Source organism: Bacillus sp. UNC69MF (assembly GCF_000746035.1).
Taxonomy (GTDB): Bacteria; Bacillota; Bacilli; order Bacillales; family Bacillaceae; genus Bacillus; species Bacillus velezensis.
This window is the reverse complement of sequence record NZ_KN050798.1, coordinates 600,148-715,490: the sequence shown is the minus strand read 5'-3', so window position 1 is coordinate 715,490 and position 115,343 is coordinate 600,148. Positions and strand designations below refer to the sequence as shown.

The following is a 115,343-nucleotide window of genomic DNA, read 5'->3' as shown; positions in this document are numbered from 1 at the left end:
ATAATAAGGCGGGTATGACTGGGCCCGTCTGTGCGCCATTTCCTGCTGAAAAAAAGTTTCATAGTCATGCGTTTTCGTCAGCTGAATGCTGTAATGAGACGGTGTATACGTTTGAATGACCACCGTTCCCGGCTTTTCATGCCGCCCGGCCCGGCCGCTTACCTGCGTCAGCAGCTGGAATGTCTTCTCCGCGGCCCTGAAATCAGGGATGTGAAGCGTCGTATCTGCGCTTAATACTCCGACGAGCGTCACGTTCGGAAAATCAAGCCCTTTTGCGATCATCTGCGTACCGAGCAGGATATCCGCTTTTCCTTCACCGAACGCTGACAACAGTTTTTCATGGGCGCCTTTTCTTGAAGTGGTGTCCACATCCATCCTGATTACGCGCGCCTGAGGCAGCACTTTCGTAAGCTCCTCCTCCACACGCTGCGTTCCCGTGCCGAAAAAGCGGATATGTTCGCTGCCGCATTCCGGGCATGTTCCCGGGACAGGTTCCTCATGGCCGCAGTAATGGCATTTCAGCCTTTGTCCGTAGCGGTGATAAGTCATCGAAATGTCGCAATGCGGACATTGCGGCACATAACCGCAGTCCCGGCACATCACAAACGAGGAATACCCCCGTTTATTCAGAAAAAGGACGGCCTGCTCTTTTTTTGCAAGCTTCTCTTCCAGCTGTTCCATCAGTTCTCTTGAAAACATTGATCTGTTGCCGTTTCTCAGTTCTTCTCTCATATCAACGAGAGAAACGTCAGGCATGAGCTGGCGATTCACGCGATGTTTTAACGGAAGCAGCTCATAAACGCCTTTTTTCGCCCGCGCAAATGATTCCAATGTCGGCGTGGCGCTCCCGAGGACGACCGGACAGCTGTGATGCTCGGCCCGGCGGATGGCTACGTCCTTTGCATGATACCGCGGCATTTCCTCCTGCTTATATGAAGATTCGTGCTCTTCATCAATAATGATCATGCCGAGATTTTCAAACGGGGCAAAGATGGCCGATCTGGCTCCGACGACAAGCCGGACTTCCTTGCGCTGAATCTTCCGCCATTCATCGTATTTTTCACCTGTGGATAATCCGCTGTGCATGACCGCAACCTGTGAGCCGAAGCGGCCTTTAAAACGGTTGACCATTTGCGGTGTCAACGAGATTTCCGGAACGAGCACGATGGCTTCTTGTCCTTTTGCCAGCACTTTCTCAATGGATTGCAGGTAAATTTCCGTTTTGCCGCTTCCCGTGACGCCGTGAAGCAGAAAGACGTGATGGACATGATCGGCTACAGCTTGTTTAATCGGCTCAAAAGCGGCCTGCTGCTCTTCTGTAAGAGAGAGCGGCTCTGTTTTTTTGAACATTCTGTCCTGATAAGGATCGCGGTAAACCTCCTCAAAGCTTTCCGTAAGAAGCCCCTTTTTAAGAAGTGTTTTCAGCGTCGCGGAACTGGAATCGGTCTTTTTGCAAAGTTCGGCCGCGGAAATCTTTGCTCCCCCGCCGATAAAATAAGTAAGCACGGCGAGCTGTTTAGAAGCCTGCTTTGTCAATGAATCTGCGTGCCGGGCGAGTTCTTCTTTGTCCGCCCCCGCTTCGATCATGCGGATCATTTTTTTATTCGTTTTTTGGGCGACTTTATATGTGACATCAATGCTTCCTTTGCGCACGAATTTTTGAAGTGACGAAAGAATGCTTTCATCGGTAATATCCGAGTACAGAAGACTTTTTTGATTCCTGAAAAGCTGTTTGATGTCCGGTGTCAGCGTTTCTTCGTCAACGACTTTCAGCTCTTTCTCGTACTTCGCCTTCATTGCGGCGGGCAGCATTGCCTGAAGCGCCGTGATTTTAAACGACAGCGTTTTGTCAGAAAGCCATGAAGACAGCTGCACCAGTTCCTCAGTCAGAACGGGCGTCAAATCAAGAAGCTTCTCGACTTCCTTCATTGAGCCGCCGTTTAATTCAGACGAATCTTTCAAACCGGTCACAAATCCTTGAAGCTTGCGCGGGCCAAACGGGACAATCACCCGCATGCCGACTTCGATCATCCCTTTTAAATGATCGGGAATTTTGTAATCAAAGGGTCTGTCAATGTTTTTAGAGCTGACATCGACAATGACTTCTGCTACATTCATACGGGTTTTCGGTCCTCGGCTTTCAAAGCGGTCATTTCCTTCAGCATTTCAAAGGAAACGTCAAGTTTAGACATAAGCGCAAGCTCCCGTTTTCTTCCGTCCCGGAAATAGAAGGTGACGACATTCGTATCCGTGCCAAATCCGGCCCCTTCTGCTTTCACATCATTCGCAACGATCATATCAAGGTTTTTCTGTTCGAGTTTTCTGCGCGCATAGCGTTCGACGTCTTGCGTTTCAGCCGCAAATCCGACCAGCAGCTGGTGTGTTTTCCGTTCGCCGAGTTCTTTCAGTATGTCTGCCGTACGGTTGAATTCGATCACGAGCGAACCGTCTTTCTTCTTCATTTTGTGATCAGAAACAGCCGCCGGCGTAAAATCGGCCACGGCCGCCGTCTTAATCACCATGTCGCATGAATCAAACACAGAAAGCACGGCTTCTCTCATATCAGCTGCCGATTGCACAGGAAGAAACTGATACAGCCCGACTGGCGGCTCTATTGACACCGGGCCTGAAATCAGCGTCACCCGCGCCCCGAGACGGACGGCGGCTTCAGCAGCGGCGTAGCCCATTTTGCCGGTGGATTTATTTGTGAAGAAGCGGACAGGGTCCACGGCTTCGCGCGTCGGACCGGCCGTAATGACAATATGTTTTCCTTTCAGCGGCGCATCGTCTTCAGGCTCCTTAAAATGCTCTCTGACACGCTCAACAATAAGCTCCGGCTCCTCCAGCCTTCCTTTGCCGACATATCCGCATGCCAAATAGCCTTCACTCGGTTCGATAAAGCGGACCCCGTCCTGATAAAGCACAGAGATGTTCCGTTTCACCGCCGGATGATCATACATATGGACATTCATCGCAGGCGCCACCCAGACCGGGGCCTCAGCCGCCAGCACCGTCGTTGTGAGCATATCGTCAGCAATTCCGTTGGCAAGCTTGCCGATGATATTTGCCGTAGCGGGCGCGACAATAATTAAATCCGCCCAGTCAGCGGCATCAATATGAGAAATCACCTTCGGATTTTGTTCATTAAATGTATCTGTATATACTTCATTCCGGCTCAGCGCCTGAAATGTCAGCGGAGAAACAAACTCACGCGCGGACTCAGTCATAATCACTTTGACGTTTGCGCCGGCCTGAACCAGCTTGCTCGTGAGTGCGGAAGCTTTATAAACGGCAATTCCTCCGCTTACGCATAGCAAAATGTTTCGGTTTTTCATGAAGTCTTCTCCCCTTTATGAAAGCATTGGACAAATCCCAAACGGAAAAAAATAACAACCTATGTAGAGATAGGTTGCTACGTGTGCTTGTTATTCGCTGTCTTCTCTTTCAAACGAAAGCAGGCCCGCGTCAATTTCTTCTAAAGCTTTGCCTACATATTTGTGAGAAATGGTATGTTCAATCTGCTGGTCTTTTTTGATCTGCATTTCACGCGCGCGTCTTGCAGACACGGTCACCAGCGTATATTTAGAATCTAATTTATTCATTAAAGAGTCAATTGACGGATCTAACATAAGTTATTCTACCTCCAGCATTTTCTTATATCTCGGAGCGACGCGTTCACGTTTTAAGTGCTCGGCGAGAACGATTGCGTTAATCTTATCACAAGCCGTTTGGATATCGTCGTTTTCAACGACATAATCATACGCGTCCATCATTTCGATTTCAGCTTTTGCGGCATTCATTCTGTTTTCGATTAAATCGTCGGTTTCAGTTCCTCTTGTCACGATTCTGTTTTTCAGCTCAGAAAGACTCGGCGGCGCTAAGAAGATAAACAGGCCTTCCGGAAATGCATTCCGCACTTGGAGCGCGCCCTGCACTTCAATCTCTAAGAAGACGTCTTTTCCTTCTTGAAGCGTCTGTTCGACATAATCAACGGGCGTCCCGTAATAGTTGCCGACATATTCTGCCCACTCAAGCAGTTTGTTGTTTTCAATCATGCGTTCGAATTCATCTCTAGATTTAAAGAAATAATCGACGCCATCGACTTCGCCCTCTCTCGGGTTTCTCGTCGTGACTGAAATTGAGTATTCAAATTTCGTGTCCTGTTGTGAAAATATTGCTTGCCGAACCGTTCCTTTTCCAACTCCGGAGGGACCTGAGAGAACGATTAATAACCCTCTTTCTTTCATGCGGCAATTACCCCTGCCCTTCATCCATAATTTCTTCTTTCACAGAAAGTCTGTGTGCAACTGTCTCAGGCTGGACGGCAGATAAGATAATGTGATCACTATCCATGACGACAACTGCACGGGTTCTTCGTCCGTATGTAGCGTCTATTAGCATTCCGCGGTCTCTTGCATCCTGGATCATTCGCTTTATTGGCGCAGACTCCGGGCTGACAATCGAAATCATCCGATTGGCGGAGATGATATTGCCAAATCCGATATTAATCAGTTTAATCGTCATCTTCTACGTTCCCCCTGTAAAATAGACGTCTCTAGTGTAACCTGAAGAGGCCGTCTGTAAACAATACGCACAGTCGCTATTCTATATTTTGCACTTGTTCCTTCAATTTTTCAATAGAACTTTTCATTTCAACGACAAGCTTTGTGATTTGATGATCATTGGCTTTTGAGCCGATCGTGTTCGCTTCCCGGTTAAGCTCCTGAACAAGGAAATCAAGTTTGCGGCCGACTGCCCCGCCTTCTTTTAATATATCACGGAATTGAACAAAATGGCTCTTCAACCTGGTAATTTCTTCCGTTATATCAGAACGATCGGCGAAAATGGCGCATTCCGTGATCAGCCTGCTTTCGTCGAGCGCATCCTCCGTCCATTCCTTCATTCGGGCGTAAAGACGCTCGCGGTATTGAATAACAACGGCCGAAGCGCGCTCTTTCACCTGTTCGGACAGCGTCTCAAGCCGCTCAATGTGCAGAAAGCAGTCTTCCGCCAAAAGCCGTCCTTCTTTTTCCCTCATGTCACAAAGTTCCTTTACAGCCAGCTCAGCGGCTTCCCTGATGACTTCTTCAAGCTTGTCATCACGCATCTGTTCTTCGTGTATCTGCGCAATATGTTCAAATTTAAAGAACTCCATTGCATCGGGTTCTGCGGCCAGGCTGTAGCGCTCTTTCATGACGCGTGCGGCGCTCACATATTCATCAAGGAGCTCCCAATCGATGTTCAGGCTTCTTTTTATGAGCGCGTCACTGTTTACAGTGAGAAACAGTTCTACTCTTCCGCGCTGTATATGCTGCAATATCGTTTGTTTCAGCTTATCCTCTACATATAGCAAAGGCCGTGGCAGGCGGGCGTTCACTTCTTTGAACCGGTAATTGACGGATTTCAATTCAACGGTTGCCGAGAGATCGCCTTTTGTGCTGCTTGCGCTGCCGAAGCCTGTCATACTCCGTATCATATGAAACACCCAATTCTTTCCCGTTATCAAAATAAAAGGGCAATAGACATGCTATTACCCCTAAGATTATATCATATGGAATTATTTTTTTCTTGTCAAAAGTGAACCCGCCAGCAAAAAAGTAGGTATGCCCGACATACCGATAATCAGCATCCAATCGCCCGGCGTAATCGGCACTGTTTTGAATATCGGCTGCAGCGGCGGATAATAGATGACGATGACCATCAGGAAGATAGAAGAAATGATGGCCCCGAGCAGATAGATATTTTCAAACGGATTCCGGGAGAAAACAGACGTTTCGCTCCGGCAGTCAAACACGTGTATAAGCTGAGCCAGGACAAGAGTCGCGAATGCAACGGTCTGTGCGTAGGGCAGATTTTCAGGATTGCGGTGATAGACGATGATAAACGCTAAAATGGTTGCAGCTCCGATTAAAAACCCTCTTGATACGACTTTCCAGCCCAGTTTTCTCGCAAACACTCCTTCTTTCGGGTGCCGCGGCTTCCGCCTCATCAGGTCTCCTTCCGGCTGATCCATACCGAGGGCCATCGCCGGCAGCCCGTCAGTGACTAAGTTCACCCACAGTATCTGAATCGGAACGAGCGGCAGCGGCAGAGCGAGAAGCATCGCAAACAGCATCACTAAAATTTCACCGACGTTGGAGGCGAGCAAATAACGGACGAATTTTCTTATATTTTCATAGATATTCCGTCCCTCTTTTATGGCTGATTTAATCGTAGCAAAGTTATCATCTACCAGAATGAGAGAAGAGGCTTCCTTTGCCACATCCGTTCCCGTCACGCCCATGGCAACACCGATATCTGCCTGCTTTATGGCCGGCGCGTCATTAACCCCGTCTCCCGTCATGGCGACGACGTGTCCGTTTTCCTGGAACGCTTTGACAATTTTCAATTTATGTTCAGGCGACACGCGTGCGAAGACGTAGACATCATCGACCGTTTCGATAAGTTCTTTCTCCGTAAGCTCATTCAGCGTCTTGCCGTCCATCACACGCCCCTTTTTCGGAAGAAGACGCAAATCTTTTGCAATGGCCTTTGCCGTTTCGACGTGATCCCCTGTGATCATAACCGTTTTAATGCCGGCTTCACGGCATTCTTTAATCGCCTGTCTGACCTCCGGACGGGGCGGATCAATCATGCCTGACAAGCCGAGTATCGTCAGATTTTTTTCCGCCTGCTCCATTGTCGGCTTTTCTCCGGGCTTAAGCGGTTTATAAGCAATCGCGATCGTACGCAAAGCTTGCGACGCCAGCTCTTTCAGAACCGCTTCCGTTTCTGCTTTCTTTTCTCCTGAAAATGGCGCGCTTCTTGCGTCGTACATCAGATGTGACGAGCGGTCAATCAGCACATCGGGCGCTCCTTTAGTGATGACGAACTGCTTTTTTTCCTGATTCTCTACAATGACGGTCATCATTTTGCGGACGGAGTCAAACGGAAACTCGGCAACCACGCGGTAGTGCCCGCTGAGCCAATCGTTTGAATAGCCGCCCTTTCTTGCAGCCGTCAGCAGCGCTCCTTCTGTCGGATCGCCGTCGAGTACATAATGGCCGTCTTTCAGTGCGATTTCGGATGTGTTGCACAACGCGCCGAAAACCAGCATCTGTTCAAGAATCTTCTCATCTTTCGGCTTGATTTCCCGCTCATCTCGGGTGAAAACGCCCTCCGGCTCATAGCCGATGCCTGACACTTTAAATGTTTTTCCCCCTGACCACATATGGGTGACGGTCATTTTGTTTTGTGTCAGCGTGCCGGTTTTATCAGAACAAATGACAGAGGCGCAGCCCAATGTTTCAACCGCCGGGAGCTTTCTGACAATTGATTTTTGTTTGATCATGCGCTGGACGCCGATTGATAATGCCACCGTAACAATGGCGGGAAGCCCTTCCGGAATCGCAGCGACGGCCAATGACACCCCGGCCAAAAACATGCTGTAAAGCTCATGTCCCTGTAAGACGCCGACTGCAACGACCAATACCGTTAAAAGGAGCGCGACGATAATTAAAATTTTGCCGAGCTCTTCAAGTCTTCGCTGCAGCGGTGTCGAAAGGCTGCCGGCGGATTCCAGCATATCGGCGATTTTCCCCATTGCCGTATTCATTCCTGTACCGACGACGACGCCGACACCGCTGCCGCGCGTTACGATCGTACCCATAAACGCCATATTGCTGATGTCGCCTAACGAAACATCCGGCTTTCTCAGTTTATCAGCTTGTTTAACCACCGGAATTGATTCCCCGGTCAGCGCTGATTCCTCAATTTCAAGGCTTTTCGCTTCAACGATCCGCACATCCGCGCCAATCCGGTCGCCGCTTGAAAATTTCATGATATCGCCGGGAACGAGCTCCTTGGACTGAATTTTCTTCCAGCTCCCGTCCCGCAACGCTGACACATACGGCGTTGACAGCTCTTTTAATGCATGTAAAGACTTTTCCGCCCGCCGCTCTTGAAAAAAACCGAGAACCCCATTGACAAATACAATCGCCATAATCGCTACGGCATCTACATATTCGCCTAAAAAACCGGATATTAAGGTTGCCGCCAGCAGCACGAGCACCATAAAATCTTTAAATTGGGCGAAAAACACGGCGATCGCCGGTGTCCTCTTGCCCTCCTGAAGCTCGTTCGGTCCGTGCTTTTCAAGGCGTTTTTTCACCTCTTTTTCGGTCAACCCCTGTTTAATGGACGTATTTGTTGCTTTCAGCAAATCGGTTTGTCCCATTTCATGAAACTTCATTCTTCTCGTCCACTCCCCTGCCTCGCTTTAGAGATGTCACTCTGTAAACAAGCTTATTCTGACTCGTCCCTTTTCATGCTATAATTATCGAATGCAGGAAGAAGGAAAGGGTGTTTTATATGTCTTTTGATGGCATGTTTACATACGGAATGACACATGAATTAAACAGCCGGATCGCCGGAGGACGGATTACGAGAGTCCATCAGCCTTTTAAGCACGATGTGATATTCCATATCCGCGCTAACGGAAAAAACCATAAATTATTATTATCGGCGCATCCGAGCTATTCACGGGTGCACATGACAAACCAGGCCTATGAAAATCCGAGCGAGCCGCCGATGTTTTGTATGCTGCTCAGAAAGCATATAGAAGGCGGATTTATTGAGAAAATAGAACAGGCCGGATTAGACCGGATTATGATATTCCGGATAAAAAGCAGAAATGAAATCGGCGACGAAACCGTCAGAACGCTGTATGTTGAAATTATGGGGCGGCACAGCAATATTATTCTGACTGACGGAGAAGGAGCCATCATCGACGGGCTGAAGCATTTATCTCCGTCGATGAACAGCTACCGGACCGTTCTGCCGGGCTATGATTACAAGCTTCCTCCCGCTCAGGAAAAAATTTCGCCGCTTGCCGCGGATGAAGAGGACGTTTTGCGTTATCTCAGTTTTCAGGAAGGACGGCTTGACCAGCAGATCGTCAGACACTTCTCCGGTGTTTCTCCGCTGTTTGCAAAAGAAGCCGTTCACAGAGCGGGTCTCGCTAACAAAATAACGCTGCCGAAAACGCTGATTGAAATGTTCCATGCCGTGAAAGATTGCAGGTTTACACCGAACATTACGACAGCCGGCGGAAAGGAATACTTTTATCTCCTGTCTCTCACACATGTAAACGGAGAGGAGCGCACCTTTCACTCACTGAGTGAGCTGTTGGACCGGTTTTATTTCGGCAAGGCGGAACGCGACCGCGTCAAACAGCAGGCTCAGGATCTTGAGCGGTTTGTCGCAAATGAACGGAAAAAGAACGCCAATAAGATAAAAAAGCTGGAAAAGACGCTCGACTACTCAGAAAATGCGAAGGAATTCCAGCTATACGGCGAACTGCTGACGGCAAATTTGTATATGCTGAAAAAAGGTGACAAGGAAGCGGAAGTCATCAATTATTATGATGAACAAAGTAAGACTGTGACCATCCCTTTAAATCCGAACAAAACACCGTCAGAAAACGCGCAGATGTATTTTACAAAGTATCAAAAGGCGAAGAATTCCGTCGAGGTAGTAAAAGAACAGATCCGTCTGGCCGAGGAGGAAATCGCTTATTTCGATCAGCTGATCCAGCAGCTCTCCTCCGCCTCCACAAAGGATATTCACGAAATAAGGGAGGAGCTTGTGGAAGGCAAATATCTGCGACCGAAACAGCAGCGAGGACAGAAAAAACAGAAGCAGCACGTTCCTGTTTTGGAACAATATGAATCTTCACGGGGATTGACGATTCTTGTCGGCAAAAACAATAAACAAAATGAGTACTTAACGACAAAAGCTGCCGCAAGGGATGATTTATGGTTCCACACGAAAGACATTCCCGGTTCCCACGTTGTGATTAAAAGCAGCGATCCGGATGAACAATCCATACTGGAGGCGGCTGCGATCGCCGCTTATTTTTCCAAGGCGAAAGATTCCGGCTCCGTTCCCGTTGATTATACAAAAATCAGACACGTGAAAAAGCCAAACGGCGCAAAGCCCGGATTTGTCACCTATGACAGCCAGCATACCGTATTTGTCACACCTGATGCCGACCTTGTCATACGGCTGAAAAAATAAACACACCTCCAAGCTGAAACCCGCACTCAGCTTGGAGGTGTTTTTATTACGTATAAACGGAGACGAAACTCTCCCAGCCGTCAGAACCGATCTATACAGTATCTGATCAGTTTCCCGTCATGTCTGCCTGATCCGCCGGGGCCGTCTCTGATTAAAGCGGTCACACCTTGATTTGGCGGCGGATACTGTCACCTTCCCTCGCCGCACCTGAGCACATCCGGGCGGGTCTCTGACCTTTCCTTTGTATGCGGGCGGAATCCAGGCGGCGTTGGGATCAGAGAGATATTCCGCATCACTTCGCAATCCTGACCGCTTGCCGGCATATACCGTTCAAACTGCCCGCTTTCGTTTTGAATTTCTCACATTCGGGGACTGTGAGGACAGTATAAAAAACACCCTGCCTGATGACAGACAAGGTGTTTTTTATAGTCTTCTTCTTTTCTCAAATAATCGATCCACTTCTTCAGCCAAATCAGCAGTAATGAGAGGCTCTATGTCCTCAGCCAGTCTTTTCGTATGTGCCGGGCTTGCGCCGCTTGTTGATACGGATACTTGAATGCGCCCTTTGCGGATGATCTTCGGCATATACACGCTGCCCTGTTCAGCCTCGCTTACACAATTGACCAGCTGCGTTTCAGAAGCGCTCGCGGCTATCTCCTGATTTACGCTGCGGTCATTTGTCGCGGCAATGATGAAAAAAGCGGGCGCGAGATCCTTCATTTCAATTTTACGGGAAACCCAGCGGATGCGCCCTTCATCCGCCAGCTGTTTAATTTCGGGCAGGGCATCGGGACTGATTACAGTAATATCCGCGCCTTCCGGAAGCACCGTTTTGAGCCTTCTAAAGGCAACATTGCCTCCGCCCGCGATGATAATTCTTTTTCCGCTTAAATTAATGTGCAGAGGCAGCATACTGTCCCCCCTTAAAATCAAACTGACCGCCGGGGTTTCGAACAGCTTCTGACACACGGTTCAAAAACGCCTGCTTAATATGCGGGTGAAAACCTAAGTATGAAGCGAGATGAACATTTTGATTGACCGTTTGAAGCTTTTGAACTTCCCGTTCAATCTCAGTCATTAAAAGCCCGGTAAACAGAAGATATGGAACGATAAAAACGGGTGCTCCGTCATCCTCTTCAAGGCCGGCAAACACTTCTTTATAGTGTGGATCACATGCTGTTAAAAAACAAGGGATGACTTCTTTAACAGGTGTAATCGCCTCAAGTTTTCCGGCAATCTCACTGACTGCGTTTTTAACTGCCGGATCTGTGCTTCCTCTTCCGATCAGCACCACTTTCGCCTGCTCAATGGGCACTCCGGTATCTTCAATGCGATGATGCACCGCTTTTACGACTTCATCGTCCACTCCGATCGGAACACCATATGTCACTTTTATATCGGGATGCAGGGCCGCCGCACGGGCGATTTCAGCCGGAATGTCATGTTTTGCGTGGGCAGCGGTCAACAGCAGCAAAGGCACGGCCGCAATATGAGTGGCGCCTTGTCTGACACATGCTTCAAATCCCGCTTCAATAGACGGTTCCTGCAGTTCTAAAAAACAAATTTCCTGAATGGGAACGTCAGCGTGCGGCATGCACCCTTTTAAAAACGCCGCCGACTCTGTCTGCGCTTTTTTCAGCCTGCTTCCGTGCCCGATGTATAAAATCGCCTGCTTCATTTACAACGCCTCGCTCAAATCCAGATTTTTCTGTTCAGATGCATACCAGTCCAGTTTGCAGTGATAATTGACGACATCGCCGATAACAATTAAGCTCGGGTTTTTGATTTCTTCTTTTATCACTGTGTCTGAAAGCGTGCCGACGGTGCAGACGACTGTTTTTTGCCTGTCCGTCGTTCCCCAATGAATAAAGGCTGCCGGGGTGCCGGCGTCTCTGCCGTTTTCCAGCAGCATTCTTTCAATCTGCCGGATATTTTTAATTCCCATATAAATCACCAGCGTATCAATGCCCGTCGCCAGCGCTTTCCATTTTTCTTCAAAGTCGTCTTCTTGTTTATAATGTCCCGTAACGAATGCGACATTGGAGCTCGCCTCTCTGTGCGTCACGGGAATGCCGGCATAAGCAGCAGCCGCGATTCCTGATGTAATGCCGGGAACGATCTCAAACGGAATGGCGTTTTGTGCGAGAGCCTCCGCTTCTTCGCCTCCGCGGCCGAAAACAAACGGGTCGCCTCCCTTGAGCCTTACAACGGTTTTCCCCTTTTTCGCATACTTCACAAGGAAACGGTTGATCGTATCCTGTTTCATAATGTGAAAATCCGGGAGCTTTCCGCAGTAAATCAGATCCGCTTCTTCTCCGGCATATTGTAAAATCTCTTTGCTTACCAATCTGTCATATAATATAACGTCCGCTTTCTGTATGGCTTTCATTGCCTTCACCGTTAATAAGTCCGGATCTCCCGGACCGGCTCCAACGATAAATACTTTCCCCATAGCATGTCTCCCCGATCCGTTTTGAAATCTTCCCAGAACAGCCGCGAGGCCGCACTTCAGCTATTTTACCATATCCCGCCATTGCGGGGGATATCCGGCTGATTGCGCGGCCTTTTTGGACCTATTATGCTAAGCTGTTTTTCACAAAGTCAACCAGTCTTCCGGTGCATTCTTCGCGTTCACATTTGCCTGAATCAAGTACGAGCTCAGGCGCTTTCGGCTCTTCATACGGTGAGTCGATCCCCGTAAAGAACGGAATTTCACCATTTCTTGCTTTTTTATATAAACCTTTCGGATCGCGCTTTTCACATATATCGAGGTCGCATTTCACATAGATTTCATTAAATTCGCCCTCCGCCACAAGCTCTCTCACCTGATCTCTGTCCTCACGGAACGGAGAAATAAAAGCCGTGATGACGATGGTTCCCTGCTGAACGAAAAGCTTCGCCACTTCCCCGATGCGGCGTATATTTTCCTTGCGGTCATCATCGGAAAAACCTAAGTCCTTGTTTAAGCCGTGGCGGATGTTATCACCATCAAGCACGATGACTTGATAGCCTTGTTCAAACAGCTCGCGCGCTGCGGCGTTTGCAATCGTGGATTTTCCTGAACCGCTTAAGCCCGTCAGCCAGAGGATAGAGCTTTTATGCTTGTTTTTCTGCTGGTATTCTTCTTTCGTTATTGAGGCTTCATGCCACACGATATCACGATTTGTCACTCTATTTTCCTCCTTAAGAAACGCCTGCTTCTTCTTTCGTTTTCAGCCCTTTAATCAACACCTCGACAACTTCAGGACGGCTGAATTCCGCCGGCGGCATGACGCCGCTTCGCAGCATTTCTCTGACCTTTGTTCCTGACAGAATGACGTGGTCTTCTCTGTCATGCGGGCATGTTTTGGCCGTTCCCATGTTGCCGCATTTCTGGCAGAAGAAGCTGTGCTCGAATTTCATCGGTGTAATCCCGAGTTCATCCGCTGTAAATTGATCAAACAGCTCTTGCGCTTCATATGTGCCGTAGTAATCACCGACGCCGGCATGATCGCGGCCGACGATAAAATGCGTGCAGCCGTAGTTTTTGCGGACAAGCGCGTGGAAAATGGCTTCTCTCGGCCCCGCATACCGCATAGCCGCCAAAAATACGCCGAGGAACACGCGGTCTTTCGGATAATAATGATCGAGCAGCACCTGGTAGCTTTCCATTCTGACATCCGCCGGAATGTCATCTGATTTTGTTTCACCGACGAGCGGGTTCAAAAACAGGCCGTCAACCGTCTCAAGCGCGGTTTTTTGGATATATTCGTGGGCGCGGTGGACCGGATTTCTCGTTTGGAAACCGACAATGGTTTTCCAGCCCTTTTCTTCGAAGCTTCGTCTTGTATCGGCAGGTTCAAATGTAAACTCGGGAAACTGCTTTGACGCTTTTTTAACTAATGTGATCGGCCCGCCGACATACGTATCGCCGCGTGAAAATAATTTTTTCACGCCCGGATGCGCGGCATCATCGGTTTTATATACGTGAACGGCTTCTTTTTGTTTATCCGGCGTATAAATATCTTCGATGTCGACTACGCCGTATGTTTCTCCGCCGTAAGTCAGTTTCACCGTGTCGCCGACGGCAAGCTCAGCCGCTTTTTCTGAATCGACCGGAAGCGTGATCGGCAGGGACCAGACAACCCCGGATGCCAGACGCATATTTTCAACGACTGACACGTAATCTTTTTCTGTGAAAAATCCTTCAATCGGGCTGTACCCCCCGATCCCGATCAGCTCTAAATCAGCGAACGAAATCAAATCAAGCTCAATTTCTTTTTGGACGGATGTAAGATCATACTGCTCATTTACCCGATTAATTAATGTTCCTCCGTGCGGTGCTAAACTCATAATACATGATTCCTCCCAGTTAACAGATAAATAAACTCAGATTAATAGTTAAATGCCTCCGCCTTGTTCATGGACAGAGCGTTTCTCTTTTCGGATGGCTTTCATCAGACTGGCGGCTCCGCCAGCTGCCAAAAGCACGCTGGCCATCATAAAGATGGAATAGTAATCTCCTTTTAACAGCAGGGAGACAAGCAAATACGAAATCGACAGTGACAAAAACGGTGAAACGACCCATACTTTGAGCATCGTTTTCACGACTTCTTTATGAAAAACGTTCGGCCCGTTTTTGGCCATTCCGATACCGATAATTGATGATGATGTGACTTGCGCCAATGGGACCGGCAGACCGAAGACGGAACTGATAATGACAAGCCCCGCGCCGGTTCCTGAAAGCAGTATGCCTTCTCCGGCTGAAAATCTCGTAATCTTTTTCCCGTTGGTTTCAAGCACTTTGCGTCCTAAAAGCAGAGCGCCGAGAGCGACAAAGATGCCTCCGTACAGCGTTCCTTTGGACACGCTGAGCACGCCCGCAGCAACCAAAGGGCCCACCGCATTTGCGACATTGTTCATTCCGGCTGAAAAAGCTTCCCAAAACCCCGCAATCAGCAGCACAATCCCCAAAATCTTCTGTTTCCGACTCGAAATGACTCGAATATTCAGAGAACTGAATACCTTCGAGACGAGAAACGTGAAACAGAACGCGACAAACGGTACAAGCACCCAAAAAATCACGATGACCAAAAGATGCTGTAAAAACAATACTTTGTACGCGACGCCGACACCGACAATCGCCCCGACAGTGACCTCACTCGTCGACAGCGGAATGCCGAGCACATTCGCCGTAAATAATGATAGCGCCGCCGATCCGATAATAATGCAGACAATGGTGAGCGAAATGGTTTGTTCGGGAATGATTCCGCCGCTGATCGTCTTAACGACTTCACCGCCGCCGATAACCGCCCCTGACAGGACTCCGGCCGCGCAGATGATCAGCGCATACGTTTTCTTTTTAACTGCGCCGGACCCGTAAGCGACTCCCATTGAAGCCGCGGCTCCGCTGGCTCCGATATTCATGGCAAAAAACAGGCAGAATAAAATAGCGGCTAATTCCATCGTGCAGCTCCTTTATTCATGCAGTCCGCATTCTGTTTTCGCCATGCCGTTCCATCTGCCGCTCCGCAAATCTTCCGCGGTAAACGCAGGTGAAGTGCACGGTTCACAGCCGATGCTAGGATACCCCTGATCGTGGAGGATATTGTAATCCAGCTCATGCTTGGAAGTATATCTCCAGATGTCTTTCCATGTCCAATGGATCAGCGGGCATACTTTAATCGATTGAAACTTGTCGTCTTTATTCAGGAAATTCGTATTCGCCCGGCTCGGCCCTTGATCCCGGCGAAGGCCGGACAGCCATGCCGGATGCCCTGCGAGCGCTTCTCTTAACGGCAGAATTTTTCTGATGTAGCAGCACTGGTTCGGTTCTCTTTCCCACAGTTTATCTCCGTGAGCCTCGGCCTGTTCTTCAAGAGTAAGGCTTGGCTTTTTCAGGATAATGTTCAGTCCCGGGTAACGCTCTTTCACTTTTTCGATCGTTTCATATGTTTCTTTAAAGTGAAGACCCGTATCAAGAAACACGATTTCCGCGTCTTTCTTTACTTTAGAAATTAAATCGATCAGGACGATGCCCTCAATCCCGAAGCTGCACGCGTAAACAAGCTGGTCTCCGTAGTGGCCGTATGCCCATTTTAAAACGGACAGCGCGCCTTTATAGGAATCGTCTTCCGGAAATGTAATCGCCGGCTCTTCCCATGTGTCATACGTTAGCATTTTTCCTTTCCTCCTCCCGGAGACAATCAATCAGCTGTTGTTTTCTGCCGGTTGTCTTATCCCTCAATCTTTTTTTCATATAAAAAACTTTCAATCCAGCGGAATGAAAGACAGTGACCCGGTATAGCCCTTATCTTCAAAATGCTGTGCATTTTTCTGGATGCGGCACCTTGCATGACACGCAGGTTGCCGGGCGTCATCGGTCCAGTCCCTCAGCCGCTCTTGATAAGCTTTTTAGATTTGTACTAAATTTTAGCACAATTCTAACAGAAGTCAACCCGAGTTTTTTGATAGGAATAATAAAACAGGCCCTGAGGCCTGTTTTTATTGTCATTATTTTTTAAACCAATCTTTTGACTCGGGATTCTGTTTCCATGATTTCAGTTTCTCAATGTCATCTGAATGAATCGTACCGTTTTCAAGCGCGACTTCAATCAGCGTGTCATAATCCGTTAACGAGTAATAAGGAAGACCCGCTTTTTTAAAGGCTTCTTTTGCTTTCGGCAGTCCGTATGTAAAAATGGAAATGACGCCGAGGACTTCCGCGCCCTCTCTTTGAAGGGCCGCTGCAGCTTCAAGCACGCTGCCTCCGGTAGAAATCAAGTCTTCAATCACGACTGTTTTTTGCCCTTTTTTAATGGCGCCTTCTATTTGATTTCCTTTGCCGTGCGCTTTCGGTTTGCTTCTGACGTAGCACATCGGTGCGCCTGCACGGTCTGCGAGAAGCGCAGCATGCGGAATGCCCGCCGTTGCAGTGCCCGCGATCATCTCCGCCTCGGGAAAATGCTCTTTCAGCAGTTTGCCGAGCCCGTCCGCCACATCATTTCTCACTTTTGGATACGACAATGTCAGACGGTTGTCACAATAGATCGGTGATAAAATGCCGCTCGCCCACGTAAACGGCTCATTCGGGCGTAAAAAGACAGCTTCAATGTGTAATAGATGTTTTGCGATAGCCTGTTTCATCGGCGAACGCCCTCCCATTCCAGTTTAATTGCTTCATATGCTTCAACGGGGTTTTCCGCTTTTGTAATTGAGCGGCCCACGACGATGGCTGACGAACCGTTTTCTTTCGCAAATGACGGAGTCGCCGTCCGGACTTGATCGTCAGCTGCGTCACTGGCCGTGCGGATGCCCGGTGTGACTGTCAGAAATGAAGGCCGGACCGCTTCATAAATGGCTTTTGTTTCATGTACCGAACATACCACTCCGTCCAGCCCGCACTCTTCCGCCATTTTGCCGTAATGCACGACCGTTTCTAACAGCGGCTTATGCAGCAGAAGCTCTTCCTTCGCGACCTGCTCTGAAGTGCTGGTCAGCTGAGTCACCGCGATTAAAGACGGGCGTTTTCTGCCTGCCGGCGTGCCTTCTTCAAGTCCCTCAAGTGCCGCGCGCATCATGCGTGCGCCCCCTGCCGCATGCACATTGACGAGATCAACGCCGAGGCCGGCCAGCCGCTTCATCGCTTTATTGACCGTAGTCGGGATATCATGAAGCTTTAAATCTAAAAATATATCACAGTTCCGTTCTTTTAATTGGTGAATGATGGCGGGGCCTTCCTGATAAAAAAGTTCCATCCCCGTTTTGACAAAAAGCCTTTCCTTTTCAAACAAGTCTAAAAACGTTAAAGTCTCTTCCCCTGATGCAAAATCAAGCGCGATGATGGGCAGGTTGTTTTTCATGTTTCCAGCTCCTTCCGATGCATTCACTTACAGATTGAAAGCCGTGTTGGCGCAGCACACGAGGGAGCTGTTCTATGATTTCCGGGCAGACGAACGGATTGACGAAGTTTGCCGTGCCGACGGCAACCGCACTCGCTCCCGCAAGAAGAAATTCTAATGCATCCTCTGCGGTCTGAACGCCGCCCATCCCGATAATCGGGATTTGAACGGCCTGGCTGACTTCGTATACCATCCGGATGGCGACCGGTTTGATCGCCGGGCCTGACAGTCCGCCCGTTTTATTTGCTAAGATCGGCCGTCCCGTCTTGAGATCGAGCCTCATCCCGATGAGTGTATTAATCATCGTCAGACCGTCAGCACCGGCCGCTTCAATCGCTTTGGCAATTTCGGTTATGTTTGCGACATTAGGCGAAAGCTTCACATACACAGGCACTGCGGAAACTTCTTTCACCGCTTTTGTCAGTTCGGCCGCCATGACGGGATCAGTACCAAAAGCAATCCCCCCCGTTTTGACATTCGGACATGAAATGTTAAGCTCAAGCGCATGCACATTCGGCGCTTGGCTGATGTGCTCGGCCACTTCTTTATAGTCGTCCACCTGAGAACCGGCGACATTTGCGATAATCGGCGTGTCAAATTGTTCGAGCCAAGGCAGCTCATGATTGAGCACATGCTCAAGGCCGGGATTTTGCAGACCGATGGCATTCAGCATTCCCGCGCTTGTCTCCGCCACTCTCGGCGTCGGATTTCCGAAGCGGGCTTCGTTCGTCGTTGCTTTAATCATAATGCCTCCGAGGCATGATAAATCGTAAAATCCGGCATATTCTTTCCCGAAACCGAAACATCCGGAAGCGGGGATGATCGGGTTTTTCAATTGGAGACCCGGCAGATTCACCTCTAACATTACAGCGCCACCTCCTCAGCTTTAAATACCGGCCCGTCAAGGCAGACCTTTACATAGGATGTATCGCTTTCACCCGTGCGGCACACGCAGGCGAAGCAGGCTCCGATGCCGCAGCCCATCCGCTCTTCCATCGAAAGATAAACCTCTTTATGGCCGTACTGCTGCTTCAGAGCTTTCAGCATCGGTGTCGGTCCGCAGCTTAGCAGGACATCGAATTCGAGCTGCTTTTCACGGATGACATCGGTGACAAACCCTTTCTCTCCATATGTGCCGTCAGCCGTCGCCACATAGGTGTCTCCGTACGCACGACATTCCTGTTCGTAAAAAACATCCTTTGCTGATTGAAATCCAAGCACATGAATGACGTTTACGCCTTTTTCCGTCAGGCGCTTTGACAGTTCCTGCAAAGGCGGAACCCCCACTCCGCCTCCGACTAACAGCGCGGTTTTGCCGGGTTCAATCCGTCGGACGGGGAATCCGTTGCCGAGAGGGCCGAGAACGTCTATCCTGCCGCCCTCTTTTTTCCCGGACAAAAGACGCGTTCCCTCACCGTCAGCTCTGTAGATAACGGATACTTCATTCGCGGCGAAATCGACGTCCGCAATGCTGAGCGGTCTTCTTAATAGCGGCGTGACCGCGTCACTCACCTTCAGATGTAGAAATTGACCCGGCTCGGTAAGGTGCCGGACAAGCTCTCCTTTCAGCACCATCTTATAAATCCGGTCGGCAATTTCTAAGTTGGATTGAACAGTCAAATGCGCTTTTTTCATATCGTGGCTGCCGCCTTTTGATTGGTTTCGGATGCAGGCATATGATCCGCCCGGAATGTCATGCTTTCCAATACCCGCAAAATGGCTTCAGCCGTATCTAAAGATGTCAGGCAGGCGACTCCATTCTCAACGGATTCGCGGCGGATTCTGAAGCCGTCTCTGGCCGGCTGTTTGCCCTTTGTCAGCGTATTGATGACAAATTGCGCTTCGCCGTTTCTGATCACATCGAGCAGATTTTTCCCTTCTTCGCCGATTTTTCCAACGACTTGAGCCGGAATCTGAGCGTCTTTCAAATAAGCCGCCGTTCCTTCCGTCGCCAAGATTTTATAGCCGATGGCGTGGAACCGCTTCGCGATCAGCAGTCCTTCTTCTTTATCTTTATCGGCAACAGTCAACAGCACTGAGCCGTAGTTCGGGATTTGAATGCCAGAAGCAATCAGCGCTTTATAGAGCGCTTTTTCCAGGGTTGAATCTTTGCCCATGACCTCTCCCGTCGACTTCATTTCAGGGCCTAACGTAATATCTACTCTTCTCAGCTTCGCGAATGAGAAGACAGGCGCTTTCACGAATACCCCCTGCTGTTCAGGCTGCAGCCCCTCTTGATAGCCGAAATCAGCAAGCTTTTGGCCGAGAATGACCTTTGTCGCCAGATTCGCCATCGGAATCTTTGTGATTTTGCTTAAGAACGGCACGGTTCTGCTTGACCGCGGATTTACCTCAAGCACATACACTTCACCTTGCGACAGTACGAACTGGATGTTCAGCAACCCGATGATGTTAAGGCCTTTTGCCAAGGCTACAGTGTATTGTTCGATTTTTTTCTTAATGTCTTCGCTTAAAGACTGAGGCGGATAGACGGCGATTGAATCCCCTGAATGGACGCCGGCCCGCTCGATATGCTCCATAATTCCCGGAATAACGACTGTTTCGCCGTCAGATACGGCATCGACTTCGATTTCTTTCCCCGTCAGATAACGGTCGATTAACACCGGATGCTGCGGGTTGATTTTGACCGCATTTTTCATATAGTGAAGCAGCTCTTCTTCGTGATAGACGATTTCCATCGCCCGGCCGCCAAGCACATACGAAGGGCGGACAAGTACCGGATAGCCGATGGATGCGGCAATTTTGACCGCTTCGTTCACCGACACGGCGGTTTTTCCGAGCGGCTGCGGCACATTCAGCGCCTCAAGCGCCTGCTCAAACTTATCCCGGTCTTCCGCACGGTCTAAATCTTCAAGTGATGTGCCGAGGATTTTGACGCCGCGGGCGCTCAATTCTTCCGCAAGATTGATCGCCGTCTGGCCGCCGAATTGGACGACAACGCCTTCCGGCTGTTCCAAATCGATGATGTGCATGACATCTTCTACCGTCAGCGGTTCAAAATACAGTTTGTCTGATATGCTGAAATCAGTGGACACCGTCTCAGGGTTGTTGTTGATAATAATCGCTTCATAGCCTGCCTGCTTGATCGCCCAGACAGAATGAACGGTCGCATAGTCAAATTCGACGCCCTGTCCGATACGGATCGGGCCGGAACCGAGGACGACGACGCTTTTTCTTGATGTAACCTCAGACTCGTTCTCTTCCTCATATGTGCTGTAAAAGTACGGGGTTTCTGATTCGAATTCCGCCGCACATGTATCCACCATTTTATATACAGGCTTGATGTCTGCTTCTTTTCGCATTTGATACAGCTCTTGTTCCGGCATATTCCATTCCCGGCTGATATATTTGTCGGAGAAACCGAGTTCCTTCGCTGTCTGAAGGACGGCGAGGCTGCCTTTTTCCGCTTTCAGCTCTGTTTCAAAAGCGACCAGCTTACAGAGCTTGTGCAAAAAGAATACGTCAATTGCGGAAAATTCATGAAGCTTCTCCACTGTATAGCCTCTTCTGAACGCTTCAGCAAGATAAAACAAGCGTTCATCCCCGGCCTTTCTGATCCGTTTTTCCAAAAGCCCGTCAGAAATCTCTTCCGCATCCTTCAGTTCCAGGTGATAGACATCGGCTTCCAATGAGCGGACCGCCTTTAACAGCGATTCTTCAAGGGTGCGTCCGATGGCCATGACCTCTCCGGTGGCTTTCATTTGCGTCCCGAGCCTGCGGTTTGCCGACTCAAATTTGTCGAACGGCCAGCGCGGGATTTTAGAAACGACATAGTCAAGCGCGGGCTCAAAAGCCGCATATGTTTTTCCCGTTACGGGATTCATCATTTCATCAAGAGAAAGCCCGACTGCGATTTTCGCCGCAAGCTTTGCGATCGGGTAACCCGTCGCTTTTGAGGCGAGGGCAGATGAGCGGCTCACCCGCGGATTCACTTCGATAATGTAATATTGGAAGCTGTCTGGATCGAGCGCGAGCTGAACATTACAGCCGCCTTCAATGCCGAGCGCACGGATCAGCTTTAATGAAACATTGCGCAAAAGCTGGTATTCCCGGTCGCTCAAAGTCTGGCTCGGGGCAACGACGATGCTGTCGCCCGTATGGATGCCGACCGGATCGATATTTTCCATGTTGCAGACGACGATCGCGTGATCTCTGCTGTCTCTCATGACTTCATATTCGATCTCTTTGTAACCGGCAATGCTTTTTTCCAGAAGGCACTGATGGACGGGGCTGAGTTTTAATCCGTTTTCGACGATCTCTTTCAGTTCTGCTTCATTCGAGCAGATGCCGCCGCCCGTTCCGCCTAATGTGTAAGCGGGGCGCACAATAACCGGAAACCCGATCCGGCCGACAAATTCCTCGGCTTCCTGTAAAGTGCGAATGATCTCACTTTCCGGCACCGGTTCATTCAGCTCATTCATCAGCGTACGGAATAAGTCGCGGTCTTCCGCCTGCTGGATGGCGGACAGCTTTGTGCCGAGCACTTCCACCCCGCATTCCTCAAGAACCCCGAGTTCAGACAGCTCAACGGCAAGATTCAGTCCGGTCTGTCCTCCCAGAGTCGGCAGGATGGCGTCCGGCCGTTCTTTTCTGATAATACGCGTGAGAAACTCCGGCGTCAGCGGTTCTATGTATACCCGATCAGCCATTTCCGTATCCGTCATAATCGTTGCCGGATTCGAGTTGACGAGAATAACTTCATAGCCTTCTTCCTTTAAAGCGAGACACGCCTGTGTGCCCGCATAATCAAATTCCGCCGCCTGTCCGATAATAATCGGGCCTGATCCGATCACTAAAATCTTTTTAATATCTACGCGTTTTGGCATACCGCTTCCCCTTCTTTCTCAGTTGTTTCGATCAAGTCAATGAATCTGTCAAATAAATGATTGGCGTCTTCCGGCCCCGGTGAAGCTTCAGGGTGGTACTGAACCGTAAATGCCGGCAATGTTTTATGCTTGAGTCCTTCGATCGTTTGATCATTGATCGCAATGTGCGTCACTTCAAGCTCTGTCTCATCTATTGAAGAAACTGTATATCCGTGGTTTTGGGCGGTTAAAGCGACTTTCCCTGTCGCAAGCTCTTTAACCGGATGATTGGAACCCCTGTGTCCGAATTTCATTTTTTCCGTTTCCGCTCCGGATGCCAGTGCAAATAATTGGTGGCCGAGGCAGATTCCGAATAACGGCGCCTTCCCGAGTATGCCTTTTATCATTTCAATGGCTTCCGGCACATCTTTCGGATCTCCGGGTCCGTTAGAAAGCATGATGCCGTCCGGCTTGAGCTGAAGCACTTCTTCCGCCGTTACATTGTACGGCACAACGATAACATCGCATTTTCTTTTGTTTAACTCTCTTAAAATGCCGTGCTTCATACCGAAATCGACGAGTACGATGCGTTTGCCGCGGCCCGGACTCGGATATGCCGTTTTCACAGATACTTGAGCGACTTGATTTCTCGGCAGTTCCGTTTCTTTCAGCCTTGCAAGAACCTCTCCGACATTCTCCTCACTTGAAGCAAACGTTCCTTTTAATGCGCCGGCCGTGCGGATCATTCTTGTGAGCTTTCTCGTGTCAATCCCTTGTAAGCCGGGGATATTTTTCATTTTCAAATACTCGTCAAGCGTGTAAGCCGAACGCCAGTTGGAAGGCAGCTCGCACAGTTCTTTTACGATCAGCCCTTTTACAAAAGGAGTGATGGATTCAAAGTCATCTCTGTTAATTCCGTAGTTGCCGATCAGAGGATACGTCAGCGTCACGATCTGCCCGCAGTAAGAAGGGTCTGATAAAATTTCCTGATAACCGGTCATTCCGGTGTTGAATACGACTTCACCCGCGGTATGCTCCAGGCTCCCGAATGCTTCACCCTCAAATACCGCTCCATTTTCCAGCACTAGTCTTCTTTTCATTTGACGAGTCTCCCTTCTTCGTATGCAAGCTTACCGGCAGCCATCGTTGCAACAGGCCAGCCGAAGCACTTCATCTTGTTGAATGGCGTATTTTTTCCTTTAGATAAAAATGTATCTTTGTCAATGGCTGCTTCTTTTTCCAGATCAATCAGGGTGATGTCAGCCGGCGCCCCCGGTGCAAGCGTTCCGTACGGAAGATCAAATGCCTCGCAAGGTTTTACCGTCATGAAATCAACCAGCTGCTTCAGCGTCCACGCCCCGTTTTTCACAAAATGTGTGTACAGAAGCGGAAAGGCTGTTTCTAAACCGACGATCCCGAAAGGCGCAAGCTTCATATCCGTGTTTTTCTCTTCTTCTGTATGCGGCGCATGGTCAGTGGCGATGAAATCAATCGTACCGTCTAAAAGCCCTTCAATCAGCGCCTCTCTGTCCTCTTTGCTGCGAAGCGGCGGATTCATTTTAAAATTGGTATCAAGTCCCGGGATATCTTCGTCACAAAGAAGCAGGTGGTGCGGCGACACTTCCGCCGTCACGCGGATTCCCGCTTTTTTTGCGTCTCTTACGGCTCTGACGGATTCTTTCGTGCTGATATGACACACGTGGTAATGGCAGCCCGCCGCTTCCGCCAGCAGGACGTCACGGGCGATATGTACCGCTTCACAAATGGAAGGTATGCCGTTCAGGCCGTTCGCTTTTGAAAAAGAACCTTCATGCACGCTCCCTCCGTAAATAAGCGAGTTATCCTCACAATGAGCGACAATCGCTTTATTCATTGAAGCCGCCCGTTTCATGGCTTCATACATCATTCCGGCCGTCTGAACGCCGACGCCGTCATCGGTGAAGGCGAATGCTCCGGCTTCATGAAGCGCCTTAAAATCTGTCATTTCTTCGCCGGTTTGCCTGATCGTAATGGATGCGTAAGGAAGAACCCTGACAGATGAGGTTTCTTTGATCCGGTTTTGCAGCCATTCCATCTGCTCTTTCGTATCCGGCACCGGTCTTGTATTCGGCATGGCTGCGACTGTGGTAAAGCCGCCTCGCGCCGCGGCTTTAGAGCCCGTCTCAATGGTTTCTTTTTTCTCGCCGCCCGGTTCTCTGAAGTGAACATGAAGGTCTACGAGTCCCGGTGAAACGAACAGTCCGTCAGCGTCGATCACCGTTTCTCCGTCTTTCGCTGTCAGAAGCCCGGTTTCCGAAATGAATTCACCCGTTACCCGGATATCCTGTGCCACTTTTTCTCCCTGCTCATTTAACATCCAGCCGTTTCTAATGAGATAAGACATAAGCCGCTTCTCCCCTTTTCACATTGGTTTGCAGTGCTCTTTTTAAGACTGCCATTCTGATATACACGCCATTTTCCATTTGTTTAAAGATTCTTGATTTTCCGTATTCCACTAATGTTGTGTCAATTTCGACTCCTCTGTTCACCGGTGCGGGATGCATGATGATGGCATGCCGCTTCATGCTCTCCGCCCGCTTTGCGGTCAGCCCGTATGCTTCCAGGTAGCCTTTTTGGTCGGCTTCTGTCTGATGCCTTTCATTTTGGATGCGGAGCAGCATGACGACATCTGAAGCTTGTATGGCTTCATCCGTCTGTACACAGGTGCCGAAGGCATTTTTCTCATCCTGCCATTGCGGCGGCCCTGAAAACAGCACGCGTGCGCCGAGTCTTGTCAGCACCTCGGCATTTGACCTTGCCACCCTGCTGTGTTTGATATCGCCATGAATGGAAACTGTCAGGCCCTGAAAGGTCTCAAATTCCTCTTGAATCGTCATTAAATCGAGTAATGACTGAGTCGGGTGCTGGCCGCAGCCGTCGCCGGCGTTTAAGATCGGAATATTGACTCTGCCGGTCAGATTTTTGTAATATTCATCCGTGCTGTGCCTGATGACGCAGGCGTCCGCTCCGATTGATTCCAGAGTTTTGACCGTGTCGTATAAGGACTCGCCTTTTTGAACGCTTGTGCTCGTATCGTCTAAGCTGAGCACGTTCATCCCGAGTTTCTTTTCCGCCACTTCAAAGCTGAACCGCGTTCTCGTGCTCGGTTCAAAAAACAGATTCGCAACGAATTTTCCCGCGAGATCGGGGCGGACTGTACCCTCTTTTATCCCTTTTGCCTCACGCAGCAGTTCTGTAATTTCAGCAGTGCTCAGTTCAGACATCGACGTTAAATGATTCATGTTTTTCTCCTCCGTTTCCGCTTGAAGGCCGTAAAAAAACACCCCGGTCTATAGACTCGGGGTGCGGTTAAAGAGAGAAGCAGCGTACAGCTTCTTCCCGTTATAACCCTTCCAAGCCTCTCTGGACTTTCTTTAAAAGGTTTTACATATGATTTTGTTTTTCTGATGCAATCGCGTCTTCTTCATTTGCATGCGGCAGGATGAGGTTCAGGATGACTCCGACGATTGCCGCAAGCGCCATGCCGGATATTTGGAACCCGCCTTTTGATACTTGAATAAAAGCCCCTCCGACGCCGATCACGAGGATGACGGATGTGATAATCAAATTTCTCTTGTTTTCATAATCAATGTTGTTGTCAATCAGCATTCTTAAACCGCTGGAGGCGATAATTCCGAAGAGCAGGAAGGAAACGCCTCCCATAACCGCGGACGGAACAGAGCTGATCAGCGCTGATACTTTTCCGATAAACCCGAAGCACAGCGCAATCACACCCGCGCCGCCGATGACAAAGACGCTGAAAACTCTCGTAATTGCCAGGACTCCGATGTTCTCGCCGTATGTCGTCGTCGGCGGGCCGCCGATTAACGAAGCGATGATCGTCGCAACACTGTCCCCCATTATGGAGCGGTGCAGTCCCGGCTTTTTAATGAAATCCTGTCCGACGACTTTACTCAGCACCATTTGGTGGCCGATATGTTCTGACATCGTCACGAAAGCGACCGGCACCATCGCAGCCGCAATGCCCAATGTCACTGACGGCGTATAGTCTTTGAAAGGGATGATAAATTCAGGAACGGCGAACCACTTTGCATCAATGACCGGCTGAAAATTGACGATGCCCTGTGTCAGCGCAAACAGATAGCCGCCTATAATGCCGATCAATACCGGAATCAGGCTTAAAAATCCCCGTAAAAAGATGGCGCAGATAATGGTGATGGCCAAAGTGACGCCGGCTACACTGAAATGTTTCAGGCTGTAGACGAGTTCCTTCGCATTCGGATCGGCATACATTGCCATATTGACGGCTGTGCTTGCCAGTCCGAGGCCGATGACGATGATGACCGGCCCGACGACCACCGGGGGCAGCAGCTTCATCAGCCACCCCGTTCCAAGCTGCCTGATGAGCAGTGCGATCAGGCCGTACACAATTCCCGCCAGGAAAGCGCCGACCATGGCAGCCCCCGGCCCTCCCGTCGCCTTCACCAAGATAATCGGTGATATAAAGGCGAATGATGAGCCGAGATAAGCGGGAATCTGGCCTTTTGTCACCAAGAGATAGGCGAGTGTCCCGATTCCGCTCGTGACAAGTGCCACTGCCGGGCTCATTCCGACCAGTTTCGGCACGAGTATGGTTGAACCGAACATGGCGAATAAATGCTGCAGGCTGAATGACAGCCAAGACAATGGATTGGGGACGTCCCTGACTCCCAGGTTTACTTTTTTCTTACTCATGGCGTTTTCCTCCCGGTTGACTTTCAAATGGTATAAAAAAACCTCTTTGCTTTTTGCGCAAAGAGGCATACAAAACCCGGCCGCGTCGATCCGCCCGGCTTTGTGTTTTAAAATCCTCTTTGCAAACTCTCTGGAATGCATTTAAAAAGGGTGATTATTCATTTTCGTAAATGGCGACCATATCAGTCTGATCAACTTCGCTCAGCTGAACCATCACTTTTTCAGCTTTTGAGGTCGGAATGTTTTTCCCGATATAGTCCGCTCTGATCGGCAGCTCCCGGTGCCCTCTGTCGACAAGCACGGCAAGCTGTATCGATGACGGCCGTCCGACATCAACGAGGGCATCCATCGCCGCTCTCACCGTCCGGCCGGTATAAAGCACATCATCAACCACAATGACCTTTTGGTCTGTAATATCGGCCGGAATGTCCGCGCCTTTTACAAGCGGCTCTTCATTGCTCGTTTTTTTCGTGAGGTCGTCACGGTAAAGGGTGATATCGATTTCCCCGACGGTGACCGGATTCCCTTCAATCTGTTCGATCCGCTCGGCCAGCCGCTTCGCTAAATAAATGCCTCTTGTTTTAATCCCTACAAGAATGCAGTCATTCATTCCTTTATTCCGTTCGATCATTTCATGAGCTATCCTTGTCAGCGCCCGCCTGATCGCCTGTTCGTCGAGAATAACAGCTTTTTGATTCACTCGTGACACCTCTCCATTCGTATATAAGAAGAAAAAACCCCTCCTGCCAGAGCATAGAGGGGTTCCTTTCCAGGACGAAGACACACGTGTATCTCTTCTGTCCTATCCGTTATCCTTCTCAGCCTCTCTGGACTGTGTTAAAGAATCTATTCAGCTTGTTTTTATTATTTCAGAAAAGAAAGTCGCTGTCAATGGCTATTTCTTAAATCTTCAATGAGTTTTTTCATATCTTCAGGAAGGGGCGCTTCAAACTCCATGTATTCTCCCGTCCGCGGATGATCAAAACCTAATATTCCGGCATGAAGCGCCTGACCATTGAAATCAATGGTTTTTCTCGGTCCGTACTTCGGATCGCCTGCCAAAGGAAACCCGATATATTTCATATGAACACGGATCTGATGCGTTCTTCCGGTCTCAAGACGGCACTCTACGAGCGTGAAATCTTGAAAACGCTCAAGCACGTGGAAATGCGTGACGGCGTTTTTGCTGCTTTCTCTTGTTACGGTCATGCTTTGACGGTCTTTTTTATCTCTCCCGATCGGAGCGTCAATCGTTCCGTCATCATGTGAAATCACCCCGTGGACAACCGCTTTGTACTTTCTGGTCACGGTTTTATTGACGAGCTGATTAACAAGTGATTCATGCGCCATATCGTTTTTAGCGACCATTAACAGACCGGAAGTATCTTTATCAATCCGGTGGACGATTCCCGGGCGCATGACGCCGTTAATGCCGGAAAGGTCGTTGCAGTGAGCCATCAGTCCGTTTACAAGCGTCCCTGTCACATGGCCGGGCGCCGGGTGTACAACCATGCCCCGCGGTTTGTTCACAACCAAGACGTCCTGATCCTCATAGTAAATGTCCAAATCCATCGGCTCTGCAAGCACGTCCAATTCTTCCGGTTCAGGAATGGTGACGTTTACCTGATCGCCGGGCTGCATTTTGTAGTTCGCTTTTACGGATTTGCCGTTAACGGATACCAATCCCTCTTTTACCCATTGCTGCACTTGAGTGCGTGACCAGTTTTCTCCCGTTGAAGCCAAAAATTTATCAATCCGTTCGCTCTTTTGTTCAGGCTGAACGGTTATCTCAAATTGATTCATGTTATTGCTCCTTCTTTTTCCCGCTGTCAAACAGCATATGAATAAATAAAAGTATTACACCGACGCACAGTGAGGAGTCCGCGATATTAAAAATCGGATAGTGATAATCCACGATAATGACATGAATAAAATCCACCACTTCCTGGCGCGCCGCCCGGTCAATAAAGTTTCCGGCCGCACCGCCCAGCATTAAGCCGAGAGAAATTCCGAGTAACATCTGCCCTTTTGCATAACGCTGTATGTAATAAACGATTCCGATAATCACGGCGATGGTAATGACGTAGAAAAACCACATTTGGCCGGCTAAAATCCCCCACGCCGCTCCCGTGTTGCGATGAGATGTGATATAAAGCACCTGATCGATGACAGGTATGCTTTGTCCCAATTCCATATGGCTGACGACAAGCCATTTGGTCAATTGGTCGGCAATAATAATAAAAAGAGCGATAAGATAATAAAGCACACACGTTCCTCCAGTATACAGTTACTTTTATCCTTTATGAATTTTATCAGTAAAAGATGCCAGAGTAAAGGCAGATCATAAGCGCATGCAAACAGACGCTGTCATTCATACAGCGCCTGATCATATGCATAATCTCCGGGTTCCCAATATGGAAGGGTTTTCTTTTCAAATTGAGCGGGATAATAAAAATCATCAGCGGTTCTGGCCGTCGGCAACACCGCAAGTTTTTCAATCGGAATGGGGTCGCCTGTTTTTTCACAATAACCGTACGTATTGTTTTCAAACTTAGACAGGGCAAGAAGAACGTCCTGAAGTTCTTCTTTTACATGATAGATCAGAGTTGCTTCTTGGTCGTTCATTGAAGGTTCAACAGATGCTGACATTTGAAAGCAAGAATATTCGAATAATCTTGATTGAAGTTCTTCTTTCATCATGAGAAGCTCCGTGTGGATTGCGGTCAGTTGATCATTCATTCATCACAACTCCTGCTCTTGATGTTATAGCTTTATTGTTGCCCCCAGGGCGCCATTTGAAGCCCATAAGATTTTTCCTGTCGTTCTAATCGATGACATTAGTGGCATGTAAAAAAAGCGCCCGGCTGTCACCGGGCGCTTTCTCATTCATTATTTTTGATAATATTTTTCAACGATTTCCGCATTGCGCAGTGATAATGTCGGATATTTCGGATTGGCTCCGACATCTTTAGAAATTACGCGGGAACGCTCACACATCTGGCCTTCCGCTTTTTCTACGGTCATTTTTCCTGTTGTGAAGCTTTGCGCGTTTTCCGGTGCTTCACTTTCGTCTCTTACTGTCAGTTCTGAGACGATAAACAGCTGCGCGATATTTTCTTTAATGGATGACAAGAGGTCGCGGTTTTCTTTGTTCGGATACAAAGTCAGGCTCGCTTCCAATGATCTTCCGATAATTTTTTCGTTACGGGCTGTTTCCAAAGCTTTCAGCACGTCGTTTCGAAGCTCCATGAAGCGGTCGAACTTTTCTTCTGTCGCTTGACTGTCCGGAACAGCGATGGTTTCCGGCATATCTGTCAGCTGCACGCTCGCTTCTTCAACAAATGATAAGTGAGACCACATTTCATCCGCCGTATGCGGGAGAATCGGCGCCGTCAGCTTCACTAACGCCAGCAGCGTTTCATAGAAGACGGTCTGCATGCTGCGGCGGTCCGGATGATCCGCATGCTCGATGTACACAACATCTTTTGCAAAATCAAGATAGAAGGAGCTGAGCTCGATCGTACAGAAATTGTGAATGCTGTGATAAACAACCGCAAATTCATATTCATCGTACGCTTTTTTCACCTTATCGATCAGCTTATTCAGCTTGATCAGCATATATTGATCCACTTCGCGGAGATCTTTTACATCAACGGCATTGACGCTTGGATTGAAATCGAACAGGTTGCCGTGAAGGAAGCGGAACGTGTTGCGGACTTTCCGGTATACTTCCGCGACCTGCTTCAGAATGGCGTCAGACACGCGAACGTCCGCCTGATAATCCACTGACGATACCCATAATCTTAAGATGTCGGCACCAAGCTGTTTCATGACTTTAGCCGGAACAACAACGTTACCGATTGATTTACTCATCTTGCGTCCTTCTCCATCCAGTGCGAACCCATGGCTGAGCACACCTTTATACGGCGCTTTTCCTGTTACGGCTACTGCTGTAGAAAGAGAAGAGTTAAACCAGCCGCGATATTGGTCAGATCCCTCTAGGTATAAATCAGCCGGGCGAACGAGGTCATCACGTTCTTCAAGCACTGCTTGATGTGAAGAGCCTGAATCAAACCAAACATCCATGATATCCTGTTCTTTTGTAAATGTGCCGTTCGGGCTGCCAGGATGCGTAAAGCCTTCCGGAAGAAGATCCTTTGCTTCTTTTTCAAACCAAATGTTTGATCCGTGCTGTCTGAACAATTCAGAAACATGTTCAATGGTTTCATCTGTAATAATCGGTTCTCCGTTTTCAGCGTAAAATACCGGAATCGGCACACCCCACGCACGCTGTCTGGAAATACACCAGTCTCCGCGGTCCCGAACCATGTTGTGCAAACGCTGCTCACCCCATTCAGGAACCCATTTGGTTTCTTTAATGGCATCCAGCAGGTCTGATCTGAAATCTTTAATAGACGCAAACCATTGCGCTGTCGCTCTGAAAATGGTTGGTTTTTTTGTTCTCCAATCATGCGGATAAGAGTGAGTAATGAATTCAAGCTTCACAAGTGCGCCTTTTTCATCGAGCTGCTGTGTGATCGCTTTGTTTGCATCATCATAGAACATGCCTTCAAACCCAGGAGCTTCGCTTGTCATTACACCTTTTTCATCGACCGGGCAAAGCACATCTAAACCGTATTTTTGGCCAATGATAAAGTCATCTTCCCCATGTCCTGGCGCTGTATGAACACAGCCTGTTCCGGCATCAGTTGTTACGTGTTCACCAAGCATAACGAGAGAGTCTCTGCCATATAGCGGGTGTTCAGCGATAATGTTCTCAAGGTTTTTTCCTTTGACCGTTCTTGTCACTTCATACTGATCAAATCCGCATGCTGATGCAACACTTTCGACTAAGGCACTTGCTACGACAAAGCGGTCTTCACCTACTGCAATCACGCTGTACTCAAGATCAGGGTGCACTGAGATTCCGAGGTTCGCCGGAATTGTCCAAGGCGTTGTTGTCCAAATGATGATGCGCTCGCCGTTTTCAAGAACGCCTTTTCCGTCTTTTACACCAAAAGCGACGTAAATAGATGCTGAACGTTTGTCTTGATATTCGATCTCGGCTTCAGCCAGAGCAGACTCACTTGAAGGTGACCAGTTAACCGGTTTAAGGCCTTTGTAAATGTAGCCTCGTTTTGCCATTTCACCAAATACGCGGATTTGCTGCGCTTCGTATTCCGGTTTTAATGTCACGTATGGGTTTTCCCAGTCACCGCGGACACCAAGACGTTTGAATTGCTCACGCTGTCCCTCGATTTGCTTCCAAGCGTACTCTTCACATAGTTTGCGGAATTCTGCTACTGACATTTCTTTCCGGTTTACTTTTTTGTTTTTCGTCAGCGCCGTTTCAATCGGCAGTCCGTGCGTATCCCAGCCCGGCACGTACGGTGCGTTGTAGCCGCTCATTGATTTATAGCGGACGATGAAGTCTTTCAGGATTTTGTTCAGGGCATGGCCCATGTGGATGTCTCCGTTTGCATAAGGAGGTCCGTCATGCAGCACGAATTTCGGGCGGTCTTTCGTCCGTTCTTGAACAAGACGGTAAATGTCCTGCTCCTCCCAGTCTTTTTGCATGTCCGGCTCACGATTCGGCAGATTTCCGCGCATCGGAAAATCTGTTTTCGGCATTAACAGCGTATCTTTGTAATCCATTTTCATTCCTCCACAACATTTTTCAGAAAATAAAAAAAGCCCTCTCATCCCATAAGGGACGAGAAAGCTTATCTCGCGGTACCACCCTTTTAGAAAAAACGGATCATCCGTCTTTTCCTCTCGAACATCGTAACGTGATGGAACGTCCTATCCTACTCTCGGTTCAGAAAGGAAACTAAAGGGCTGATCTGCATGATTCCGGCCATCCCGGGCTTTCACCTTCCCCGGGTCGCTTTATAGCCTGTTTTGAGTCATGCCGGTCCCTTTCAATCGTCTTTTCATCTGAATTTATGAACGTATTATATTCGAACGGGCCGGAGAATGTCAAGAAAATCAGAAAATTATTCTTTTTCCTCAAATACCGCGTCGACTTCGTATTCCAGCAGATGATCCCAATCATCGTTCTTCAGCAGGTCGAGCTGCGCTTCAATCAGCATTTGGAAACGTGTTCTGAAGACTTTAGACTGTTTTTTCAGCTCTTCAATTTCCATTGCGATTTTTCTTGATTTGGAAAGCGACTCATTGATGATGCGATCAGCATTTTTTTCTGCTTCACGGACGATCAGCTTCGCTTCTTTCTGCGAGTTGCGCTTTACGTCTTCTGCGGCTTCCTGAGCTACGAGAATTGATTTATTCAGCGTTTCTTCGATATTGGCAAAGTGGCCGATTTTTTCGTCCAGCTCGTTCACTTTCGCCTCAAGCTCCGTTTTTTTACGGAGTGCGATTTCATAATCTTTTCTGACCTGCATTAAAAATTCATTTACTTCATCTTCATCATATCCGCGAAAACCTTTTGTAAACGTTTTGTTATGGATATCATTCGGCGTTAATGGCATATTGCCACCTCCATTTTTACATTTCAGTACGGTTATCTAGTTCACATTATAAAACAAATACGGCACAGATGGAGAAAAAAACTGAAAAAACGACTCATTTTTGCCGTTCAAATGTAACTTTCCATTTGTCTTTTTTCGTTTTTCCGTCAACTTTTGCCAAACTGCATCGTCCGAAGCCGCGAATCGAGAGCATGTCCCCTTCAGCAACCTGATAAGACGGATCTTCAATGGCTTTCCAATTCACCTTAACGAGCCCGTTTTTCACAAGCGCCTGCGCTTTCTGCCGGGATTGCCTGCTCATTGAAGCGCAGACGGCGTCGAGACGCAATGAAGAAACCGTGTCATCCCTTATTTCGACATCTGAAGCGGGAATGTGAAGAGCGGAAAGCTCGATTTTCTCAAGCTTTACCGGCGCTTTGCCCGCCTTGGTCAGCTGAGTGCTGACAAAATCGGCGATTTCACCGGAGACGATCAGCTGCACGGCTTCCTCTGAAAAAATCAGATCGCCGTATTTCTGCCGCTTTAAGCCGATCCCCATTAATGATCCGAGAAGAGAGCGGTGGTCAATGCTGACGAATTTTTCAGCGTATTGAACGTCAAAAGCCCGAAGCTCAAAATCATCCTGTTCAGGTTCCATATATTCAGGGTATAAAATCGCGCGCTTGCGCTCAGCTCTGTCATATCCTCCGAAAAACGCAAGACCGCAGGCGTCGCCGATAACGGCTTTTACAATCACCTGTTCTCTGGGATCTAAGAAATCAGTCAGCTTCATCCGATACTGGTCCAGGACAATCTGTTTCCATTCAAGCGCCTGATCAATAAAAGGCCGCTCGTCTTGTCTGAAGTGCTGGTAAATATCGCTCATGTTCTTTCCTTTCTATGTAAAGAGGCTTGGCTGGTGCCAAGCCCGTATCAAACTGTCGCATTCAAGTATACATTGCGATCATGCGGTATAGGCCCCAAAGTCCCGTCGTGGCAAACCGAAGCACGATAATCGCTACAATCGGGGATATATCCAGCATGGCAATGGGCGGAATGATCCTTCTGAACGGCTCTAAATACGGTTCGCAAATCGCTGCGAGAAACCGTCCGACCGCCGTTTCTCTCGTACTCGGCACCCATGACATAAAGATATAGATGATCAGGGCAAACGAGTAGATGTAAATTAAATAACTCAGAACGGAAAAAATTTGATAAAGAATCATCCTGCTTTACCACCTCTGATGTTCGTCTTCATTTATAAGCTCCGAAATCGTACCGGAAACGTCGACATTATCAGGCGTGCACAGAAAAATATCTGAACCGATTCTCTGAATGTCGCCGCCGATGGCGTAGACGGTACCGCTTAAAAAGTCGACGATTCTTTTCGCCTGATCATGCTGGATGCGCTGCAGATTGACGACAACCGCCCGCCTGTTCTTTAAATGATCGGCGATTTCCTGCGCTTCCGCATATACACGCGGTTCACTCAACACCACTTTAGAGGATTTCTGAACACTTTGCAAGCTTACTACGTTCTGCTTGCCCTGCGGCTTCTGAGCGTAAGCAGGCTGTTTATCTTTCTGCTGTTCATGCTCTTCCGGATGATCCTGCTCCGTTTCAATGTATTCGTACTCGTACTCCTCCTCATCCATTGAGAAAAAGTTTTTCAGTTTATTTTTCATGCTCATTTGTTTACACCCCCCGGTTCATTTCCGACTAATGAAGAGCCGATTCTGATAAAAGTTGCGCCCTCTTCAACAGCGATTTCATAATCATTTGACATGCCCATTGACAGTTCCCGGCACGGTGCGTTTGTCTGATGCAGTTTTTGCACCTGATCCCTCAGATCACGCAATTGCCGGAAGCAGGCTCTGATCGTTTCTGTATCGTCTGTCAGGGGAGCCATCGTCATCAGGCCCTCTACAGAAATGTTTCTAAACTCAGAAAGCTCTCTGATAAAGGGGATGACCTCCTCTGTTTTCAAACCGTGCTTAGACGGCTCAAGCGAAGTATTCACCTGCACAAAACAGCGAACCGCATGCTGCGCCCGTTTTTCAATCTCTTTTGCCAATGACAGTCTGTCTAAGGAATGAATATAAGATACACGGTCAACGACGGCCTTCACCTTTCTGGACTGAAGACTGCCGATAAAGTGCCACTCCGGGCTGCCTTTGATGACTTCCTGCTTATGGATAAGCTCGGCATCCCGGTTTTCTCCCAGACTTGTAATACCGGCATCAACGGCCTCTTGAGCCCTTTCGGCTGATACGTATTTTGTAACCGCGATGACGGTAACATCTTCGGGGCTTCGGCCCGATCTGTTACATGCTTCGTTTATTCTTTCGTTTATATGTCGTAATTGATCAGCAACACGCAAGATCTTACGCCTCCTTCATTCCGATAAAGGACATCATGCGTCCCGTTTTCCCTTTGTCGCGGCGGTGTGAAAAGAATAGTTCATGCTCTCGTTCGGTGCATAAACCGCTGACTGAAATGTTTTCTTCCGGAATGCCGCAATGTATCAGAAGAAGACGGTTGACCTCTTTTAAATCAAGCTGATACTGGCCTTTTTCCGTTTCGCATATGGCGGATTCAGCCGTAAAAGGCAGCGCCCGCACTTCATTGATGACGCGGTCGTCGACTGTATAGCTTCCCGCGCTGATGGACGGACCGATGACAGCCTGAATATCTGTTAAACGGGAGCCTTCTTCGTTTACCCAGCGTTCCGTCATGATGCGTCCGATTTGTTTGACCGTCCCCTTCCATCCGGCATGGGCAGCGCCGATAATGGATTTCACCGGGTCATAAAAATACAAGGGCACACAGTCCGCAAAACAAAGGGCCAAAAAAAGATTCGCATCTTTCGTGTAGAGCCCGTCCGTCCCGCGGAATGCGGAAGAATAGTCTCTCGCTCCTTTTCCTTTATCCCCGGCTGTCACGCGCCGGACGCGGTTTTCATGTGTCTGGTCGGCGAACACCCAGGAATCCAGATCAGTACCGCATAAGGACGCTATGACTTCACGGTTTGTCACAACATCATGAGCTTCGTCCCGGACGTGCAATCCGGTATTTAATGACTCATACGGAGGATTGCTGACCCCGCCGTTTTTCGTTGTGAATCCGGCGATGACCTTTGTGTTAAGCTGATTCACACAGTTCCAGTCTTCTATCATGAGTGCCGAGGGGGTGGTAAGACTAAACGGGTGATATGTATTCATGGAGATCCAACCTTTCGACAAACATTAAAAAAGCGTAATTTCCCACTCATTTTAACACAATTTTAAGCATACGTTTAGCGGCTGATTGAAAAATGAGATAAATAAATGTGCCGGAAACATTGAGATTTCCGGCTTTTTACAAGTAAAGGGAGGATTACGCTCCCCCCTTTGGTTCGTTTACACGCACTAAGATGACATCTTCCCCAATTTTAACTATATTTCGCCAAGGAATGATCATTTCCTCTTCTTTTCCGAAAAAACCGAGAACTTTTCCGCTGCCACCTAAAATAATCGCCTGAATTTTTCCCGTTGTCACGTTAATATCAATATCACCGATGCTTCCGAGTTTTTTTCCGTTCGACACGTTTACCACATCTTTTATTTGAAATTCAGATATGCTGATCATCCGTATCACGCCCTTTGCCCGTTCTTTTTCCTATTATATGAACGGCCGGGCTGAACCTTGTCACATCGGGCAATCTTTTTTGCGGCTGCACCAGCCGAGGATAAATCTCAGCATAATTTTCGTATAGTCCATAAGCTCATCAACGGACACTTCCTCGTTTACGGAGTGGGCGTTTTTTAAATCGCCGGGACCGTATATGACGCTCGGAATCCCGGCATGATAAAGCCACCCTCCGTCAGTTACGGTTTGGGAAACATCAATGACGGGCTCCTGTTTTCTGACGGCTGAGTGTGATGCAGCCAAGACAGAAACTGCCGGATGATCCGGGTCGATTTCCAGCGCCGGGAACACCTCTCCTCTGTCTTCAATCATCGAAGATCCGCCCCATTTGAACACCGGCCTGTTTTCTTTGAGCCACAGATCACTGTCAGCGACACGATTAATATAGTCTTCGATTTCTGCGGCTGCTTGTTCGTGCGTTTCGTTCGGATAAAAGTGGACGGTGATCCATAACCGGCATTCATCGGCAACAAACGCTGCGTGTCTTCCGCCTTCAATGACGGCAGGGTTGATCGTATTGGTGCCGGGCGCAAAACCGGGATAGCTTTTCGTTACCGCCCAGTGGCGCTCCAGCTCTCCCAAGGCAGTGATGATTTTCGCCATTTTTTCGATGGCGCTCGCTCCGAATGTGCCTCCGCCCGCATGAATCATATTGCGCCTCATGCCGTCATGAAATGTTTGTTTGCTTTTCAATTCTATCCAGCCGGTGATGACTCCGCCCTGCCCTTGAATATGCAGGCTGCTCGTATCCGCGACAACGGCAAAATCCGCGTGATAGCCGCGTTTACAGCATTCCAGCGTCCCCGCCTCACCGACTTCTTCTCCGATTACAGACTGTACAATGAGGTCGCCCGGAAGCTTAATGCCGGCATCATGGATCAGCTTCAGAGAGAAAAGAACACACGCCAAACCCCCTTTCATATCAGCGGCGCCCCTTCCGATCAGCATGCCATCTTTTACGTGCGGCTGAAACGGGTCAGAGTGCCAGTCTTCGCCCCCGGCTTCTGCCACATCAATGTGTCCGTTTAAAATCAGGCTTTGATGCCTGCTTGAATCTGTCCCTTTTAAAACACCGACTACATTCGGATCTTCCGGATACACATCCCACATATCGACCGAGCAGCCCGTTTCTTTTAAAAATCCGGCCACCCACTTTTGGGCTTCTGCCGTATTTCTTGCTGGCGGGGCCGGAGTCGGAAAGGCTATCAGTCTTTCAGCAATATGTATGAAGTCGTGCCGCCGTTTCTCCGCCTGGTGTAACAGCATATCAATCTGATGCATTGGAAATCTCCCCTTTGGCTGTATCAAAAAACCCGTTTCATTCATGAAATGAAACGGGTAAAAAACGGATCTTCCTCCGCTTTTTTCACCGCTTCCCTCCGCCGGCATGATCCGGATCAGGTCCTTTAAGGGTTGAGACAACGTCTCTCTCAGCCGCATGGCAGCACCCCCAGGGTGAATTTATGTTATTTTACGGATGATGCCTCTTTTGCACGGGTTAAAAACGGGCGGCCATTGTTCCATAAGACATTAACAGGCATATCGAAAAACGCTGTAAGCCGCTCGTCAGAAAGCATGTCCCTGATTTTCCCGGAGGCGAACACCTCGCCCTGTTTTAAAAGCAGCGCCTGATCAAATACCGGCAGAATTTCTTCAGCGTGATGGGTGACATAAAGGATGGACGGCGCATTTTCTTTTTCGGCGATCGACGTAATCGTGTCCAGCAGCTGCTCCCTTGCCATAAAATCAAGACCCGTCACGGGTTCGTCCAGAATCAGCAGTTCCGGATCAGCCATAAGCGCCCGCGCAATCAGCGCTCTTTGTCTTTCCCCTTGTGATAATGTTTCATACCGTCTGTCGGCGTAACCGATGGCGCCCAAATCCTTCAGAAGACCGATCGCTTTTTCCCTTACCTGCTCACTCGGAGTTTCGTACAGCCCGATTGAGGCGTACGCGCCGCTGAGGGCGATTTCAAAAGCGGAGTCCGCGGCATATAATTTGTGCTGAAGACCTGCCGAAACAAGGCCGATTTTCCTTCTGAGCCTGTCACCGAGCTCTGTTTTGCCGAATTGATGGCCGAGCACCTGCATCTCTCCTGAAGTGGGGAAGTAATAAGAGCATAACATATTCAGCAAAGCCGTTTTTCCGGCTCCGTTTAATCCGTACAGCACCCAATTTTCGTTTTTCTCGACGCGCCAGTTAATATCTTTCAAAATCCATTTCCCGTTTCTATTTAATGACACACTGTCCAGCTGTAAAATCATTGAAGTTTCCTCCGTTTGCTTTGTTTAAATTTTCTAAAAACTTTTACACATTAGAATACATCACTTTTTTGCAAACGTAAACCATCGCATGAAAAAAGCCTTTAAACAAGGTTTAAAGGCTTTTTCCGTTATTGATGGATATTCTTATTCATTTGTTTAATGGCTGCTTTTTCAAGCCTTGAGACCTGAGCTTGGGATATGCCGATTTCTTCAGCGACTTCCATTTGGGTTTTCCCTTGGAAAAAGCGCTTTCGCAAAATCATTTTTTCCCGTTCGTTCAGTCTTCTCATGCCTTCTTTCAGAGCCAGCTCCTCAATCCATTGTGTATCCTTATTGCGCTCATCGCTGATCTGGTCCATCACGTAAATCGGATCGCCGCCGTCATTATAAATCGGCTCAAACAGTGAAACCGGATCCTGGATGGCGTCAAGGGCAAACACAATTTCTTCATGGGGCACTTCAAGAACTTTGGCGATTTCCTCTGCTGTCGGCTCCCTGCTTGTCTCACTGATTAACCGCTCTCTTACTTGAAGCGCTTTATATGCGATATCGCGAAGCGACCTCGAGACGCGGATCGGATTATTATCCCGCAAATATCTGCGGATTTCTCCGATGATCATCGGTACAGCGTATGTTGAAAACTTAACATTATGGCTTAGGTCAAAATTATCAATGGATTTCATTAGTCCGATGCAGCCGACCTGAAATAAGTCATCAACATACTCTCCTCTGTTGTTAAACCTCTGAATGACGCTTAAGACAAGGCGCAGATTGCCGTTTACAAGCTTTTCCCTCGCTGAATCATCGCCCTCATCCTGTAATTGCCTAAACAGCTTTCTCATCTCTTCATTCTTGAGCACCGGTAATTTGGAGGTATCCACCCCGCAAATTTCGACTTTATTTCTTGACACGTTTTTCCCTCCCACTAGGAGCTGCTGTACAACGTTAAGTATCTCCTCGGGTGGGAAAAATATGCACCGCCATTTTACAGAAATAAACATCCGGCTGCGGCAATCCTTGCAGCAGTAAGGGCTGTCAGTTGGAAAAAATTTTACACCATTTTGTTAAACTCTTTTCTCAGTCTTTTGATAATCCGCTTTTCGAGCCGGGAGATATAAGATTGTGAAATCCCCATCATGTCGGCTACATCTTTTTGAGTTTTTTCTTCTTCTCCGACAAGCCCGAAACGCAGTTCCATAATCTGCTTTTCTCTTTCGTTTAATTGCTCAAGCGCTTTTTTCAAAAGTTTTTTATCCACATTGGCTTCAATGTCTTTTGTAATAATATCATCATCTGTGCCGAGCACATCCGAAAGCAGCAGCTCGTTTCCGTCCCAATCAATATTCAGCGGTTCATCAAAGGACACCTCTGAACGGATTTTGTTGTTTCGGCGCAAGTACATTAAAATTTCGTTTTCGATACATCGCGACGCGTAGGTGGCGAGTTTGATTTTCTTTTCCGGATTAAAAGTGTTTACCGCTTTGATCAAACCGATGGTGCCGATGCTGATTAAGTCCTCGATATTGATGCCGGTATTTTCGAATTTGCGGGCAATGTAAACGACAAGACGTAAGTTTCTCTCAATCAGAATGGCCCGCGCCGCCTGATCCCCGCTCGGCAGCTTTAATAAGAGCACCTGCTCCTCTTCTTTAGACAAAGGCGGCGGCAGCGCCTCGCTTCCTCCTATGTAATACACTTCATCGCTTTTCAGTCCGAGTTTCATCAGCCATTTATACCACAAATATGTCAGACGCAGCTTAAGTTTTTTCATCTTCCTCCCCCTTCTAAATACAACGCGTTTTGAGTATGATGAATAACAGACTTTTCGTCAGGAAACATGTTTTACAGCCTTCCCTGTCAGCATCTTCGGATGAACGATTCCGTCAAATTCACCGTCTGCGGATAATGGTTTCGTGCTGATGCCGATCAGGCATTTTTCACAAGCGATCATTTCGTCTTTTGTTAAAATCGTGACGTAATCCGGCTTTAAACAGAGTAAAAATTGATTGTCCTGGCCGACTCCCCTGTACGGAATCAGCCTCAGCTTATCCGCATGGCGGAACGAATCATCAAGCTGCTCTATCACTTCAAGCGGACTGGCGGATTTGATGAGGGCCGTTTCCTTTTCGCTGAGAATCGGAGCGAATTTGTCAATGCAAAGGATCATGACCGGCGTTTTCGTCAGCGGATCATACAGCTGATTCCCGGAATCCACCAATCCATTCGCGCGGATTGTCTGTCCGCTGAATTCCGCCTGCACCATGACAAGTTCATCGTACTGAATGGACTTCGTCTCGATGTCTTCAATTCTCTTTTTCGAAAAAAACCATATGGCCGGAAATCCGATAACTACAAACATCCAGCTGATCGGGTCGCCGAATCCGGTCTGGCTTGTGACCATTACGCCTTGCTGCACAATTGATTCTGTCTGCAGCAGGGAATGTACGCCGATCATTCCCCCGCCGACGAGAAAAGTCGCGAAATAAAAGGCGAACAAATTTTGAAAAAAGTATCGGAACCGTTTAAAGCCAAAAGCCGCAAGCACGATGACTACTGAAAACGCCATTTTTCCCGCCGGATGCTCCACAAAGGGAGAAACAGGCGTAAACATCAGAAGCACAATGGCTGACCCGATGAAACCGCCGGCGGCCACTCTTCTTTTTTTTACCTGGCGTTTTAAAATAAAGGCGGTCAATAAAAGCAAAAGAGAATCAAAACAAAAGTTCAACAGCCAAATGACATCCAGATAGATTTTCACATCTGACCCCTTTCCTCTTTTGTCTTACTTATCTGTTTCTCTCTCTTGTTTCATAAGTATAAAGCAAGCTCTGTGGGAAAGTCTGTCAATTAATGTTGAGGGTAAAGTACAATTTTTAAGGGATAACCGTTTTATTTGTCGAGGACCGAAAGGGTTGCTTTCCTATTGTCCGCTTCAACTAAAAAAGCGCTGCCGTGATCTGGCAGCGCTCTGTTTTACTCATTGATATAAAGTTTTCCTTTAGCCGTCTGTCTCGTTTCATTTCCGTAGTCATCTCTAGCGATAACGTCAATTTTTGCTCCGCTTGCTTTGATGGAAGAAGTCGCCGTCCAGTAACCCTCATATCGTCCCGGAGAAATTTCTCTCAGCGGAAGCTCTGTTGCGTTTTGGCTCCCTGCCCGGGCGTTTGTCAGAGGCAGACGGATAACGAAGGAAGCGTCTAATTTCTTTCCGCTTGAAAAAGCGATTTTCACTGATTCTCCGGCTTTTAATTCCTTATCCGCTCCGGGAACCAATCCGGAAATGACGGGAGCATTGTAATTGACATCGATTACCGTCTTTTTCGTTGTTTTGTTACCCGCTTCATCTGAGGCCGTGACCTTGATCTCATTGCTGCCGTTTTCCAGAAGAGTTCTCGCTTGATAAGAACCGTTATTTACTTCAGCTTTTTTTCCGTTCACCTTTACCCATTTTAAATGGGTGTCGTGCACTTTTCCTTTTACGGTCACTGCTTCTTTATTTGTTTTATCACCGTTTGCCGGACTGTCAATCGTCACATCCGGCTTATCCTCATCCAGTATGACCGTGACAGGGCGTGACTCATCGGTTGACCCGCTGTCTGTCACAGATGCCGCCGTCAGCCGATTGGCATCTTCAGTGAGTGTGACGCCGGCCTGGAAATTGCCGTCTGCATCTGCTTTCGTTTCTGCGGCGGTTTTACCGTTATTGGTAAGACGGACAGCGGTTTTTGGTGAAGCTGTTCCTTTCACCGTGATTGACTTCTTGTTTGTAAATGACCGGTCTTCAGGCGACGTTATTTCTGGCACAGAAGCTTCGTAGTCGACCAAAGCCCTGATCATAAAGTTTCCGTCTGATTTATCGGCTTTTGACCAGCGGCCGTCAAGGTATTGCCAGTTTCTGTTCGAGTACGGACTGCCGTCATCAGATGACAGGGCAGGTGTATAAGGATCGGGTTTCGTCTGGCGGAACACAAGATAAAAATCCTTTCCGACCGCGATTCCTTTTGAGCTGAGATCCACTTTGGTCCATTCGCCGTTTCGAAGCGCTTCAGCTTGGAACGGGCCGGCAATTTTGCTGCCCGGAGCTCCATCAGGGCCGGATGCATCATATACTTCTGCTTGAAATTCGGTACCGCCCGGATCAGGCCAGTCGGCGCCCCAAAATTTAAAAAGGCCTCCCGTCAGCATACCGTGTTCTTTTCCGTCTTTGAGCGTCATCTTAACGGCAGATTTGCTGCCGGCTTTAAAATATGACAGCGCGGCTTCTTCCGTTCCGTTATCATATGCAATTTCCCCTTCATAACCGATATACGGCTTAAGCTTGACGTTTTTTTCAGCATCTCCTTTGATGTCAACGGAAAATTCGCTATTGTAAAAGCCTTTTGCCGCTACTTTGATTGTGTAGGAGCCTTCGTACGCCTTAAGCGAATATTCCCCTTTATCGTTTGTCACCGCCGGTTCAATTGCGGCATCCTCAGCCACATAAAGCGCAGCCCCTTTTACCGGTTCGCCTGTTGACTGATTGGTGATGGTTCCTTTTAGCGTGCCGGACGGCATTTGCTCCAGTGTAAAGTCTGCCTGTGCGGTTTTGTCTGATTGAATAGAAACTTGTTTCGAAGCGGACTTAAATCCGTAAGCCTCGGCTTTCAGCGTATAGCTTCCCGCCTTATGCGACAGGCTGTAGCTTCCGCTTGCAGGGTCGGAATATACGGATTTCCCCGTCTCGGCGACACTGATTTGCGCTCTGAGAGGCAGGAGGTTTGTTTCACGTTTTACTCTTTTTCCGGGTGATTTCACTGCCGGTTTGGCCTGTTTCGGACTGACTGCTTTTTTCTTCAGGTGGCCGGGAGGTGTTTGTCTATTGTGTTTACTTTTTTTAGCCGCCTTGCCGAGAGGGCTGCTTGAAAGCCGGACATCATCGATATACCATCCGTCTTCATTGAGTACTTCGTCTGACTGCATATTAAACATGAGCTTTATGTTTTGGCCTTTATACGCAGATAAATCTGCCTCTTCATCGTTCCATCCTGCGGAGTCACCATTGTAAACGGCCGCCTGCTCCCAATGTGATTTTCCTTCCGGAAGAACGAACACATACCCGTAATCAAAAAATTCTTCGAGCTTGTGCCAGCTTTTAAATTGCAAAAACAGCCGTCCTGTTTCCGGAACTTGAATCGGAGGCATCACCAAATTCATGTTGGCTGAATCGGCATAAGGGCCGGACAGATTCGTCGCATACACTTTATCTCCGGAAAATGCGGTGCCGGGCCCTGAACCCGGGATACCCCATTCCCATTGGTCATGTGTCCCGTAACTGGACCAGCCCGCCGGCTGTGATTCAAAATCCTCTTTGTATCCCGCCGTAATGCTCGGTTTCACGTCAGCCCGGTACGTATCAGATTCTACAGAATGACCTCCGAAATCTTTTATGGTCCATTTATAACTTACCTTGCTTCCCGTTACATCCGGAATCTCCGCCTGGTATGTTCCCTTTTTTTCATCACCGCTTTTTTGAACGGCAGCTGTCGTTTTCCACTTTCCTTCATCAAACTGATAGGAAAGGATGACTTCAGTTACGCTTACATCGTCTTCTGCTGTAACCGTTAACGGAAGGTTTGCCCCTTTGTAAGCCGCTGAGACCGGTTCATGGTGAAAGCTGGGCGGATTGTGATCTTCGCCCGCAGAAGAGACCTTGCCTTCTACGCCTCCGATTCCGTCCGTTACGGCAGAAACGGCATCAAAAGCGTTAACGAGACCGTGGCCGTAACCGTTATTCGGTGATTCCGGAAAAACGGAATCTGTCAGCTTTTCCGCGGTGCGCGTCAAAACGTCTTCCATTTCATCGACCGTAATAGAGGCGTTCGCCTGCCTTAACAAAGCCGCCGTCGCCGCCACATGCGGCCCGGCCATTGAAGTTCCGTCCCAGCCGCCTTCGTATGTTCCTCCAGGAATCGAAGAACGGATATTCACTCCCGGAGCCGAAATGTCCGGTTTTGTTTCATGATACGGTGAGGGGCCTTGAAGTGAGAAATCAGCGAGTTTCTTGTCGATGTCAGTCGCACCTGTCGCAAATGCTTCAGGATAATTGGCCGGGTTTGCGATTGAACCCGGTCCTCCCGGTGTAAATAAGTCTTCATTTCCCGCAGAGAATTCCGGAAAAATCCCTGCCGCTCTCCACGCATTCACCATATCGCGGTACCACTCGTCCATTCCCGAACCGCCTGCCCAGGAATTATTGACAACATCCGGCGCCATCTCGGGATGGGGCGTGCCGTTTTTATCTTTAGGCGCGAGCACCCATTCACCGGCATCCAAAATATCGGCATCAGTTCCTCCGTCATCTGAAAATGCTTTTACTGCGATCCATTTCGCCCCCGGAGCCACACCGATTTGATTTGAGCCGTCAGGTTCTGAACCCGTCATGGTCCCTGTTACATGAGTGCCGTGTTCAAGGTCATCGTAGGGAGCGTCTTTATGGGACACGGCATCATACCAGTTCATTTCATGATTCGGCGCTGCGGGATTTTCAGGATCGTAACCCCGGTATTTTTCTTTAAGCGCCGGATGATCCCACTGAACTCCCGTATCAATGGAGGCGACAACCGTGCCGGTTCCGTCGTATCCTGAGGCCCAGGCCTGCGGCGCATCAATTTGGCTGATATTCCATTCGATGCCTTCCTTTGCTTTGATCTCTTTTTGTTTTTTCTTCATTTGAAAAGGAGCTTTTGATTGTCGTTGAGTAAGCTGACGTTTTTCATTCGGAAGAACTTTTTCTACTTCAGGAAATGAGGCGGCCTTTTCCATTACCTCTTTCGAAGCAGTGACTGCCATTCCGTTGACAATATAATAGGAATGGATGTGATCAGCCTTGCCTTTCTTTTTTTGTTTTTCCAAATATGTTTTCAGATTCTGCTGCGCATCATGAGCCGCCAGTTTTAAAGAAGAAACGACGGCTGACCGCTTTTGATATTCGGTTTTTGCTGCGGAAAGCGATTGAGACTTGGCATTTTTTTCTGCTTCTTTGACCGCTTTTTTCGTATTGGCTTTCTCTTTAAATTTGATAAGAAACGTGACTTTATCATTTTTTTCAAAACGCTTCTTGACTGAATCGGAAATCTTATGCTGAATGCTCTTAGAGGAAGAAAGATCTTTGGTGAAAGAAACTGCCCCCGGTGTGCTGTTCGCTCCGGCTGCACCCGGAAACAACAGGGAACTGACGACAATCGCGCTTAAAACGGAGCCTTTCCATCTGTTTCTTGTTTTTTTCTTCAATCGTATCCCCCCTTATTTGGTAACGCCCTATAAAATGTGTATCCCTCCTTCATAATTGGAATCGTTTGTCATTTCGATGCTGTACGTTAAATGTAGACAATCTTCCATCCAGATATTGTCGCATTCTGTAGAAAGCCGTATGAAACTAAAAAACAATCAATTCGTCATAGGTATAAAGTTTCTTTTTTCACTGTATAGATCATGGGGATAGGAAGGAAGACTGTGCACAAAAGAAAAAGGACAAAACCATGTGGTCTTGTCCTTTTTTACATCAGCCGCGTTTGTTGCGGTTTCTTAAAAATGTAGGAATGTCGAGGGCATCATCCGCCGGTTGTGATGTATGGCGGTTCACCGTGTTTTGATGCTGTGTTTCTTCTCGTTTCGGCTCACGTTTCGCAGCGTTTTGGCTTTGAGACTTCAATCCTTGGTTTAAAGTCGGACGCTGCGGTTTTGAGTCATCTTTTTCCTGTTCGATAAAACCGGTCGCAATAACGGTGACGACGATTTCATCTTTCAGATTTTCATTGATAACTGAACCGAAAATCATGTTGACATCAGGGTCAGATGCAGAAGCGACGATGTCGGCTGCTTCCTGCACTTCGTAGAGGCTCAGGTTTGTACCTCCCGTAATGTTCATCAAAACACCTTGCGCTCCGTCGATTGCCGCTTCCAGTAACGGACTGGAGATCGCCTTTTTGGCGGCTTCAGCAGCACGGCTTTCGCCCGTAGCGATCCCGATACCCATCAATGCTGAACCTTTGTTGGACATGATGGTTTTGACATCGGCAAAGTCCAAGTTGATTAAACCAGGCGTCGCGATGAGGTCAGAGATACCTTGCACCCCTTGGCGAAGCACGTTATCAGCTTCACGGAATGCTTCAAGCATCGGTGTGTTTTTATCGACAATTTCAAGAATGCGGTCATTCGGAATAACGATCAGTGTGTCAACGGCTTCTTTCATTGCCGTGATACCGCCTGCAGCCTGCAGCTGACGTTTTCTTCCTTCAAATGTAAACGGTCTTGTTACGACACCGACAGTCAAAGCGCCTAAGTCCTTTGCGATTTGCGCGATAACCGGTGCGGCTCCCGTTCCGGTACCGCCTCCCATTCCGGCTGTAACGAACACCATGTCAGCGCCTTTTAGCGCTTCTTCGATTTGTTCCTTACTTTCTTCAGCGGCTTTTTTGCCGACTTCCGGATTCGCTCCCGCTCCGAGACCGCGGGTCAGCTTTTCCCCGATCTGCATTTTCACTTCCGCTTTTGACAGGTTAAGAGCTTGCGCGTCCGTGTTTACCGCAATGTACTCTACACCCTGCACTTCATTTTCAATCATTCGGTTGACCGCGTTATTACCGCCGCCTCCTACTCCGATTACTTTAATTGATGCTAAGCCGTCTATGTTTGTTTCGAAATCCAACATGCTAAATCCTCCTAATCTGCCGAATGACTATCAATCTATTCCCAAAACATGCTTAATAGTTTTTTCATTTTGCTCGGTTTGTTGTGTTCGGCTTGTGTTTTTTGTTTTGCTTTTGGACGCTGCTGCGCCTCTGGCCGCTGATGATGTTCTTCTTCGTGAGAGACCGCGATTTCCTGCACGGCTTCTTCCGGCATATGAAAGCCTATTTTTCTTCCCTGAATTCTGGCATTTCGGCAGGCAAATTGTATCAAGCCGACACCCGTCATATACTGAGGGTCTCTTACACCGATATAATTCGGGCTTGCGACCCTTACATTGTGCCTCAGCACTTCCTGTGCCAATGAAAGCACTCCGGGCATTGCGGCCTGTCCGCCGGTCAGCACAAAGCCGCCGGGCAGATCTGTAATTCCCATATGCTCAATTTCGGCTGCGGCAATCTCAAGAATCTCTTCCACTCTTGCTTCAATAATATTGGCAATTTCCTGCTGTGTAAAAGATTGCTTTTGATTCGTTCCTATGACGGTGACTTCAAATACTTCATCTTCTGAAGCCTCATCGTAGAATGCATGTCCGAATTGTTTTTTTACTCTTTCAGCCTCTTCGGTGGAAGTGCGCAATCCGATCGATACATCTTTCGTGATGTTTTCGCCTCCGAGCGGAATGACGGCTGTCTCCTTCAGGTGCCCCTGTTCAAATACCGCCACCGTCGTCGAGCCGCCGCCGATATCAATCATGGCGACTCCGAGGTTTTTTTCGTCTTTTGACAAAGCCGCCGAACCGGCCGCAAGCGGCTGCAGGCAAATATCAGTAATTTCAACGCCCGCTCTCTCCACACAGCGAAGTAAGTTATGTAAGATCGTTTTGGAGCCGGTAATCAGCGTGCCTTCTACTTCCAGGCGCACGCCGAGCATTTTTTTCGGATCGGTAATTTCGTCTCTTCCGTCAACGATAAACTGTTTCGGAACGACGTCTACGATCAGCTGCTCATGCGGAACTGACACGACCTGTGCCGCTTCCATTACCCTGCGGACGTCTTCAACGTGAATTTCTTTGTTTTCACTGGAAACAGCGACAACGCCGTTCGTATCTTGAATATGAATATAATTTCCATTAACGCCGACAATGGCTTTTTTCAGCGGAAAACCTACCATTCTTTCAGCTTGGTCAAACGCTTTTCTTATAGAATGAACGGTTTCATCTATATCAACGATTGAGCCTTTTTTCAACCCTTCAGACGGTACATTTCCCACTCCGATAATGTTAAGGGAATCATCTGTCATTTCTCCGACGATCACTTTTGTATTGGACGTACCGATGTCAAGACTGACGTAAAGTTCATTGTTGTTCATTCTATGGCACCTCCTCACATTTCGATCAAATTCTATTCTATTATTTGCGGAACAACAATACAATGAATGTGGCTTTACAAGTGTGTAACAAAAACAACAGCATCAACAAATTCTTATCTGATTTCTCACAATTTATGTTTAATGAAACTATTCGTTATATTCTATGTATATCCTCTTTTATATCGCATTTTTTTTATTTTTTTTAGAGACGGCCCACCTTACCGTAAGATTTCCTGTCACGGTGTCATACTGTGCAATCTAGATGCAAATATATCCGCTTTCCCTTAGTCTACACTAAGATGAACCTCCAGAAAAGCTATAGATATTGCCAGAAACATCCGGAAAAAGAAGAAACAGGAGGAAAATTCCAAATGCAATGCTCATTGCAGAAGACACGCCCATTACATTGAGAATTTTCCGCTTGTCCGGCAGCCATATCCCGGGCAAAAACAAACATAGTCACAATGATTCCGCTATCGGTTATATCGGCTGCCCCGCTGATTGTAATAGATTCTTTTGAATCACCTTTAAATTAGTTCTTTAGAACTATTAATCATTTTCTTTTTTCTTGCCGGATTTACCTTTGTTAAATTCTTCAAAATACGTAGCGACTTCTAAGTGGATAATCCCCTTTTTCCCGCCGTCCAGCTGGGAAACGATAGAAGGATAGGTCTTCATCCGGCCGGCAAACGTTTTAATAGAAGCGGTAACTACATACCCGTCGTTCATATACAGCTTGATCCGGTCCTGATCCATTTTTACCGGTGTATAATAGATTTCAGAAATCGACTGCTTAAGCGAACCGGAAAGCTTATCAAGCTGCTCCGCCATTTTGACCCGCTTTTTCGCGTTTGTCCAGTCAACCAAAATCGGGCCCGCGTCATCCGGCGTGACTTCGTTCGGCAGCACAGTGCCGTTTTCGAGCACTTCATAATACACATCATGTCGCTGCAGATACGCGATCGTCTTGTATTCTTCAATGTGAATGCTGACTTTGTTAGGAAATACTTTTGAAAGTTCCGCCTTTTTCACCAGCTTATTCTGCTCAATCTTTTCTTCTGTTTGTTTCTTGTTCAGACTCCAGAACTCGGTTTGTCCGTTATGTATATCAGAAAGCGCGTTGATCTCTTTTACAGACACGTTTTCGTTTCCGGAAACGGTGACAGAAGACACTTTGCTGATCGGCATCTGCAAGTACACGATGATCAGCACCATCATAAAAAAGAGCACAATGAATGAAATCAGCCGGCGGTTTGCTTTTTGTTTCCGCTGCTCTTTGATTTTCGGAATCCGCTCTTCAATATTTACGATTTTTTCTCTTTCATGATTTGGGTTCACTGCCTGTCCACCTCACTAAGAATGAAACAGCTTGACATTCGTCTGATTGAAAAACAAACGGCATGCTGTGATGCCGTTTGACATTTGTTAAAAGTATATCACATGAGCTCATGTAATCAGAGAACCTTTTAACGATTCCCTCCGATGATTTCAACTTCTGTATGCATGTCAACATCATACTGCTCACGGATTGTCTTTTTCACATATTCAATCAGGTCAAGAACGTCCTTGGCAGTCGCTCCGCCGGCATTGACGATAAAATTCCCGTGCATTTCGGACACTTTTGCTCCGCCGATCTGATGTCCTTTTAATCCCGCTTTTTCAACGAGGTTTCCGGCATGATCCGGCAGCGGATTTCTGAATATGCTTCCGGCGCATGGGCTTGAATACGGCTGCGTATTTTTTCTGTAATCTTTGTTCTGCTGCATTTGCGCCGTAATGGCTTCCCGTTCCTTTTGCTCAAGCTGAAGAACTGCCTCGAGACAGACGCCGGGACGTTTTTTCTGCAAAACAGACGTTCTGTAGCTGAAATCCATCTCTTCGTTCGTCAGCCATTCGATTGTGCCGTCTTCAAATAAGATACGGGCTTTCACAAGAATCTCACTCATATCAGATCCGTGCGCCCCGGCATTCATATAGACGGCTCCGCCGATTGATCCGGGAATGCCCGCTGCAAATTCGAGACCGGACATTCCTTTTTTACTCATGGAAGTCGCAAGCCGGACGACCGAATAGCCGCCTCCGACCGTCACCTGATCACCGTCAATCTCCAAATGATCCAGACCCGCGCCCAGTTTGATGACAACTCCTCTTATGCCTTCATCAAGCACGAGCAGATTTGAACCGCGGCCGATAACCGTCCATGGCAGATCATGTTTTTTCACAATATCCATAATATCTTTGACCGCTTCCACACGGTTGGGGATGATCAAAATGTCCGCCGGACCGCCGATTTTCATCGTTGTATGGTTCGCGAGCGGTTCTTGTTCCAGCACTTTGCCGACTTCGCGGTCTCTTAATTCCTGAATTACGTTCTCCATCATAAACCTCCGCATTCCATTTGCTCTATTTTTTTATGTCTTCCATGATACTGTACAGTCTGGCTGCCGCATCCGGAACACCGAGTGATTTTGTCCGCTCACTCATGTCTTTTAAGGTTTCTTCATTCATGACGATTTTGTCCAGCGCAGCGATCAGTTTTTCTCCGCTGAGCTCGGTTTCCTTCAGTACGATTGCAGCGTCATGCTGGCTGAGCGCCTTCGCATTGACTTCCTGGTGATTGGCTGTCACATACGGGCTCGGAATAAGCACGCTCGGAATGCCGAGAGCGGTGATTTCCGCAATCGTCGTCGCTCCGGCTCTGGCCACAATGACATCAATTGATTGTAAGTACTCCGGCATTTGGTGCAAAAACGGTTTTGTCACCATATTATCAGCGGCTTTTCCGCCTTTCAGCTCAGCCGTTACCTTCTCGTAATGTACTTCCCCGGTAATATAAAGCACTTGGTAAGGTCTCGTTTTCAATTCTTCCTGCATATCTATAACGGCACGGTTAATGGGAGCCGCGCCTCTGCTTCCGCCGAAAATGAGCACCGTTTTTTGATTGTCTTTCAGCCCGAACTCAGTTAATGAGCGGCCTGTCTTAATTGAGACGACTTCAGAGGCTCTCGGGTTTCCCGTAAACACAACTTTTTCAGCAGGAAAATGCGATTTTGCCTCTTCAAAGCAAATTGCTACCTTATTAACATATTTCGAGAGAAACTTATTTGTGATGCCGGGCAGGCTGTTTTGCTCATGAATGATCGTCGGAATTCCCATTTTTGCCGCCGCGTATACGACCGGACCGCATACATAGCCGCCTGTACCGATAACGGCATCTGGTTTAAACTCTTTTAAATATGATTTGCTTTTCTTCACGCCTTTTAAGAAGCGCATGACGGTTTTTACATTTTCAAAAGAAAGTTTTCGTTTGAAACCTGTAATTTCAATGGCGCGGAACGGAATATTTTCCCGTTCAACAATTTTTTTCTCAAGACCGTTCTCTGTTCCGATATACAAAAATTCCACATCCGGATGCCGGCGCTGAACTTCTTTAATAAAGGCCAGGGCCGGATAAATATGTCCTCCGGTTCCGCCTCCGCTTACTGCAATACGCATTCGTATGTCCCCCTTAATCACATAGCGATAACCCTGTTTTTTAGGACAGGGTTATTGATGTTGTCTGTTTTTTTATAGATAACGAATAAATCATGAGTGATGAGGTAAGATACAGATCAATACCTCGAGTACCGGCTGACATTTAAAAGCACGCCGACCGCTGCGAGCATCAGCGTCAGTGATGAGCCTCCGTAGCTTAAAAACGGCAGCGTAATTCCTGTTACCGGGATCAGCCCCGTCACAACGCCGATATTAATCATGACTTGAATAGCTATCATAGAAATAATACCGATGGCGACAAAGCTTCCGTATAAATCCGGCGCGCCGAGGGCAATCCTGACGCCCCGCCATAATAAAATAGTGAACAGCAGCAATATGAGCGAACCGCCGATAAAGCCGAGTTCCTCAGATAAAATAGCAAAAATGAAATCGGTTTGCGGCTCCGGCAGGTAAAAAAACTTTTGCCGGCTTTGGCCGAGCCCCATCCCGAACAGTCCGCCCGGACCTACGGCATAGAGCGACTGAATGATCTGAAATCCGCTTCCAAGCGGATCCTCCCACGGGTTTAAGTAAGAGGTAATCCGTTTAATCCGATAAGGAGCGGACAGAACTAGCGCCGCAAATCCGCTTAAACCGATGAGTCCGAGGAACGCAAAATGAGCGATTCGCGCACCGGAAACAAAAATCATCACGATGCACGTGCCCACCATTACCGTCCCCGTTCCCAGGTCTGGCTGGCACATAATAATAATAAATGCAGAAAACACGATTCCGAGCGCGGGAACGAATCCGCGTCTGAATGACGTAATATTCTTCTGTTTTTCAGAAAGAAATTTAGCCAGAAACGCAATCATCGCCAGTTTCATAAACTCCGAAGGCTGAATGCTGAACGCTCCCACTCCGATCCAGCTTCTTGAACCGTTCCGCACCATTCCGACTCCCGGAATCAGCACAAGCACAAGCAGAAAAAAACAAATGATCAGAAGCAGCTTCGACCATGTGCGCCATGTCCAATAATCCACATTCATAATGAAAAACATGGCAATGACGCCGATCCCCGCAAACAGCAGCTGCCGTTTCGCGAAGAAAAACGAGTCGTCAAATTTATAATCCGCCCATACCGCACTTGCACTGTAGACCATAATTAATCCTATTGTTAAAAGCAATAACGTAATGATAACTAATAACAAATCAGGCGCTGTTTTTTTAGTAGTCAAAGCAATCGACACCCCAAGCATAAGTCATTTAGGGCTGCCGATGAACAGAGACAAGCCCTTACTTAAGCATATGCACGGCATCTATAAACATGTCACCGCGTTCTTCAAATGTTTTGAACTGATCCCAGCTTGCACACGCGGGTGACAAGAGGATGACATCTCCTTCATTTGAGAGCGCAAACGCCGCAGATACTGCTTGTTCAACATTATCGACACGTTTGACATGTTGTATTCCCAGCTCATTGCCCAGTTTTTCTATCTTCGGCGCTGTCTGTCCGAACGTCAGGACCGCTTTGACATTGTCCATATACGGTTTCAGGTCGTCAAAACCGTTGCCGCGGTCCAGTCCGCCTGCAAGCAGAATAACCGGTGCTTTGAACGCGGAGAGCGCTTTGCTTGTGGCCAAAATATTCGTCGCTTTGCTGTCATTATAAAATCTACGATTCTGGATCGCAGTTACATACTGCAGACGGTGTTTGACACCGGTAAAGCTTGTCAGCACCTTCTGAATCGCTTTATTAGACGCGCCCGCCGTTTTTGCCGCGGCTACAGCGGCTAAAATATTTTCTAAATTGTGCGCGCCCGGCAGAACGATGTCATCAACAGGCAGAATCGCTTCATCGCCGAACATCAGCATTCCGTCTTTAATGAATGCGCCGCTTGACAGTTCCTGGTGAACTGAAAACGGAACGGTGCCGGCTTTTCCGCTTTCGGCAAGCCGCACGACTGTTTCATCGCTCTGATTCACGATGGCCGTATCACTCTCAAGCTGATGAAGATACACGTTCTGCTTGGCTTTTTCATAGTTTTCACGGCTGTGATGGTAATCCAAATGAGCGTCGAACACATTTAAAATCAGGCCGATTTCAGGTCTGAACGCATGAGTCCCCATCAGCTGGAACGAAGAAAGCTCTGTGACGATCCATTCATCACCGTCAGCATGATAAGCCACTTCACTGGCGACAGTGCCGATATTCCCTGCGATCAGCGTCTTTATCGAATCAGCTTTCAGCATTTCATAAATCAGGGTCGTCGTTGTTGTTTTCCCGTTTGAACCTGTAATGCCGATGAATTTTGCATTGGTGATATAATACGCAAGCTCGATTTCCGTCCAGACCGGGATGCCTCTTCTTTGCGCTTCCTCCACCATGATATTTTCATACGGGATTCCGGGATTTTTGATCAGAATGGTAATGTGATGCTGATCAAAAAGTGACGTCGGATGCTCACCGCAGATGACTTCAATTCCTCTTTCTGCAAGCCTTTGGGCAGGTTCGTTCTCTTCAAAGGCTTTTTGATCATTCACGACGACGTTAATGCCTTTTTCATGAAGAATCGACGCAGCCGCATATCCGCTTTTCGCCAGTCCGAGGACCAGAAAGTTTTGTTTTTGCAAAAAAAGTTCGTTTTCCACTTATAACCACACCTCGATGTAAATTCCTAAAACGGCAAGCAGCAGTCCCGCAGTCCAGAATGTGACGACAACTCTCCATTCAGACCATCCGACCAATTCGTAATGGTGGTGAAGCGGACTCATCTTAAAGATTCGTTTTCCTGTCGTTTTAAAGCTGATGACTTGTAAGATAACAGATAAGGTCTCAATAACAAATACTCCGCCGATAATGACGAGCAGAATTTCAAGCTTCGTCAGAATGGCAACGGTCACGATCGCTCCTCCGAGCGCAAGCGAACCGGTATCCCCCATAAATACCTTGGCGGGATGGGCGTTGAATACAAGAAAACCGAGAACGGCGCCGACAACGGCAACCGAGAAAATCGCAACGTCATATTGTGACTGGTTCCACGCAAGGATGGCGAAAGCGCCGAATGCGATAGCCGCGGTACCGGACAAGAGACCGTCCAGACCGTCTGTCAGGTTGACGGCATTTGAACCTCCGACAAGCATAAAGAGAACGAGGATAAAGTATCCCCAGCCGAGATCGATTGACAGATGTGTGCCCGGCACCCTGATGCCGGTTGAAAAATGGCAATAATGATATACTCCGTAAAATACAATGGCAATAATGATCTGGCCGATCAATTTCTGCTTCGACGTCAATCCGAGATTCCGTTTCATTACTACTTTAATATAGTCATCCAGAAAGCCGAGCAGGCCGTATCCGATCGTGACAAACAGCAGAAGAAACATTTCCGCGCTCAGATGCGAAAATTTCTGCGTCATGACAATCGCCGTAATGGCGATGGATACAATAATCATGACCCCGCCCATCGTCGGCGTCCCTGATTTTTTCATATGTGATTTCGGCCCCTCTTCCCTGATACTTTGGCCGAATTTTAAACGTCTTAAAAACGGGATAAGAATCGGAGATATCAGAACACTGATTAAAAATCCCATTATTATTGTAAATAAAATCACTTGCTCAAGCATTGCTCTTTTCTCCTCCCGTTTCGTTCAAACGACATACGTATTTATCATATTCACATTGTGTCCCCGTAATTCTTTTCATTTCCCTCATTCTAACACTCTTTCCTGTTTTACTTTTTATTCAGCTCAACAATAGCTCTTCCCGCTACTTCGGCGTCATCAAAGTCGAATGTTTCATTGCCGATTTGCTGATAGGTTTCATGCCCTTTCCCGGCAATCAGAACCACATCTCCCTTTTTCGCGTTGGCAATGGCAAAAAAGATAGCCTGCTCGCGATTTGCGATACTGTGATAGTAAGTGCCTTCTACCCCTCTTTCCATATCTCTTAATATGGCCAGCGGGTCCTCGCTTCTCGGGTTATCTGAAGTGAAAATCGGTTCGTCGGCAATCCGCACCGCAATTTCCGCCATTTTCGGGCGTTTCGTTTTGTCCCGGTCACCGCCGCAGCCGACGACGACGAAAAGCTTGCCCTCTGTCATGTCTTTGCATGTATTCAGGACGTTTTCCAGACTGTCAGGCGTGTGCGCGTAATCGACGACCACAGGAAACGGCTGATTATGATTCACCAGTTCAAACCGGCCTCTGACACCTTGCAGCTCTTCAAGAGCGCTTGTGATCGTATCAAACGGCAGACCCGCTGCGATCGCTGTCGCCGCTGCAGCCAGTACGTTATACACGTTGAAGCGGCCGACGAGTGAAACTGTGATCTGCTTTGTTCCTTTTGGCGTAACAAGTTCAAAGCTTGTGCCTTGCGCAGAGATCTCGATTTGTTTCGCCATGACATCGGCATCATTCTCGATTCCGTATGTAAGGATGTGCGCCGCCGTCACTTTTTCAAAATAAGCACTGGCTTTGTCATCTGCGTTTAAAACGGCCCGCTTCGGCTTTTCGTGATTAAAGGAGCCGCCCAGCTGGGAAAACAGGAGGCTTTTAGCCTGTCTGTAGTCTTCCATCGTCTTGTGATAATCTAAATGGTCCTGCGTCAGGTTCGTGAATACGGCGATATCATAATCGCAGCCGTGAACCCTGCCGAGTGACAGAGCGTGAGAAGACACTTCCATAATAGCTGTGTCAACATGCTCATCATTCATTTTCTTGAACGTTTTTTGCAGTGTGACGCTTTCGGGCGTTGTATTTTTGACAGGGAATGTCTCATCCCCGATTTTAATGTACATCGTTCCGATTAAACCGGTCTGTCTTCCCGCTTTTTTGAAAATCTCATCAACCATGTGCGTCGTTGATGTTTTGCCGTTTGTGCCGGTGATGCCGATAAGCTGAAGCTGCTTTGTCGGCTGCCCGTAAAACGCGTCAGAAAGAACGCTGAGCGCCCGCTGTGACCGGCGGACAATAATGACAGGAACATCGACGTCAAGCTCTTTCTCGGCAACGATGGCCGCTGCGCCGTTTTCTGCGGCTTTTTGGGCAAAATCATGTCCGTCTACCGTATACCCTTTTATACACACAAAAAGACTCCCTTTTCTCACTTCCCTGGAGTCCATCTCAATTGAAGTTATGTCAGGGTCATGAAAGTCATTTTGAACAGGTTCGGCCATTAAATATGTAAGCAGCTTTGTAAGTTTCATTGTATCAAACCTCTCAGAAATTCTATTCATTCTTTTATCATGATAACCGTTTATAAAAGTCAGAATGGCTTTTAAACATACAGTTCATATTTTAGCGTAAATAAAAGGATACATCCAGTTAATCTTAAAAGTTATCTTCTTTTTTTCTCTTTATGATAAGAGGCAGCCGAAAACAATCGGCTGCCTCAAAAAGACTCATTCTTCACTCAAGTAAACACGGATCTTTGAGCCTTCTTTTACTTTCGTTCCGGCTGCAGGTGATTGTTTCACAATTTTGCTTCCTTTTCCTGAGGAGTCAATATTCAAATTGACAAGCAGCGACTCAAGATCAGAGACAGACATCCCTACAACATTCGGAACCTCTATTGTTTTTGTGTCGTTCCATTGATATTTTTTCTCGATTTGATTTTTTCGCGGTTTCACGCCGAGCTCAGGCAGACTGTCTCTCATCATATTTCCGACAATCGGCGCGGCGACGGTTCCCCCGAATTGAATCGTGCCTTTCGGATTATCAACCGCGACATACACGACAAGGCTCGGGTCATCAGCCGGCGCAAAACCGATAAAGGAGACGATATGGTTGTTTTCGAGATATTTGCCGTCTTTGACCTTTTGTGCGGTACCTGTTTTTCCGCCGACGCGATATCCTTCCACAAAGGCATTCCGCCCCGTTCCCTGAGCGACGACGCTTTCTAAAGCATATCTGATCTGCTTTGACGTTTCCTGGGAAATAACTTGCCTTTTCGCAATCGGCGATTGTTTCTTAACGGTTTTTTTCGTAACGGGATCAACCCACTCTTTGGCGATAAATGGAGTATAAAGCGTTCCGCCGTTTATTGCTGCGGAAACGGCTGCCACCTGCTGAATCGGCGTGACGGAAACCCCTTGTCCGAAAGCGGTTGTCGCCTGTTCGACCGGGCCGACTCTGTCAAGCGGGAATAAGATCCCCGTTCCTTCCCCTTGCAGATCAATGCCTGTTTTCTTTCCAAAGCCGAAGTCCTTAATATATTGAAACAGCTTTTGTTTTCCGAGCCGTTCCCCCAGCTGTACAAACCCGGGGTTGCAGGAATTTTGAACGACTTCAAGATAAGATTGCGAACCGTGCCCGCCCTTTTTCCAGCATCGGAGGCGGGCGCCGTCGACCTCGGCAAATCCTTTGTCATAAAAGTGGTCTCTTTGCAAGTTTACTTTTTGCTCTTGAAGAGCCGCCGCAAGCGTAATAATCTTAAAGGTCGAACCCGGTTCATATGTGCTCCATACCGGCAGGTTCCGGTTGTAAACGGACGGATCCACCGATTGATAGTCAGCCGGATCAAAATCAGGACGGCTTGACATGCCGAGCACTTCCCCGTTTTTCGGGTTCATTGCGACCGCAATCATTCCGTCCGGGTTATATTTCGCCGCTGCATTGTCGAGCTCTCTTTCTATAATCGTCTGAACCTTGGCGTCAATCGTCAGTTTCATATCAAGTCCGTCTTTCGGAGGGGTGTAATCATCCGCTTCATCAGGCATTTTCTTCCCCTTGGCATCCGTATAAAATTTTACGGATCCCTTTACACCTTTTAAGTCATCATCATAATAAGCCTCCAATCCGAGAAGGCCCTGGTTATCAATACCGGCAAAACCGAGAACATGGGACAAAAAGCTTCCGTACGGATAATGGCGGATGCTGTCTTCAGCCACATAAACCCCTTTTAAGTCGAGCGCTTTGATTTCTTTCGCTTTTTTATTGGAAATTTTCCGCCCCTCGGGTGAGATTTTTTCTATGGAGGTTTTCTTAGTAATATGTTTGTAGACCTTCTCTTCCGACATATTTAAAACTGACGCGAGAAGCTTGCCCGTCTTTATGGGATTTTGGATCTGGCGCGGTACGACAAAGACGGTCGGCGCGCTTTTATTAGTAGCCAGCTTCACGCCGTTTCGGTCAAGAATCTCTCCCCGCTCAGGCTCAAACGGCAAATTCCGGCTCCAGGAATCCTTAGCCAGTGAAGTCAGCTTTTCTCCCATCACAAATTGGACATAGCCTAATCTGCTGTCAATGATCAAAAAAATGATTACGCCAAAAAGCAAAACCAGTAATAAACGTTTTCGAACCGTTACATTTGAAACGCGCAAGGGACCGTCCACTCCTTATTTAGGCTTGTTTCAATTTATGCCTCAGCTTGGACACATAGAACGACGGCGCATAAAAAAGAAGCCCGCGGGCATCCGCGGACTTCTCTGTCCCGTTAATCAGGATTTTTAAATTTCACCTTGATCACGGTATTTTCTTTCAGTTCTTTGCCTTTTTTCACACTTTGGCTTGAAGCGTAACCTTCACCGCTCACATCGATGTGAATGCCTGATACTTTGCTGAATTGAAGCACTTCCCGTCTCGACCATCCGGACATATCCGGCATCGTCATCTTTCCGTCTGTTTTTAAGAAGATTTTCTGATTGGTGATCACATCTTCTCCGGCTGTCGGATACTGCTCTTTTACGGCAACATCGCTGCCGATGACAATCGGTGTGAGATGTTCATTTTTCGCTTCCTTCTCAGCGCTCTTGACCGTCTTATCTGTCAGGTCAGGCATCTTTTGGCTTTTCGTTTCTTCCTGACCGGAATCTGTTTTTTCCGTCGGTTCGATATTCATGTAGTGGAGGCTGTTTTTCATCGTCGGGTTAAAGATTTCCGCGACAGGATCAGAGCTGCTTTGCCCCGCTTTTAATTGCGGCTGCTGCACGGCTACATAGATGACAAGCTTAGGATCATTTTTCGGTGCCATGCCCATGAATGAAAACACATAGTTGCTCGTTCCTCTTAAATATCCGCCCGTCCCGGCAATTTGTGCGGTTCCCGTTTTACCCGCGACGTCAAATCCTTCAATTTTATAAGGTTTTCCCGTTCCGATGTCTGACGTCACGACTTCTCCGAGCAGATTCCGGACTTTTTTCGCTGTATCGGCTGAAATCGGCGTGCCTGCTTGCTCTGGTTTTGTCTGCTTGACGACTTTTTTCGTATCGGGGTCGACAATATGATCAATGACGTAAGGTTTCATCATTTTGCCGTTATTGGCAATCGCCGTGACGGCCTGAAGCTGCTGGATCGGCGTTATCGCCGATGCTTGGCCGTAAGCCGTAGACGCTTTGTCAAAATCATATTTGTAGTTAATTTTACTTGATACTTCACCAGGCAGATCAATCCCTGTTTTTTGATAGAGCCCGAATTTGTGCAGGTACTCATTAAACCGGTCAAACCCCAGTTTTTCGTTGGCCAGTTTGGCGAAAGCAACATTCGATGACCTCATGAGGCCGTCATGGAAGCTTGTCATACCCCAACCGGCGCCATCGTTCCAATCTTTAACAGGTTTGCCTCCCACTTTATATGTTCCTGATTTATATTTCTCGTTTGCAGAAAACACATTTTCCTGAATCGCCGCGGCAAGCGTAAAGATCTTCATCGTTGAACCCGGTTCATACGCGTACGACACTAAGTCGTTGTAATAATTGGTGACGTTTCTGATATTCGGGTCAAAACTCGGACGCTGCCCCATCGCAAGCACTTTGCCTGTTTTCGGTTCTACGACAGCCGCCATAATTTTTTTCGGTTTATATTTTTCCGCTACTTTCGTCATGCTGTCTTCTAAAAAGGTTTGAATTTTCTGATCAATGGTTAAATATACATTGTCACCGTTTTTAGGTGCGGTGATTTTTTCTTTGCTGTTCGGAAGTTTCCAGCCGGATTTATCACTTTCGTAAGTGACGGATCCGTCGCGTTCCGTCAGATAGTTGTTCAGTATTTTTTCAAGCCCTAAAGAGCCTTGTATCTCGTTTGTTTTTTCATTCACATCGGCATACCCGAGAACATTTGACAAAAATACGCCGTTCGGATAGTAGCGCTTCGTATCTCTTAAGAAAGAAATACCCGGAAGATTCATTTTTTCGATCTTTTGTTTTTTCGCATAAGAGATATCGCGGCCGGCTGAACCGAATTCCACCTGCTTCGCGCCATCCCTGTTTAAGATGTCCAGAATCTCGCTTTTATCAAGATTGATAACGGTCGCCAGTTTTTCCGCCGTTTTCTCTTTGTCTTTGACATGCTGAGGATGCTTCGGATCACTTGTCATTTTTTTATCAAGCACGGCAATGAGCTTATATGTCGCCGTGTCCTCTGCAAGCACTTTGCCGTTCCGGTCAAGAATAGAGCCGCGGCTCGCTTCTATCGTCCGCTTTTTTTCGTGCTGCTCGGTCGCTTTTGTTGCAAGTTCTACACCGTTTGCTTTACCAGTTAATTGAATGTACGCCATTCTCCCGAGAATGACAAAGAAAAAGAGAGCGAAACAAATACTGAGTATCGCTGCTCCTCTGTTCATAAACTTATTTTTTTTCGGCATGGGTTATCATTCCTGTATGTTTTTCACTTTTTTATCTTTCAGATTCAAACCGTGCTTTTTAGCGATATCCATCAGGCGCTGCGGCTGGCTTAAGTCAGCAGCCGTCTTTTCGAGATCACCGATCTGCTTATTCTTCTCAGATACTTTCTCCTCCAGTTGTTGCACCTCAATATTGGATTGGTACGCCGCGTATGCCTTTGATACGATAAACATTGATGTGGAGAGAACGGCAATGGCAAACAGGACGAGCAGCACCTTTTCCCCGAGTGTAATGGAAGCCCTCTTTTTGACAATCACCTTTTTTTCGGGACTTATCACTGGCCGTTGTTGTTTTTCCTGCTGGTAAGCTAAGTTGCTCATAGGCTGATGACCTCCTTTAATGTTGTCATTTGCTGCCCGTTATTTTCGTTTCTCCGCAATGCGGAGCTTCGCTGACCGGGCGCGGTTATTTTCTTCAAGCTCCTCTTTTGATGCCGTAATGGGCTTTCTTGTAATCAGTTTTAATTCCGGTTCAAATTCTTCCGGTATCACAGGAAGACCCGGAGGCAGTTCGGGAAGTGATGATTTTTCCTTGAATGTCGTCTTGCACATTCTGTCTTCCAGCGAGTGAAAAGTGATCACAGACACCCTTCCGCCCGGCTTCAGCACCTCTATCGCTTGCAAGAGGGCCTCTTCAAATACTTGAAGCTCGTCGTTTACGGCGATTCGAATGGCTTGGAATACACGTTTGGCCGGATGACCTCCGCTTCTTCTTGCCGGAGCCGGTATCGCGTCCTTTATTAGATCGACCAGTTGGCCGGTTGTTTGAATAGGCGATTTTTCTCTTGCCTCTTCAATTTTTCGGGCGATCTGCTTGCTGAATTTTTCTTCTCCGTATTTAAAGAAAATCCTCACAAGGTCCTCATACCGCCATTCATTTACGACTTCTTTCGCCGTAAGGGCGGCCGACTGGTCCATCCTCATGTCCAGCGGTGCGTCATGATGATAGCTGAATCCCCGTTCCGGTGTATCAAGCTGCGGAGAGGATACTCCTAAATCAAATAGAATTCCGTCGACACTCGTAATGCCGTGTTCATGTAAACACTCTTTTAAATAACGAAAGTTGCTTTTCACCAGAATAAGCTGTCCTTTGTATTCGGACAATGTTTTCTTTGCGTTTTCAAGTGCCGTGTCATCTTGATCAAAGGCGATCAAGCGTCCTTTTTCCGATAATTGCTGCAATAAATATGTACTGTGCCCGGCGCCGCCAAGGGTGCAGTCCACATAGGTTCCGTCCGGTTTGATATTTAAACCGTCGACGGTTTCACGAAGAAGTACTGTCTTATGCTGAAACATTTGTGTCGGTCCCACCTTTATCAGGAATGAATTGAATTGTCAGTTGTTGTTGTGATGCACGAAGATCCATTATATATCAAATCCAATCATGTTTTCAGCAATTTCAGCGAATGAATCTTCTTGCTCTTCTGTGTATTGTTCCCATATTACCTTACTCCACAATTCAATTCGATTGGAAACCCCGATGACAACACATTCTTTTTCCAGTTTTGCGTAATTCAGAAGAGATGACGCAATATTAACCCTTCCCTGCTTGTCCAGTTCGCATTCGGTCGCACCGGAAAAAAAGAATCGGGTAAATGCGCGGGCGTCTTTTTTGGTGAGCGGCAGAGCCTTCAGCTTTTCTTCAATCAGCTTCCATTCATTCATCGGATAGCCGAAAAGGCATTGGTCAAGTCCTCTTGTCAGCACAAACTGCTCACCGAGGCCTTCTCTGAATTTTGCGGGTACGATCATGCGGCCCTTTGCATCAACAGTATGCCGGTATTCACCCATAAACATGATAAGGACCCCCACTTTCTCCCCTAAACTCACCACTATCCGCCACTTCTCTCCACAACCTCATTTTACACTGTTTACACATAAAAAAAAACCCTGAACTATTCAGGGTTCTTTAAAACTTTATTTCAAAGTTTGACAATCTGATGTTGGTTTTGAAAAGAAAATGGCAGATGTTTGAAGGTTGTGAAGAATTTTGGACCGTAGCGGTTCAGATAATACATCACATTCCAGATCCGTTCCTGCGGAGCGCCGAGCGGTCTGATGCTGTTTTGGATTCTTTCATAGTCACGCAGCACAAAGCCTTCTTTTTCTTCAATTCTTTTCGTTACCGTCCGTTCTAAAAACAAGAGCTGATCTTGAATGAAGGCTGCATTCTTCTGTAAGAGCGGCTCAAGGCTTGAATCGACCTTCAGCGCTTCGTCCCTTACGCGTTTATGGACAGCTTCAATCTGCGACTTCGCCTGTTCCATTACAGAAGAAAACTCTTCCGGAATCTGCTCTTCAAAATAAGTGTCTTTCAGGTGTCCGGTGCCGTGTTCGATCGCTTCCTGAAGCGGGATATTCCGTTCTGAAAGCTTCTTTTCAATATGGCGCTCAAGAATCGTAATGTTCAGTCTCGGCACTACCGGCGTCATGCGAAAGCCCATTAATGAGAAAGCCCGCTTCAGCTCACCCCAATAATTGATCTCCCCCGGTCCCGCGATAAACGCCAGAGTCGGGATGAGAAACTCCTGCATAAGCGGCCTTGTCACAACGTTATTGCTGAAACATTCCGGTTTTTCTTCCATATGGGTATGAAGCTCGTCGTTCGTCCACTTCAGGTCAAGCTCCTTAATGACAAAAACGCCGTTTTCTTTTTCAATTAAGAAACGCTCTCCCTCATGTTCGTAAAACAGATTGGCCTGATCTTTGTCCGATTCAATAATCGGGTGATAACCGGCTTCCCGCATAAAACGCTGCTGGTCTGACACGGCTTTGGCAAGCTCATGATTGTGTTTTAAAATCTGCTGAAACATACCCGTTTCCAGCTTTTTAATCCCCGGATCTCCCGAATTCATCAGAATAAGGCCTTCTTCTTGAAACAAGTCGGCGATCAACAGCTCAAAAAAGTCCGTGAATGTCTCTGATGAGCGTAAACATCGCTTCACGTTTTGAAGGAGTGCGTTTGTGTGATCCGTCTCCTCAAAAGCAGCGAACACTTCATCAATCCAAGCCGCGCATTTTTCCTGATCAAGCTCGGTTTTAGCCGCCGATGTTTTTTTCCAGTACGACTGCGGCAGTTTCTGTTTCACCGGACCTTTATTCTCTGTTGACGTGTGCACAAAATTGATTTCTTCCAGATCGTGATCTTCACCCGCCACCCAGAAAATCGGAACGACAGGAATCTGCAACGCCTCTTCCTGCTGTCTGGCAAGTACGATAATGGAGATAATTTTATGTATGGTGTAAAGAGGCCCCGTTAAAAGACCGGCCTGCTGGCCGCCTACTACCGCTGCGCTTTTTGGATCTCTCAGTTTTTCGATGGAGGCCTGCATGGCGGCGGAGTGAAATTTTTCGTGATAGGAGGATAAATAATCCGCTAATTCTTCTCTGGCAAACGGCCGCGAAGACAGGTCATGAAGCCGCTTTTGCCATACGTCCTCTGAATGAATATCATAATCAAAAAATGAAGACATGTTTTCTCCATCTATATAGTGCTGAACAAACTTATTTTGACTTTTGATGGAAAGTTCAGTTAGCTGCATCTGTCTGGAACTTCCTTTCTCCAATAAATAGTTAGGTTTCCGAAATGAGTATAGCATGTTACCGGAAAACCTCAAAAGACTTTGTTTCAGTTTCTTTCTAACGCTTTTATGCTGCGGTGTAAAAACGGGAGATGAACGGCCGGCAATCCGCGGCTTTCCGCTTCTTTTACAAGGTAGCCGATAATCGCATCGGCCTCTGTCCGCCTGCCTGCCATGATATCGACGAGCATGGAAGAATGATTTTTTTCCGTCAGTCTGCAAACTTCGCAAACCTTGTTCCACGCTTTTTCTCTATCGGCGAGGCCAAGTATTGTCTCCGCTTCTTCAAACACGTTTCTCATATATTTTTTGTAAGCGTCATTTCTTAACAGCTCTCCGTTTTTCACGCGCAGCAATGCAGTTAACGGGTTGATGCATACATTTATGATCAGTTTTCCCGTTAACAGCCGATACCAGTCGTTTTCATCATATACAGGAAAATCCCGGTGCATGCCGGAAAAGATGCTTTGGAGCGTTTCCGGCCGGGATGCGCTGAATACACTCCATCTTACGGCTCCCGCTCCCGTATGTTCAACGGCATGATCTGATATCTTTTTTGCTCCGTGCTCAACAGTGCCGACATAAAGCGAATGATCCGTATGCCAATCTTTAATGTCGTGTATGTGTCCCATGCCGTTTTGCAAAAACAGCACATTCGTCCCTTTTATCGTCTCAAGATCCCGCAACACAGCACTTAGCTGGTGCTGTTTAACGGCTGCGATTAAGAGGTCGAATCCGGAAGTGAGGCCGGTTTGCGCTCTGCATGCCGCCGTACATTCTATTCCGTCTTTCAAAAGCCGTATACCGCCTGAGTTAATCGCATCAGCCTGCTCCGTCCGCCGCGTAATGACCGTTACCTGATGGCGGGACGATAAGTAGTAAGCACATAAAAGGCCTACCGCTCCGCCGCCGATAATTCCGATTTTCACACTGTCACACCCTATATCTGCATTTTTCCATATTATCATAGCAGAAGCCGCCGCAAATTACTTCAATTTCGTTTTGAGCAAAAAGACTGGCAAGCATATTATAGTTGGAATTTTCAATTAAAGCGTTTACAATAATGGTAGAACACAACAAAGGGGGAGTTTGTGTTGAAAATAGAGCGACTGCTCATCAACTTTAAGACACTCGAAGAATTTAAAAGGTTTAAGGAATACGGGATGCAGGAGCTGTCGATGCTTGAAGATCTTCAGGATAATATCATTGAAAATGACAGCACCTCGCCTTTTTACGGGATTTACTTCGGGGATAAACTAGTGGCGAGAATGAGTTTATATCAGGTAAACGGAGGCACGAATCCGTATTTTGATCAGCGTCAGGACTTTTTGGAACTTTGGAAGCTTGAGGTTCTTCCGGGCTATCAAAACAACGGATACGGAAAAGCGCTTGTTGATTTTGCAAAATCCTTCAGAATGCCGATCAGGACGAATTCACGCATGAAATCAGCAGATTTCTGGGATAAGATGAATTTTGAGCCCGTTAAATATGATATGGCGCGTGATAAAGGAGAAAATCCTTATATCTGGCATCCCGATATGGACGGTGAAATGACATCCGGAGAAACGGCATAATAAAAAACCGGCCGGGCCGCCGCCCCCAGGCCGGTTCATTTTACAGGCTCTGCGCCGATTTTCTGTCGTCTTCTTTTGAATTGACCATCCTTCTCGCTCTGTCCATAATGTCAATTAACGCTTTATAATCTTCTTCCGTCATCTCCAGCTTGTTTCTCAAGCTTTCATTTTCCTCACGCAGATCCTCGACTTCTTTTTGCAGCGCGGTCAGCTGTTCTGTGAGTTTTTCTTTTTCATGACGCATATCCGCTGCGGCTGGCGACTCTTTAAATTGCTGCAGAAACAAAATGACATCATCAATGGACAGCTCTTTTTCTCCTTCCGCCCTGCGGATCGGAGGCTGTTTGACGGTTCCCGGCAGATTGGCGGAATGCACCCCGATCTGCTTTCTTAATTCCTTCCGCTGTTTTTTCGCCAGTTCTATCCCTGACTGATATTGTTTTCTGACATAAGAATTCCATCTGAACCCGCAGGCGGCAGCCGTTCTCGTCAGCGCTCTGCCGACTTCTTCAAAAGCGGAAAGCTGGGTCCCGCCTTCCCGAATATGCCTGAGCACCACTTCTGCCAGCAGCAAATCTTCATCTTGCGTCCACGCGTCTTGTCTCGTTATCGTCAATCGTATCTCCCTCCATATTTGCTCATTTACCTCATACATATGCCGCTGATAGATTAGATAGACTACTGGGGCTCACAATTTTTTCGGCGGGAGCAGGCTGGAGGGGCAAAAAAAAGAAAAGCGCAGGAACCGAGATTCCCGCGCTTTTCTTCATACATTAATTGCTTTTAACATTTATGTCTTTGCCGTTGTATGATCCGCATGCTTTACATACACGGTGAGACAATTTCATCTCTCCGCATGACGGGCATTCTGTCATACCAGGTACATTTAGTTTGAAATGTGTACGGCGCAATCTTTTTTTCATTTTAGAAGTTCTTCTAAAAGGTACAGCCATTATTCCCACCTCCTTAAAGAGTTAAGATTCATCATCTTGTGTTAAGAGCTTTTTCAGATCCGCAAGTCTGGGGTCGATTTGATTTTTCTTGTCTTCCTCAGAAATCACTTGCCAATCCTTCCCCACTTGGGGAGCGGCTCCTTCTTTTTGTTCAGTTTCACAAAAGACTTGCATAGGAATTTCTAAAAGAATCTCTTCTTTTATGATCGGAGTTAAGTCGACGGTATCGTCTTCAGCAAAATGAACGTCCTCATCTTCTATATCATCCGACTTATGAAATCTAAACAGTTCTTTTGTCGCGATTGTAAATGGATACGGCACATCAACTAAAGTTCTTGAGCACGGCAAAACCATTTCGCCTGAAATCGTAAAGTCAAACGAAACTTGCTTGGATTCAATCTCCGCGCGGCCCTTCACCCGGACGGGAGAAATGCGGCGGATGTCAGAATTCAATTTTGTCAGCTCATTTAACTCAACTGTTTCATCAAATTCAAAGCTCTTTTTCGCCATTTGATGAAGCTGATAAATCGTCCATTTCATTTGTATCACCTCAGGAAAGCAACAAACATGATTATAGCTTTTCAGAATGTTTTTGTCAATATTTTTTCTTTACAGCATAATGCCGCCGTCATGCAATCGTTGACAGCCGGATAGGCTATGCATACACTAAACGAAACGGACTAAAATATGCACTTCATTTGCAAATGTACCACACGAAGCAAAACATAGCAAGAAAGGCGGGACAAATATGAAAGCAGTCGGCCTGGTTGTTGAATATAATCCCTTTCATAACGGACACCGCTATCATGCGGAACAAGCAAAAATCAAAACGGACAGCAGCGTCGCGGCGGCGGTGATGAGCGGCCCTTTTTTGCAGCGCGGGGAACCGGCCGCCGTCTCAAAGTGGGGCCGGACAAAAATGGCGCTGGAAAACGGCGTGGATATCGTCATTGAGCTCCCTTATATATATGCCGTACAAAAAGCGGAATTATTCGCGCGCGGCAGCGTTTCGCTTCTTCATCATTTAGGATGCAGCAGCTTGTTTTTCGGCAGCGAAAACGGGCGGATCGAACCCTTTATTGAAGCGTCTGAAGCGTTCAGCCGAAAGGAAGATGACTGCAGCCTGATTCTGAAAGAGGAGCTGAAAAAGGGTCTCAGCTATCCGGCCGCCGCCTCAAAAGCTTTTTCACACATATTCAAAGGGCGGGACATGCTCGATTTGTCCAAGCCGAACAATATTCTCGGTTTTCACTACGTTAGAGCGATACACACCTCCGGTTCCGCTATGAAGCCTTATACGACAGCCAGAATCGCTTCCCAATATCATGACGCCGAGCTTCCCGGAGATAACAGCCGGATAGCCAGCGCAACAAGCATCCGGAAAGCGCTGATAGAAAAAGGAACGGCGGCCGTAAGGAGCTTTCTCCCGGAAGCGTCTGCGCGTGAGCTGGAGGCATACAGAAATTCATACGGCATATGGCACAGCACGGAAGACTATTTTTCATATGTAAAATACAGCCTCAGCACTCTTTCCGCTGAAGAATTGAGCCGAATCTATGAAGTGGAAGAAGGCCTTGAGCACAGAATTCTGCGCACCATCAGACAAGCCCGATCCTATCGCGAAATGATGGAACGATTGAAAACAAAACGATACACGTGGACGAGGCTGCAGCGGATGAACACGCACATTCTGACACGGACGAAAAAAGAAGACATGCATCGGCTCTTGCAGCCTTCAAGCGCTCCTTATATCCGTCTTCTCGGAATGACGAAAAAAGGACAGGCGTACCTGTCGGCAAAGAAAAAAGAGCTTACCGCACCTCTCGTCAGCAAGCTCTCTTCTTTCTCTCATCCCGCTCTGGATCTGGACATACTGGCGGGACGGGTTTACAGCCTGCCGATAAACGAACCTGAACGCACATTGTTTGAGAAACAGGAATTTTCACAAGCGCCGATCCGCTATGATGAAGACGAAAAGTGTTTTTTGAATGCGTAAAAAAAGCACCTGTCTGTATCAGGTGCTTTTTACTTTCAGCTGATCCAAATAGTCAAGTGCGTCCTGCATGGTGTCGACAGGGACGATCTTCATATCGGACTTGATCGCTTTCGCCGTTTTTACAGCATTTTTGTAATCAGAATTTTCAGCTCCGTTTTGATTCGGCGCAAAGAAAATATCTTTTCCCGCTTTGTCTGCGGCGACGACTTTCTGATCGATTCCGCCGATCGGTCCGACTTTGCCGTCCACGTCGATTGTCCCCGTTCCGGCTATATTATAGCCTTTTGTTTCGTCAGGTTTTGTCAGCTGGTTGTAAATTTCTAAAGACATCATGAGACCCGCAGAAGGCCCGCCGATGTTTTCAATGCTGAAATGAAGATCCGGCTTCACTTTCACGTTCCGGTCCGTATATAATGCGACACCGATTCCCGCTCTTTTCGGGTCGTCCGGGAATGATTTCAGCACAATGTCAACGGTCTTTTCTTTCGTGTCCCGTTCAATGTGAAACGTTACTTTTTCCCCCGCTTTTTTGCTGCTGATATAATCAATCAGCTTTTCAGCGGATTCGTATGTTTTCCCGTCCGCGCTGATGATTTTATCACCGACCTCTATTTTTCCTTTTGCCGGCATGTCAGAGACGACTGAGCTGGCATAAATGCCGTTAAATGAGTATTTCACCTGTTTCCCGGCTTTTTGATAAGCGGCAATGACCGCGTTTTCTTGGGAGCTTTTCATCATTTGCAGCTGGCGCTTCATATAATCCGAGTCCGATTCGCCCTCTTCTTTTATGCTTTCATCAGGGACGATTTCTTCGTAAGGATGCACTTTCGCCCAAAGATATGTATACGGATTGGCGGGGCCTACTTTGACAGTCATCAAGGAAAGGCTTCCTTTTTCAGGATAGCCTCCGTCCACCTTAATCAGCGGTCTCAGCTCTGATGCTTCTCCCGGCTGTGTGATGTAATACGGAAGCTTAATAAATGTAACAGCGATTAATAAGATCAGGATGATAAACACCCAGCGAAAATGTTTTGCTTTCATATGAGTTAGCCCTCCCAGTTCTCTATTTCTTGTTTAATCCGGCCGATCATCCGGTCTGCGGCTTCTTCGCCCGCTGTGATTATATGATCAATGTTGGCAAAAGAACTTGAGCTGAATGATTCAAGAGAAGGGCGGATCATGACGTCTGCGGCAATGGTCTGGTGACGGACCAATTCATTTTGCAGTATATCCATACTTTGCATGATTACATCAAAAATATGTGCCGCCTTTTCCGTTTTTTTCACCCGGGATACGTCAGAGGCGATGACGATATCAGCACCCATATCTTTTACGGCGGAAACCGGGATTCTGTCGACCACCGCGCCGTCGACTAACATACGTCCGTTCATTTTTTGCGGGACGAAAACGCCCGGTATGCTGATGCTCGCGCGGACGGCTTCGGACACTGAACCTTTCGTAAAAACGAGTTTTTCGCCGGTCTGAAGGTCGCAGGCCACGATGCCGAGCGGGATCCGCAGTTCTTCTATCGGCTTGCCGTACGTATAGGCATGAACGAGCTGCCTGATGCGGTCTCCTTTTAAAAATCCGAGCTTCGGCATCGTATAATCCGCGTACAGCCGCCGCTTAAATGCTTTAGCGACTTTTTTCATCGTGGCCACGTCATGCCCGGCCGCATAAAAGCTTCCGACTAATGCTCCCATGCTGCTGCCGGCAATCATATCAATTGGAATCTGATGCTTATGTAAACTGGATAACACTCCGAGATGAGCGATGCCTCTTGCCCCTCCCGAACCTAACGCTAACCCGATTGTAGGTTTGGCCAACGCGACGAACCCCCTAATAGACATCCTATACATGAATTCTATGGTCTAAATTGAACCCCTATGCTCGTATATTAGTACAGGATGACAAATAGGTACTTGCCCGGCCGCCTTTAAGGTCTGTTCTATATTTTATCATGATATAAATGTCAGTGTGCAATTTTAGCATCGGGGAGGTAAGAATGAATTTGTCTAAGTTTCATACATTTTTGATTTCATTGTTTTTCATTTTTTTGACGGCTACGGTTATTTCACACCCTCAGGCCTCATTCGAAGCCTCCAAAACCGGTCTTTCCATGTGGTGGGAGGTAGTTTTTCCTTCATTGCTTCCGTTTTTTATTCTATCTGAGCTTTTAATCGGATTCGGCATTGTCAAGTTTGTCGGCCTTTTACTCGAACCCTTTATGCGTCCCATTTTCAGAGTGCCGGGGGTCGGCGGATTTGTACTGGCTATGGGCATGGCTTCAGGCAATCCGGCCGGCGCGAAGCTGACTGCACGGCTGCGCCAGGATAAACAAATCTCCAGAGTAGAGGCTGAACGCCTCGTCTCTTTTACCAATTCATCCAATCCGTTATTTATATTCGCTGCTGTGGCAGTCGGCTTTTTTCATAACGCGTCTCTCGGCATTCTGCTGGCATCGGCTCACTATCTCGGAAACATCGCCGTCGGCCTGACGATGCGTTCATACGGACGGAAAGAAGAAGCGGCGTATACCGGTAAAAAGACGATCGCTCTCCCTTCTCTGAAGGAAGCATTTCTGGCCCTCCACAAGGCGCGGCTTTCGGAAAAACGGCCGCTCGGAAAAATTTTGGGCGACGCCGTCACCTCTTCTGTACAAACCTTGCTGATGGTGGGCGGTTTTATTATATTGTTTTCGGTTTTCAGCCGGTTATTATCAATCGTACAAGTCATGGATGTGCTTTCTGTATTTACAAACGCGCTGCTTTCGCTTTTTCATCTTCCGGCAAATCTGGACATCCCTCTTATCAGCGGAATGTTTGAAATTACACTTGGGAGCAAGCTGGTCAGTGAAGCTGATGCCGCCTTGCTGCCGAAAGCCATGATTGTGAGTTTTATTCTCGGGTTCAGCGGCCTTTCCGTACAGGCCCAGGTAGCCGGCATTTTATCGGAAACAGATATCCGCTTTAAACCGTTTTTCGCGGCGCGTATCCTTCAGGGCATTTATGCCGCACTCTTTATTCTCTTACTGTGGAAGCCGCTTTACCTTGCATTGGACGAACCTTACCAGTCCGTATTCCTCCCTTTCCGCGATCAGGAAGCGGGATCTGCTGCCGTCAGCGGCTGGAATACACTTGTTGAAACCGGGCCCGCCATCACGCTGACAGCTCTCGCCATATACGCATTGATTTATTGTTACAGGCTGTCAGCACGGACAAAAAAAGGATGAGACGCCAATCAGCGCTTCTCATCCTTTAAATTTCTGCATCAGCGCCTGTTCAACTTCCGGAGGAACAAACTCTGAAACAGGCCCGTTATATTTTGCGACTTCTTTTACGATGCTTGAACTTAAAAAAGAGTACTGATTGTTCGTCATCATAAAAAAAGTTTCTATTGATTCGTCGAGCACGCGGTTGACGGAAGTCCCCTGCATCTCATATTCGAAGTCAGAAACGGCTCTGAGCCCCCTGATAATCGCCTTCGCCCGCTTTTTTTTCGCATAGTCGATTAACAGTCCCTGTGACGTCTCGACCGTAACATTCGGTATGTCTTTTGTCACTTCTCTTAACAGCTCACATCGTTCCTCTACTGTAAACAGCGGCTGCTTAGAAGAATTATTGAGCACGCATACGTACACCTGCTCAAACACGTTTGCCCCCCGTCTGATAATGTCCAGATGTCCGTAGGTGACGGGATCAAAACTTCCGGGACATACAGCTATACTTGCCACATCATTACCCCCTATTTCGGTATATCGTCACTCCTGTAAGCCCGTAAATTTCCCTTCTTGTTACAGAAAGCGCGCCGACGGCTTCAGGAAGCGCAACGGCTTTATCATGCTCGGCTACGACAAAACCGTCTTCATTCAGCATGTTCTGCTCATCAATCATTTCGATAAGCGCTTTCAGCTTTTGTTCCTTATACGGAGGATCTAAGAAAATTCCGTCAAAACCTTTTTCCCGTTTCGCCGCGGCATAGAGGGCCCGCTCTGCATCATTGCGGTATACTTCCGCTGAAGACAGCAGATCAAGCGCTTTGATATTCGCTTTTACCGTTTGGATGGCTTTGAAATCACGATCCACAAAGATACAGCGGTCAAATCCGCGCGACAGCGCTTCAATCCCGAGACCGCCGCTCCCCGCAAACAAATCCAGCCCCGTTCCTCCGTCAAAATACGGGCCGATCATATTAAAAATAGACTCTTTTACTTTATCCGTCGTCGGCCTTGTTGATGTGCCCGGCACAGCCTTTAAGGCTCGTCCTTTTCTTGAACCGGAAATTACTCTCATTATTCACACCACTTTTTCTGAAAACTTTGATGTTTCTCATCGGCTGAGCCGTTATGTATCAAAACAATCCCTATCTTATCATAAAGCATTCTTTCAAACAATGAACGTGAAAAACGTGTATACATATTCACATTCCTGTCAAGACTACGTGTAACAGCATCAATGAATGATGTTGTTGCCAACCGCGGAGAAGACTTACGTTTCCCCATAAGTTCTTCCTCCGGTTTCTCCTCTCCCTTTTCCTTCTCCTTAACTTGTTAAGGAATAGAAGGACCCCGCAGGTATCTGCGGGGATTTTTTTATATGCCGATTTTATAATCGTACTCTTTCGCTTTATCAAGCTTTGATTCAAATTCCAGCTTTAAAAAAGGTTTATAAGAAGGCTCTACCTTCTTCACATATGAATAAGAAGAAATCTTTTCCATTGTTTTTTCGATTAGGTCCATATCGCAATACAGCACAACGTATTTCAGCCGCTTGGAAACATAATGAACGTTGCCGAATTTTCTCAGCATTTTGCTGTGTTTTAAGGAATGCAGATATACGATTATGCCTTGGCGCTTATTTTCCATCATGATCACCCGCCTGACTTTCTGTTCATTTTATGTAAAAGACGAGACGGCCGTCTCGTCAGGAAACTTTGCATCCGCAGCCGCCGCCGGAACCGCACCCGCCGCCGCAGGATGACAGGCCGTCAAAATAAGGATTCCCCGTCGGAACTTTTACATGCTCCGAGACGGCCGTTCCGAGTTCAATGCTGATCTCATCAAGCAGCGACTGAAGCTCAGTCTCCGCTTTTTTAAATTCGGCCACCTTATCGTTTAAATCCAGTTCCCGTTTCATTTCTCTCATTTTGCGGGAAATCTCTCTATAATCAGGATGGTATTTGCCAAAGCGCTGCACATCCTCATACTGCTCTTTAACGCTCATAAAAGAACGAATGATCCGCCCTGCCTCTTCATCTTCACGGAGACGCTTGTAACAATCGCGGTAATTTTCAGCCGTCTCAGACTGCAGAATCATGCCGGCAAGCTGCTCCGCTTCACTTTGAAGCTTGACGGACTCAATTGTTGCATACATAAATACGCACCTCCAGTTGCTAGTTTACCATGAAACCACCCAATTGGAAAATGCGGCGTTTAAACGCTTTTTAATCCTGTGAACGCATGGCGTGAACCATCTGCATCATCATCTGCGCCATTTGAATCCCGTTTGAGAATTGGCTTACCCGATGCGGTATCGTCTTTTCATAAAAATTCATCATGTCAAGCTGAAAGGAATTGAGATCGTCCGGTTTTCTCGCAAGTCTGCGGTACCAGACGGGACGCTGCCGTATAAACCGTTTCCGTTCCTCATCTGCGGATATGAATTCCTGAACCTCTTTTCGCATACACGATCCCCTTCTTTAATCCTTTCTGAACGAAAAAGGATGTTGTCCGGAGCCTTGCCGGGGCTGCTTCGTGCTGCTCCCCGAAAATTGGCTTAAAAGGCTTTGCAATGATGAAATGGATTGGCTCATTTTATTGATCTGCTCATTCATTTGGTTGATATCCATCTTTTTGACGGCAGTGACCATTTTTGAAACGAAATCGTTTTTTTCAGCTGGTTCCTGTTTGGTTTCCGCGTCGGAAGAAGGCTGAACGGCCTCGTCTTTAAAAGGGTCCCATATCGGATCATCCTCGCCCAGAAGAACCCAATTTTCATAGACTTCCTGCCAGCTTCTTTGTTCCTTGCGAACATTTTGGACCAGTTTGGGATGCTTTTTTACGAATTGTTTAAAATCATCGATTGATTGCCGTGATTGCTGATTCGCCACAATTCTCACCCCCTCCGAAAAGTTTTGCCTGCTATAATGTATCGGTTCATGCGCCTTAATGTTCGCCTAAATTGCGAAAAAAAGCAGGTATATTTTTTTCAACAGGAGCGCCGCTCGCGAAAAAACATAAAAAAACCGCGGGGGACGCGCCCCTCTGCGGTTTTTTACTGCCAAGGCTTAATGAAGTTTTGCGTATAATACTTCTGATCAACGCCGACACCGAGGTGCGTATAATCCGGGCTTAACAGCGCCTTTCTGTGGCCTTCGCTGTTCAGCCAGCCCTCAACGGCTGCAGGACCGTCCACATAGTTGTAGGCAATATTTTCACCGGCCTCCCGGTATTTCACATCGCCTTTTTCCAAGCGGTCCTTCAGAGTCCCGTATTTCTTTGAGACGTGAGAGAAATACTTGTTATCCTTCATGTCCTTGCTGTGACCGAATGCCACTTTTGCGGCGCCTTCGTCCCATTTCAGCCTTGCAAGTCCGTGTTTTACGCGGATGACATTTGTAATATCGAGAATCTGCTGCTCACTCGCTCGTTCAATGTCGTTCCATTTTTTATCAGAAACAGGCTCGGGTTCTGTCAGCTTTCCTCTGTACATGACCTCATACGGCCTTTGTTTCACAAGTGTTTCCGCATCAAATGCCCTGATGCTTGACAGATTCCCGTCAAATTTGTCCATGTACAGCTGAACATACATTCCGCCTATCTTAACGGTGGGACGGGTATTGATATCTTCTTCAGAAAACTCGAACCGATACGTGTTTCCCTTGTCAGTCACATTGACAAAAGGAGAAACCTGCGTCGTTTTAAAAACTTCGCCAGTCGATTCGCCGATCTTAAACGGTTTTGCGTTGATGCCGCTTCCCGAAGCGTATAAAGTCACGGCTTTATCATTCAAAATACCGACTTGTACGTATTGGTCTTTCCCCTGGTTGTACACCCACCACTCGTAATCGTAGGCAGAAGGATCTTTCCGGGACGGTTCCCCAAGTTTCTTTTTCACATCGGCGGCAGATTTCCCCATGAGAGAAAGCAGTCCGGATGACGGCATTTTCAGCCGTTTTCCGCTCTCTTCTTCATTGGAAACCTGAGGCTCCTCCTGATCCGTCTTTTTCTGAGGAGCCGATCCATATTGTATAAACAGAACATACGCTCCGTAAATAAGCAAAAGGATAACGAGAGCCCTTGCGATATTTTTCAACCTCTCACCCCCATATGTTCAAACCGTTCTGTTTTTGTTTACTCTTATACAGTACAGCCTATTTGCATCGTCCGTGATTTATGTTTAATGGATAAACCCCTCCGGACCGCCGTCTTCAGAAATGTCAGACAGCACTCGGCCTGCTTGCTCATTTGATTGCTCGGCCAACGAAAGATCGCCGAGCGTAACAATGCCGACCAGTTTTTTATCCCTTGTGACGGGAATTCTTCTGAGCTGATGTTCAGCCATCAAATGGAGCACCTCCTCCACAGAGGCGTCTTCCTCTGCACTGATAACCCGCTCTGTCATTGCGTCGGTTATTTTTTGAGAGTTCGGCTTTTTTGAAGCAATTCCCCGTAATACGAGATCTCTGTCTGTCACGATCCCGACAAGTGTGGCGCCGTCTTCATCCACTATCGGAATGGCGCCGACATCTGCGTCTTTCATCTTCACCGCAGCTTCATATACATTATCTAATACTGTACAATATTGCAAGTCTGACGTCATGAGCTTATTGATCTTTGTCATTGCGGAATTCCTCCTTTTTTCTGCTACTATTGTCGTCAAATTTTTCATTTTGCATACTTTCACCGTATGAATCATTGAAAGTGTAACGCTTTCATACTATGATTGTCAGGAAAGGGCATTTTTAAAAGGAGGGGGAAGGTTTGAAGTTTGAAAACAGCGGTCTTGAAGGGGTAACAGCGGAGCTCAGCCGCTTGAATGATCTGATGGAAGGTAAAGGGCTCATTCTGGCTGGACAATGGGATTATGAAAGAGTGACTTACGACAAAAAGTTTTCAGTACCTGAGGGGACATTTTATCTGCGGATTCAAGGAACGGCAAAAGAGGGCGATGTCGGCGGCAGCCGGGCCGTGATTCAGCTGAAGGCCCCTCTTTTAGGAAAGCATTATTATCCGCACGGCGTAGAATACGGCAGCGCTGAAGAATTTCCGGAACATGTCGTCGCTGAAAGCAAAGCTTTACTGCTTGAATTGGAAGAGTCATTAAAAACAGTGCAAATGTAATAAAAAAGTACAGCATATTCTGCTGTACTTTTTTTCATGAGACGGTATGCTCGATATACGGCGGCTCTGACAGCGTATCTTTTTCCCGTTCCGTTCTGACCCACTGAAAAAAGATGACAGCCAAATATGTTCCGTAGACCGCCTCTTGAATGATTTTCATCAGTACTGCCCCAAGCTGCTGATCTTCCAGAGGAGGGAGCGTGTTAAACATCTCCGGTCCGGATAAAGGGATCTCCTCCAGCAAATCTAAAGGAACGCAAAGCTTCATTGCTTCGGCCCAAGCCGCCGGATCTGTATACGTGGCATACATGGGCGCCCCGCTGAACATAATGAGCGCGCAGGCCGGCGTTAACAGAATCCCGTCTGCCATAATATACCCCAGCTTCATTAAACCGCTGAGACGGGGCAGACCGTCCACCTTATGCACAAGCGGCCACCACATAAAAAACGCCGTTACAAAGATGAGTCCGTTCATCAGCGTGTGATACAGCGAATCCGTTTTGACGAAATCAAATATAAACGGGATGTGATACAGTGAAAAAATACCGTTAAACAGCACTAATGCGATAAGCGGCATTGAAAAGAACGAAAACAGCGGCTTTACAACAGGACGGAAGATCAGTTTTTTCCATGCCCAGCCGGGAATTCCGGAAATCAACAGCGGCGGTACGACTAAAAACAGAACCGCCATCTGCGTCATATGGGCGCTGAACATCACATGGCCCAATAAATCAACCGGACTTCCCGCAGCCGCGTAAAAAAATAGCGCGGAAAGCACAAACAGCACCTTCTCCTTAGCGGACACACGTCCTTTATGCCGGCTGCACCAGTAAAAGTAAACACCTGTTATCACGGCAGTTATACAAAACAGATACGGGCTCCACATTGCGCGAAACCCGAACATTTCCAAATTAATCAAATCTCTCACTCCCCGCCGCCCCGATTACCACCAAATAATCGTGACAAATGCAAGCACGGTGATAAACGCGACAAATATTCCCGAATACAGAAATAATGACGGCGCTTCATGCCCCTTCTGGCTCATATGCATAAAGTAAAACAGCTGAAAGATGACCTGGATGACCGCAAGCAGGATCAGAAACGGCATCGTAAACCATCCGGCAATGCCGTCAGCAGCCACCGTCAAAAACGCGACAAGCGTAAGGCCGATCATCAAACCGAAGGATATGACCTGATATTTCATCTCCTCGGCATTTTTCTTTTTTCGATATTCGAGATCCGTACTGACAGTCCCTCTGTTTTTGTTATCGTCCATCGTTATCCCACCATCCCCATCAAATATACAACGGTAAAGATAAAGACCCACACGACATCGATAAAATGCCAATATAAGCTGGCCACATAATATTTCGGCGCATTATAAAGGCTGAGCCCTCTTTTTGCATTCCGGATCATCAGCGCGCTGATCCACAACAGCCCGAACGCCACGTGTGCTCCGTGTGTGCCGACGAGCGTGTAAAACGCTGAGCCGAGCGCAGAGCTTGTAATGGTAAAGCCGAATTCGTGAGTGTAATGCATAAATTCATAGATTTCTACCCCTAAAAATCCTGCTCCCAATAAAACGGTAACCAAAAGCCACACCTGCATTTTTTTAAAGGAGAAATTTTTCATATGATACATCGCATACACACTCGTTAAGCTGCTCGTTAAAAGAAGCATCGTCGCGATAAATACGATCGGCAGCTCAAACATCTCAGCCGTTGACGGCCCTCCGGCTTTAGATTCCCGTAAAGCAAGGAATGTTGCAAATAGCGAGGCGAACAGAACCGTTTCCCCGCCGAGAAACAGCCAAAATCCCAAAAACTTATTTTTCCCCTCCAGCGTTGCTTTTTCAGGAGAAGCCGGAAAGGTTTCAGCCGTCATTTTTTCCTGCAGCTGCATTACGCCTTCACCCCTTTATCATCATTCGGCAGATCTTCTTTGTGAATATGATAGCCGTAATCATCGACCACAGAGCGAAGCAGCATGGTAAAGAATGTGATGCCGAGCCCTATGAAGATAACCGGAAGCCCCCATGAATAATCGGAGTGGTATAAAAACCCGAACGCTGCGACAAACAGCCCGAAAGATATGATAAACGGCATGATGGAGCCGTTCGGCATATGAATGTCCTCTACAGGCTCTGCAGGCGCCATCCCTTCATTTCCGGCCTGCTTTTCAATCCACAGCGGGTCAAGTCCCCGGACAAACGGAAGCTGTTTAAAATTATATTCCGGCGGCGGCGAAGAGACCGCCCATTCAAGCGTACGACCGTCCAGCCACGGGTCGTTCCCGACGTATTTCCCCTTTATTGAGGTATAAATAATATTGACGACGAGTAAAGCAGCCGCGCCCGCCATGAAAAACGCGCCGATTGAACTGATCAGGTTGCCGGTATCAAGCCCCTGGCCGGGCAGATATGTGTAAACGCGCCGCGGCATTCCCATCAAACCGAGGAAATGCTGAATGAAGAAGGTAAGATGAAACCCGATAAAAAATAAGACGAACGAAATTTTCCCCATCGTTTCATGAAGCACCTTCCCGAACATTTTCGGCCACCAGAAATGCACGCCCGCCAGGATGCCGAACACAACGCCGCCGATAATGACATAGTGGAAATGTGCTACGACAAAATACGTATCGTGGAACTGATAATCTGCCGCTGCGGCCGCCAGCATGACACCCGTGACTCCTCCGAGTACGAAAGAAGGAATAAAGGCGACGGCATACAGCATAGGCGTCGTGAATTTGACATTTCCTCCCCAGATGGTCAAAAGCCAGTTGAAAATTTTAATGCCGGTAGGCACCGCGATCGCCATCGTCGCAACCGCAAATATCGCATTAGCGATCGGTCCGAGTCCCGTCGTAAACATATGGTGAACCCAAACCATGAACCCGAGAAAGCCGATCAGCACGATCGCAAAGACCATAGACGAATAACCGAACAGACGTTTCCTCGCAAATACGGGAATGATTTCTGAAAAAATCCCAAAGGCGGGAAGAATTAAAATGTATACTTCCGGATGCCCGAAAATCCAAAACAGATGCTCCCAGATTATCGTATTGCCGCCCAATTCAGGATTAAAGAAATTCGTTCCGAACAAACGATCCAGCATCATCAGCGCCAAACCGACGGTGAGCGGAGGAAATGCGAATAAAATGAGTGCCGACGCCACAAATGTCGTCCACGTAAACAGCGGCAGTCTCATATACGTCAAACCCGGCGCCCTCATATTAATAATCGTGGCGAGAAAGTTGATCCCCGCAATCAGCGTACCTAAGCCTGATATTTGCAGGCCGAGCACGAAAAAGTCTATGCCGTGCCCTTTCGAATTCAGCGCAAGCGACGCGTACGACGTCCAGCCTGCATCAGGAGCGCCTCCTAAAAACCAGCTCAGATTCAAAAAGATGCCTCCGAAGAAAAACAGCCAAAATCCGAGCGCATTCAGAAATGGGAACGATACGTCACGCGCCCCGATCTGAAGCGGCACAACCGCGTTCATCAGCCCGAATAACAGCGGCATCGCCGCCAGGAAGATCATTGTCGTGCCGTGCATCGTCATAATTTCATTAAACTGCTGAGCACCCATAAAATCGTTCCCCGGCCTCAAGAGCTGAATCCTGATAAGCATGGCCTCAAGTCCGCCGACGACGAAGAAAAATCCCCCGGCGATCATATATAAAATCGCGATTTTCTTATGGTCAACCGTCGTCAAATAATCCCAAAGCAAAGAGCTTTTTCTTTGCTGTCCTGTAAGCGTATTCATCATTTACGACCTCCCCCCTGATATCTCCCTGTCCTCACTTGTTCTCCGCTTTTAGCCCTTTTAAATATTCATACAGCGCATCCGTTTCAGCGTCCGAGAGCTTCGGATAAGTGCCTGTCATTTTATTGCCCGGTTTAATGCTGTCCGGATTTTTCAGCCAGGCTTTTATATTCTCTTTATTCGCATCCTTAATGCCGGCCACTTTGACCCGTTCACCGAAGGTAGCGAGGTTCGGAGCCGTTCTTGCCGCTTCAGCCCGTTTATCATTGGGCTCAACCGCATGACAGCTCAGGCAGTTTTTTTCCTTAAACAGCTCTTCTCCTTGCGCGGCTAAACCGGAATCTGTTGTATGCTTATAATTTTTCATCGCTTTCGTCCATTGTTTAAATTCTTTTGACGGCAGCGGTTTCACTTTGAAATCCATCAGCGCATGTGAAGGTCCGCACAGCTCTGCGCATTTCCCGAAGAAATATTCTCCCGCTTCTTTGCTGCGTTTAGAATCGAAGGTCAGAAAGAAAGTATTGTCATTATCCGTATTCGTATCGATTTTTCCCCCGGCTGACGGAATCCAGAAAGAGTGTTTCACATCTGAGGACTTCAGCTTGAAATAGACGCGTTCATCTGTGGGAACGATCAGCTCCTGACTTGTCACAAACCCGTAATCAGGATACTCGAATTCCCACCAGTATAAATTCGCCCTTACATTAATCACGAGCGCATCCTCTGCTTTACGGTTTTTCTTATCCATCGGTGACGTATCCGCCAGCGCCAATGTATCGATGACAACCGGAATGACAAGAATAATCAGAAGCAGGATCGGAATAACGGTCCAGGTGATTTCTAAAAAACGGTTCCCCTCCACCTGTTTCGGTATCGTGTCTTCCCCTATACGCGACCGTCTGAATCTCACAATGACGTAAAAGAAAATAACTGCTACGACCGCAACGACGACAACCATGATAAGTGTGCTGAGCACCGTCAGATCATATTGTTTATCAGCCACTTCGCCGGCAGGCTTGAGTGTGGACAGAAACGGTTTTCCACAGCCGCTCAATAAAAGCGGCACTAAGGCTAATAATGATAAAAGACGCCAACGCTTTAACATTTCACCCAACCCCTTTTTTGAATCAGTACGAGATGCACAAGCAGTAAATCTGCTTCCAGCCGAAATACTTCTTTTCCTCATTTCTTAAAATATGAGATTTTTTACTTAAAATTCCATCTATGTATAAAAGCAAAGCCGCCTGATTAAACAAAAGGTCAAGGCGGCGTTTACTAGTTGTCATTGTTTGTTTTGGCGATCAAACAAGCTCATTATTTAATTAAAACAGCGTAAAGACCACCATCGCTACAAAATAAATGGTCATGTAATTAAGCGAATAGACAAACATAAGAGTTGCCCACTTCATGATGTTTTTCATGCGGAATCCCATCAGTCCGAGAACAAGCCATCCGACATTCAGCAAAGTGCCGAGAATGACGATCGGAAGACCTAGACTGCCGAGGAAAAACGGAAGCGGCAGCAGGCATGCGACCCAGACGATAATCTGTCTTTTCGTCACTTCAAAGCCGTGCACTACCGGAAGCATCGGAATATTCGCTGCTCTGTAATCTTCCGTCTTCTTAATCGCAAGCGCTAAAAAGTGCGGAATCTGCCAGATGAATAAAATCATGAATAAAACCCACGCGACAACACCGATGTGCCCTTCAACCGCTGTCCAGCCGATTAACGGCGGCACGGCGCCTGATACACTTCCGACAACCGTATTAATCGTATAACGGCGTTTCGTCCACATTGTATAAAGAACAACGTACGTAAACACGCCGATAAAACCGATGACTGCTGCCATCACGGTGGTCATCAAAAGCATGATAAGTCCTAAAGCAATGAGTAAAATTCCTGACCACAGCGCTTGATTCGGCTGAATCTTTCCGGTTACCGTCGGTCTTACTTTCGTGCGTTCCATTAAATGATCAATATCACGGTCGTAATAGTTGTTAACCGCACAAGAACCGGCGATGATCAAAGAAGATCCTATTAATGTAAGAAGCACGGTGTTTAAATTGCCTAAAAAACTCAGACCGGATATATGTAACGCAAGCCACATGCCGGTAAAAGTCGTAATTAAATTCGAATTGACGATTCCTATTTTGATAAGCGAAAGGAAATCCTTCCATGCCGTCGTCTCTTCAATCTGTCCGTCTATAGCTGTATCGTTTAAAATTCTGGAATTAGCCATAACGTAAACCTCCCTTACAAACCTAAAGCAGGTTTTTTAAGACCTGCAACTCTATCATACAAGATAATGACCTGTAAAAAAACATCCTCTTAAATATTAAACGAGAAACAGGAATTTATTTGTGAACTTTTTATGAATTTTACCAAATCCGCCGGTTTCATAATAAAGCGGTTACTTTATTTCTATCAGACCCATCTGGAATAATCAACCCCATTATCTAAGAAGTCCTGATTCTATTATATTTTTGTGAACAAACAGAATTGAGAATTGCCACAAAACACATATTCGCTTACACTTGGTACGTATATCATTTTGTCCAGTTTGTTAAGAAGGTGAATGTAAAATGAATAAAGCTTTGAAAGCGCTCGGCGTGCTGACGACATTCGTTATGCTCGTCGTGCTGATCGGCGGCGCTCTTGTCACAAAGACAGGATCGGGTCTCGGATGCGGAAGGCAGTGGCCGCTTTGCCACGGCCGGTTTTTCCCGGAGCTTAACGCCGCTTCTATCATTGAATGGAGCCACAGACTCGCAAGCGGTGTCTCAATCGTTCTCGTGCTGAGTCTCGCTTTTTGGGCATGGAGAAAAGTCACGCCTGTTTTCCGTGAAACAACCTTTCTCGCCATTATGTCCATTATCTTTTTATTTTTACAGGCGCTTCTCGGCGCATTAGCGGTTGTTTTCGGATCAAATGCGCTCGTTATGGCGCTTCATTTCGGCATATCGCTGATTTCTTTCGCTTCTGTTCTGATTTTGACGCTGCTCATATTCGAAGCTGATAAATCAGACAAAAAGCTCGTCAAGCCGCTCAGAATCGGCAGGAAAATGCAGTTTCATATGATCGGCCTTTCGATTTACACGTATATCGTCGTTTATACGGGAGCTTATGTGCGCCATACGAAATCAAGCCTTGCCTGCCCTGACGTTCCGCTTTGCAGCAGGCTGAATCACGGGCTTCCGTCCCATTTTCAGGAATGGGTGCAGATGGGCCACAGAACGGCAGCGCTGCTTCTGTTCGTATGGATTCTTGTCGCTTTTGCACATGCGGTGCGCTCCTACAAAGACCAAAAACAGATTCTTGGGGGCTGGATAGCGGCTCTTGCCTTTGTTGTATTACAGGCGCTCTCCGGAATCATGGTTGTTTATTCAGAAATGGCCACCGGCTTTGCACTTGCCCATTCGCTCTTTATTGCCGGCCTGTTCGGCGTCTTATGCTATTTCTTATTATTAATCGCCCGCTTCCGCTATGAATCAAAACAGCGGTACATCTGAGGCACATGAAAAGGCCGAAGCATTAGAGCTTCGGCCTTTTTACATATAAAAAACCTGATCGCACACGGGGGCGGATCAGGTTTTTTTATGTTCATTTTTTACGCTTTTTCAATTTCGATCAGTAAATCGCCTGTCTGAATCGGTTCACCGTTTTTCACATGAATCTGCTGTATCGTCCCGGAGAACGGCGCCTGTACCGTCGTCTCCATTTTCATCGCTTCATTAATCATCAGATGATCGCCTTTATTCACCTTTGCCCCGGTTTCCGTTAACAATTTAATGACGGTTCCCGGCATGGATCCCGCAATGTGGCTTGGGTTTGTCCGATCTGCTTTTAATTTTTCCTGTACGGACGATTTAATGCTTTCATCTTTAATGACCACCTCGCGCGGCTGGCCGTTCAATTCGAAATAAACGACACGTGTCGCATCTGGCTGCGGTTCACCGATAGATACAAGCTTCACGATCAGCGTTTTTCCGCGCTCGATTTCCACTTCGATTTCTTCACCGAGTGTCATGCCATAGAAGAAAGTCGGTGTGTCCAATACGGAAATATCACCGAAGCGTTCCGCCGTTTTAACATATTCAGTAAACACCTTCGGATAAAGAGCATACGCGATTGCGTCCTGATCACTCAATTCCATCTGATGTGTTTCTTTCCATTCTTCTTTAATGCCTTCAAAAGATACCGGTTCAAGCAGCTCACCCGGTCTTACCGTGATCGGCGTCTGTCCTTTCAGAACGAGCTTTTGCAGTTTTTCCGGAAATCCGCCGTGCGGCTGGCCGATCTGCCCTTTAAAGAGCTCAACGACTGAATCCGGAAAATCAAGCGTTTCGCCTTTATCATAAACATCTTGTTCTGTTAAATTGTTTTGCACCATGTAAAGCGCCATATCTCCGACGACTTTGGAAGAAGGTGTTACTTTCACCACGTCGCCGAACATGCGGTTGACGACGCTGTACATGTCTTTCACCTCATTCCAGCGATCACCGAGGCCGACTCCTTTTGCCTGCTGCTGCAGATTGCTGTACTGGCCGCCCGGCATTTCATGATTATAAATCTCAGTATGCGGAGACTTCATCCCGCTTTCAAATTCACTGTAATACTGACGGACGGATTCCCAGTATTGCGACAGTCTTTCCACCTGCCGGACATCCATTTCAGGACGGCGGCTGTTTCCTTCAAGGGCATGATAAAATCCGCTTGCGCTCGGCTGTGAAGTCAGACCCGCCATTGAGCTGACGGCGACATCCACGATGTCCACACCCGCTTCAACAGCTTTGGCATAGAGAAAGACGCCATTGCCGCTCGTATCATGCGTGTGAAGATGAACGGGAATATCAATCGTTTCCTTCAGCGCTGAGATAAGTTCGTATGCGGCTTGAGGTTTCAAAAGACCGGCCATGTCTTTAATGCCGAGAATGTGCGCACCAGACGCCTCAAGCTCTTTCGCCATAGAAAGATAATATTGCAAATCATATTTCGTCCGGGTCTTATCAAGAATATCTCCCGTGTAACAAATCGCAGCCTCCGCCACTTTTCCGGTTTCACGGACGGCATCGATGGCCAGCGTCATCCCTTTTACCCAGTTCAGGCTGTCAAAGATCCGGAATACGTCAATACCTGACTCCGCTGACTGCCGGACAAATTTTTGGATGACATTGTCCGGATAGTTTGTATAACCGACGGCATTTGATGAACGAAGCAGCATCTGGAACAATGTGTTCGGCACTTCCTTGCGAAGATCTTCAAGGCGTTTCCAAGGGTCTTCTTTTAAGAAACGGTACGCTACATCAAATGTCGCGCCTCCCCACATTTCAAGGCTGAACAGTTCAGGCCACAGGGCAGCCGTAGGATTCGCGATTTTTTTCAAATCATTGGATCTGATCCGGGTTGCAAGCAGGGACTGATGGGCATCCCTGAACGTTGTATCGGTCAGGAGCACGGATTTTTGCTCTTTCACCCAGTCAGCAAGCCCCTCGGCGCCTCTTTCATCAAGGATCTGTTTCGTACCGCTTGCCGGCTTTTCCCCTATACCTAACGTAACGGTCTGAGGCTTATCAAATGCAGGTTTTTCTTTTTTCCCGATTCCCGGAAAACCGTTCACCGTGACATTGCCGATATAGGAAAGCATTTTTGTTCCGCGGTCCTTCTGTTTTGGGAAAACAAACAGCTCAGGCGTTGTGTCGATAAACGATGTGTCGTATTGGCCCGTCAGGAATTTTTCATGCTTTGCCACGTTTTCAAGAAACGGAATATTGGTCTTAATGCCCCTGATCCTGAATTCCTGCAGGTTGCGGACCATTTTCGCTGATGCCTGTTCAAACGTCAGCGCCCATGTCGACAGCTTGACAAGCAGTGAATCATAATAAGGCGTGATGACGGCGCCCTGGAAGCTGTTTCCCGTATCAAGGCGGACGCCGAAGCCGCCGCCTGAGCGGTAAGCCATAATTTTACCCGTGTCAGGCATAAAGTCATTCAGCGGATCTTCAGTGGTCACACGTGATTGTATCGCATACCCGTTTGTAAAAATGTCTTTCTGCTCAGGGATATTGACGGCACGGCTGTGCAGTCCGTGGCCCTGCGCGACGAGGATTTGCGTCTGAACGATATCAACCCCCGTTATCATTTCCGTAATCGTATGCTCCACTTGCACGCGCGGGTTCACTTCAATAAAGTAAAATTCACCGCCCGCTACGAGAAACTCCACGGTCCCTGCGTTGATATAGCCGACATTTTTCGCAAGCGCCACAGCCGCTTCACAGATTTCGTCCCTTAATTCAGGCTGCAAAGATACACTAGGCGCCACCTCAATGACCTTTTGATGGCGTCTCTGAACGGAACAGTCCCGCTCATACAGATGGACGACATTGCCTTCTTTATCTCCGATCACCTGAACTTCAATATGCTTAGGATTTTCGATCAGTTTTTCAACATACACTTCATCGTTTCCGAATGCGGCTTTCGCTTCTGATTTGGCCCGCTCAAACGATTCTTTCAATTCGCTTTCGTTTCGGACGATTCTCATTCCGCGGCCTCCGCCTCCGAGCGATGCTTTAATAATAAACGGAAATCCGTGGACTTTTGCGAATTGTTCGACATCTTTTAATGTTTCAGCCGGTCCGTCACTCCCCGGAATAACGGGGATGCCGGCTTTTTCTGCCTGCTCCCTCGCCTTTACCTTATCTCCGAACATATCCAAATGCGCTGACGTCGGTCCGATAAATACGATGCCCTCTTCTTCACAGCGTCTCGCAAATCGGATATTTTCAGAGAGAAATCCGTAGCCCGGATGAATGGCATCTACGCCGTTTCTTTTTGCGATCTCAATAATCCCTTCAATATCAAGATACGCGTCAATCGGTTTTTTGCCTTCTCCCACTAGATAAGCTTCATCCGCTTTATAGCGATGATAGGAGCCCGAATCTTCTTTTGAATAAACGGCTACCGTTCTGATGTTCAATTCTGTGCACGCCCGGAAAATCCGGATCGCAATTTCTCCCCTGTTTGCTACTAACACTTTTTGGATGGATTGTTGTGACAAACTTTTCTCCCCCTTGGCCTAATAAATATGTAGTTTATAATAAAGGAATATCCGTCCTGTGTATACACTTGTTTTTTAGAGATACACAGTTTTTTCCGTCTGCCGTCTTTTTACCCCCTTAGACGGAACGGGCTCCCTCTTTTTCTTCTTTTCTGAGTACTTGACATGCATGCTGACATTCACCAATATACCGGCGCTCATTAATAACAACAACATTGATGAGCCCCCGTAGCTGATAAACGGCAGCGGAACACCTGTAATCGGAATTAAGCCGCTGACACCGCCGAGATTGATAAAGGTCTGAATCGCAATCATGCTGGATATCCCGATTGCCAAAAGGCTCCCGAACGGATCTTCACATTTTCTCGCAATATAAAAACCTTTTAACACGACAAAAGCCAGCAGCACAATGACAAACAGGACGCCGAAAATGCCGAGCTCCTCTGAAATAACCGCCATAATAAAGTCTGTATGCGATTCAGGCAGATAACCGTATTTTTGAATGCCTTCTCCAAGACCGAGACCGAAAAAACCGCCTGAGCCGATCGCATAATACGAATTTATAATCTGCAGGCCTGATGTGCTGGCGTATTTAAATGGATTTTCAAGGCTTTCAAACCGGCTCATACGCCCGGGTGTCAAAATATCGTCCCATTTCAGATAGATGATCGGGCTGACAAGGAGCAATACGATTCCCGCCATGAGAACCAGCCTGAGCAGGGTCCTTCCGCTGAATCCCGAACACATAATGACGCAAAATGCGATCAGGCCGATAATCATCGCCGTTCCGAAGTCAGGCTGAATGGCGATAAGCGCACAAATGACTACGGTGACGATCACCGGCGGCGCAACCCCCGTCAAAAGCTGATCGATATAGCTTTGTTTCTTTGCGTATACCGCGGCAAGGTACAGTATCAGGGTCAGCTTGACAAATTCCCCCGGCTGAATGGCCATTCCGCCAATTTTAAACCAGCTTTGCGCGTTTCCGGCAACATGTCCGAAAACAAACAGCGCGCAAAGCGCAGCCACTGACGCAAGCAGTATGAATTTCTGAATCTTTTGATGGGCGAACACTTTGTACGGAAAAACGGCCGCGATGATAAACAGCACAAACCCCGCGATGACGGCGAACAGCTGCCGTTTAAAGAAATAGTCGCTGCTCACGCCGTAACGCATAACGGCGGTAATCATGCTTGAGCTGTATACCATTACCAATCCGAAACTGCACAGCAGAATGATAGCGCATATCAATGAATAATCGTAAGATTTTAACATTCTTTTAAACATAACATCCTCTTTCCTGCTTAAAGCTTACGTTTAATACCTATTGCGTATTATATTTTACTATAATTCATAAACATTTTACGCAGTTTCTTTATAGTTTTTCGGATGAAATGCAGATTAAGAGACCGTCTTACGAAAAGAAGATGCAAAAAACGGTTTACGGTTATAAAAAAACCCAAACCGTTGAATAGTTTGAGTTTGATCATTTATTTTCCTGTAAACGCGTCATGCAAAGCAGACAGTTCTCTTTCAAGTCTGTCCAGCAGCTCTTTGCCGTCGTTTTCGTCAACTAATCCCAGGCGGACAGCAAAATCGATTTCCCTCGACAGTCCGAACATCTGAGTATCCAAGACCTCTTCATACAGAGGACATTGAGGCATCGTTAAGTTATCCATTTGTACTCGGATCAGCTTCAAAATCTTCTCAGCATCTAACTTCAACAGCTCGAATGCTTTCTGCTGATGGTCAACTATAATCTCTGAAGCCAAAAGTATCCCTCCGTTCCCCAGGCGAGTACCTAATTCTTCTATTTATCATAAAGGGTATCAGATGAAATTGCAAGAGAATTTAAGCAGATGTTATGATAAAAAATGTTTCAAAAAATACTCAGCCTGTATTTCTCAGACATGATTTCCAAAAGCTTCACACCCGCGATGCTGTTGCCTTTTTCATCAAGCGCCGGGCCGAATATACCGATTCCGAAGTTGTACGGCGAAATGCCCATGATTCCTCCCGAAACGCCGCTTTTAGCGGGAATGCCGACCTTGATCGCGAATTCCCCGCTCGCATTGTACATGCCGCATGTCACCATAAACGTCTTGCAGATTCTCGCCACATCTTTTTTAATGACCTGCTCCCCGGTTTCCGGATGCTTGCCGTCAAGGGCGAATACACAGCCGATTTTGGCTAAATCCAGACTGCTCATCTTAATCGCGCACTGTTTTGTATACAAATCCATGACCTCTTCAACATCGCCTTTAAAAATGTCATACTGCTTCATGTAATAACACATGGCCCGATTAATCATGGATGAACTGAATTCCGATTCCGCGACATGTCTGCAATATGTAATGTCCTGATTATTCGCAAGTCTTCTGATGAATCCGAGCAGGTAATCCAGGCGGTCTTTCGGCGAATGCCCTTTAATGAAACCCGTAACGATGAGAGCTCCCGCATTAATCATCGGATTTAAAGGCTTGCCCGGATTCACTGTTTCAAGCTTAATCATGGAATTAAACGGGTCGCCGGTCGGCTCCTGACCCACGCAGCTGAACACCTTTTCCTTTCCGTAATCCATCAGTACGAGCGCCAGAGAAAGCACTTTCGAAATGCTCTGCAGCGTAAATGTCCGGTCGGCGTCTCCTGCCGTCAGACATGTATTTTCCGCATGATAAATCGTGACCGAAAGGCTGTCTTGTTCAGATTCAGCCAGAGCCGGAATATAGTCTGCCACTTTGCCTTCTTCGGTCCTTTTTTTCGCTTCCTGAACTAATGCGTCCAGCTCTTGGTAATGCCGGCATACCATGTCGATCATCCTCACTTCGCTGCCGTTGTATACATCTAATTTGCGACGCAAAGTGACAATTCATGCGAAAACTTTTATACTTTAAGTAAAGGGGGGCTTCACCATGAGCGTTATTCAGGTAAAAGGCAATGTTACATATCCGATTACAATTGATCCGAGTGTCTGGATTTTCGATGACCGCAAGTTTCCGTTTGAAAAAAATCAGCCCGTTCATCCGGACGGCTCTGCAGAAACCCAGGAGCATACGCTTGATCCGGAACGAGTGATCAGAGAAGGGCGCATTTCGCCGCCGACTTTAAAAAGCGAAAAACGTTATGAAAAAGAAAGACTGATGAACGGCAGCTTCGCCATGAAGCTCGGCGCTGTTTTAGCAAATGCCGAGCCGAAAGAAAGCGCTGTCCTGTGCGCATTTATTTCAAAATCAGAAAGAACCGAAGTGCCGCTAGAAAAGGCGATGGACGCAATCGCGCATTTCAGCGATGCGGGGAAACCCCTTCAAGACGGCGGACCGGTCCATTTTTACGTGGACGGCGACTTTGAAAAACCGATAACGGGCGTCACAGAAATCGAAGTTTTATAACAAATCGGCGGCGAGCTGTGCAAGGCCGGATCTCTCACCTTTCACAAGCTTCACGCTGCCGGAGACGGTTTGTTCTTTAAACCGTTCTACAACATAAGCAAGTCCGTTGTTTAAACTGTCTAAGTATGGGTGATCTATTTGCTCCGGATCGCCCATCAGGACAATTTTGCTGCCCTCTCCCACCCGAGTCAAAAGCGTTTTGACCTCGTGCCTCGTCAAATTCTGAGCCTCATCAATAATAATAAACTGATCCGGAATGCTTCTTCCCCGAATGTATGTCAGCGCCTCCACCTGAATCGATCCGATTCCTGCCAAAATCGCTTCAAGTTCACCCGGCTTTTTCGCATTGAATAAAAATTCAAGATTATCAAAGATCGGCTGCATCCACGGCTTGAGCTTTTCCTCTTTTTCGCCCGGCAAATATCCGATATCCTTTCCCACCGGGACGATGGGACGCGCGACGATCAGTTTTTTATAAATACCGAGATCCTCCGTCTGCAGAAGCCCTGCCGCGAGAGCAAGCAAGGTTTTTCCCGTTCCCGCTTTTCCGATCAGGGTGACAAGCGGGATATCTTCCCTCAGCAGGAGTTCAAGCGCCATTGTCTGCTGGACGTTCTTCGGCCTGATACCCCATACGTGCTCATCATCGAAAACGAGTCTTTTTACCGTCTCGCCTTTCTTATCTGTCATGCCGACCGCAGACGAAGATCCTCCTAATTCATCTTTCATCAGCACAAATTGATTCGGATAAACCTGATGCTGCTGAAGCTCCTTGACTGAAATTTGTTTGTTTTTATAAAACGAGGCAAACCGCTCTTTATTCATAAATATATCTTTGTACCCGCTATATATTTCATCATGGTCAACCACTCTGTCGTTTAAAAAGTCCTCCGCCAAAAGCCCGATGGCATCCGCCTTTACCCTGACAAGCACATCTTTGCTGACCAGGATGACGAGGCGGCCGTTTTCTTTCGTTTCCTCCTCAAGGCTTAAATTTTTTGCCACCGCCAAAATGCGGTTATCATTCGTTTTTTCGATAAAAATTTCTTGGAGCTGGTGAAATGACCGGTGGTTCAGTTCAATTCTGAGCGTTCCTCCGCTTTCAAGCGGAACTTTTTCGTGCAGCCTTCCTTTCTCCCTGAGCCCGTCTATCAGCTTAGATACGTGCCTCGCATTTCTCCCGACCTCGTCCATATACCGCTTTTTTGAATCGACCTCTTCCAGCACGACGGCGGGGATGACAACTTCGTTTTCTTCAAAGGAAAAAATGGCGTTAGGATCCTGCAAAAGTACATTCGTATCTAACACATAAATTTTACTCAAGTCTCAGCCTCCTGAAATAAGGATCAAAGCCCATCGTGTGCTTCTCTTTCCGCGAATAACGGGGATGCCTGCTAAAATATATGATTTGGTGCATAAAGATAGAAGGTTAATTCAACAATAAAATAAATGAAAGCATTCAAGGAGGAAATCTGACGTGCGAATTCTTTTCATTATCATACAAGCCTTGTTTATCCTTACCGGCTGCACTGCTGTACAGGACGGCCGCGGCCGCAATATTCAGAACGAATCAGCCGATCAGCGCGATGCAAAACCGATCCATGTGAAAAATACGGCTCCTGAGACAGCTGAAAATCCCGGCCGGACAGACATCGCTAAGCATCTCGTCGAGGTAACCGAAAAAATCCCCGGCATTTCAGATGCCACCGCGGTTGTACTCGGAAGATACTCCGTTGTCGGTATCGATGTGGATGACAATTTAGAAAGAAGCAAAGTGGAGAGCATTAAATACACGGTTGCCCAGGCGTTAAAAAACGATCCTTACGGCGCCAATGCCGTTGTCGTGGCTGATCCTGATACGGTTTCCCGTCTGAGAGGCATGGGCAGCGACATTAAGGCCGGCCGCCCCGTTTCAGGCATTTTGGACGAACTTGCCGCCATCGTCGGCCGTGTCATGCCGGAAGTCCCGAATGATGTGACCGACAATGAAAAAGAATCACCGACTCAATCGAATGATGATCAGCTGAACCAAAGAGACCAGAACAAGCTGCAGAACGAACAGAACGATCAATCGGATCATCATATGAAAAACCGCCGGTAAAAAGCAGCGCCCGCTCCAAAGGAAGGGCGCTGCTTTCTTTCCCTTTGGCAGGAGGGGCATCCATGTTATAATGCTTGTCATAGTGAAAGAGGTGAAAATCAATGAGAGTAAAATGTTCCATTTGCGACAAAATCGAACAAATTGATGATGAAACACTGACAGCCAAACGCCTCCGCAATCGTCCGATTCATACATATATGTGCCGGGAATGCCATGACCGAATCAAAGTCAAAACGGAGGCGCGGCTGAATACCGGACACTTTTCCTTTCATCCCGGACAAAAAGCGAAAAAAGATAAACTGAAAAAATAAACCGAATAAAAAATGACCCGCCGGAAGGCAAGGTCATTTTTTTATTGCGGTTTAGCTGACTGGCTTTTTTTGGACTGGTGCAGACGGATTTTGTAAACGATCAAAATCAAGGCGGCGACAACAAGCCCTTCTCCGACCGGCAGAAACACACCGAAAAAAGTCAGCACTGTGCAGCCGAGCACGAGAAAGAGATAAACTGCCGCAGCCTTCAACACCGGCAGCCGTTTGGCAAAGCCGAGTTTAAATACAATCACCGAAAGCACGACGATCGTTCCGTATAACAGCCACATTCCCGTCAGCGGATGCTCATCCACTTGGTAAAGAGCCGCAAAGAACGACAGCCGTTCACTTACTTCATTCAAAAGGATCCCCCTCCCCTTTTCCGTTCGGGTTCTACCTTTTCAAATTCTGCAAGTGATTAAGACATTCCTGCTGTTTTTTTCTTTTTCGCCGCTTTTTCACGTTCGTTTTTATTCAGGATTTTCTTTCTTAAACGGATGGATTCCGGCGTTACTTCACAGTATTCATCTTCGTTTAAGTACTCGAGTGATTCTTCAAGCGACATAATGCGCGCTTTCTTAATCGTAGTCGTTTGATCCTTCGTAGCGGAACGGACGTTTGTCTGCTGTTTCATTTTGCTGACATTGACGACAAGGTCATTGTCACGGTTATGTTCGCCGACAATCATGCCTTCATATACTTCTGTTCCGGGCTCCACGAAGATGACGCCGCGGTCTTCAATACCTTGAATTCCGTAAGATGTCGCTTTTCCGTTTTCCATGGAAACGAGCACACCCTGACGCCGGCCTCCGACTTGGCCTTTTTGCATCGGCTGATAGCTGTCAAACGTGTGGTTCAGGATACCGAAACCGCGTGTCAGTGACAGAAACTCAGTAGAATAGCCGATGAGTCCGCGTGAAGGTACGGTAAAGATCAGGCGGACCTGGCCGTTTCCGTTATTAATCATATCAAGCATTTCGCCTTTTCTCGCACCCATTGATTCCATAACAGAACCGGTATGCTCTTCAGGCACGTCAATCTGCACGCGCTCAACAGGCTCGCAGCTTACGCCGTCGATTTCCTTAATGATAACTTCAGGTTTAGACACTTGAAGCTCATAGCCTTCACGGCGCATGTTTTCAATTAAAATGGACAGGTGAAGCTCACCGCGTCCTGAAACAACCCATGCGTCCGGTGATGCAGTCGGTTCGACACGAAGACTGACGTCTGTTTGAAGCTGCGCGTTCAGACGCTCTTCAATTTTGCGGGCTGTGACATATTTGCCTTCACGGCCTGCAAACGGGCTGTTGTTTACGACAAATGTCATTTGGAGCGTAGGCTCATCAATGCGCAGAACCGGCAGCGGCTCATGGTGGTCAGCCGGACAAACCGTTTCACCGACGTTGATGTCTTCCATGCCCGAAACGGCAACGAGGTCTCCCGCTCTCGCTTCTTCAATTTCCACGCGTTTCAATCCTTGGAAACCGAAGATTTTCGTTACGCGGAATGATTTTACCGTTCCGTCAAGTTTCATCAATGAAACCTGCTGACCCACTTTCATCGTGCCGCGGAAAACGCGTCCGATACCGATACGGCCGACATAATCATTGTAATCAAGCAGCGCCACTTGGAATTGAAGAGGCTCTTCGGCGTTATCTACCGGGGCAGGGACATGTTCAAGAATCGTTTCATACAGCGATTCCATATTTTCGTCCTGCTTTTTCGGATCCAGACTTGCCGTTCCGTTAATCGCAGAAGCGTAGACGACAGGGAACTCAAGCTGTTGTTCGTTTGCGTCAAGCTCGATGAACAAATCAAGCACTTCATCAATGACTTCTTCCGGGCGGGCGAAATCACGGTCGATTTTGTTTACGACGACAACCGGATTTAAGTTCTGCTCAAGGGCTTTTTTCAGTACGAAACGGGTTTGCGGCATGCAGCCTTCATATGCGTCAACGACTAACAGAACGCCGTCAACCATTTTCATAATCCGTTCTACCTCTCCGCCGAAGTCGGCGTGTCCCGGAGTGTCCAAAATATTAATGCGTGTATCTTTATAGTTAATCGCAGTATTTTTCGCAAGAATTGTAATACCGCGTTCACGTTCAAGATCGTTTGAATCCATTGCGCGTTCGGCAATATTTTCGTTGGCACGGAATGTTCCGGCTTGGTGAAGCAATTGGTCTACCAAAGTCGTTTTCCCATGGTCAACGTGGGCAATAATCGCGATGTTGCGAAGATCGTTTCGAAGTTTCACATTTTCATCTCCTAAAAAAATTAGATAACTTTCATATTATACCACACATCCTCTTTAAAAGCGTTACGTTTTTCTGTAAACTGAAAGTATGACGTTAAAGGGGATGGAAATATGAAAAAATTGAATTGGCTCTTATTATTATTTGCATTCGCAGCAGTCTTCAGCATGATGCTGATCGGCGTATCAATCGCTGAGAAAAGCGCATGGGGCATCATCGGAAGCATTGTTCTCGTTATCGCCATGATGGGAAGCGGTTTCACTGTAAAGAAAAAAATGCGCGAACAGGGACTGCTTGATTAAAAGCATGACCCTTTGCAAAATTCCGTAAACATGGAAAGACAATATCTTATGAAGCCTGAATCAAAGATTCAGGCTTTTTTATATCCTCAAAACAGGCTCCAGATGTAAGGCTTATCTCCCCCGCCGCCTAGTCAGGAAGCCGGAAATGACAGCTCCCATTCTAGTTACATCAGCAGATTCCCTCAGAATATGCAGTCTGAAATAGTCCGGTATCGTTATGCAGAAAATACCATACCTCCTATTTCAATTCCATCATTGTCTTTTTATACTTGTGGCTGTAAGCAAATACACATGACAAGGAGAGAACGAAATGAAAACATCTTTTTTGAAGAAAACCGCTGTAACTGCCGCCGCAACCGCCTCAGCCGCCTTGCTTGCATTCAGTCCGCTTGATTCTGCCGGCGCAAAAACGATTCAGGCAAATGAACCGCATGTCCTGCAGGCTTCCGCAGAGAAAACACCGGAAGACGCGGCAAAACTCATTGACATCATCAGCCAATCGATTTACGAAAAAGACGGTGTCTATTATTTTGACGGCGAAAAAGCGGTTGAATTGGGATTAGATCAAGAACAAGCCCAGATCATTCAAAAGCTGTGGGACAGTTCAACCGAATTTTTAACCGTTCTTTCTCAATGTATTGAGAAAACGGACGGCGAATATACATTTAATAAAGAAAAAGCGGTGGAGCTCGGCTTTACGGAAAAAGAGGCCCTTATCGTTGATCAGCTGTTCACCGCTTTTTCCCAAAGTCTTCATATCCTTCAATCTGCGCTGATTGAAGAAGACGGTGTGTATACGTTTGATCAGGAACTTGCTGAAAAAGCAGGAGCAGGAAAAAAAGAAGCAAAGCTGTGTGCCGGATTCTTTAATTCACTGCCCCAGGAATTGCTTGAAGGCATTTATACAGCCTTTCATCCGGCTGAGTAAACGGATTAAAACGCCCGGTCATTCAGCCGGGCGTTTTTTTAAATCAGCAGTTTAAGGACCAGCATGATAAAGAAAACAGCGCCGAACAAACAGGCTGTTTTTATCAGCAGCTTCCCGTAATACCGTTCCTTAAACCGCCTTTCTTCTTCTGCATAACAGGCTGGCGCCTTCATCTCAGGGCTGCCGAGGTCAAACGGCTCCTTCATCATATGATATAAACTCCCGCACTTACCGCATGATTCAAGATGGCGGGAAATAAACCGCTCCGTTTCTGTTTCACAATCGCCTTCAATATATAAAGGGAGTAAATCTCTCACTAAACAGCAAGTCATATCTGTCCGTCCTTCCTTTTTTCCCCAAGTGCTGTTTCAGCTGCATTCTCGCCCTGTACAGGGTGCTCTTCACCTTCGAAAGACTCCAGTCCAAAACATCAGCAATCTCTTCGTAAGACAGCTCTTGAAATACCTGTCGAAATGCTGAATAAAATGACTGAAAATCTCTGACATCTGAAACAATCCTTTTCGTTTATTAAGGCCTCACCCGTTTAGACAAACGGCTATAAAAAAAGTTTTACAGATCGGAACATTTTTCCCCTATCATTTTTCCCGACTTCATTTGTCATTTTTTTCAGAATAAATCGCATCATTCGACTCATGTCTGATTCAACACGTGCCTCTCGGCTTATCCCCCGATGCTGGCCGCCGGAAGCCTTTCCGGGACGATTCTATCAATTCATCAGCGGAGTCTAGTTTTATATTGCAGAATGAGAGAATGCTGGTTTATTATAACAATATAAGTTTTCATTATTTTCAAAAAGGGGGATTTATTGTGGGTTTAGGTAAGAAATTGTCTGTTGCTGTCGCCGCTTCCTTTATGAGTTTAACTATCAGTCTTCCGGGTGTTCAGGCCGCTGAGAATCCTCAGCTTAAAGAAAACCTGACGAACTTTGTGCCGAAGCATTCTTTGGTGCAGTCTGAGTTGCCTTCAGTCAGTGACAAAGCAATCAAGCAATACTTGAAACAAAACGGCAAAGTCTTCAAAGGCAACCCTTCTGAGAGACTGAAGCTGATTGACCACACGACCGATGATCTCGGCTACAAGCACTTCCGTTATGTGCCTGTCGTTAACGGTGTGCCTGTGAAAGACTCGCAAGTCATTATTCACGTCGATAAATCCAACAATGTCTATGCGATTAACGGTGAATTAAACAACGATGCTTCTGCCAAAACGGCAAACAGCAAAAAATTATCTGCAAATCAGGCGCTGGATCATGCTTTTAAAGCAATCGGCAAATCACCTGAAGCCGTCTCTAACGGCAACGTTGCAAACAAAAACAAAGCCGAGCTGAAAGCAGCGGCCACAAAAGACGGTAAATACCGCCTCGCCTATGATGTAACCATCCGCTACATCGAACCGGAACCAGCTAACTGGGAAGTAACCGTTGATGCGGAGACAGGGAAAGTCCTGAAAAAGCAAAACAAAGTGGAGCATGCCGCTGCAACCGGAACAGGTACGACTCTTAAAGGAAAAACGGTCTCATTAAATATTTCTTCTGAAAGCGGCAAATATGTAATGCGCGATCTTTCTAAACCTACCGGAACGCAAATTATTACGTACGATCTGCAAAACCGACAGTATAACCTGCCGGGCACGCTCGTATCAAGCACTACCAACCAGTTCACAACTTCTTCTCAGCGCGCTGCCGTTGATGCGCATTACAATCTCGGCAAAGTGTACGATTATTTCTATCAGACGTTTAAACGCAACAGCTACGACAATAAAGGCGGCAAAATCGTATCTTCCGTTCATTACGGCAGCAAATACAATAACGCGGCCTGGATCGGCGACCAAATGATTTACGGGGACGGTGACGGCTCATTCTTCTCGCCTCTTTCCGGTTCAATGGACGTAACGGCCCATGAAATGACACACGGTGTTACACAGGAAACAGCCAACCTGAACTATGAAAATCAGCCGGGCGCTTTAAACGAATCCTTCTCTGATGTATTCGGATACTTCAACGATACTGAGGACTGGGATATCGGTGAAGATATTACGGTCAGCCAGCCGGCTCTCCGCAGTTTATCCACTCCGACAAAATACGGACAGCCCGACCATTACAAAAATTATCAAAACCTTCCGAACACTGATGCCGGCGACTACGGCGGCGTGCATACAAACAGCGGAATTCCGAACAAAGCCGCTTACAACACGATTACAAAAATCGGCGTGAAAAAAGCGGAGCAGATTTACTATCGCGCACTGACGGTTTATCTCACTCCGTCATCAAACTTTAAAGATGCAAAAGCAGCTTTGATTCAATCAGCGCGGGACCTTTACGGCTCTCAAGACGCTGCAAGCGTAGAAGCGGCCTGGAATGCGGTCGGCTTGTAAACAAGAAAAGAGACCGGAGAAATCCGGTCTCTTTTTTATATCTGAAACATTTCACAATGGCTTCACCATGATCATATATGTCTTTTCCCGATCGTCTTTTTCAAGCTTAAGCTGTTCAAAGCCGCATTGGCTTAAAAACAAAACCCATTCCTGCCTGTCCAGGGGAACGGCTGAAAACATCGCTTTATGCTCTCCTCTCAGCCGGCCCGCAATCTCTTCAATGACCGCGCGTCCGATTCCTTTCTCTTTTGCCTCCGGAGCGACGGCCACGGTTCCGAGCCACGGTTTTCCGTTTGAAGGCGCCCATTCCAAATGAAAACTGACGGCGGCAGGAGCGCCGTCAATCTCCCATACGAGCCACGTTCCATTGTACATGGAGTATGCAAGCATAAACTCCGCCGCATTTTTTGTTCCGAACTCTTCGTTTTTCCACACCGGGTGTGCAGCCGCCAGCTGCTCCAGAAACCCGAGATCTTCTTCTTCAAAATCTCTACCTGTCAGCATGTAAATAGTCGTCAAAGATAATTTTATGTATTGCCGGATTGCCCGCAAGCACGCTGTGGTTGTCTAAAAACGTAAACGGTTCGCCGTCTGTGGTCGTGTAAATGCCCCCGACTTCGTTCAGCAGCACGCAGCCGGCAGCGTAATCCCACGGCGCGAGCCTCATCGTAATGTATGCGTCAATGCGGCCGGCCGCAACACTGGCCAGCTCAAGTGCCGCCGAACCGTAGGAACGCGTTCCTCTGACCCGTTTTACGAGCGGCGCCAAAATACTCGGGTCAATCCTTCTGTTTTCCGTCACCCATGTGGCATTGATTGCAATAATGGCTTCTTCAATGGAAGCTTCTTTTAAAGGAGCAAGCGGCGTGTCGTTCAGATAAGCCCCTTTTCCGCTGAATGCGTGATACAGTTCGTCCTGCATCACATCATAAATTAAGCCGATTTTGCCTTTTCCGTCTTCAAAGATGCCGATGGAGATCGCGAAATGCCGCTTTTGATGGACAAAATTCATCGTTCCGTCAATCGGATCAATGATCCAGACGATTCCGTCAAGGGAGCGGAGCTTATCTCCCTGCCCTTCTTCTCCGAGAATCCGGTGTCCGGGAAAAGTTCCCTGTATACGGTCAATGAAAAAGCGTTCCGTCTCTTTATCAATATTTGTGACTAAATCATTCGGATTTGATTTTGTTTCAATCGTCAAGCTTTCCTGCATGGATTGTCTGATTCTCGTTCCGGCTTCTTTTACCCATTTTTTTGCGATATCATCAATTTCCGTCCAATTTGTCATACCGTGTACCTCTTTTCTATGTATAGCTTATTCTATAGCATACTGATAAAGGCGATGAAAAAGCAAGGAAAATGAAAAAAATGCCTTCTCACGTAAAAACGAACCATTTCCTGCGGTTCGTTTTTACTATTCTTTATCCGTTAAGCCGAATCCATTCTTTTCTGAGACGTTCCAGTTTTCTTTTGCTGAGATCGATTTGATCTTCATTCTCTTTTTGCATGGCCTCATACAGGGTTGCCAATTCATAATCAACCTCTAGTCTCCAGACAGCTACACGGTTATTTTTTTCCTCCCTGAATCCTTCCTTCACCACTTGCCTCATTGTCTTTCGCCCCTTCCAGAGATCATTTGTTAAAAAAGCATCCCATTTTTCCAATTTATTAATGATACTTCTTATATCGTATGGAAACTTATATTCGGCTGTAACAACATTCTTAAAATTGTGTGTTTACCTATTCGTTTTTTACCACCAATCCTCTCGGCTCAAACGTTCTCAATGTTTTTGCGGCCGGCGGCGGCTGTGGTAAAATATGAATACTTACGATAAGGAGGAAAAAGATGACTCAGATGCGTTTTACAAAAGAAGACTTCGATACATTTACAATAGAAGGTTTAGATCCGCGCATGGAGGTGTTAAAAGAACAAGTCCGTCCGAAGCTGACCTTGTTAGGAGAGCATTTCGCACCGACATTGTCAGCATTGACAGGCGATGAAATGTTCCCGCATGTCGCCAAGCACGCGAGAAGATCTGTCAACCCGCCGGCTGACAGCTGGGTTGCCTTTGCCAACAGCAAACGCGGGTATAAGAAACTCCCTCACTTTCAGATCGGTTTATGGGACACCCATATGTTTGTATGGTTTGCCATCATTTATGAATCTCCGATAAAAGAGGAATACGGCAGATTGCTGGAAGCGAAGCAGGAGGACATCACAAAACAGATTCCCGGTCATTTTGTATGGTCGCCGGATCATACGAAGCCAGGGGCGTACAAGCAGTCCGACATGGATCAGGAGCAGCTGAAAACATTATTTGAACGCCTGCAGACAGTGAAAAAAGCAGAGCTTTTGTGCGGCATTCAGCTGCAAAAAGAAGACGTGATCAACATGAACAACAATGAATTCCTGCAAACCATTGAAGATGCTTTTAGGAAGCTTTCCTTTTTATACACACTGACTCAGAAAGTCTCATAACATAAAAAGCGGGCCGATTGCCGGCTCGCTTTGTCTACATTTTGATAATCGCTTGATCTGATTGTTTCGCCTGTTTCACAGTCCGATACGGGGAATAGGTGCTGTCAGCTTCAAATTGGCTGCAGATTTTCTTTTCCTCCGCTTTCCCGGGAACGATTTCTTTAAAGCGGCGGTACGCATTCAGAAGTCTGTCTCGGTCAGCTCCTTTTTCATAGGCGTTTTCCACCTGCTGAAAAAAAGCAATGACATCCACGGCCTCCTCTGTCGTCCAGTCCTCATTCATCGGATATTGATATTCCAAATGTCTTCACTCCTTTATAATCATGCTCAAAATAAGCATCTTCCATAGATCATAAATTGTTCTTTACTTTCTTTCAAGTTCATAATATAATTCATTTGTTTTACGTTTAAAAAACGGGTAATAAAACTGAATGTAATACAAACTAATCCGTAGGTATTATGATAAAGGTGGGAAAACAATTGCCGCAACATGAAACACCCCTGTACAGCGGACTGAAAAAGCACGCGGACAGACAGCCTGTCCAATTCCACATTCCGGGCCATAAAAAAGGCGCGGGAATGGATCCGGAATTCAGACAATTTATCGGAGAAAACGCGTTAAGCATAGATTTAATTAATATCGAGCCCCTGGATGATTTACATGCGCCAAAGGGCATCATTAAAGAAGCCCAGGATCTGGCCGCTCGAGCATTCGGCGCAGACCATACCTTCTTTTCCGTACAAGGGACGAGCGGCGCCATTATGACGATGGTCATGGCCGTATGCGGACCCGGAGATAAAATCATCATCCCGAGAAACGTTCATAAATCCATTATGTCGGCCATTGTATTTTCCGGAGCGGTGCCGATTTTTATTCACCCGGAAATTGACGATGAGCTCGGAATTTCTCACGGCATTACGCTTGAGTCCGCCGAGCGGGCTTTGACGGAGCACCCTGACGCAAAAGGCCTGCTTGTCATAAATCCGACGTACTTCGGTGTGGCAGCTGACTTGAGCAGCATTGTAAAGCTCGCCCATTCTTTCGATGTGCCTGTGCTTGTCGATGAAGCGCACGGCGTGCATATTCATTTTCATGATAAGCTTCCTCTGTCCGCCATGCAGGCGGGCGCTGATATGGCAGCCACAAGCGTGCACAAATTGGGAGGCTCCCTGACGCAGAGCTCCATTTTAAATGTGAGAGAAGGTCTTGTTTCCAAAGAAAGAGTACAGTCGATTTTAAGCATGCTGACGACAACGTCAACATCCTATCTGCTTCTCGCTTCACTGGATGTCGCAAGAAAACGCCTCGCTACAGAAGGCCGCGACCTTCTTGAAGATACGATTCTGCTGGCGGATCAGACACGGAAACGCCTCAATCAAATTGAAGGCATCCGCTGTGTCGGCGAAGAAATCACAGGGTCTAAAGCTGCATTCAGTTATGATCCGACTAAATTAATCATTTCGGTCAAAAACCTCGGACTGACGGGTCATGACGTTGAAAAATGGCTCCGCGAATCATATAATATCGAAGTCGAGCTGTCCGATTTGTATAATATTTTATGTATTTTCACCCCCGGCGACAGAGCGGGAGATGCCGACCGTCTTGTAAGCGCGCTTACAGACATTTCAAAACAGGCTTCCGCCAATGACTATGCTCATCAGCAAACCGAAGTTCTGCTTCCTGAAATTCCTCTGTTAGCGATGACGCCAAGAGACGCGTTTTACGCAAATACGGAAGTCATTCCGTTAAAAGAATCCGCGGGACGGATCATCGCAGAGTTTGTCATGGTGTACCCGCCGGGAATTCCGATCTTTATTCCGGGTGAGATCATTACTGAAGAAAATATCAGCTACATTTTTAAAAACTTGGACGCCGGCCTTCCTGTGCAGGGTCCCGAAGATGCAACGCTTGAAATGATCAGAGTCATCAAAGAGCAAAAAGCCATCCAATAAACATAAAGAAGCCCGAAACGAAATCGTTTCGGGCCTTTTTACGCTTTTTACTCTTCTTCAAGATGACACTGGCATTGTCCGCAGCATGTTCCGTATAACGTCGTGACCTTCTCATCCTCAAAGTAATGAATCGCTTCGTTACAGTCTTGGCAAACAATTGTACCCATCTGTCATTCCCCATTTCTCAGAATTTGAAAACGCTTAATTTTCACTTGTTGTTATTATATTATTATGTCACATTTAATATGTCAACTGATAAATTGTATAACACATTTATTTTTTACGGTCTTTTTATAGCTCGAGGGTCAATCACAGTATATCCTTTATGACGCAATCCTTTTACAATGTCCGGCATGGCTTCCGCCGTCCATTTCCGGTCATGCATCAATATGTTGGCCCCGTCCCGCAGATAAGGACTGTTCAGTGTGATATCGGTAAGCGCTTTTTTGGATTGATATTTCTGATCCCAATCATACCCGAAGGTCCAGTTCATTTTCACCATACCTTCTTTTTTTATAAGTCTGTCACTGTAGTCCGTATTGCTTCCGAAAGGCGCCCTGAAAAATGCGGGTTTCTCTCCTATTACCTTTTCAACCGCTTTATTGACGCCAATGATTTCTTCCCGTTGTTTTTGTTCGGAAAGATCTTTTAAGTTTTGATGAGTCATTGTATGATTACCGATCATAAAACCTAACTCATGAATATGCTTAAGCGCTTTCTTATTTTCATCTTTTTTCAAAAAATGTCCGTTTACAAAAAAGATCGCTGACGCATTGAGATCGTGCAGTTTGTCCGCAATCTCAGCGGCATGCTGATCAGGCGCGTCATCGATCGTTACCAATGCGATCGGTTTTTTCTCTTTCTGTTCATCCATTTTTTCCACAGCAAAGCTTTTCGGATTGATATAGTAACGGGGCTCCGCCTTCTGTTTTTTCTGTTTTTCCTCTTTTGTATGGTGGTTTTCCCGTTTGGCATGATTGGCCGCGGCTTGAGAATGGGGTTTGTTTGTTTGCATCTTTTCATTTGATTGGCAGCCGGCGAGTAAGCACATACATATGACAGCTGCAGCGGCTTTATACATGACAATCCCTCCTGATATGGTTTTGCTCCCAGTATAACGAAAAAACAGCGCTCTCACGAAAAACAATGTGCCTTTTTTACACATCGGCTGCGCAAGTTGTCACACGTATTATTTCTTCATTAAAAACGGTTTCAATTATATAACAATTCAGTAACAAGCCTTAGGTTTTTCACCTCTCGTGATACACTTGATATAGTCCTTATAAATGGATGAACCCATATATTATATAAAACAGAGGAGTAAGATAGATGCGCTACCGTACGGTGATTCCCTTTTTTTTGATGCTGTTCGTTCTGTCAAGCTGTTCGGTTTCTACTGTCAGTCCATTCACAAAAAACCGGATCGACAGCATTCATCACACTCAAATCTTGTTTTTTTCCGATGAAAATCATATAGATAAAGAAGTGCCTTATTACGATGCGATCCTTGATTTAGAAAAGAAATATCCCCATCATGTCGATCAAATGAAGGTTTATGACAACAGAAAGGGATGGGAAGAGGAAATCAACACGTTCCCTGCGCTGATGGTGATCAATCATCGGCATGTGGTCATGAAGATTGAGGGATCCGTAAAGAAAAAAGAGGATATCATCAAACCTATGCAGCATGTGCTTGCACAATAAAAACAGCCCCCGCTTTTACAAACGGGGGCTGTTTCTTTGTTACATTATTATTTCACGATATGGATCGGGCTTCCGATTGCTACTTCGGCAGCTTCCATAGTGATTTCGCCCAATGTCGGGTGAGCGTGAATTGTCATTGCGATATCTTCAGCAGTCATTCCGCCTTCGATCGCCAGGCTCAATTCAGAAATCATGTCAGAAGCGCTTGCGCCGGCAATTTGCGCACCGATTACAAGACCGTCTTCTTTACGAGTGATCAGTTTCATGAAGCCGTCAGTTTCGTTAAGAGACAGCGCACGTCCGTTTGCTGCAAACGGGAACTTAGCTGCAACGACTTCAATGCCTTCTTCTTTCGCCTGTGCTTCAGTGTAACCGACAGAAGCCAGTTCAGGCTCAGAGAATACAACCGCCGGAATACCGAGGTAATCGATTTCAGCCGGCTCTCCTGAAATAGCTTCGGCAGCGATTTTACCTTCGTAAGACGCTTTGTGAGCCAACGGAGGTCCGTCAATGATGTCACCGATTGCGTAAATGTTCGGTACGTTTGTGCGGCACTGCTTGTCTGTTTTAATGACACCGCGGTCAGTCATTTCGATACCGACTTGCTCAAGGCCGAGCTCATCAGTGTTCGGACGGCGTCCGACAGTGATTAATACGTAATCAGCATCAACCGTTTTTTCTTCGCCTTTTACTTCGAATGTAACCGTTACGCCGTCAGGTCTTTCCTCAACGCCTTTAGCCATGGCGCTTGTATGGATTTCTACGTTGCCTTTTTTCTTCAGTCTGCGGGTAACAAGAGAACTCATTTGTTTTTCGAAGCCAGGAAGAATTTCATCTCCGCCTTCTAAAATAACCAATTCAGTTCCGAAGTTCGCATACGCTGTTCCAAGCTCAGTACCGATATATCCGCCGCCGATAACAACGAGCTTTTTCGGAATTTCTTTAAGCGCAAGTGCGCCTGTAGAGTTCAGAACGCGTTCGCTATATTTGAAGTTTGGCAATTCGATAGGGCGAGAACCGGTAGCAATGATTGCGTTTTTAAATGTGTATGTTTGCGCAGAGTTCTCATCCATTACGCGGACAGAGTTGCTGTCTACGAAATAAGCTTCCCCTTTTATAACGTCCACTTTATTTCCTTTTAAAAGACCTGCAACACCGCCGGTAAGCTTATTTACAACAGAAGCTTTCCATTCTTGGACTTTTGTAAAGTCAACCGTTACGTTCTCAGCAGTGATCCCCATGTCATCTGAATGTTTTGCATTCTCGTAACGATGGCCTGCATTGATGAGCGCTTTTGAAGGAATACAGCCGACGTTCAGACAAACGCCTCCAAGAGTTGCTTTTTCAACGACTGTTACTTTTTGTCCAAGCTGAGCAGCGCGGATGGCAGCTACATAGCCGCCGGGTCCCGCACCAATCACAAGAGTATCTGTTTCAATAGGGAAATCTCCTACTACCATAACATTACGCCTCCATTAAAATAAGTTGTGGATCGTTCAGTAAACGCTTGATGTGGTTTAACGCATTTTGTGCAGTTGCTCCGTCAATCATACGGTGGTCAAAGCTGAGAGAAAGAGCTAAGACAGGAGCAGCTACAATTTCACCGTCACGGACGATCGCTTTTTCAGCAATACGGCCGATACCGAGAATCGCAACCTCTGGATGGTTGATAACCGGTGTGAACCATTGGCCTCCGGCAGAACCGATATTTGTGATCGTGCAAGAAGCGCCTTTCATTTCCGCAGGTGCAAGCTTGCCTTCACGCGCTTTTGTAGCAAGGCTGTTGATTTCATCAGAGATTTCGAAAACGGCTTTACGGTCGGCATTTTTCACTACCGGCACAAGCAGGCCTTTTTCGGTATCCGCTGCAATTCCGATGTTGAAGTAATGTTTTTGGATCACTTCATCTGTTTTATCATCAATAGATGTGTTTAAAACAGGGAATTTTTTCAAAGCGGATGTTAATGCTTTGACGACGTAAGGCAGATAAGTCAGCTTGATGCCTTGATCAGCAGCAACTTGTTTGAACTGTTTGCGGTGAGCAACAAGATTTGTTACGTCAACTTCATCCATAAGAGTTACGTGCGGTGCAGTATGCTTAGAGTTCACCATTGCTTTCGCGATCGCTTTACGGATACCGCTCATTTTTTCGCGTGTTTCAGGGAATTCGCCTTCAGGAGCCTGAGCCGCTGCAGGTTTAGCTGTTTCCTGAGGTGCAGCTGTTTCTTGCGGTGCCGCTTCTTGAGCCGCTCCTCCATTTGCAAAGCTGTCGATATCTTCTTTTACAACACGTCCGTTATTGCCTGAACCTGTTACTTTACGGATATCCACGCCTTTTTCACGGGCATATTTGCGTACGGAAGGCATGGCGATCACGCGTTTGTTCGGATCAGCTTCCGCTTGGTCCTGCTGTCCTGCGCCGGTTTCTTTTGCAGGCTCTTTAGGAGTCTCTTCTTTAGAGATATCCTGCCCTGCTTCAGCAGACGACTGAACTTGAGCCTCAGTTTTCGCCTCTCCTGAATCATGGCTTCCTTTAAATTGAAGATCTTCGTAACCAGGTGCGTCAAACGTAATAATCGTTTGTCCAACAGTTGCAACTGTTCCCTCTTCAACTTTTAATTCTAATACTTTTCCTTTAACAGGTGAAGGAATTTCTACCACTGCTTTATCATTTTGCACTTCAGCCAGAACATCGTCTTCTTCTACCTCGTCGTTCGGCTTAACAAACCATTTTACGATTTCGCCTTCGTGGATACCTTCCCCGATATCCGGAAGTTTAAATTCAAATGCCACAGTTTTCGACCTCCTAGTTGATTAAGCAAATTTTAGTTATGCATTCGCAAGCATTGAACCTAGTAAACAGACTCCTTCATATAAGAGAAAAGGACTCTCTTTACCGTCTTTTATGATGCCTGATTAAAATTCAAGAACTTTTTTCGCAGTTTCAAGAACGTCTTTATGGTTTGGAAGCCATACGCTCTCAGCAAGCGAGAAAGGAAATACTGTATCAGGCGCCGCAACACGCAGAACCGGAGCTTCCAGGCTCAGAATCGCGCGGTCATTGATTTCAGCTACAACGTTGGCAGCGATGCCGGCTTGTTTTTGAGCTTCTTGCACGACAATTGCGCGGCCTGTTTTTTCAACAGAAGCAATAATCGTATCAATATCAAGCGGACTTACAGTGCGAAGGTCGATAACTTCAGCAGAAACGCCTTCTTTTTCAAGCTCTTCAGCAGCCTTAAGCGACTCATGAACCATCGCGCCGTATGTGATGATAGAAAGGTCAGTACCTTCGCGTTTCACATCAGCTTTGCCTAGCTCGATTGTGTATTCCTCCTCAGGAACTTCCTGACGGAAAGAACGGTAAAGTTTCATATGCTCTAAGAAAACAACCGGATCATTGTCTCTGATAGAGGCAATCAACAGTCCTTTTGCATCGTAAGGAGTGGATGGGATAACAACTTTAATACCCGGCTGCTGAGCGATAAGGCCTTCCAAACTGTCAGCGTGAAGTTCAGGTGTATGAACCCCTCCGCCGAATGGAGAACGGATTGTCACCGGAGAAGTCCAGCGTCCGCCGGAACGGTAGCGGAGACGAGCCATTTGTCCTGAAATTGAATCCATTACTTCATATACGAATCCGAAGAATTGGATTTCCATAACAGGACGGTAATCTTGCAGGCCTAAACCGAGAGCGAGACCGCCGATACCGGATTCAGCAAGCGGCGTGTCAAATACGCGGTCCTCACCGAATTCTTTTTGAAGGCCTTCAGTTGCACGGAATACGCCTCCGGCAACGCCTACATCTTCCCCGAAAAGCAGAACGTTTTCATTGTTTTTCAGTTCTGTGCGTAACGCATCAGTGATCGCTTGAATCATTGTCATTTGCGCCATGGCTTACTTCGACTCCTTCGCTTTGTAAATTTCAAGTTGTTCTTTCAAGTTGAACGTCGGCTCTTCAAACATATTCTCAATCAGCTCTGTTACTTTCGGTTTTGATTCGCCGTCAGCCTTTTTGATAGCTTGTTTGATTTCTTCTTTGGCCTGTTCAATCACTTTGTTCTCTTCTTCTTCAGACCATAGTCCTTTGTTTTCCAAGAACTTGCGGAAACGTACGAGCGGGTCTTTTTGCTCCCATTCATTTTCTATTTCTTTCGTACGATATTTAGTCGGATCGTCACCGGACATTGTATGAGGTCCGTAACGGAATGTAAGAGTTTCAATCAGAGTCGGACCTTCACCGTTAATTGCGCGCTGGCGTGCTTCTGCGGTTGCAGCATAAACGGCTAGTGCATCCATTCCGTCTACTTGAACACCTGTAATACCGACGGCAACTGCTTTTTGGGCAATTGTCTGTGCGGATGATTGCTTTTCTACAGGAGTTGAAATCGCATAGCGGTTATTCTGAACAACGAAGATCGCTGGCGCTTTAAATGCTCCGGCAAAGTTCATTCCTTCATAGAAGTCACCTTGAGAAGCTCCGCCGTCACCAGTGTAAGTAATAGCTACCGCTTTTTTACCGCGCTTTTTAAGACCTAAAGCTACACCTGCGGTTTGGATAATTTGAGCACCAATAATAATTTGAGGTGATAAAGCATTTACTCCCTCAGGCATCTGATTACCTTTAAAATGGCCTCTTGAGAACAGGAATGCCTGGTGTAAAGGAAGACCGTGCCAAATCAGCTGAGGAACGTCACGATAACCCGGAAGGATAAAGTCGTCCTGTTCAAGCGCGAAGTGTGATGCAATTTGTGAAGCTTCCTGGCCCGCTGTCGGTGCATAGAAACCTAAACGTCCTTGACGGGAAAGAGAAATTGAACGCTGGTCTAAAATGCGGATATACACCATTCTTCTCATTAATTCCTTTAACTGATCATCTGAAAGATCAGGCATTGCGTCTTTATTTACGACTTCTCCTTCAGCATTTAAAATTTGGAACGTTTCAAACTGCTTATGAATAGCATCAAATTGTTTTTTGCTATCAACAATTGAAGTTTTTGTCTTTGCAGCCATTTTTTAAACCACCTCTTCTTTTGATTTAACAGGGTTAGGATACCGTTTAGCCATCCGTATTAAAAACAGTCTTATCATGCTCTGCAATTCTAAAATTAATCATTCAGAAATTCACATAGCGCTTAAGCAAAGATAATGACGTTTAAACTGTACTAATAAAAAAAGATTTTTTATTAGTACAATATGATCAACAACCATAGTTTACAGTAATTAAACAAAGCCGTCAATTATTTATAACTTCATTTTGAAACCGCTTATAAAACATAAGATCATATTGCACCAAACTGTACTATAAAAGACTTTAAACTGTATTATAAAAATGCTCTACTGTACTATAATTAAAAAAAATTACAAAGAGTAAATTAAGTTATTTAACTTCGGGTCAGGCTTTGAAAAGATGCCGCGGGATAAAAACGGGCAGTTAGCAATCGTCCCGCCTGCCGAACAGACGGGACGACGCTTTTGTCAATTATTCAATACCCGCCCACACGATATTCAGCGGCGTCAGCACGGCATGAGGATGAAACTCGGAAATCGGAGTGAAAAATACATACGTAAAATCTTCGGCTGGATCAGAAAACATGCCGCACCACCCCATTCCAAGATGTGAGAAGGTTCCTTCTGTCATGAAATAATGGTCACCGGCCGGCCACAAATTAATGCCTAAACCAAAGCCGCCTTCCTCTCTGGGCGCTCCGAAGAAGTAAAAAGGAAGACCGGGCTTTATTTGATTTCTCAGCATCGCCTCGACTGTTTTTCTTCCAAGCAGCTTCTTATCTTTCAATCTGCCTTTATTTCTAAACATTTCAGCTAACTTCCAAATATCTCGCAATGAAGAGTACAGACCGCTTGTCGCTTTATTCGGAAAATACGGGTGATGACTTTTTTCCAGCTGTACGCACTCGTGCTCATTGATCACACAAACTTCTTCTTTTAAAGTATCAGGCACATAAAAATACGTTCTTTCTAATCCGAGCGCTTCAATAATATGCTTTGTTACATACTGTTCGTAGGATACGCCTGTTACTTTTGAAATAATGATGCCAAGTATAACAAAGCCGGTTCTGGAATAGTTCCATGCTTCATCCACTCCGTACTCCAAAGGCGTACTGACCAGATAGTTTATCCATTCTTCCTCATTCGTTAAGTCAATGCCTTCAGCCTTTTGAATATCCAGCTCAAAACTTAATCCCGCCGTATGAGTCAAAAGGTGCAAAATTTTAATTTCTCCGAAACCCGGTTTATCAAACGCTGGCAAAATGAGCTTGACCGGCATTTTCAGATCGAGCAAACCTTTTTCGACGAGCTGCATGACTGCTACAGCGGTAAACACTTTTGTCAAAGAACCGATTTCTCTGATGGTATCAAGCTGAAATGTTTGCTTTTCTTTTTGTCCGCCGGTAAATTCCCCTAACGACTCAGCTGCAAAAACCTCACCTCCTCTTGACATCATATAACTCGCACATTGCAGATCTCCATTGTCTATCATCGTCTGATAATGGCCGTTAAGAGCGTTAATTTGTTTCATATCAAATGCCGGATTGCTTATTGTTTGTTTCATTGTTTTCTCCCCCTGTACTGTATGTATCGTTTTCATCCCTTACTTACTGATTTCTTGATGAATTCTGACACCGCTTTATTAAATTCTTCCGGATGTGTGATGTTCGGAAGATGCCCCGCTCCCTTAATTTTCTTTAATTCTGCATTGCTCAGCAGGTTCTGCAGCCTTTTTGTTTCTTTCTGATCAACTACGCTTTCCTTCTCACCCGTAAGGATAAGCGTTCTTGTATGAATGTCTTTTAAAAAGCCGATTGTAGAATAGCCTTCTTGTTGATGTATCTTCATAAAACGTTCAATAGAAGCATTTAAGAATTGATTACTGTGTAAACTTTCATATTCATGTGATTTTCCTATAGCTATAAAATCATTTTTCAGTTTTTCCTCGACACTGCTTTCAGGGTCTTCTTCGTATGCGGTGTAACTTCCGGAAAGAATGAGCGTTTTTACTTTTTCAGGGTATTCATAGGCTATCCTCTGCCCTATCATGCCTCCCCAAGAAGCTGCCGCAATGTGGATCGGCCAAGCAACTCCTATCTCGTTCAGCACTTCGATAAAAGTCTGAGCCAGCCCGCTCAGTGTAAAATCGGCGCTCCCCTCACTCAGCCCGTAACCCGGTGTGTGTATGACAATTACATTAAA

General features: G+C 46.9%; 112 protein-coding genes, 1 pseudogene and 2 riboswitches (2 of these 115 only partly in view). Of the genes and pseudogenes, 15 read left to right on the top strand and 98 right to left on the bottom strand.

What is annotated here, in order from left to right; all coding sequences use genetic code 11:
* From priA to BR62_RS0115605, 7 genes are all read right to left on the bottom strand, one after another.
* Nucleotides 1–2,118: the 5' portion of a primosomal protein N' gene (gene priA, locus BR62_RS0115635; protein WP_032871440.1), read on the bottom strand. The gene continues 294 nt to the left of window position 1, outside the view; 2,118 of the gene's 2,412 nt are visible here — the first part of the coding sequence; its start codon is at nucleotides 2,116–2,118; its stop codon lies off the left edge, out of view.
* A complete protein-coding gene (gene coaBC / locus BR62_RS0115630) occupies nucleotides 2,115–3,335 on the bottom strand; it encodes a bifunctional phosphopantothenoylcysteine decarboxylase/phosphopantothenate--cysteine ligase CoaBC (protein WP_003154345.1) in 1,221 nt (406 codons plus the stop codon). Before coaBC ends, priA begins: the two co-directional genes overlap by 4 nt.
* A 90-nt stretch (nucleotides 3,336–3,425) precedes the next feature.
* Nucleotides 3,426–3,629, bottom strand: a complete 204-nt coding sequence (gene rpoZ, locus BR62_RS0115625) for a DNA-directed RNA polymerase subunit omega (protein ID WP_003154346.1) — start codon at nucleotides 3,627–3,629, stop codon at nucleotides 3,426–3,428.
* Nucleotides 3,630–3,632: 3 nt separating this feature from the next.
* Nucleotides 3,633–4,247 carry a guanylate kinase gene (gmk, locus tag BR62_RS0115620; protein WP_003154347.1) on the bottom strand — a complete coding sequence of 205 codons (615 nt, stop codon included), beginning with the start codon at nucleotides 4,245–4,247 and terminating at the stop codon, nucleotides 3,633–3,635.
* Nucleotides 4,248–4,254: 7 nt separating this feature from the next.
* On the bottom strand, nucleotides 4,255–4,524 hold the full coding sequence (remA, locus tag BR62_RS0115615; RefSeq protein ID WP_003154355.1) for an extracellular matrix/biofilm regulator RemA: 270 nt from the start codon (nucleotides 4,522–4,524) through the stop codon (nucleotides 4,255–4,257).
* A 76-nt stretch (nucleotides 4,525–4,600) separates the two neighbouring features.
* On the bottom strand, nucleotides 4,601–5,476 hold the full coding sequence (locus BR62_RS0115610; RefSeq protein WP_007409745.1) for a YicC/YloC family endoribonuclease: 876 nt from the start codon (nucleotides 5,474–5,476) through the stop codon (nucleotides 4,601–4,603).
* Nucleotides 5,477–5,557: 81 nt separating this feature from the next.
* Entirely contained in the window at nucleotides 5,558–8,230 is a 2,673-nt protein-coding gene (locus tag BR62_RS0115605; RefSeq protein WP_032871438.1) for a calcium-translocating P-type ATPase, SERCA-type, read from the bottom strand.
* A gap of 119 nt (nucleotides 8,231–8,349) precedes the next feature.
* On the opposite strand from BR62_RS0115605, the gene BR62_RS0115600 reads away from it, so the two are divergent.
* Complete coding sequence (locus BR62_RS0115600) at nucleotides 8,350–10,056, top strand: Rqc2 family fibronectin-binding protein (protein WP_025284708.1); 1,707 nt, start codon at nucleotides 8,350–8,352, stop codon at nucleotides 10,054–10,056.
* Between the two features lie 423 nt (nucleotides 10,057–10,479).
* Here BR62_RS0115600 and BR62_RS0115595 read toward each other — a convergent pair whose 3' ends face one another.
* From BR62_RS0115595 to BR62_RS0115345, 50 genes are all read right to left on the bottom strand, one after another.
* Nucleotides 10,480–10,968 (bottom strand): precorrin-2 dehydrogenase/sirohydrochlorin ferrochelatase family protein, encoded by a 489-nt coding sequence (locus tag BR62_RS0115595; protein ID WP_032871436.1) that lies wholly within the window; start codon nucleotides 10,966–10,968, stop codon nucleotides 10,480–10,482.
* Nucleotides 10,949–11,734: a sirohydrochlorin chelatase gene (locus BR62_RS0115590; protein WP_032871435.1), complete on the bottom strand. Its 786-nt coding sequence runs from the start codon at nucleotides 11,732–11,734 to the stop codon at nucleotides 10,949–10,951. Before BR62_RS0115590 ends, BR62_RS0115595 begins: the two co-directional genes overlap by 20 nt.
* Nucleotides 11,735–12,508, bottom strand: a complete 774-nt coding sequence (gene cobA, locus BR62_RS0115585; RefSeq protein WP_007409740.1) for a uroporphyrinogen-III C-methyltransferase — start codon at nucleotides 12,506–12,508, stop codon at nucleotides 11,735–11,737. It abuts the gene before it with no gap.
* Between the two features lie 124 nt (nucleotides 12,509–12,632).
* Nucleotides 12,633–13,226, bottom strand: a complete 594-nt coding sequence (cysC, locus tag BR62_RS0115580) for an adenylyl-sulfate kinase (protein ID WP_007611313.1) — start codon at nucleotides 13,224–13,226, stop codon at nucleotides 12,633–12,635.
* Nucleotides 13,227–13,239: 13 nt separating this feature from the next.
* Nucleotides 13,240–14,388, bottom strand: a complete 1,149-nt coding sequence (gene sat / locus BR62_RS0115575) for a sulfate adenylyltransferase (protein WP_007409738.1) — start codon at nucleotides 14,386–14,388, stop codon at nucleotides 13,240–13,242.
* A gap of 48 nt (nucleotides 14,389–14,436) precedes the next feature.
* Complete coding sequence (locus BR62_RS0115570) at nucleotides 14,437–15,501, bottom strand: inorganic phosphate transporter (protein ID WP_007409737.1); 1,065 nt, start codon at nucleotides 15,499–15,501, stop codon at nucleotides 14,437–14,439.
* A 12-nt stretch (nucleotides 15,502–15,513) separates the two neighbouring features.
* Nucleotides 15,514–16,215 carry a phosphoadenylyl-sulfate reductase gene (locus BR62_RS0115565; RefSeq protein ID WP_003154369.1) on the bottom strand — a complete coding sequence of 234 codons (702 nt, stop codon included), beginning with the start codon at nucleotides 16,213–16,215 and terminating at the stop codon, nucleotides 15,514–15,516.
* Between the two features lie 127 nt (nucleotides 16,216–16,342).
* A riboswitch (SAM riboswitch) is annotated at nucleotides 16,343–16,447 on the bottom strand.
* 101 nt (nucleotides 16,448–16,548) lie between these two features.
* Nucleotides 16,549–17,181: an orotate phosphoribosyltransferase gene (gene pyrE / locus BR62_RS0115560; protein ID WP_007409735.1), complete on the bottom strand. Its 633-nt coding sequence runs from the start codon at nucleotides 17,179–17,181 to the stop codon at nucleotides 16,549–16,551.
* Nucleotides 17,178–17,897 (bottom strand): orotidine-5'-phosphate decarboxylase, encoded by a 720-nt coding sequence (gene pyrF / locus BR62_RS0115555; protein WP_023356886.1) that lies wholly within the window; start codon nucleotides 17,895–17,897, stop codon nucleotides 17,178–17,180. The genes pyrE and pyrF overlap by 4 nt, the downstream gene beginning before the upstream one ends.
* Nucleotides 17,866–18,801 carry a dihydroorotate dehydrogenase gene (locus BR62_RS0115550; protein WP_003154377.1) on the bottom strand — a complete coding sequence of 312 codons (936 nt, stop codon included), beginning with the start codon at nucleotides 18,799–18,801 and terminating at the stop codon, nucleotides 17,866–17,868. Before BR62_RS0115550 ends, pyrF begins: the two co-directional genes overlap by 32 nt.
* Complete coding sequence (locus BR62_RS0115545; protein WP_032871433.1) at nucleotides 18,801–19,571, bottom strand: dihydroorotate dehydrogenase electron transfer subunit; 771 nt, start codon at nucleotides 19,569–19,571, stop codon at nucleotides 18,801–18,803. Before BR62_RS0115545 ends, BR62_RS0115550 begins: the two co-directional genes overlap by 1 nt.
* On the bottom strand, nucleotides 19,568–22,783 hold the full coding sequence (carB, locus tag BR62_RS0115540; RefSeq protein WP_032871431.1) for a carbamoyl-phosphate synthase (glutamine-hydrolyzing) large subunit: 3,216 nt from the start codon (nucleotides 22,781–22,783) through the stop codon (nucleotides 19,568–19,570). The genes BR62_RS0115545 and carB overlap by 4 nt, the downstream gene beginning before the upstream one ends.
* Nucleotides 22,768–23,862, bottom strand: a complete 1,095-nt coding sequence (locus BR62_RS0115535; RefSeq protein ID WP_032871429.1) for a carbamoyl phosphate synthase small subunit — start codon at nucleotides 23,860–23,862, stop codon at nucleotides 22,768–22,770. The genes carB and BR62_RS0115535 overlap by 16 nt, the downstream gene beginning before the upstream one ends.
* Nucleotides 23,859–25,145, bottom strand: coding sequence for a dihydroorotase (locus BR62_RS0115530; RefSeq protein ID WP_015239827.1), 1,287 nt, complete (start codon nucleotides 25,143–25,145; stop codon nucleotides 23,859–23,861). The genes BR62_RS0115535 and BR62_RS0115530 overlap by 4 nt, the downstream gene beginning before the upstream one ends.
* The gene (locus tag BR62_RS0115525) at nucleotides 25,129–26,043 is read right to left on the bottom strand and encodes an aspartate carbamoyltransferase catalytic subunit (RefSeq protein ID WP_032871427.1); all 915 of its coding nucleotides are present in this window, start codon (nucleotides 26,041–26,043) and stop codon (nucleotides 25,129–25,131) included. The genes BR62_RS0115530 and BR62_RS0115525 overlap by 17 nt, the downstream gene beginning before the upstream one ends.
* A gap of 142 nt (nucleotides 26,044–26,185) precedes the next feature.
* Nucleotides 26,186–27,496: a uracil permease PyrP gene (gene pyrP / locus BR62_RS0115520; protein ID WP_007409727.1), complete on the bottom strand. Its 1,311-nt coding sequence runs from the start codon at nucleotides 27,494–27,496 to the stop codon at nucleotides 26,186–26,188.
* Nucleotides 27,497–27,650: 154 nt separating this feature from the next.
* Nucleotides 27,651–28,196: a bifunctional pyrimidine operon transcriptional regulator/uracil phosphoribosyltransferase gene (gene pyrR / locus BR62_RS0115515; protein WP_003154392.1), complete on the bottom strand. Its 546-nt coding sequence runs from the start codon at nucleotides 28,194–28,196 to the stop codon at nucleotides 27,651–27,653.
* A gap of 188 nt (nucleotides 28,197–28,384) precedes the next feature.
* Entirely contained in the window at nucleotides 28,385–29,299 is a 915-nt protein-coding gene (locus tag BR62_RS0115510) for an RluA family pseudouridine synthase (protein WP_020955794.1), read from the bottom strand.
* A 1-nt stretch (nucleotide 29,300) separates the two neighbouring features.
* Entirely contained in the window at nucleotides 29,301–29,762 is a 462-nt protein-coding gene (lspA, locus tag BR62_RS0115505; RefSeq protein ID WP_003154398.1) for a signal peptidase II, read from the bottom strand.
* A 101-nt stretch (nucleotides 29,763–29,863) separates the two neighbouring features.
* Entirely contained in the window at nucleotides 29,864–30,235 is a 372-nt protein-coding gene (locus BR62_RS0115500; RefSeq protein ID WP_020955793.1) for a TraR/DksA family transcriptional regulator, read from the bottom strand.
* Nucleotides 30,236–30,385: 150 nt separating this feature from the next.
* Complete coding sequence (gene ileS, locus BR62_RS0115495) at nucleotides 30,386–33,151, bottom strand: isoleucine--tRNA ligase (protein WP_032871423.1); 2,766 nt, start codon at nucleotides 33,149–33,151, stop codon at nucleotides 30,386–30,388.
* Between the two features lie 341 nt (nucleotides 33,152–33,492).
* Nucleotides 33,493–33,987 carry a septum site-determining protein DivIVA gene (gene divIVA / locus BR62_RS0115485; protein ID WP_003154406.1) on the bottom strand — a complete coding sequence of 165 codons (495 nt, stop codon included), beginning with the start codon at nucleotides 33,985–33,987 and terminating at the stop codon, nucleotides 33,493–33,495.
* Between the two features lie 94 nt (nucleotides 33,988–34,081).
* Complete coding sequence (locus BR62_RS0115480; RefSeq protein WP_007409722.1) at nucleotides 34,082–34,852, bottom strand: YlmH family RNA-binding protein; 771 nt, start codon at nucleotides 34,850–34,852, stop codon at nucleotides 34,082–34,084.
* Nucleotides 34,853–34,913: 61 nt separating this feature from the next.
* Nucleotides 34,914–35,192: a YggT family protein gene (locus BR62_RS0115475; RefSeq protein ID WP_003154408.1), complete on the bottom strand. Its 279-nt coding sequence runs from the start codon at nucleotides 35,190–35,192 to the stop codon at nucleotides 34,914–34,916.
* Between the two features lie 6 nt (nucleotides 35,193–35,198).
* A complete protein-coding gene (sepF, locus tag BR62_RS0115470; protein WP_007409719.1) occupies nucleotides 35,199–35,657 on the bottom strand; it encodes a cell division protein SepF in 459 nt (152 codons plus the stop codon).
* A complete protein-coding gene (locus BR62_RS0115465) occupies nucleotides 35,654–36,346 on the bottom strand; it encodes a YggS family pyridoxal phosphate-dependent enzyme (RefSeq protein WP_007409718.1) in 693 nt (230 codons plus the stop codon). The genes sepF and BR62_RS0115465 overlap by 4 nt, the downstream gene beginning before the upstream one ends.
* 4 nt (nucleotides 36,347–36,350) lie before the next feature.
* Nucleotides 36,351–37,187: a peptidoglycan editing factor PgeF gene (gene pgeF, locus BR62_RS0115460; RefSeq protein WP_032868803.1), complete on the bottom strand. Its 837-nt coding sequence runs from the start codon at nucleotides 37,185–37,187 to the stop codon at nucleotides 36,351–36,353.
* A 154-nt stretch (nucleotides 37,188–37,341) separates the two neighbouring features.
* Nucleotides 37,342–37,593, bottom strand: coding sequence for a YlmC/YmxH family sporulation protein (locus tag BR62_RS0115455; protein WP_003154415.1), 252 nt, complete (start codon nucleotides 37,591–37,593; stop codon nucleotides 37,342–37,344).
* Nucleotides 37,594–37,653: 60 nt separating this feature from the next.
* Nucleotides 37,654–38,934: an acetylornithine deacetylase gene (locus BR62_RS0115450; protein WP_025284699.1), complete on the bottom strand. Its 1,281-nt coding sequence runs from the start codon at nucleotides 38,932–38,934 to the stop codon at nucleotides 37,654–37,656.
* A gap of 76 nt (nucleotides 38,935–39,010) precedes the next feature.
* A riboswitch (TPP riboswitch) is annotated at nucleotides 39,011–39,115 on the bottom strand.
* A gap of 4 nt (nucleotides 39,116–39,119) precedes the next feature.
* The gene (locus tag BR62_RS0115445; RefSeq protein ID WP_032871420.1) at nucleotides 39,120–39,917 is read right to left on the bottom strand and encodes an ABC transporter ATP-binding protein; all 798 of its coding nucleotides are present in this window, start codon (nucleotides 39,915–39,917) and stop codon (nucleotides 39,120–39,122) included.
* 128 nt (nucleotides 39,918–40,045) lie between these two features.
* On the bottom strand, nucleotides 40,046–40,828 hold the full coding sequence (sigG, locus tag BR62_RS0115440; protein WP_003154420.1) for an RNA polymerase sporulation sigma factor SigG: 783 nt from the start codon (nucleotides 40,826–40,828) through the stop codon (nucleotides 40,046–40,048).
* A 140-nt stretch (nucleotides 40,829–40,968) separates the two neighbouring features.
* Nucleotides 40,969–41,688 carry an RNA polymerase sporulation sigma factor SigE gene (gene sigE / locus BR62_RS0115435; RefSeq protein ID WP_007409714.1) on the bottom strand — a complete coding sequence of 240 codons (720 nt, stop codon included), beginning with the start codon at nucleotides 41,686–41,688 and terminating at the stop codon, nucleotides 40,969–40,971.
* A 57-nt stretch (nucleotides 41,689–41,745) separates the two neighbouring features.
* Nucleotides 41,746–42,675: a sigma-E processing peptidase SpoIIGA gene (spoIIGA, locus tag BR62_RS0115430; RefSeq protein WP_032871417.1), complete on the bottom strand. Its 930-nt coding sequence runs from the start codon at nucleotides 42,673–42,675 to the stop codon at nucleotides 41,746–41,748.
* A gap of 215 nt (nucleotides 42,676–42,890) precedes the next feature.
* The gene (locus BR62_RS0115425) at nucleotides 42,891–47,186 is read right to left on the bottom strand and encodes a S8 family peptidase (protein ID WP_032871415.1); all 4,296 of its coding nucleotides are present in this window, start codon (nucleotides 47,184–47,186) and stop codon (nucleotides 42,891–42,893) included.
* A 271-nt stretch (nucleotides 47,187–47,457) separates the two neighbouring features.
* On the bottom strand, nucleotides 47,458–48,606 hold the full coding sequence (gene ftsZ, locus BR62_RS0115420) for a cell division protein FtsZ (RefSeq protein WP_003154424.1): 1,149 nt from the start codon (nucleotides 48,604–48,606) through the stop codon (nucleotides 47,458–47,460).
* 35 nt (nucleotides 48,607–48,641) lie between these two features.
* Nucleotides 48,642–49,955, bottom strand: coding sequence for a cell division protein FtsA (ftsA, locus tag BR62_RS0115415; RefSeq protein WP_003154425.1), 1,314 nt, complete (start codon nucleotides 49,953–49,955; stop codon nucleotides 48,642–48,644).
* Nucleotides 49,956–50,504: 549 nt separating this feature from the next.
* Nucleotides 50,505–51,293, bottom strand: coding sequence for a cell division protein FtsQ/DivIB (locus tag BR62_RS0115410; protein WP_007409710.1), 789 nt, complete (start codon nucleotides 51,291–51,293; stop codon nucleotides 50,505–50,507).
* A 128-nt stretch (nucleotides 51,294–51,421) separates the two neighbouring features.
* The gene (murB, locus tag BR62_RS0115405) at nucleotides 51,422–52,333 is read right to left on the bottom strand and encodes a UDP-N-acetylmuramate dehydrogenase (protein WP_007409709.1); all 912 of its coding nucleotides are present in this window, start codon (nucleotides 52,331–52,333) and stop codon (nucleotides 51,422–51,424) included.
* A gap of 25 nt (nucleotides 52,334–52,358) precedes the next feature.
* Nucleotides 52,359–53,450 carry an undecaprenyldiphospho-muramoylpentapeptide beta-N-acetylglucosaminyltransferase gene (murG, locus tag BR62_RS0115400; protein ID WP_003154428.1) on the bottom strand — a complete coding sequence of 364 codons (1,092 nt, stop codon included), beginning with the start codon at nucleotides 53,448–53,450 and terminating at the stop codon, nucleotides 52,359–52,361.
* Nucleotides 53,451–53,566: 116 nt separating this feature from the next.
* Nucleotides 53,567–54,667 carry a stage V sporulation protein E gene (gene spoVE, locus BR62_RS0115395; RefSeq protein ID WP_015239818.1) on the bottom strand — a complete coding sequence of 367 codons (1,101 nt, stop codon included), beginning with the start codon at nucleotides 54,665–54,667 and terminating at the stop codon, nucleotides 53,567–53,569.
* Nucleotides 54,668–54,725: 58 nt separating this feature from the next.
* Nucleotides 54,726–56,081 carry a UDP-N-acetylmuramoyl-L-alanine--D-glutamate ligase gene (murD, locus tag BR62_RS0115390; protein WP_015239817.1) on the bottom strand — a complete coding sequence of 452 codons (1,356 nt, stop codon included), beginning with the start codon at nucleotides 56,079–56,081 and terminating at the stop codon, nucleotides 54,726–54,728.
* Complete coding sequence (gene mraY / locus BR62_RS0115385) at nucleotides 56,082–57,056, bottom strand: phospho-N-acetylmuramoyl-pentapeptide-transferase (protein WP_007409707.1); 975 nt, start codon at nucleotides 57,054–57,056, stop codon at nucleotides 56,082–56,084.
* A 107-nt stretch (nucleotides 57,057–57,163) separates the two neighbouring features.
* Nucleotides 57,164–58,636, bottom strand: coding sequence for a UDP-N-acetylmuramoyl-L-alanyl-D-glutamate--2,6-diaminopimelate ligase (locus BR62_RS0115380; RefSeq protein WP_003154436.1), 1,473 nt, complete (start codon nucleotides 58,634–58,636; stop codon nucleotides 57,164–57,166).
* Between the two features lie 195 nt (nucleotides 58,637–58,831).
* Nucleotides 58,832–60,751, bottom strand: a complete 1,920-nt coding sequence (locus tag BR62_RS0115375) for a stage V sporulation protein D (RefSeq protein ID WP_003154438.1) — start codon at nucleotides 60,749–60,751, stop codon at nucleotides 58,832–58,834.
* 113 nt (nucleotides 60,752–60,864) lie between these two features.
* Nucleotides 60,865–63,009 (bottom strand): penicillin-binding protein 2B, encoded by a 2,145-nt coding sequence (gene pbpB / locus BR62_RS0115370; RefSeq protein ID WP_015239816.1) that lies wholly within the window; start codon nucleotides 63,007–63,009, stop codon nucleotides 60,865–60,867.
* A gap of 6 nt (nucleotides 63,010–63,015) precedes the next feature.
* Nucleotides 63,016–63,369, bottom strand: coding sequence for a cell division protein FtsL (gene ftsL / locus BR62_RS0115365; RefSeq protein WP_015239815.1), 354 nt, complete (start codon nucleotides 63,367–63,369; stop codon nucleotides 63,016–63,018).
* 39 nt (nucleotides 63,370–63,408) lie between these two features.
* Entirely contained in the window at nucleotides 63,409–64,344 is a 936-nt protein-coding gene (gene rsmH / locus BR62_RS0115360; protein WP_007409704.1) for a 16S rRNA (cytosine(1402)-N(4))-methyltransferase RsmH, read from the bottom strand.
* A gap of 69 nt (nucleotides 64,345–64,413) precedes the next feature.
* On the bottom strand, nucleotides 64,414–64,845 hold the full coding sequence (mraZ, locus tag BR62_RS0115355; RefSeq protein ID WP_007409703.1) for a division/cell wall cluster transcriptional repressor MraZ: 432 nt from the start codon (nucleotides 64,843–64,845) through the stop codon (nucleotides 64,414–64,416).
* Between the two features lie 125 nt (nucleotides 64,846–64,970).
* Nucleotides 64,971–66,590, bottom strand: a complete 1,620-nt coding sequence (gene bshC / locus BR62_RS0115350) for a bacillithiol biosynthesis cysteine-adding enzyme BshC (protein ID WP_032871413.1) — start codon at nucleotides 66,588–66,590, stop codon at nucleotides 64,971–64,973.
* Nucleotides 66,591–66,676: 86 nt separating this feature from the next.
* The gene (locus tag BR62_RS0115345) at nucleotides 66,677–67,558 is read right to left on the bottom strand and encodes a 2-dehydropantoate 2-reductase (protein ID WP_032871411.1); all 882 of its coding nucleotides are present in this window, start codon (nucleotides 67,556–67,558) and stop codon (nucleotides 66,677–66,679) included.
* A 162-nt stretch (nucleotides 67,559–67,720) separates the two neighbouring features.
* On the opposite strand from BR62_RS0115345, the gene BR62_RS0115340 reads away from it, so the two are divergent.
* Nucleotides 67,721–68,203: an N-acetyltransferase gene (locus BR62_RS0115340; protein WP_012117497.1), complete on the top strand. Its 483-nt coding sequence runs from the start codon at nucleotides 67,721–67,723 to the stop codon at nucleotides 68,201–68,203.
* A 40-nt stretch (nucleotides 68,204–68,243) separates the two neighbouring features.
* Here the strand turns inward: BR62_RS0115340 and gerR are convergent, their stop codons facing one another.
* From gerR to BR62_RS0115330, 3 genes are all read right to left on the bottom strand, one after another.
* On the bottom strand, nucleotides 68,244–68,819 hold the full coding sequence (gene gerR / locus BR62_RS0115335; RefSeq protein WP_015239811.1) for a sporulation-specific transcriptional regulator GerR: 576 nt from the start codon (nucleotides 68,817–68,819) through the stop codon (nucleotides 68,244–68,246).
* A gap of 157 nt (nucleotides 68,820–68,976) precedes the next feature.
* Complete coding sequence (gene rpmF / locus BR62_RS19340; RefSeq protein WP_003154457.1) at nucleotides 68,977–69,156, bottom strand: 50S ribosomal protein L32; 180 nt, start codon at nucleotides 69,154–69,156, stop codon at nucleotides 68,977–68,979.
* A 21-nt stretch (nucleotides 69,157–69,177) separates the two neighbouring features.
* Nucleotides 69,178–69,696 (bottom strand): YceD family protein, encoded by a 519-nt coding sequence (locus tag BR62_RS0115330; RefSeq protein WP_007409699.1) that lies wholly within the window; start codon nucleotides 69,694–69,696, stop codon nucleotides 69,178–69,180.
* 208 nt (nucleotides 69,697–69,904) lie between these two features.
* Between BR62_RS0115330 and BR62_RS0115325 the strand changes: the two genes are divergently transcribed.
* Entirely contained in the window at nucleotides 69,905–71,152 is a 1,248-nt protein-coding gene (locus BR62_RS0115325; protein WP_020955779.1) for a nucleotidyltransferase, read from the top strand.
* A gap of 18 nt (nucleotides 71,153–71,170) precedes the next feature.
* On the opposite strand, the gene BR62_RS0115320 is transcribed toward BR62_RS0115325, so the two are convergent.
* The gene (locus BR62_RS0115320; protein ID WP_007409697.1) at nucleotides 71,171–72,193 is read right to left on the bottom strand and encodes a SepM family pheromone-processing serine protease; all 1,023 of its coding nucleotides are present in this window, start codon (nucleotides 72,191–72,193) and stop codon (nucleotides 71,171–71,173) included.
* Nucleotides 72,194–72,198: 5 nt separating this feature from the next.
* Nucleotides 72,199–72,978: a patatin-like phospholipase family protein gene (locus BR62_RS0115315; protein ID WP_032871409.1), complete on the bottom strand. Its 780-nt coding sequence runs from the start codon at nucleotides 72,976–72,978 to the stop codon at nucleotides 72,199–72,201.
* A 179-nt stretch (nucleotides 72,979–73,157) separates the two neighbouring features.
* On the opposite strand from BR62_RS0115315, the gene ylbJ reads away from it, so the two are divergent.
* The gene (gene ylbJ, locus BR62_RS0115310; RefSeq protein WP_007409695.1) at nucleotides 73,158–74,384 is read left to right on the top strand and encodes a sporulation integral membrane protein YlbJ; all 1,227 of its coding nucleotides are present in this window, start codon (nucleotides 73,158–73,160) and stop codon (nucleotides 74,382–74,384) included.
* Between the two features lie 18 nt (nucleotides 74,385–74,402).
* Here ylbJ and coaD read toward each other — a convergent pair whose 3' ends face one another.
* The 9 genes from coaD to BR62_RS0115265 form a co-directional block, all read right to left on the bottom strand.
* Entirely contained in the window at nucleotides 74,403–74,885 is a 483-nt protein-coding gene (gene coaD, locus BR62_RS0115305) for a pantetheine-phosphate adenylyltransferase (RefSeq protein ID WP_007409694.1), read from the bottom strand.
* Nucleotides 74,886–74,889: 4 nt separating this feature from the next.
* Nucleotides 74,890–75,444 carry a 16S rRNA (guanine(966)-N(2))-methyltransferase RsmD gene (gene rsmD / locus BR62_RS0115300; protein ID WP_007409693.1) on the bottom strand — a complete coding sequence of 185 codons (555 nt, stop codon included), beginning with the start codon at nucleotides 75,442–75,444 and terminating at the stop codon, nucleotides 74,890–74,892.
* The gene (locus tag BR62_RS0115295) at nucleotides 75,444–75,653 is read right to left on the bottom strand and encodes a hypothetical protein (RefSeq protein WP_007409692.1); all 210 of its coding nucleotides are present in this window, start codon (nucleotides 75,651–75,653) and stop codon (nucleotides 75,444–75,446) included. Before BR62_RS0115295 ends, rsmD begins: the two co-directional genes overlap by 1 nt.
* A 90-nt stretch (nucleotides 75,654–75,743) precedes the next feature.
* Nucleotides 75,744–76,016, bottom strand: coding sequence for a YlbG family protein (locus BR62_RS0115290; RefSeq protein WP_014417705.1), 273 nt, complete (start codon nucleotides 76,014–76,016; stop codon nucleotides 75,744–75,746).
* 58 nt (nucleotides 76,017–76,074) lie between these two features.
* Complete coding sequence (locus BR62_RS0115285; protein WP_003154472.1) at nucleotides 76,075–76,524, bottom strand: regulatory iron-sulfur-containing complex subunit RicF; 450 nt, start codon at nucleotides 76,522–76,524, stop codon at nucleotides 76,075–76,077.
* A gap of 70 nt (nucleotides 76,525–76,594) precedes the next feature.
* The gene (locus BR62_RS0115280) at nucleotides 76,595–76,834 is read right to left on the bottom strand and encodes a YlbE-like family protein (RefSeq protein WP_003154475.1); all 240 of its coding nucleotides are present in this window, start codon (nucleotides 76,832–76,834) and stop codon (nucleotides 76,595–76,597) included.
* A gap of 15 nt (nucleotides 76,835–76,849) precedes the next feature.
* Complete coding sequence (locus BR62_RS0115275) at nucleotides 76,850–77,260, bottom strand: YlbD family protein (protein ID WP_032871407.1); 411 nt, start codon at nucleotides 77,258–77,260, stop codon at nucleotides 76,850–76,852.
* A gap of 164 nt (nucleotides 77,261–77,424) precedes the next feature.
* On the bottom strand, nucleotides 77,425–78,465 hold the full coding sequence (locus tag BR62_RS0115270; RefSeq protein WP_007409690.1) for a CAP domain-containing protein: 1,041 nt from the start codon (nucleotides 78,463–78,465) through the stop codon (nucleotides 77,425–77,427).
* An 84-nt stretch (nucleotides 78,466–78,549) separates the two neighbouring features.
* Nucleotides 78,550–78,993: a CBS domain-containing protein gene (locus tag BR62_RS0115265; protein WP_032871405.1), complete on the bottom strand. Its 444-nt coding sequence runs from the start codon at nucleotides 78,991–78,993 to the stop codon at nucleotides 78,550–78,552.
* Between the two features lie 140 nt (nucleotides 78,994–79,133).
* Between BR62_RS0115265 and BR62_RS0115260 the strand changes: the two genes are divergently transcribed.
* Nucleotides 79,134–79,493 (top strand): YugN family protein, encoded by a 360-nt coding sequence (locus BR62_RS0115260; RefSeq protein WP_007409688.1) that lies wholly within the window; start codon nucleotides 79,134–79,136, stop codon nucleotides 79,491–79,493.
* Between the two features lie 34 nt (nucleotides 79,494–79,527).
* Here BR62_RS0115260 and ctaG read toward each other — a convergent pair whose 3' ends face one another.
* The 6 genes from ctaG to cyoE form a co-directional block, all read right to left on the bottom strand.
* A complete protein-coding gene (gene ctaG, locus BR62_RS0115255) occupies nucleotides 79,528–80,412 on the bottom strand; it encodes a cytochrome c oxidase assembly factor CtaG (RefSeq protein ID WP_020953993.1) in 885 nt (294 codons plus the stop codon).
* Between the two features lie 24 nt (nucleotides 80,413–80,436).
* On the bottom strand, nucleotides 80,437–80,769 hold the full coding sequence (gene ctaF, locus BR62_RS0115250) for a cytochrome c oxidase subunit IVB (RefSeq protein ID WP_007409686.1): 333 nt from the start codon (nucleotides 80,767–80,769) through the stop codon (nucleotides 80,437–80,439).
* A gap of 2 nt (nucleotides 80,770–80,771) precedes the next feature.
* The gene (gene ctaE, locus BR62_RS0115245; protein ID WP_003154482.1) at nucleotides 80,772–81,395 is read right to left on the bottom strand and encodes a cytochrome c oxidase subunit III; all 624 of its coding nucleotides are present in this window, start codon (nucleotides 81,393–81,395) and stop codon (nucleotides 80,772–80,774) included.
* Nucleotides 81,395–83,263 (bottom strand): cytochrome c oxidase subunit I, encoded by a 1,869-nt coding sequence (gene ctaD / locus BR62_RS0115240; RefSeq protein ID WP_007611227.1) that lies wholly within the window; start codon nucleotides 83,261–83,263, stop codon nucleotides 81,395–81,397. The genes ctaE and ctaD overlap by 1 nt, the downstream gene beginning before the upstream one ends.
* Before the next feature lie 31 nt (nucleotides 83,264–83,294).
* Entirely contained in the window at nucleotides 83,295–84,365 is a 1,071-nt protein-coding gene (coxB, locus tag BR62_RS0115235; protein ID WP_003154484.1) for a cytochrome c oxidase subunit II, read from the bottom strand.
* 217 nt (nucleotides 84,366–84,582) lie between these two features.
* Nucleotides 84,583–85,500: a heme o synthase gene (gene cyoE, locus BR62_RS0115230; protein ID WP_003154486.1), complete on the bottom strand. Its 918-nt coding sequence runs from the start codon at nucleotides 85,498–85,500 to the stop codon at nucleotides 84,583–84,585.
* Nucleotides 85,501–85,843: 343 nt separating this feature from the next.
* On the opposite strand from cyoE, the gene ctaA reads away from it, so the two are divergent.
* Nucleotides 85,844–86,770, top strand: a complete 927-nt coding sequence (ctaA, locus tag BR62_RS0115225; protein ID WP_007409684.1) for a heme A synthase CtaA — start codon at nucleotides 85,844–85,846, stop codon at nucleotides 86,768–86,770.
* A 98-nt stretch (nucleotides 86,771–86,868) separates the two neighbouring features.
* Here the strand turns inward: ctaA and pyc are convergent, their stop codons facing one another.
* The 4 genes from pyc to glsA form a co-directional block, all read right to left on the bottom strand.
* Entirely contained in the window at nucleotides 86,869–90,315 is a 3,447-nt protein-coding gene (gene pyc, locus BR62_RS0115220; protein ID WP_032871403.1) for a pyruvate carboxylase, read from the bottom strand.
* A 75-nt stretch (nucleotides 90,316–90,390) separates the two neighbouring features.
* Complete coding sequence (locus BR62_RS0115215) at nucleotides 90,391–91,602, bottom strand: FtsW/RodA/SpoVE family cell cycle protein (protein WP_032871401.1); 1,212 nt, start codon at nucleotides 91,600–91,602, stop codon at nucleotides 90,391–90,393.
* A gap of 203 nt (nucleotides 91,603–91,805) precedes the next feature.
* Complete coding sequence (locus BR62_RS0115210; RefSeq protein WP_003154494.1) at nucleotides 91,806–92,087, bottom strand: Fpa/YlaN family protein; 282 nt, start codon at nucleotides 92,085–92,087, stop codon at nucleotides 91,806–91,808.
* 107 nt (nucleotides 92,088–92,194) lie between these two features.
* Nucleotides 92,195–93,124 carry a glutaminase A gene (gene glsA, locus BR62_RS0115205; RefSeq protein WP_015239797.1) on the bottom strand — a complete coding sequence of 310 codons (930 nt, stop codon included), beginning with the start codon at nucleotides 93,122–93,124 and terminating at the stop codon, nucleotides 92,195–92,197.
* Nucleotides 93,125–93,227: 103 nt separating this feature from the next.
* Between glsA and BR62_RS0115200 the strand changes: the two genes are divergently transcribed.
* Complete coding sequence (locus BR62_RS0115200; RefSeq protein WP_007409680.1) at nucleotides 93,228–93,704, top strand: hypothetical protein; 477 nt, start codon at nucleotides 93,228–93,230, stop codon at nucleotides 93,702–93,704.
* Here the strand turns inward: BR62_RS0115200 and BR62_RS0115195 are convergent.
* A complete protein-coding gene (locus BR62_RS0115195) occupies nucleotides 93,699–95,027 on the bottom strand; it encodes a PhoH family protein (RefSeq protein WP_007409679.1) in 1,329 nt (442 codons plus the stop codon). The genes BR62_RS0115200 and BR62_RS0115195 overlap by 6 nt on opposite strands.
* 154 nt (nucleotides 95,028–95,181) lie before the next feature.
* Between BR62_RS0115195 and BR62_RS0115190 the strand changes: the two genes are divergently transcribed.
* Both BR62_RS0115190 and BR62_RS0115185 read left to right on the top strand, forming a co-directional pair.
* On the top strand, nucleotides 95,182–95,805 hold the full coding sequence (locus BR62_RS0115190) for a YhcN/YlaJ family sporulation lipoprotein (protein WP_012117484.1): 624 nt from the start codon (nucleotides 95,182–95,184) through the stop codon (nucleotides 95,803–95,805).
* A gap of 101 nt (nucleotides 95,806–95,906) precedes the next feature.
* Nucleotides 95,907–96,116: a YlaI family protein gene (locus BR62_RS0115185; RefSeq protein WP_007409677.1), complete on the top strand. Its 210-nt coding sequence runs from the start codon at nucleotides 95,907–95,909 to the stop codon at nucleotides 96,114–96,116.
* A gap of 41 nt (nucleotides 96,117–96,157) precedes the next feature.
* Here BR62_RS0115185 and BR62_RS0115180 read toward each other — a convergent pair whose 3' ends face one another.
* Nucleotides 96,158–96,478, bottom strand: coding sequence for a YlaH-like family protein (locus BR62_RS0115180; RefSeq protein WP_007611192.1), 321 nt, complete (start codon nucleotides 96,476–96,478; stop codon nucleotides 96,158–96,160).
* 56 nt (nucleotides 96,479–96,534) lie between these two features.
* Nucleotides 96,535–98,373, bottom strand: coding sequence for a translational GTPase TypA (typA, locus tag BR62_RS0115175; protein ID WP_007409675.1), 1,839 nt, complete (start codon nucleotides 98,371–98,373; stop codon nucleotides 96,535–96,537).
* Nucleotides 98,374–98,484: 111 nt separating this feature from the next.
* Here typA and BR62_RS0115170 point away from each other — a divergent pair, with 111 nt between their 5' ends.
* Together BR62_RS0115170 and BR62_RS0115165 are read left to right on the top strand one after the other, a co-directional pair.
* Entirely contained in the window at nucleotides 98,485–98,673 is a 189-nt protein-coding gene (locus BR62_RS0115170) for a YlaF family protein (RefSeq protein WP_003154504.1), read from the top strand.
* A gap of 310 nt (nucleotides 98,674–98,983) precedes the next feature.
* Entirely contained in the window at nucleotides 98,984–99,601 is a 618-nt protein-coding gene (locus BR62_RS0115165; RefSeq protein ID WP_020955772.1) for a hypothetical protein, read from the top strand.
* A 38-nt stretch (nucleotides 99,602–99,639) separates the two neighbouring features.
* Here the strand turns inward: BR62_RS0115165 and BR62_RS0115160 are convergent, their stop codons facing one another.
* Both BR62_RS0115160 and BR62_RS19335 read right to left on the bottom strand, forming a co-directional pair.
* A complete protein-coding gene (locus BR62_RS0115160) occupies nucleotides 99,640–99,933 on the bottom strand; it encodes an anti-sigma factor family protein (protein WP_032871398.1) in 294 nt (97 codons plus the stop codon).
* Nucleotides 99,890–100,063: pseudogene (locus tag BR62_RS19335) on the bottom strand (RNA polymerase sigma factor); the annotation flags it as partial. The gene BR62_RS0115160 and the pseudogene BR62_RS19335, both read right to left, overlap by 44 nt.
* 366 nt (nucleotides 100,064–100,429) lie before the next feature.
* On the opposite strand from BR62_RS19335, the gene BR62_RS0115155 reads away from it, so the two are divergent.
* Complete coding sequence (locus tag BR62_RS0115155; protein ID WP_007409672.1) at nucleotides 100,430–101,995, top strand: M4 family metallopeptidase; 1,566 nt, start codon at nucleotides 100,430–100,432, stop codon at nucleotides 101,993–101,995.
* Nucleotides 101,996–102,046: 51 nt separating this feature from the next.
* Here the strand turns inward: BR62_RS0115155 and BR62_RS0115150 are convergent, their stop codons facing one another.
* From BR62_RS0115150 to BR62_RS0115140, 3 genes are all read right to left on the bottom strand, one after another.
* Nucleotides 102,047–102,499 carry a GNAT family N-acetyltransferase gene (locus BR62_RS0115150; protein ID WP_012117478.1) on the bottom strand — a complete coding sequence of 151 codons (453 nt, stop codon included), beginning with the start codon at nucleotides 102,497–102,499 and terminating at the stop codon, nucleotides 102,047–102,049.
* Nucleotides 102,486–103,283 (bottom strand): inositol-1-monophosphatase, encoded by a 798-nt coding sequence (gene suhB / locus BR62_RS0115145; protein WP_007611181.1) that lies wholly within the window; start codon nucleotides 103,281–103,283, stop codon nucleotides 102,486–102,488. The genes BR62_RS0115150 and suhB overlap by 14 nt, the downstream gene beginning before the upstream one ends.
* A 133-nt stretch (nucleotides 103,284–103,416) precedes the next feature.
* Nucleotides 103,417–103,605 (bottom strand): hypothetical protein, encoded by a 189-nt coding sequence (locus tag BR62_RS0115140; RefSeq protein ID WP_003154513.1) that lies wholly within the window; start codon nucleotides 103,603–103,605, stop codon nucleotides 103,417–103,419.
* Nucleotides 103,606–103,841: 236 nt separating this feature from the next.
* Between BR62_RS0115140 and BR62_RS0115135 the strand changes: the two genes are divergently transcribed.
* Nucleotides 103,842–104,474, top strand: coding sequence for a DUF1054 domain-containing protein (locus BR62_RS0115135; protein WP_007409668.1), 633 nt, complete (start codon nucleotides 103,842–103,844; stop codon nucleotides 104,472–104,474).
* A 34-nt stretch (nucleotides 104,475–104,508) separates the two neighbouring features.
* Here BR62_RS0115135 and BR62_RS0115130 read toward each other — a convergent pair whose 3' ends face one another.
* Entirely contained in the window at nucleotides 104,509–104,775 is a 267-nt protein-coding gene (locus BR62_RS0115130) for a UPF0223 family protein (RefSeq protein WP_007409667.1), read from the bottom strand.
* Between the two features lie 179 nt (nucleotides 104,776–104,954).
* Between BR62_RS0115130 and BR62_RS0115125 the strand changes: the two genes are divergently transcribed.
* Nucleotides 104,955–106,427 (top strand): aminotransferase class I/II-fold pyridoxal phosphate-dependent enzyme, encoded by a 1,473-nt coding sequence (locus tag BR62_RS0115125; protein ID WP_032871396.1) that lies wholly within the window; start codon nucleotides 104,955–104,957, stop codon nucleotides 106,425–106,427.
* 47 nt (nucleotides 106,428–106,474) lie between these two features.
* On the opposite strand, the gene BR62_RS19325 is transcribed toward BR62_RS0115125, so the two are convergent.
* Nucleotides 106,475–106,594: a GapA-binding peptide SR1P gene (locus BR62_RS19325; RefSeq protein ID WP_003154518.1), complete on the bottom strand. Its 120-nt coding sequence runs from the start codon at nucleotides 106,592–106,594 to the stop codon at nucleotides 106,475–106,477.
* A 113-nt stretch (nucleotides 106,595–106,707) separates the two neighbouring features.
* A complete protein-coding gene (locus BR62_RS0115120; RefSeq protein WP_032868032.1) occupies nucleotides 106,708–107,508 on the bottom strand; it encodes a polysaccharide deacetylase family protein in 801 nt (266 codons plus the stop codon).
* Between the two features lie 248 nt (nucleotides 107,509–107,756).
* On the opposite strand from BR62_RS0115120, the gene BR62_RS0115115 reads away from it, so the two are divergent.
* Nucleotides 107,757–108,131, top strand: coding sequence for a hypothetical protein (locus BR62_RS0115115; RefSeq protein WP_007409664.1), 375 nt, complete (start codon nucleotides 107,757–107,759; stop codon nucleotides 108,129–108,131).
* Between the two features lie 47 nt (nucleotides 108,132–108,178).
* Here BR62_RS0115115 and lpdA read toward each other — a convergent pair whose 3' ends face one another.
* The 6 genes from lpdA to BR62_RS0115085 form a co-directional block, all read right to left on the bottom strand.
* Nucleotides 108,179–109,591, bottom strand: a complete 1,413-nt coding sequence (gene lpdA, locus BR62_RS0115110; protein WP_007409663.1) for a dihydrolipoyl dehydrogenase — start codon at nucleotides 109,589–109,591, stop codon at nucleotides 108,179–108,181.
* Nucleotides 109,592–109,595: 4 nt separating this feature from the next.
* Nucleotides 109,596–110,924, bottom strand: a complete 1,329-nt coding sequence (gene pdhC / locus BR62_RS0115105) for a pyruvate dehydrogenase complex dihydrolipoyllysine-residue acetyltransferase (RefSeq protein ID WP_003154526.1) — start codon at nucleotides 110,922–110,924, stop codon at nucleotides 109,596–109,598.
* A gap of 123 nt (nucleotides 110,925–111,047) precedes the next feature.
* Complete coding sequence (pdhB, locus tag BR62_RS0115100) at nucleotides 111,048–112,025, bottom strand: pyruvate dehydrogenase complex E1 component subunit beta (protein WP_003154528.1); 978 nt, start codon at nucleotides 112,023–112,025, stop codon at nucleotides 111,048–111,050.
* Nucleotides 112,026–112,028: 3 nt separating this feature from the next.
* Nucleotides 112,029–113,144 carry a pyruvate dehydrogenase (acetyl-transferring) E1 component subunit alpha gene (pdhA, locus tag BR62_RS0115095; RefSeq protein ID WP_007611171.1) on the bottom strand — a complete coding sequence of 372 codons (1,116 nt, stop codon included), beginning with the start codon at nucleotides 113,142–113,144 and terminating at the stop codon, nucleotides 112,029–112,031.
* 469 nt (nucleotides 113,145–113,613) lie between these two features.
* Nucleotides 113,614–114,705, bottom strand: coding sequence for a serine hydrolase domain-containing protein (locus BR62_RS0115090; protein ID WP_032868035.1), 1,092 nt, complete (start codon nucleotides 114,703–114,705; stop codon nucleotides 113,614–113,616).
* A 32-nt stretch (nucleotides 114,706–114,737) separates the two neighbouring features.
* Nucleotides 114,738–115,343: the end of an alpha/beta fold hydrolase gene (locus BR62_RS0115085; RefSeq protein ID WP_032871395.1), read on the bottom strand. The gene runs 3,246 nt beyond the window's last position; the window shows 606 of its 3,852 coding nt (coding positions 3,247–3,852); the start codon falls outside the window, past its right edge; the stop codon is at nucleotides 114,738–114,740.

Bases quoted from the DNA above. Each gene is read 5' to 3' on its own strand.
- pbpB (WP_015239816.1), bottom strand. From the start codon at position 63,009: ATGCCGAAAAAAAATAAGTTTATGAACAGAGGAGCAGCGATACTCAGT.
- pyrF (WP_023356886.1), bottom strand. From the start codon at position 17,897: ATGAAAAACAACCTGCCCATCATCGCGCTTGATTTTGCATCAGGGGAA.
- BR62_RS0115215 (WP_032871401.1), bottom strand. From the start codon at position 91,602: ATGTTTAAAAGAATGTTAAAATCTTACGATTATTCATTGATATGCGCT.
- BR62_RS0115445 (WP_032871420.1), bottom strand. From the start codon at position 39,917: ATGATTTTACAGCTGGACAGTGTGTCATTAAATAGAAACGGGAAATGG.
- BR62_RS0115285 (WP_003154472.1), bottom strand. From the start codon at position 76,524: ATGTATGCAACAATTGAGTCCGTCAAGCTTCAAAGTGAAGCGGAGCAG.
- BR62_RS0115290 (WP_014417705.1), bottom strand. From the start codon at position 76,016: ATGGAAAATAAGCGCCAAGGCATAATCGTATATCTGCATTCCTTAAAA.
- BR62_RS0115545 (WP_032871433.1), bottom strand. From the start codon at position 19,571: ATGAAAAAAGCGCATTTGACTGTTCAATCCAACTTAGAAATTGCCGAC.
- BR62_RS0115595 (WP_032871436.1), bottom strand. From the start codon at position 10,968: ATGCTGCCTCTGCACATTAATTTAAGCGGAAAAAGAATTATCATCGCG.
- ftsA (WP_003154425.1), bottom strand. From the start codon at position 49,955: ATGAACAACAATGAACTTTACGTCAGTCTTGACATCGGTACGTCCAAT.
- BR62_RS0115510 (WP_020955794.1), bottom strand. From the start codon at position 29,299: ATGAATCAATTTGAGATAACCGTTCAGCCTGAACAAAAGAGCGAACGG.
- cobA (WP_007409740.1), bottom strand. From the start codon at position 12,508: ATGGGGAAAGTATTTATCGTTGGAGCCGGTCCGGGAGATCCGGACTTA.
- BR62_RS0115150 (WP_012117478.1), bottom strand. From the start codon at position 102,499: ATGCTGACAGGTAGAGATTTTGAAGAAGAAGATCTCGGGTTTCTGGAG.
- ftsZ (WP_003154424.1), bottom strand. From the start codon at position 48,606: ATGTTGGATTTCGAAACAAACATAGACGGCTTAGCATCAATTAAAGTA.
- BR62_RS0115160 (WP_032871398.1), bottom strand. From the start codon at position 99,933: ATGACTTGCTGTTTAGTGAGAGATTTACTCCCTTTATATATTGAAGGC.
- rpmF (WP_003154457.1), bottom strand. From the start codon at position 69,156: ATGGCTGTACCTTTTAGAAGAACTTCTAAAATGAAAAAAAGATTGCGC.
- pgeF (WP_032868803.1), bottom strand. From the start codon at position 37,187: ATGAATACATATCACCCGTTTAGTCTTACCACCCCCTCGGCACTCATG.
- BR62_RS0115565 (WP_003154369.1), bottom strand. From the start codon at position 16,215: ATGCTAACGTATGACACATGGGAAGAGCCGGCGATTACATTTCCGGAA.
- BR62_RS0115320 (WP_007409697.1), bottom strand. From the start codon at position 72,193: ATGAAAGCAAAACATTTTCGCTGGGTGTTTATCATCCTGATCTTATTA.
- BR62_RS0115170 (WP_003154504.1), top strand. From the start codon at position 98,485: ATGAAAAAATTGAATTGGCTCTTATTATTATTTGCATTCGCAGCAGTC.
- BR62_RS0115280 (WP_003154475.1), bottom strand. From the start codon at position 76,834: ATGCGAAAAGAGGTTCAGGAATTCATATCCGCAGATGAGGAACGGAAA.
- cyoE (WP_003154486.1), bottom strand. From the start codon at position 85,500: ATGGCTAATTCCAGAATTTTAAACGATACAGCTATAGACGGACAGATT.
- pyrP (WP_007409727.1), bottom strand. From the start codon at position 27,496: ATGAGTAAGAAAAAAGTAAACCTGGGAGTCAGGGACGTCCCCAATCCA.
- BR62_RS0115535 (WP_032871429.1), bottom strand. From the start codon at position 23,862: ATGAAAAGAAGACTAGTGCTGGAAAATGGAGCGGTATTTGAGGGTGAA.
- sepF (WP_007409719.1), bottom strand. From the start codon at position 35,657: ATGAGCATGAAAAATAAACTGAAAAACTTTTTCTCAATGGATGAGGAG.
- BR62_RS0115610 (WP_007409745.1), bottom strand. From the start codon at position 5,476: ATGATACGGAGTATGACAGGCTTCGGCAGCGCAAGCAGCACAAAAGGC.
- remA (WP_003154355.1), bottom strand. From the start codon at position 4,524: ATGACGATTAAACTGATTAATATCGGATTTGGCAATATCATCTCCGCC.
- murG (WP_003154428.1), bottom strand. From the start codon at position 53,450: ATGCGTATTGCAGTAAGCGGAGGCGGAACCGGAGGACATATTTATCCG.
- BR62_RS0115550 (WP_003154377.1), bottom strand. From the start codon at position 18,801: ATGTTAGAGGTGAATCTGCCGGGTCTCCAATTGAAAAACCCGATCATC.
- mraZ (WP_007409703.1), bottom strand. From the start codon at position 64,845: ATGTTTATGGGTGAATACCGGCATACTGTTGATGCAAAGGGCCGCATG.
- ftsL (WP_015239815.1), bottom strand. From the start codon at position 63,369: ATGAGCAACTTAGCTTACCAGCAGGAAAAACAACAACGGCCAGTGATA.
- divIVA (WP_003154406.1), bottom strand. From the start codon at position 33,987: ATGCCATTAACGCCGAATGATATCCATAACAAAACGTTTACAAAAGGT.
- ctaF (WP_007409686.1), bottom strand. From the start codon at position 80,769: ATGGACGATAACAAAAACAGAGGGACTGTCAGTACGGATCTCGAATAT.
- BR62_RS0115265 (WP_032871405.1), bottom strand. From the start codon at position 78,993: ATGACAAAGATCAATAAGCTCATGACGTCAGACTTGCAATATTGTACA.
- rsmD (WP_007409693.1), bottom strand. From the start codon at position 75,444: ATGAGAGTAATTTCCGGTTCAAGAAAAGGACGAGCCTTAAAGGCTGTG.
- pdhB (WP_003154528.1), bottom strand. From the start codon at position 112,025: ATGGCGCAAATGACAATGATTCAAGCGATCACTGATGCGTTACGCACA.
- pyrE (WP_007409735.1), bottom strand. From the start codon at position 17,181: ATGAAACAGGCTATCGCAAAACATCTATTACACATTGAAGCTGTCTTT.
- sat (WP_007409738.1), bottom strand. From the start codon at position 14,388: ATGAGTTTAGCACCGCACGGAGGAACATTAATTAATCGGGTAAATGAG.
- gmk (WP_003154347.1), bottom strand. From the start codon at position 4,247: ATGAAAGAAAGAGGGTTATTAATCGTTCTCTCAGGTCCCTCCGGAGTT.
- bshC (WP_032871413.1), bottom strand. From the start codon at position 66,590: ATGCAGCTAACTGAACTTTCCATCAAAAGTCAAAATAAGTTTGTTCAG.
- BR62_RS0115380 (WP_003154436.1), bottom strand. From the start codon at position 58,636: ATGAAACTTACAAAGCTGCTTACATATTTAATGGCCGAACCTGTTCAA.
- pdhA (WP_007611171.1), bottom strand. From the start codon at position 113,144: ATGGCTGCAAAGACAAAAACTTCAATTGTTGATAGCAAAAAACAATTT.
- ileS (WP_032871423.1), bottom strand. From the start codon at position 33,151: ATGGATTACAAAGATACGCTGTTAATGCCGAAAACAGATTTTCCGATG.
- glsA (WP_015239797.1), bottom strand. From the start codon at position 93,124: ATGGTATGCCGGCATTACCAAGAGCTGGACGCATTAGTTCAGGAAGCG.
- BR62_RS0115450 (WP_025284699.1), bottom strand. From the start codon at position 38,934: ATGCATCAGATTGATATGCTGTTACACCAGGCGGAGAAACGGCGGCAC.
- mraY (WP_007409707.1), bottom strand. From the start codon at position 57,056: ATGCTTGAGCAAGTGATTTTATTTACAATAATAATGGGATTTTTAATC.
- ylbJ (WP_007409695.1), top strand. From the start codon at position 73,158: ATGAATTTGTCTAAGTTTCATACATTTTTGATTTCATTGTTTTTCATT.
- BR62_RS0115135 (WP_007409668.1), top strand. From the start codon at position 103,842: ATGACTCAGATGCGTTTTACAAAAGAAGACTTCGATACATTTACAATA.
- BR62_RS0115295 (WP_007409692.1), bottom strand. From the start codon at position 75,653: ATGGGGAAACGTAAGTCTTCTCCGCGGTTGGCAACAACATCATTCATT.
- BR62_RS0115185 (WP_007409677.1), top strand. From the start codon at position 95,907: ATGAGAGTAAAATGTTCCATTTGCGACAAAATCGAACAAATTGATGAT.
- coaBC (WP_003154345.1), bottom strand. From the start codon at position 3,335: ATGAAAAACCGAAACATTTTGCTATGCGTAAGCGGAGGAATTGCCGTT.
- ctaA (WP_007409684.1), top strand. From the start codon at position 85,844: ATGAATAAAGCTTTGAAAGCGCTCGGCGTGCTGACGACATTCGTTATG.
- BR62_RS0115500 (WP_020955793.1), bottom strand. From the start codon at position 30,235: ATGAATGATCAACTGACCGCAATCCACACGGAGCTTCTCATGATGAAA.
- BR62_RS0115090 (WP_032868035.1), bottom strand. From the start codon at position 114,705: ATGAAACAAACAATAAGCAATCCGGCATTTGATATGAAACAAATTAAC.
- BR62_RS0115570 (WP_007409737.1), bottom strand. From the start codon at position 15,501: ATGGAATTAGCCGCTATTTTATTCTGCCTGTTTTTTGCCATGAATATC.
- BR62_RS0115525 (WP_032871427.1), bottom strand. From the start codon at position 26,043: ATGAATCATTTAACGTCGATGTCTGAACTGAGCACTGCTGAAATTACA.
- suhB (WP_007611181.1), bottom strand. From the start codon at position 103,283: ATGACAAATTGGACGGAAATTGATGATATCGCAAAAAAATGGGTAAAA.
- murB (WP_007409709.1), bottom strand. From the start codon at position 52,333: ATGGAGAACGTAATTCAGGAATTAAGAGACCGCGAAGTCGGCAAAGTG.
- rsmH (WP_007409704.1), bottom strand. From the start codon at position 64,344: ATGTTTCAGCATAAGACAGTACTTCTTCGTGAAACCGTCGACGGTTTA.
- rpoZ (WP_003154346.1), bottom strand. From the start codon at position 3,629: ATGTTAGATCCGTCAATTGACTCTTTAATGAATAAATTAGATTCTAAA.
- BR62_RS0115590 (WP_032871435.1), bottom strand. From the start codon at position 11,734: ATGAAGCAGGCGATTTTATACATCGGGCACGGAAGCAGGCTGAAAAAA.
- ctaD (WP_007611227.1), bottom strand. From the start codon at position 83,263: ATGATGAATACGCTTACAGGACAGCAAAGAAAAAGCTCTTTGCTTTGG.
- BR62_RS0115600 (WP_025284708.1), top strand. From the start codon at position 8,350: ATGTCTTTTGATGGCATGTTTACATACGGAATGACACATGAATTAAAC.
- BR62_RS0115330 (WP_007409699.1), bottom strand. From the start codon at position 69,696: ATGAAATGGACGATTTATCAGCTTCATCAAATGGCGAAAAAGAGCTTT.
- BR62_RS0115325 (WP_020955779.1), top strand. From the start codon at position 69,905: ATGAAAGCAGTCGGCCTGGTTGTTGAATATAATCCCTTTCATAACGGA.
- BR62_RS0115200 (WP_007409680.1), top strand. From the start codon at position 93,228: ATGAGCGTTATTCAGGTAAAAGGCAATGTTACATATCCGATTACAATT.
- lpdA (WP_007409663.1), bottom strand. From the start codon at position 109,591: ATGGTAGTAGGAGATTTCCCTATTGAAACAGATACTCTTGTGATTGGT.
- ctaE (WP_003154482.1), bottom strand. From the start codon at position 81,395: ATGCAGCTGCAGGAAAAAATGACGGCTGAAACCTTTCCGGCTTCTCCT.
- BR62_RS0115480 (WP_007409722.1), bottom strand. From the start codon at position 34,852: ATGAGCGATATTTACCAGCACTTCAGACAAGACGAGCGGCCTTTTATT.
- BR62_RS0115455 (WP_003154415.1), bottom strand. From the start codon at position 37,593: ATGATCAGCATATCTGAATTTCAAATAAAAGATGTGGTAAACGTGTCG.
- carB (WP_032871431.1), bottom strand. From the start codon at position 22,783: ATGCCAAAACGCGTAGATATTAAAAAGATTTTAGTGATCGGATCAGGC.
- BR62_RS0115140 (WP_003154513.1), bottom strand. From the start codon at position 103,605: ATGAGGCAAGTGGTGAAGGAAGGATTCAGGGAGGAAAAAAATAACCGT.
- sigE (WP_007409714.1), bottom strand. From the start codon at position 41,688: ATGAAAAAACTTAAGCTGCGTCTGACATATTTGTGGTATAAATGGCTG.
- BR62_RS19325 (WP_003154518.1), bottom strand. From the start codon at position 106,594: ATGGGTACAATTGTTTGCCAAGACTGTAACGAAGCGATTCATTACTTT.
- BR62_RS0115530 (WP_015239827.1), bottom strand. From the start codon at position 25,145: ATGTCTTATCTCATTAGAAACGGCTGGATGTTAAATGAGCAGGGAGAA.
- BR62_RS0115605 (WP_032871438.1), bottom strand. From the start codon at position 8,230: ATGAAGTTTCATGAAATGGGACAAACCGATTTGCTGAAAGCAACAAAT.
- BR62_RS0115165 (WP_020955772.1), top strand. From the start codon at position 98,984: ATGAAAACATCTTTTTTGAAGAAAACCGCTGTAACTGCCGCCGCAACC.
- BR62_RS0115475 (WP_003154408.1), bottom strand. From the start codon at position 35,192: ATGATTCTTTATCAAATTTTTTCCGTTCTGAGTTATTTAATTTACATC.
- coxB (WP_003154484.1), bottom strand. From the start codon at position 84,365: ATGTTAAAGCGTTGGCGTCTTTTATCATTATTAGCCTTAGTGCCGCTT.
- BR62_RS0115115 (WP_007409664.1), top strand. From the start codon at position 107,757: ATGCGCTACCGTACGGTGATTCCCTTTTTTTTGATGCTGTTCGTTCTG.
- BR62_RS0115120 (WP_032868032.1), bottom strand. From the start codon at position 107,508: ATGTATAAAGCCGCTGCAGCTGTCATATGTATGTGCTTACTCGCCGGC.